At 42.1% G+C, this 115,343-nt stretch carries 106 protein-coding genes, 1 pseudogene and 1 other annotated feature (2 of these 108 only partly in view); of the genes and pseudogenes, 93 read left to right on the forward strand and 14 right to left on the reverse strand.

Going from position 1 to position 115,343, the window contains the following annotated elements; all coding sequences use genetic code 11:
- Positions 1-22, reverse strand: the 5' portion of a protein-coding gene (locus ACTW1R_RS06605) for an O-methyltransferase (protein WP_005225745.1). Its footprint begins 677 nt before the window's first position; only the first 22 of its 699 coding nucleotides appear in the window; it begins with the start codon at positions 20-22; its stop codon lies beyond the left edge, outside the window.
- A gap of 574 nt (positions 23-596) precedes the next feature.
- Here ACTW1R_RS06605 and ACTW1R_RS06610 point away from each other — a divergent pair.
- The 4 genes from ACTW1R_RS06610 to leuD are packed head-to-tail and all read left to right on the forward strand — an operon-like array spanning position 597 to position 5,128.
- A complete protein-coding gene (locus ACTW1R_RS06610; protein ID WP_086338358.1) occupies positions 597-2,117 on the forward strand; it encodes a 2-isopropylmalate synthase in 1,521 nt (506 codons plus the stop codon).
- On the forward strand, positions 2,114-3,178 hold the full coding sequence (gene leuB / locus ACTW1R_RS06615; protein WP_375826331.1) for a 3-isopropylmalate dehydrogenase: 1,065 nt from the start codon (positions 2,114-2,116) through the stop codon (positions 3,176-3,178). Before ACTW1R_RS06610 ends, leuB begins: the two co-directional genes overlap by 4 nt.
- Positions 3,159-4,541, forward strand: a complete 1,383-nt coding sequence (leuC, locus tag ACTW1R_RS06620) for a 3-isopropylmalate dehydratase large subunit (protein ID WP_375826332.1) — start codon at positions 3,159-3,161, stop codon at positions 4,539-4,541. The genes leuB and leuC overlap by 20 nt, the downstream gene beginning before the upstream one ends.
- Positions 4,541-5,128: a 3-isopropylmalate dehydratase small subunit gene (leuD, locus tag ACTW1R_RS06625; protein ID WP_489927540.1), complete on the forward strand. Its 588-nt coding sequence runs from the start codon at positions 4,541-4,543 to the stop codon at positions 5,126-5,128. Before leuC ends, leuD begins: the two co-directional genes overlap by 1 nt.
- A 17-nt stretch (positions 5,129-5,145) precedes the next feature.
- Here leuD and ACTW1R_RS06630 read toward each other — a convergent pair whose 3' ends face one another.
- Positions 5,146-5,799: a uracil-DNA glycosylase gene (locus ACTW1R_RS06630; RefSeq protein ID WP_086292161.1), complete on the reverse strand. Its 654-nt coding sequence runs from the start codon at positions 5,797-5,799 to the stop codon at positions 5,146-5,148.
- A gap of 169 nt (positions 5,800-5,968) precedes the next feature.
- Positions 5,969-6,039: a sequence feature (ribosomal protein L21 leader region), on the forward strand.
- A gap of 19 nt (positions 6,040-6,058) precedes the next feature.
- On the opposite strand from ACTW1R_RS06630, the gene rplU reads away from it, so the two are divergent.
- From rplU to ACTW1R_RS06715, 17 genes are all read left to right on the forward strand, one after another.
- Entirely contained in the window at positions 6,059-6,367 is a 309-nt protein-coding gene (gene rplU / locus ACTW1R_RS06635; RefSeq protein ID WP_005225751.1) for a 50S ribosomal protein L21, read from the forward strand.
- A 26-nt stretch (positions 6,368-6,393) separates the two neighbouring features.
- Positions 6,394-6,738 carry a ribosomal-processing cysteine protease Prp gene (locus ACTW1R_RS06640; protein ID WP_005225752.1) on the forward strand — a complete coding sequence of 115 codons (345 nt, stop codon included), beginning with the start codon at positions 6,394-6,396 and terminating at the stop codon, positions 6,736-6,738.
- Between the two features lie 12 nt (positions 6,739-6,750).
- A complete protein-coding gene (rpmA, locus tag ACTW1R_RS06645; protein WP_003126181.1) occupies positions 6,751-7,044 on the forward strand; it encodes a 50S ribosomal protein L27 in 294 nt (97 codons plus the stop codon).
- Positions 7,045-7,153: 109 nt separating this feature from the next.
- Positions 7,154-7,618: a GNAT family N-acetyltransferase gene (locus ACTW1R_RS06650; RefSeq protein ID WP_325815656.1), complete on the forward strand. Its 465-nt coding sequence runs from the start codon at positions 7,154-7,156 to the stop codon at positions 7,616-7,618.
- Positions 7,619-8,078: 460 nt separating this feature from the next.
- Positions 8,079-9,014 carry a phosphate/phosphite/phosphonate ABC transporter substrate-binding protein gene (locus ACTW1R_RS06655; RefSeq protein WP_015509497.1) on the forward strand — a complete coding sequence of 312 codons (936 nt, stop codon included), beginning with the start codon at positions 8,079-8,081 and terminating at the stop codon, positions 9,012-9,014.
- Between the two features lie 95 nt (positions 9,015-9,109).
- Entirely contained in the window at positions 9,110-9,898 is a 789-nt protein-coding gene (phnC, locus tag ACTW1R_RS06660; protein WP_375826334.1) for a phosphonate ABC transporter ATP-binding protein, read from the forward strand.
- Positions 9,895-10,677, forward strand: coding sequence for a phosphonate ABC transporter, permease protein PhnE (gene phnE, locus ACTW1R_RS06665; RefSeq protein WP_489927541.1), 783 nt, complete (start codon positions 9,895-9,897; stop codon positions 10,675-10,677). Before phnC ends, phnE (ACTW1R_RS06665) begins: the two co-directional genes overlap by 4 nt.
- Positions 10,674-11,465 (forward strand): phosphonate ABC transporter, permease protein PhnE, encoded by a 792-nt coding sequence (gene phnE, locus ACTW1R_RS06670; protein WP_010747988.1) that lies wholly within the window; start codon positions 10,674-10,676, stop codon positions 11,463-11,465. Before phnE (ACTW1R_RS06665) ends, phnE (ACTW1R_RS06670) begins: the two co-directional genes overlap by 4 nt.
- 144 nt (positions 11,466-11,609) lie before the next feature.
- Positions 11,610-12,518, forward strand: a complete 909-nt coding sequence (locus tag ACTW1R_RS06675; RefSeq protein WP_311956953.1) for a diacylglycerol/lipid kinase family protein — start codon at positions 11,610-11,612, stop codon at positions 12,516-12,518.
- A 96-nt stretch (positions 12,519-12,614) separates the two neighbouring features.
- On the forward strand, positions 12,615-13,148 hold the full coding sequence (locus ACTW1R_RS06680; protein ID WP_142967224.1) for a GNAT family N-acetyltransferase: 534 nt from the start codon (positions 12,615-12,617) through the stop codon (positions 13,146-13,148).
- Positions 13,149-13,330: 182 nt separating this feature from the next.
- The gene (locus ACTW1R_RS06685) at positions 13,331-16,153 is read left to right on the forward strand and encodes a sigma-54-dependent transcriptional regulator (RefSeq protein WP_446422898.1); all 2,823 of its coding nucleotides are present in this window, start codon (positions 13,331-13,333) and stop codon (positions 16,151-16,153) included.
- A 229-nt stretch (positions 16,154-16,382) separates the two neighbouring features.
- A complete protein-coding gene (locus ACTW1R_RS06690) occupies positions 16,383-16,877 on the forward strand; it encodes a PTS sugar transporter subunit IIB (protein ID WP_026008065.1) in 495 nt (164 codons plus the stop codon).
- 69 nt (positions 16,878-16,946) lie between these two features.
- Positions 16,947-17,939: a mannose/fructose/sorbose PTS transporter subunit IIA gene (locus ACTW1R_RS06695; RefSeq protein WP_005225763.1), complete on the forward strand. Its 993-nt coding sequence runs from the start codon at positions 16,947-16,949 to the stop codon at positions 17,937-17,939.
- Positions 17,940-17,969: 30 nt separating this feature from the next.
- Entirely contained in the window at positions 17,970-18,773 is an 804-nt protein-coding gene (locus tag ACTW1R_RS06700; protein ID WP_005225764.1) for a PTS mannose/fructose/sorbose transporter subunit IIC, read from the forward strand.
- 20 nt (positions 18,774-18,793) lie between these two features.
- Positions 18,794-19,705, forward strand: a complete 912-nt coding sequence (locus ACTW1R_RS06705) for a PTS system mannose/fructose/sorbose family transporter subunit IID (RefSeq protein ID WP_005225765.1) — start codon at positions 18,794-18,796, stop codon at positions 19,703-19,705.
- A gap of 114 nt (positions 19,706-19,819) precedes the next feature.
- Positions 19,820-20,185, forward strand: a complete 366-nt coding sequence (locus tag ACTW1R_RS06710; protein ID WP_005225766.1) for a DUF956 family protein — start codon at positions 19,820-19,822, stop codon at positions 20,183-20,185.
- Between the two features lie 74 nt (positions 20,186-20,259).
- Entirely contained in the window at positions 20,260-20,499 is a 240-nt protein-coding gene (locus ACTW1R_RS06715) for a GlsB/YeaQ/YmgE family stress response membrane protein (RefSeq protein WP_005225767.1), read from the forward strand.
- A 147-nt stretch (positions 20,500-20,646) separates the two neighbouring features.
- Here the strand turns inward: ACTW1R_RS06715 and ACTW1R_RS06720 are convergent, their stop codons facing one another.
- Positions 20,647-22,590: a BglG family transcription antiterminator gene (locus tag ACTW1R_RS06720; protein ID WP_167822428.1), complete on the reverse strand. Its 1,944-nt coding sequence runs from the start codon at positions 22,588-22,590 to the stop codon at positions 20,647-20,649.
- Between the two features lie 186 nt (positions 22,591-22,776).
- On the opposite strand from ACTW1R_RS06720, the gene ACTW1R_RS06725 reads away from it, so the two are divergent.
- From ACTW1R_RS06725 to ACTW1R_RS06845, 25 genes are all read left to right on the forward strand, one after another.
- Positions 22,777-23,100 (forward strand): PTS sugar transporter subunit IIB, encoded by a 324-nt coding sequence (locus tag ACTW1R_RS06725; RefSeq protein WP_270277103.1) that lies wholly within the window; start codon positions 22,777-22,779, stop codon positions 23,098-23,100.
- Between the two features lie 58 nt (positions 23,101-23,158).
- Positions 23,159-24,406: a PTS sugar transporter subunit IIC gene (locus tag ACTW1R_RS06730; RefSeq protein ID WP_074535686.1), complete on the forward strand. Its 1,248-nt coding sequence runs from the start codon at positions 23,159-23,161 to the stop codon at positions 24,404-24,406.
- A gap of 21 nt (positions 24,407-24,427) precedes the next feature.
- Positions 24,428-24,766 (forward strand): PTS lactose/cellobiose transporter subunit IIA, encoded by a 339-nt coding sequence (locus ACTW1R_RS06735; protein ID WP_167822429.1) that lies wholly within the window; start codon positions 24,428-24,430, stop codon positions 24,764-24,766.
- Positions 24,763-26,199: a glycoside hydrolase family 1 protein gene (locus tag ACTW1R_RS06740; RefSeq protein WP_167822430.1), complete on the forward strand. Its 1,437-nt coding sequence runs from the start codon at positions 24,763-24,765 to the stop codon at positions 26,197-26,199. The genes ACTW1R_RS06735 and ACTW1R_RS06740 overlap by 4 nt, the downstream gene beginning before the upstream one ends.
- Positions 26,200-26,224: 25 nt before the next feature.
- Positions 26,225-27,664: a glycoside hydrolase family 1 protein gene (locus ACTW1R_RS06745; RefSeq protein ID WP_167822431.1), complete on the forward strand. Its 1,440-nt coding sequence runs from the start codon at positions 26,225-26,227 to the stop codon at positions 27,662-27,664.
- A 157-nt stretch (positions 27,665-27,821) separates the two neighbouring features.
- Positions 27,822-28,886 carry a M24 family metallopeptidase gene (locus tag ACTW1R_RS06750; RefSeq protein ID WP_005225769.1) on the forward strand — a complete coding sequence of 355 codons (1,065 nt, stop codon included), beginning with the start codon at positions 27,822-27,824 and terminating at the stop codon, positions 28,884-28,886.
- Positions 28,887-29,095: 209 nt separating this feature from the next.
- Positions 29,096-29,521, forward strand: a complete 426-nt coding sequence (locus ACTW1R_RS06755) for an Asp23/Gls24 family envelope stress response protein (RefSeq protein ID WP_005225770.1) — start codon at positions 29,096-29,098, stop codon at positions 29,519-29,521.
- Positions 29,514-29,978, forward strand: a complete 465-nt coding sequence (nusB, locus tag ACTW1R_RS06760) for a transcription antitermination factor NusB (protein ID WP_034858046.1) — start codon at positions 29,514-29,516, stop codon at positions 29,976-29,978. Before ACTW1R_RS06755 ends, nusB begins: the two co-directional genes overlap by 8 nt.
- A 292-nt stretch (positions 29,979-30,270) precedes the next feature.
- Positions 30,271-31,122 carry a bifunctional methylenetetrahydrofolate dehydrogenase/methenyltetrahydrofolate cyclohydrolase gene (locus ACTW1R_RS06765; RefSeq protein WP_005235351.1) on the forward strand — a complete coding sequence of 284 codons (852 nt, stop codon included), beginning with the start codon at positions 30,271-30,273 and terminating at the stop codon, positions 31,120-31,122.
- Positions 31,123-32,475, forward strand: a complete 1,353-nt coding sequence (gene xseA / locus ACTW1R_RS06770; protein ID WP_271813378.1) for an exodeoxyribonuclease VII large subunit — start codon at positions 31,123-31,125, stop codon at positions 32,473-32,475.
- Positions 32,456-32,677 carry an exodeoxyribonuclease VII small subunit gene (locus ACTW1R_RS06775; protein ID WP_005225774.1) on the forward strand — a complete coding sequence of 74 codons (222 nt, stop codon included), beginning with the start codon at positions 32,456-32,458 and terminating at the stop codon, positions 32,675-32,677. Before xseA ends, ACTW1R_RS06775 begins: the two co-directional genes overlap by 20 nt.
- Entirely contained in the window at positions 32,674-33,570 is an 897-nt protein-coding gene (locus ACTW1R_RS06780) for a polyprenyl synthetase family protein (protein WP_074931616.1), read from the forward strand. Before ACTW1R_RS06775 ends, ACTW1R_RS06780 begins: the two co-directional genes overlap by 4 nt.
- Positions 33,567-34,388 carry a TlyA family RNA methyltransferase gene (locus ACTW1R_RS06785; RefSeq protein ID WP_005225776.1) on the forward strand — a complete coding sequence of 274 codons (822 nt, stop codon included), beginning with the start codon at positions 33,567-33,569 and terminating at the stop codon, positions 34,386-34,388. The genes ACTW1R_RS06780 and ACTW1R_RS06785 overlap by 4 nt, the downstream gene beginning before the upstream one ends.
- Before the next feature lie 97 nt (positions 34,389-34,485).
- Positions 34,486-34,935 (forward strand): arginine repressor, encoded by a 450-nt coding sequence (gene argR, locus ACTW1R_RS06790; protein ID WP_005225777.1) that lies wholly within the window; start codon positions 34,486-34,488, stop codon positions 34,933-34,935.
- Between the two features lie 15 nt (positions 34,936-34,950).
- On the forward strand, positions 34,951-36,624 hold the full coding sequence (recN, locus tag ACTW1R_RS06795; RefSeq protein ID WP_016610293.1) for a DNA repair protein RecN: 1,674 nt from the start codon (positions 34,951-34,953) through the stop codon (positions 36,622-36,624).
- A gap of 95 nt (positions 36,625-36,719) precedes the next feature.
- Positions 36,720-37,451: an alpha/beta hydrolase gene (locus tag ACTW1R_RS06800; protein ID WP_489927542.1), complete on the forward strand. Its 732-nt coding sequence runs from the start codon at positions 36,720-36,722 to the stop codon at positions 37,449-37,451.
- Positions 37,452-37,851: 400 nt separating this feature from the next.
- Positions 37,852-38,706, forward strand: a complete 855-nt coding sequence (locus tag ACTW1R_RS06805) for a phosphate ABC transporter substrate-binding protein PstS (protein ID WP_010748000.1) — start codon at positions 37,852-37,854, stop codon at positions 38,704-38,706.
- 97 nt (positions 38,707-38,803) lie between these two features.
- Positions 38,804-39,724, forward strand: a complete 921-nt coding sequence (gene pstC, locus ACTW1R_RS06810; RefSeq protein ID WP_005225781.1) for a phosphate ABC transporter permease subunit PstC — start codon at positions 38,804-38,806, stop codon at positions 39,722-39,724.
- A complete protein-coding gene (gene pstA, locus ACTW1R_RS06815) occupies positions 39,724-40,608 on the forward strand; it encodes a phosphate ABC transporter permease PstA (protein WP_005225782.1) in 885 nt (294 codons plus the stop codon). The genes pstC and pstA overlap by 1 nt, the downstream gene beginning before the upstream one ends.
- A gap of 13 nt (positions 40,609-40,621) precedes the next feature.
- Entirely contained in the window at positions 40,622-41,428 is an 807-nt protein-coding gene (pstB, locus tag ACTW1R_RS06820) for a phosphate ABC transporter ATP-binding protein PstB (protein WP_005225783.1), read from the forward strand.
- Positions 41,429-41,459: 31 nt separating this feature from the next.
- Complete coding sequence (pstB, locus tag ACTW1R_RS06825) at positions 41,460-42,218, forward strand: phosphate ABC transporter ATP-binding protein PstB (RefSeq protein WP_005235379.1); 759 nt, start codon at positions 41,460-41,462, stop codon at positions 42,216-42,218.
- 11 nt (positions 42,219-42,229) lie between these two features.
- Positions 42,230-42,907 carry a phosphate signaling complex protein PhoU gene (phoU, locus tag ACTW1R_RS06830; RefSeq protein ID WP_005225785.1) on the forward strand — a complete coding sequence of 226 codons (678 nt, stop codon included), beginning with the start codon at positions 42,230-42,232 and terminating at the stop codon, positions 42,905-42,907.
- 528 nt (positions 42,908-43,435) lie between these two features.
- Positions 43,436-44,998 carry a daptomycin-sensing surface protein LiaX gene (gene liaX / locus ACTW1R_RS06835; protein WP_010748005.1) on the forward strand — a complete coding sequence of 521 codons (1,563 nt, stop codon included), beginning with the start codon at positions 43,436-43,438 and terminating at the stop codon, positions 44,996-44,998.
- 49 nt (positions 44,999-45,047) lie between these two features.
- Complete coding sequence (locus tag ACTW1R_RS06840) at positions 45,048-45,356, forward strand: PspC domain-containing protein (RefSeq protein ID WP_010748006.1); 309 nt, start codon at positions 45,048-45,050, stop codon at positions 45,354-45,356.
- Complete coding sequence (locus ACTW1R_RS06845; RefSeq protein ID WP_005225788.1) at positions 45,356-45,715, forward strand: phage holin family protein; 360 nt, start codon at positions 45,356-45,358, stop codon at positions 45,713-45,715. Before ACTW1R_RS06840 ends, ACTW1R_RS06845 begins: the two co-directional genes overlap by 1 nt.
- 63 nt (positions 45,716-45,778) lie before the next feature.
- On the opposite strand, the gene ACTW1R_RS06850 is transcribed toward ACTW1R_RS06845, so the two are convergent.
- Positions 45,779-47,479 (reverse strand): M3 family oligoendopeptidase, encoded by a 1,701-nt coding sequence (locus tag ACTW1R_RS06850; protein WP_270290436.1) that lies wholly within the window; start codon positions 47,477-47,479, stop codon positions 45,779-45,781.
- A 157-nt stretch (positions 47,480-47,636) separates the two neighbouring features.
- Between ACTW1R_RS06850 and hprK the strand changes: the two genes are divergently transcribed.
- From hprK to ACTW1R_RS06880, 6 genes are all read left to right on the forward strand, one after another.
- Positions 47,637-48,572 (forward strand): HPr(Ser) kinase/phosphatase, encoded by a 936-nt coding sequence (gene hprK, locus ACTW1R_RS06855; protein ID WP_005225790.1) that lies wholly within the window; start codon positions 47,637-47,639, stop codon positions 48,570-48,572.
- Between the two features lie 14 nt (positions 48,573-48,586).
- On the forward strand, positions 48,587-49,417 hold the full coding sequence (gene lgt / locus ACTW1R_RS06860) for a prolipoprotein diacylglyceryl transferase (RefSeq protein WP_010748008.1): 831 nt from the start codon (positions 48,587-48,589) through the stop codon (positions 49,415-49,417).
- 75 nt (positions 49,418-49,492) lie between these two features.
- Positions 49,493-50,521 carry an NAD(P)H-dependent glycerol-3-phosphate dehydrogenase gene (locus ACTW1R_RS06865; protein WP_142967238.1) on the forward strand — a complete coding sequence of 343 codons (1,029 nt, stop codon included), beginning with the start codon at positions 49,493-49,495 and terminating at the stop codon, positions 50,519-50,521.
- 17 nt (positions 50,522-50,538) lie between these two features.
- Positions 50,539-51,456 (forward strand): UTP--glucose-1-phosphate uridylyltransferase GalU, encoded by a 918-nt coding sequence (gene galU / locus ACTW1R_RS06870; protein ID WP_034858037.1) that lies wholly within the window; start codon positions 50,539-50,541, stop codon positions 51,454-51,456.
- 160 nt (positions 51,457-51,616) lie between these two features.
- Positions 51,617-52,042 (forward strand): DUF948 domain-containing protein, encoded by a 426-nt coding sequence (locus ACTW1R_RS06875; RefSeq protein ID WP_005235398.1) that lies wholly within the window; start codon positions 51,617-51,619, stop codon positions 52,040-52,042.
- A 14-nt stretch (positions 52,043-52,056) separates the two neighbouring features.
- A complete protein-coding gene (locus tag ACTW1R_RS06880) occupies positions 52,057-52,737 on the forward strand; it encodes a YtxH domain-containing protein (RefSeq protein ID WP_016610287.1) in 681 nt (226 codons plus the stop codon).
- An 83-nt stretch (positions 52,738-52,820) separates the two neighbouring features.
- On the opposite strand, the pseudogene ACTW1R_RS06885 reads toward ACTW1R_RS06880, so the two are convergent.
- Positions 52,821-53,701: pseudogene (locus ACTW1R_RS06885) on the reverse strand (NAD-dependent epimerase/dehydratase family protein).
- A 54-nt stretch (positions 53,702-53,755) separates the two neighbouring features.
- Positions 53,756-54,856, reverse strand: a complete 1,101-nt coding sequence (locus ACTW1R_RS06890; RefSeq protein WP_270290433.1) for a M24 family metallopeptidase — start codon at positions 54,854-54,856, stop codon at positions 53,756-53,758.
- Positions 54,857-55,050: 194 nt separating this feature from the next.
- Here ACTW1R_RS06890 and ccpA point away from each other — a divergent pair, with 194 nt between their 5' ends.
- Positions 55,051-56,049 (forward strand): catabolite control protein A, encoded by a 999-nt coding sequence (gene ccpA / locus ACTW1R_RS06895; protein WP_005225798.1) that lies wholly within the window; start codon positions 55,051-55,053, stop codon positions 56,047-56,049.
- Positions 56,050-56,192: 143 nt separating this feature from the next.
- On the opposite strand, the gene ACTW1R_RS06900 is transcribed toward ccpA, so the two are convergent.
- Positions 56,193-58,637, reverse strand: coding sequence for a transglycosylase domain-containing protein (locus ACTW1R_RS06900; RefSeq protein WP_034868505.1), 2,445 nt, complete (start codon positions 58,635-58,637; stop codon positions 56,193-56,195).
- Between the two features lie 262 nt (positions 58,638-58,899).
- On the opposite strand from ACTW1R_RS06900, the gene tyrS reads away from it, so the two are divergent.
- From tyrS to ACTW1R_RS06920, 4 genes are all read left to right on the forward strand, one after another.
- Entirely contained in the window at positions 58,900-60,162 is a 1,263-nt protein-coding gene (gene tyrS, locus ACTW1R_RS06905; RefSeq protein WP_005225800.1) for a tyrosine--tRNA ligase, read from the forward strand.
- Between the two features lie 69 nt (positions 60,163-60,231).
- Complete coding sequence (locus ACTW1R_RS06910; RefSeq protein ID WP_005225801.1) at positions 60,232-61,143, forward strand: AEC family transporter; 912 nt, start codon at positions 60,232-60,234, stop codon at positions 61,141-61,143.
- Positions 61,144-61,231: 88 nt separating this feature from the next.
- Positions 61,232-62,125 (forward strand): deoxyribonuclease IV, encoded by an 894-nt coding sequence (locus ACTW1R_RS06915; RefSeq protein WP_005225802.1) that lies wholly within the window; start codon positions 61,232-61,234, stop codon positions 62,123-62,125.
- A gap of 45 nt (positions 62,126-62,170) precedes the next feature.
- Positions 62,171-62,557 carry a cytidine deaminase family protein gene (locus tag ACTW1R_RS06920; protein ID WP_034858030.1) on the forward strand — a complete coding sequence of 129 codons (387 nt, stop codon included), beginning with the start codon at positions 62,171-62,173 and terminating at the stop codon, positions 62,555-62,557.
- A 135-nt stretch (positions 62,558-62,692) separates the two neighbouring features.
- Here the strand turns inward: ACTW1R_RS06920 and ACTW1R_RS06925 are convergent, their stop codons facing one another.
- A complete protein-coding gene (locus tag ACTW1R_RS06925) occupies positions 62,693-63,310 on the reverse strand; it encodes an FMN-dependent NADH-azoreductase (RefSeq protein ID WP_489927543.1) in 618 nt (205 codons plus the stop codon).
- A 162-nt stretch (positions 63,311-63,472) separates the two neighbouring features.
- Here ACTW1R_RS06925 and ACTW1R_RS06930 point away from each other — a divergent pair, with 162 nt between their 5' ends.
- From ACTW1R_RS06930 to garR, 11 genes are all read left to right on the forward strand, one after another.
- Entirely contained in the window at positions 63,473-64,168 is a 696-nt protein-coding gene (locus ACTW1R_RS06930; protein ID WP_005225805.1) for a response regulator transcription factor, read from the forward strand.
- Positions 64,165-65,112 (forward strand): sensor histidine kinase, encoded by a 948-nt coding sequence (locus ACTW1R_RS06935; RefSeq protein ID WP_156235664.1) that lies wholly within the window; start codon positions 64,165-64,167, stop codon positions 65,110-65,112. The genes ACTW1R_RS06930 and ACTW1R_RS06935 overlap by 4 nt, the downstream gene beginning before the upstream one ends.
- Before the next feature lie 89 nt (positions 65,113-65,201).
- A complete protein-coding gene (locus ACTW1R_RS06940) occupies positions 65,202-65,978 on the forward strand; it encodes an ABC transporter ATP-binding protein (RefSeq protein WP_271813369.1) in 777 nt (258 codons plus the stop codon).
- Positions 65,950-68,040, forward strand: coding sequence for an ABC transporter permease (locus ACTW1R_RS06945; protein ID WP_270290430.1), 2,091 nt, complete (start codon positions 65,950-65,952; stop codon positions 68,038-68,040). Before ACTW1R_RS06940 ends, ACTW1R_RS06945 begins: the two co-directional genes overlap by 29 nt.
- Before the next feature lie 304 nt (positions 68,041-68,344).
- Positions 68,345-69,805: an Ig-like domain-containing protein gene (locus ACTW1R_RS06950; RefSeq protein ID WP_271813367.1), complete on the forward strand. Its 1,461-nt coding sequence runs from the start codon at positions 68,345-68,347 to the stop codon at positions 69,803-69,805.
- Positions 69,806-70,490: 685 nt separating this feature from the next.
- The gene (locus tag ACTW1R_RS06955; RefSeq protein WP_167822872.1) at positions 70,491-71,843 is read left to right on the forward strand and encodes an enolase C-terminal domain-like protein; all 1,353 of its coding nucleotides are present in this window, start codon (positions 70,491-70,493) and stop codon (positions 71,841-71,843) included.
- A gap of 109 nt (positions 71,844-71,952) precedes the next feature.
- Positions 71,953-73,263 carry an SLC13 family permease gene (locus ACTW1R_RS06960; RefSeq protein WP_159160471.1) on the forward strand — a complete coding sequence of 437 codons (1,311 nt, stop codon included), beginning with the start codon at positions 71,953-71,955 and terminating at the stop codon, positions 73,261-73,263.
- Positions 73,264-73,384: 121 nt separating this feature from the next.
- Positions 73,385-74,713 carry an enolase C-terminal domain-like protein gene (locus ACTW1R_RS06965; RefSeq protein ID WP_175445283.1) on the forward strand — a complete coding sequence of 443 codons (1,329 nt, stop codon included), beginning with the start codon at positions 73,385-73,387 and terminating at the stop codon, positions 74,711-74,713.
- Positions 74,714-74,762: 49 nt separating this feature from the next.
- Positions 74,763-75,659 (forward strand): dihydrodipicolinate synthase family protein, encoded by an 897-nt coding sequence (locus ACTW1R_RS06970; RefSeq protein ID WP_086338337.1) that lies wholly within the window; start codon positions 74,763-74,765, stop codon positions 75,657-75,659.
- Between the two features lie 32 nt (positions 75,660-75,691).
- Positions 75,692-76,837 carry a glycerate kinase gene (locus ACTW1R_RS06975; RefSeq protein WP_271813361.1) on the forward strand — a complete coding sequence of 382 codons (1,146 nt, stop codon included), beginning with the start codon at positions 75,692-75,694 and terminating at the stop codon, positions 76,835-76,837.
- Positions 76,838-76,849: 12 nt separating this feature from the next.
- Positions 76,850-77,734 carry a 2-hydroxy-3-oxopropionate reductase gene (garR, locus tag ACTW1R_RS06980; RefSeq protein ID WP_086338335.1) on the forward strand — a complete coding sequence of 295 codons (885 nt, stop codon included), beginning with the start codon at positions 76,850-76,852 and terminating at the stop codon, positions 77,732-77,734.
- 319 nt (positions 77,735-78,053) lie between these two features.
- Here garR and ACTW1R_RS06985 read toward each other — a convergent pair whose 3' ends face one another.
- Entirely contained in the window at positions 78,054-79,181 is a 1,128-nt protein-coding gene (locus ACTW1R_RS06985) for a CdaR family transcriptional regulator (RefSeq protein ID WP_086338334.1), read from the reverse strand.
- Positions 79,182-79,628: 447 nt separating this feature from the next.
- Entirely contained in the window at positions 79,629-80,531 is a 903-nt protein-coding gene (locus ACTW1R_RS06990; RefSeq protein WP_087627344.1) for an AraC family transcriptional regulator, read from the reverse strand.
- Between the two features lie 119 nt (positions 80,532-80,650).
- Between ACTW1R_RS06990 and ACTW1R_RS06995 the strand changes: the two genes are divergently transcribed.
- The 12 genes from ACTW1R_RS06995 to ACTW1R_RS07050 all read left to right on the forward strand — a co-directional run bounded on the left by ACTW1R_RS06995 (position 80,651) and on the right by ACTW1R_RS07050 (position 97,204).
- Positions 80,651-82,663, forward strand: coding sequence for a beta-galactosidase (locus ACTW1R_RS06995; protein WP_271814421.1), 2,013 nt, complete (start codon positions 80,651-80,653; stop codon positions 82,661-82,663).
- A 29-nt stretch (positions 82,664-82,692) separates the two neighbouring features.
- Complete coding sequence (locus ACTW1R_RS07000; protein WP_271814420.1) at positions 82,693-83,865, forward strand: MFS transporter; 1,173 nt, start codon at positions 82,693-82,695, stop codon at positions 83,863-83,865.
- A 62-nt stretch (positions 83,866-83,927) separates the two neighbouring features.
- On the forward strand, positions 83,928-84,836 hold the full coding sequence (locus ACTW1R_RS07005) for an ROK family protein (RefSeq protein ID WP_271814419.1): 909 nt from the start codon (positions 83,928-83,930) through the stop codon (positions 84,834-84,836).
- 224 nt (positions 84,837-85,060) lie between these two features.
- Positions 85,061-86,113, forward strand: coding sequence for an LPXTG cell wall anchor domain-containing protein (locus ACTW1R_RS07010; RefSeq protein WP_489927544.1), 1,053 nt, complete (start codon positions 85,061-85,063; stop codon positions 86,111-86,113).
- A gap of 295 nt (positions 86,114-86,408) precedes the next feature.
- Complete coding sequence (locus ACTW1R_RS07015) at positions 86,409-87,932, forward strand: helix-turn-helix domain-containing protein (protein WP_271814415.1); 1,524 nt, start codon at positions 86,409-86,411, stop codon at positions 87,930-87,932.
- 240 nt (positions 87,933-88,172) lie between these two features.
- Positions 88,173-89,081 (forward strand): ABC transporter ATP-binding protein, encoded by a 909-nt coding sequence (locus ACTW1R_RS07020; protein WP_489927545.1) that lies wholly within the window; start codon positions 88,173-88,175, stop codon positions 89,079-89,081.
- Positions 89,082-89,083: 2 nt separating this feature from the next.
- Positions 89,084-89,887 carry an ABC transporter permease gene (locus tag ACTW1R_RS07025; protein ID WP_489927546.1) on the forward strand — a complete coding sequence of 268 codons (804 nt, stop codon included), beginning with the start codon at positions 89,084-89,086 and terminating at the stop codon, positions 89,885-89,887.
- A gap of 107 nt (positions 89,888-89,994) precedes the next feature.
- Positions 89,995-90,213 (forward strand): YneF family protein, encoded by a 219-nt coding sequence (locus tag ACTW1R_RS07030; RefSeq protein ID WP_005235432.1) that lies wholly within the window; start codon positions 89,995-89,997, stop codon positions 90,211-90,213.
- Positions 90,214-90,413: 200 nt separating this feature from the next.
- Complete coding sequence (locus ACTW1R_RS07035; RefSeq protein ID WP_271814410.1) at positions 90,414-92,162, forward strand: ABC transporter ATP-binding protein; 1,749 nt, start codon at positions 90,414-90,416, stop codon at positions 92,160-92,162.
- Positions 92,162-93,937: an ABC transporter ATP-binding protein gene (locus ACTW1R_RS07040; RefSeq protein WP_010748035.1), complete on the forward strand. Its 1,776-nt coding sequence runs from the start codon at positions 92,162-92,164 to the stop codon at positions 93,935-93,937. Before ACTW1R_RS07035 ends, ACTW1R_RS07040 begins: the two co-directional genes overlap by 1 nt.
- 305 nt (positions 93,938-94,242) lie before the next feature.
- Positions 94,243-95,085, forward strand: coding sequence for a BglG family transcription antiterminator LicT (gene licT / locus ACTW1R_RS07045; protein ID WP_005225819.1), 843 nt, complete (start codon positions 94,243-94,245; stop codon positions 95,083-95,085).
- A 199-nt stretch (positions 95,086-95,284) separates the two neighbouring features.
- Positions 95,285-97,204, forward strand: coding sequence for a beta-glucoside-specific PTS transporter subunit IIABC (locus tag ACTW1R_RS07050; protein ID WP_074931551.1), 1,920 nt, complete (start codon positions 95,285-95,287; stop codon positions 97,202-97,204).
- Between the two features lie 79 nt (positions 97,205-97,283).
- On the opposite strand, the gene ACTW1R_RS07055 is transcribed toward ACTW1R_RS07050, so the two are convergent.
- A complete protein-coding gene (locus ACTW1R_RS07055; protein WP_010748037.1) occupies positions 97,284-98,204 on the reverse strand; it encodes a MurR/RpiR family transcriptional regulator in 921 nt (306 codons plus the stop codon).
- Positions 98,205-98,464: 260 nt separating this feature from the next.
- On the opposite strand from ACTW1R_RS07055, the gene ACTW1R_RS07060 reads away from it, so the two are divergent.
- Both ACTW1R_RS07060 and ACTW1R_RS07065 read left to right on the forward strand, forming a co-directional pair.
- Positions 98,465-99,856, forward strand: coding sequence for a 6-phospho-beta-glucosidase (locus ACTW1R_RS07060; RefSeq protein WP_005225822.1), 1,392 nt, complete (start codon positions 98,465-98,467; stop codon positions 99,854-99,856).
- A gap of 20 nt (positions 99,857-99,876) precedes the next feature.
- Positions 99,877-101,310, forward strand: a complete 1,434-nt coding sequence (locus ACTW1R_RS07065) for a 6-phospho-beta-glucosidase (protein ID WP_008378424.1) — start codon at positions 99,877-99,879, stop codon at positions 101,308-101,310.
- Positions 101,311-101,545: 235 nt separating this feature from the next.
- Here the strand turns inward: ACTW1R_RS07065 and ACTW1R_RS07070 are convergent, their stop codons facing one another.
- Both ACTW1R_RS07070 and ACTW1R_RS07075 read right to left on the reverse strand, forming a co-directional pair.
- Complete coding sequence (locus ACTW1R_RS07070; protein WP_271814409.1) at positions 101,546-102,016, reverse strand: glutathione peroxidase; 471 nt, start codon at positions 102,014-102,016, stop codon at positions 101,546-101,548.
- Positions 102,017-102,168: 152 nt separating this feature from the next.
- The gene (locus ACTW1R_RS07075; RefSeq protein ID WP_271814407.1) at positions 102,169-103,554 is read right to left on the reverse strand and encodes an MATE family efflux transporter; all 1,386 of its coding nucleotides are present in this window, start codon (positions 103,552-103,554) and stop codon (positions 102,169-102,171) included.
- Positions 103,555-103,739: 185 nt separating this feature from the next.
- Between ACTW1R_RS07075 and trxB the strand changes: the two genes are divergently transcribed.
- The 6 genes from trxB to thrB all read left to right on the forward strand — a co-directional run bounded on the left by trxB (position 103,740) and on the right by thrB (position 110,382).
- Positions 103,740-104,672: a thioredoxin-disulfide reductase gene (trxB, locus tag ACTW1R_RS07080; RefSeq protein WP_271814405.1), complete on the forward strand. Its 933-nt coding sequence runs from the start codon at positions 103,740-103,742 to the stop codon at positions 104,670-104,672.
- Positions 104,673-104,819: 147 nt separating this feature from the next.
- The gene (locus ACTW1R_RS07085; protein ID WP_074931545.1) at positions 104,820-106,547 is read left to right on the forward strand and encodes a phospho-sugar mutase; all 1,728 of its coding nucleotides are present in this window, start codon (positions 104,820-104,822) and stop codon (positions 106,545-106,547) included.
- 247 nt (positions 106,548-106,794) lie between these two features.
- Positions 106,795-107,088, forward strand: coding sequence for an ArsR/SmtB family transcription factor (locus ACTW1R_RS07090; protein WP_005225828.1), 294 nt, complete (start codon positions 106,795-106,797; stop codon positions 107,086-107,088).
- A 116-nt stretch (positions 107,089-107,204) separates the two neighbouring features.
- Positions 107,205-108,455: a homoserine dehydrogenase gene (locus ACTW1R_RS07095; protein ID WP_271814403.1), complete on the forward strand. Its 1,251-nt coding sequence runs from the start codon at positions 107,205-107,207 to the stop codon at positions 108,453-108,455.
- A gap of 2 nt (positions 108,456-108,457) precedes the next feature.
- Positions 108,458-109,516 carry a threonine synthase gene (thrC, locus tag ACTW1R_RS07100; RefSeq protein ID WP_005225830.1) on the forward strand — a complete coding sequence of 353 codons (1,059 nt, stop codon included), beginning with the start codon at positions 108,458-108,460 and terminating at the stop codon, positions 109,514-109,516.
- Positions 109,513-110,382, forward strand: a complete 870-nt coding sequence (gene thrB, locus ACTW1R_RS07105; protein WP_005225831.1) for a homoserine kinase — start codon at positions 109,513-109,515, stop codon at positions 110,380-110,382. Before thrC ends, thrB begins: the two co-directional genes overlap by 4 nt.
- An 81-nt stretch (positions 110,383-110,463) precedes the next feature.
- On the opposite strand, the gene ACTW1R_RS07110 is transcribed toward thrB, so the two are convergent.
- Positions 110,464-111,351, reverse strand: a complete 888-nt coding sequence (locus ACTW1R_RS07110) for a pyruvate, water dikinase regulatory protein (protein WP_010748043.1) — start codon at positions 111,349-111,351, stop codon at positions 110,464-110,466.
- Positions 111,352-111,446: 95 nt separating this feature from the next.
- Here ACTW1R_RS07110 and ACTW1R_RS07115 point away from each other — a divergent pair, with 95 nt between their 5' ends.
- The 5 genes from ACTW1R_RS07115 to ACTW1R_RS07135 all read left to right on the forward strand — a co-directional run.
- Positions 111,447-111,878, forward strand: coding sequence for a Fur family transcriptional regulator (locus ACTW1R_RS07115; protein ID WP_005225833.1), 432 nt, complete (start codon positions 111,447-111,449; stop codon positions 111,876-111,878).
- Between the two features lie 160 nt (positions 111,879-112,038).
- A complete protein-coding gene (gene rpsU / locus ACTW1R_RS07120) occupies positions 112,039-112,215 on the forward strand; it encodes a 30S ribosomal protein S21 (protein WP_002356740.1) in 177 nt (58 codons plus the stop codon).
- 33 nt (positions 112,216-112,248) lie between these two features.
- The gene (locus ACTW1R_RS07125) at positions 112,249-112,698 is read left to right on the forward strand and encodes a GatB/YqeY domain-containing protein (RefSeq protein WP_005225841.1); all 450 of its coding nucleotides are present in this window, start codon (positions 112,249-112,251) and stop codon (positions 112,696-112,698) included.
- A gap of 171 nt (positions 112,699-112,869) precedes the next feature.
- Positions 112,870-113,844: a PhoH family protein gene (locus tag ACTW1R_RS07130; RefSeq protein WP_005225842.1), complete on the forward strand. Its 975-nt coding sequence runs from the start codon at positions 112,870-112,872 to the stop codon at positions 113,842-113,844.
- 21 nt (positions 113,845-113,865) lie between these two features.
- Positions 113,866-115,343 carry the 5' portion of an HD family phosphohydrolase gene (locus ACTW1R_RS07135; protein ID WP_010748045.1) on the forward strand. 724 nt of this gene lie beyond the right edge of the window, so only the first 1,478 of its 2,202 coding nucleotides appear in the window; its start codon is at positions 113,866-113,868; its stop codon lies off the right edge, out of view.

The following is a 115,343-nucleotide window of genomic DNA, read 5'->3' on the forward strand; positions in this document are numbered from 1 at the left end:
GATGCATCATTTCGTTGCGCATCTTCATCCTCCTCATTTATCGCTGCCCCTTATTATACGAATAACTCACCTTAAGTTCAATCTTTTCGAGTCTTTGGAACAACAAAAAAACCAGTCATACGACTGGCAGGATAAAGGGGTGAAAAATATTTTTGGGATATTTCTATCATAACGGTGTTATGTGGAGGTTTGGTTAAAATCCTGTGAAGATCTCGTCAGGTTATGCTTAAATTTTCATCAAGGAAGAAAAGCAACCCATCATCAGGGCGAAAACGAACTTTTTATCGAAATATTCAGAAAATTCAGGGAAAAGTGTTGACAGAGGAACCTGCTGTTTGGTATCTTCATAACAAGATAAAAAAAGTGATAGGTGACGACGATGGATAAACGATTGAAACAAACAGCTGCATTTTTATTATTATTATCGTAAGGACTCTTTTTCTATGACCCGCCTTTTTAAGGCATCATTTGAAGAGTCCTATTCGCATTGCATGAAGGAAACCCTTTATGGAGTGCTTTTTTTATACCATTTTTTCAATTTGTTTGAATGAGGTCGCGCCAAGCGTGCCCCTACCACTGCCAAGGAGGAAATAGTGATGAGAAAAATCCAGTTCTTTGACACCACATTGAGAGACGGTGAACAGACGCCGGGAGTCAACTTCAATACGAAAGAGAAGGTTCAACTGGCGCTGCAATTAGAAAAATGGGGGATCGATACGATCGAAGCAGGCTTTCCGATTGCATCAGAAGGAGATTTTCAAGCAGTCCAAGCGATTGCTGGGGCGGTGACGAAAATGACCGTTGCAGGACTTGCCCGTTGTCAGAAAAAAGACATTGATCGTGCCTATGAAGCTCTTCATCAAGCCATCGATCCCCAGATCCATGTCTTTTTAGCAACGAGTGAGGTGCATCGCCAGTACAAGTTGAATATGACGAAAGCAGAAGTACTCGCTTCCATCAAAGAACATGTGGCTTATGCCCGTGAACGCTTTGAAAAAGTTCAATTTTCGCCAGAAGATGCCACCCGCACCGATAAGGCCTTCTTGCTTGAGGCGGTTCAAACAGCGATTGATGCCGGCGCGACGATCATCAATGTGCCCGATACAGTAGGGTTTACCAATCCTACGGAATATGGTGCGCTTTTTGCCTATTTGATCGCCAATATCAAGAGTGAGCAGCCGATCATTTTTTCTTCCCATTGTCATGATGACTTGGGAATGGCGACAGCCAATGCGCTGGCAGCTATCGAAAATGGTGCTGATCGGGTGGAAGGAACGATCAACGGGATCGGCGAACGAGCGGGCAATACCGCACTAGAAGAAGTGGCGCTGGCGTTGCATATTCGCAATGATTTCTATCAGGCTACCTCCAACATCAAGTTAAACGAAACAAAACGCACCAGCGATCTGGTGGCACGTTTGTCTGGGATCACGGTACCGAAAAACAAAGCGATCGTCGGCGGCAATGCCTATGCTCATGAATCTGGGATTCATCAAGATGGCGTCTTGAAAAATCCTGAAACTTACGAAATCATTACTCCGCAATTGGTAGGCGTACAAACCAACTCACTGCCTCTTGGCAAACTTTCTGGCCGCCATGCGTTTGTCGATAAAATGCAGCAGCTGGGCTACCAGTTTGACCAAGAAGAAACCAATGAATTGTTTAAACGCTTCAAAGAGTTGGCAGATAAGAAAAAGCAAGTGACCGAACAAGATTTGTTAGCGTTGGTGGCTGACCAAGGCCGCAGCCAAGAAGATGGCTGCGAGTTGGAGTCAGTTCAGCTGCAATACGTGTCCAATGGCCATCAAGGAGCGGTGGTTTCTATCATCAAAGACGAAGAAAAACAAGTGGCATCAGCCATTGGCGCAGGCAGTATCCAAGCTATCTACAACTCGATCGATCAGATTTTCCAGCAACAGCCGAAGTTGTTGAACTATGAGATCACTGCCTTGACCAGTGGGGAAGATGCGCAAGCGGAAGTGCACGTGGTTATTGAATGTCAGGAAACCAATGAAAAAATCAGCGGGATCGGCTTAGACTTTGATGTCTTGCAGGCGTCAGCCAAAGCCTATGTACAGGCTAGCGCAGCTCTAAAGAATCGAGGTGTCCTTGTTTGAAAAAGATCGTGGTTTTAGCAGGAGATGGCATCGGACCAGAAATTATGGCCAGTGCGCTTGCGGTATTGAAAGCGGCTTGTCCAGACCATCTTCAACGCTTTCATTTTGACCAGCGGCCATTTGGTGGTGCGGCGCTGGCACTTACTGGAGAGCCATTGCCGCAAGAAACACTACAAGCTTGCCAGCAAGCGGATGCGATCCTTTTAGGAGCCATTGGTGATCCAGTTTGGGAAAACGCACCGATAACACCCGAGAAAGGACTTTTGAATTTGCGTCAAGCGTTAGGGCTATACGCCAATATTCGACCTATCAAAGTAGTTGATGCGGTGATTGCTTTGTCTCCCATTAAAGAAGCGATCCTTCGGGGGACAGATTTTGTCATCGTTCGTGAGTTGACTGGCGGTATCTATTTTGGCGAAAAAGCAGAAAAACCTGAAGAAGCCTACGACATCAATCATTATCATCAAGCAGAGATTCGACGGATTTTGCGTAAAGCTTTTGAGATCGCCCGCACGCGGAAGAAGCGGGTTCTCTCTGTCGATAAAGCAAATGTGTTGGCGACTAGCCGACTTTGGCGCAGATTAGCGGAAGAAACGGCACAGGAATTCCCAGATTGTCAGTTGACTCATCAATATGTTGATTCCGCCGCTATGAAAATCATCCAAAATCCCAAAGACTTTGATGTAATCGTGACAGAAAATCTCTTTGGCGACATTTTAAGTGATGAAGCCTCGGTTTTGCCAGGGTCATTAGGGGTGCTGCCCAGCGCAAGTCATGGCGCAGAAGGGGTTTCTTTATATGAACCGATTCATGGCTCTGCACCTGATATCGCTGGGCAAAATTGCGCCAATCCGGTTTCCATGATTTTATCTGTCGTCATGATGCTAAGAGAGTCCTTTCAAGAGGAAGAGCAGGCGGATACCATCGAAAATGCTTGTTACGAGGTAATGAATGCGGGGATCTTGACCCGTGATCTAGGTGGTACAGCAACGACAACTGCCTTTACAGAAGCGGTTATTGCACAGTTAGGAGTGAGCAATTATGGGGAAAACGCTGTTTGATAAACTATGGGATCGGCATGTGATCACAGGAGAAGAAGGACAAGCGCAGTTGCTTTATGTCGATCTGCATATGATCCATGAAGTGACGACACCGCAAGCCTTCGAAGGATTACGGCAAGCGGGACGGACAGTCCGTTGTCCCGAAAAAACCTTCGCAACGATGGATCACAACGTGCCTACCAAAGATATTTTTACCATCACTGATCTGGTTGCAAAAAAGCAAATGGACACGTTACGTAAAAACTGTCGTGATTTTGGGATCGAATTGTGTGACAATGGCTCTGCCAACCAAGGAATCGTCCACATGGTTGGCCCAGAAGTTGGCTTGACCCAACCAGGGAAAACGATCGTTTGCGGGGATTCCCACACTGCTACCCATGGTGCTTTCGGTGCGATCGCGTTTGGGATCGGTACGAGTGAAGTGGAGCATGTCTTTGCGACACAGACGATTTGGCAGACAAAACCGAAACGCATGGGAGTTGAGATTACCGGTCACCTGCAGCCGGGAGTGTACGCCAAAGATATTATTTTGGCATTGATCGCGACCCATGGCACTGATTTTGGTGGTGGCTATGCCGTAGAATTCTTTGGCGAAACGATCCGCAACCTGACGATGGAAGAACGCATGACCATTTGCAATATGTCGATCGAAGGTGGGGCGAAAATGGGCTTGATCGCACCTGATGAAACGACCTTTGCTTATGTGAAGGATCGACGCTTTGCGCCGCAAGCGTTTGCCAGTGCGGTGTCTGATTGGCAAAGCCTTTATACCGATGAAGATGCTAACTATGATGCCCTGATCACCCTAGACGCAACAACCTTAGAACCCTATATCACTTGGGGAACCAATCCAGAAATGGGGGTACCAGTCAGCGATGCGTTTCCTGAAGTGCGGGATCACAATGATCAGCAAGCCTATGAATATATGGCGCTGCAACCTGGACAGACAGCTGCTGATATCCCTATTGAATACATTTTTATTGGATCGTGTACCAATGGTCGGTTGTCTGATCTGCAAGAGGCAGCGGCGATTTTGAAAGGTCAAACCATCAAAGAAGGGGTCACTGGTATTATCGTTCCTGGTTCACGCCCTGTCCGTAAAGCAGCGGAAGCGATCGGTTTAGACAAAGTCTTTATTGACGCTGGTTTTGAATGGCGGGAGCCTGGCTGTTCCATGTGCTTAGGAATGAATCCTGATAAAGTACCAGAAGGCGTCCATTGTGCCTCCACATCAAACCGCAATTTTGTTGGACGGCAAGGGAAAAACGCGCGGACGCACCTGTGTAGTCCAGCGATGGCGGCAGCAGCTGCGATTCATGGGCGCTTTGTCGATGTACGAGAAGTGGTTGGAGGTGTTGGTTAATGGAAGCTTTTACGCAATTTGAAGGTACGACGCTGCCTTTGATGAATGACAATATCGATACCGATCAAATCCTACCGAAAAATTATTTGAAACGCGTTGAAAAAACGGGCTTTGGCGAATTTTTATTTGACGATTGGCGCTATTTGCCGCAACGCAAGCCTAATCCAGCATTTATCTTGAATGATCCAGCATATCAGACCGCTCAAGTCCTCGTCACTGGTGATAATTTTGGTTCTGGCTCTTCTCGAGAGCACGCGGCATGGGCGCTGTTGGATTACGGCTTTAAAGCCGTGATTGCTGGCAGCTTCGGTGATATTTTCTATATGAATGCCACCAAAAACGGGCTGCTGCCCATCAAGCTGCCATTGGATGTTCGCCAAAGGATCGCCTCGCTGTCTGCTTCTGAAAAAATCAGCATCGACTTGCCGAGGCAATGTGTGATCGTTGCTGGGGAGGAGCATTTCTTTGCAATCGATGCTACCTGGAAACACAAATTGATCCACGGTCTCGATGAGATCAGTATCACGTTGCAGGAAGAGGCGAAAATCACCGCCTATGAGCAGACGATTCCAGCGTATTGGCAGTAGGGCTAGGGGACTGGTCGTTATTCGTCGGCTGGTATTTGTGAGAGGATGTTTCTTAACCCTCGCCAATCGGCTTCGATTTGCGGAGTCAACGTTCGATTGTAAAAGATCGCAGCGGGATGATACATCGGCACGATCAAATATTCTTTTTCCGACCATTGATAGCCATCTTTTGTTGGATTGCTTTCTTGTATTTTGGAACGGATCACTTCGCCATGGTGATCTTTGATATAATAGGCGTTGCCTAATAATCGCTGCAGTCCGATATTGCCAACAGTTGCAATGACGGGCGGATCTACAACGGACAACTCGTAGTCAAGCAGCGGTGCGTGTAGCAAGACTTCTTTTTTGGTAGGTGTCCGATTGGGATGGACGATCTCATGGGCACCGCTGCGTTTGTTGATTCGTTCTTTGACGGAGTATGGGCGGCTGCGGACAGCGCTGGTGATGTAGACATCCTCACGGGTCAAACCGGCTAAAGCCAACGATTTCATCAATTCTTTTCCTGCTTGTCCGCTAAAAGGAATAAAATTCTCGATTTCGGTTCGACCAGGGGCTTCCCCAACGATCATCAATTTGGGCTGCAGCGGTCCTTGACCGGGAACAAATCCTTCCAACGGATAACTGCGGGACGCCTGTTGAACAGCAATGGCTAATTCTTTGGGGTATTGCATGCAAACTCCTCCAATTCTGTTTCACTTGTGCTCTTTCTTCTATAGTAATAGAAAACAAAAAATGCACAAAAGGAAATGACTAGTAGCAAAAGAATTCTGTCTTTTCCTTAATTAGTGATTGACTTTAGGAAAACATTTTGATAAAGTTAATCTGTTGTAATTGTGGACTCCACAGCTACAACCGCACAGAACAAGTAGTAAGTACGAAAGTCACTTGGGATGGCGAGTCTAAGTATATTATAAGGAGGTGCTGTAGAGCATGTACGCAATTATCAAAACTGGTGGGAAACAAGTAAAAGTTGAAGTGGGTCAAGCAATCTACGTTGAAAAATTAGACGTTGAAGCTGGACAAAAGGTTACTTTTGATGAAGTTATCTTAGTAGGTGGCGAATCAACAAAAGTGGGTGCCCCAATCGTTGCAGGAGCAACTGTTGAAGGGACTGTTGAAAAACACGGCAAACAAAAGAAAGTCGTAACTTTCAAATACAAACCTAAAAAACATTCACACCGTAAACAAGGTCACCGTCAACCTTACACAAAAGTTGTTATTGACGCGATCAACGCTTAATTCTTACGAAAAGCAGGGTAACGAATATGATCAAAGGGACATTCAAACGAAATGACTCTGGTCGGATTGTTTCTTTTGAACTAGCTGGACACGCACAAGCAGGAGAATACGGCAAAGACATCGTCTGTGCTGCAGCATCCGCTTTAGCGATCAGTGCAGTCAATGGGATCGATGCTTTGGCTGGCGTTGCGCCAAAAGTTGAAGCAGATAACGAAAATGGTGGGTACTTATTAGTCACACTGCCTTCTCGTTTGACCCAAGAGCAGTCGAATATCGCACAAATTCTTTTAGAAAATTTGTTGATCGGCTTGCAATCAGTTCAAGAAGAGTACAACGATTATATCCAAATCAAAACTACTAAAGAAAACTAGGAGGTGCATCTCATGTTGATGAAAATGAATTTGCAATTCTTCGCTCACAAAAAAGGTGGGGGTTCTACTTCTAACGGACGTGACTCTCAATCAAAACGTTTAGGTGCGAAACGTGCTGACGGTCAAACCGTTTCAGGCGGATCAATCCTTTATCGCCAACGCGGTACTAAAATTTACCCAGGGGTAAACGTAGGTATCGGTGGAGATGATACATTGTTTGCAAAAGTTGATGGCGTTGTTCGTTTCGAACGTAAAGGCCGCGACAAAAAACAAGTATCTGTTTATCCAGTAGCGCAAGAAGCATAAGAAAATGACATCCAGATTACGTAAAAGTAACCTGGGTGTTTTTTTATACACCAATGAAACCGTTTTAAGGAAATAGTTATTTGTAATGGCTTAGATAAGGAGAGAAGCAATGATTCAATTAAAAGAAATCACGAAGGAAAACTATCGTGCGTGCATGAATTTGAAGACAACGAAGGAGCAAGAAGACTTTGTTGCGCCCAATTGGTACTCAATGTTAGAGGCGATCTATGAGGAACCTCGTCAGGCATTTGCCCTATACAATGGTGAGGAAATGGTCGGCTTTATCCTATTTAGTTTTTACGAGGCGGATGAGGATTATCCAAAAGCTTCGTGGTGGATCGAGCGGTTTATGATCGCAGAAAATTTCCAAAATCAAGGGTTAGGCACTCAGGCGTTTCTTGCTGGGTTAGATTGGTTCAAAACCCATATCCAAGCGCAAGAATTAAGGATCTCCGCTGTGGATGGCAACGAGATCGCAACGAAGCTTTACGAACGCAATGGCTTTGTTTTGACGGGTGAAATGATTGAGAACGAGCATGTACTCTTGTTGCAGATGCCAACGGATCAAGGGTAAATGACTCTTTTTACAGTAAGAGAATGAGGTCAAAAGCAGAGGTTCTTAAGGGAATCCTCTGCTTTTTTTGTATTGTTTCGTAAAAAAAAGTGTGCGGTCATCTTCTGGTTAGACGATTCAAGAAATTTTGTGCACTTGGGGTAAGAATTACGAGTATGTCCATGCTTTGTTGTTCACAAAGTTCCTTTTGCTGTTAACAGAATCTTTACACGTTGACAACACAAACCTTATATTCATTTGATACTCTGAGGAAGTAGAACAAATGGAAAGAAACTTTCGAAAAACGTTGATTATTGAGAATGTGCTCACGAATGATTTCGGTCAAAACACGAACATTATCAAAAAAGAAAACGTTCGTAATTCGAAAAAGATTGTTTTTAATTCGTTGGTTTTTTATAATCAAAAAGGAAAGTTCGGAATTCCATGAGTTCGATTTTTTTAATGAAAAGGAGAAAAAGTGATGAAAGTTTGGAAGAAAACGGCAATGTTTGGTTTAGGTTTGGTGGCAGCAGTTACGCTGGCGGCATGTGGCTCAGGTGGAGCAAGTACTGACTCGGCGGCTGAGGACGCAGGATATGTACCAGAAAAGTTGACCGTTCAATTTGTTCCATCACAAGCAGCAGAAACATTAGAAGCAAAAGCAAAACCACTTGAGCAATTGTTAAGTGATGAATTGGGGATTCCAGTCACAGTAAGTGTTTCCACTGACTACAATACAATCGTCGAAGCAATGGCTTCGAAACAAGTAGATGTCGGCTTTTTACCGCCGAATGCCTATGTTTTAGCAAATGAACAAAGCAATGTTAAAGTACTGTTGCAAGCACAGCGTTATGGCATCAAGCAGCCTGGTGGCGAATCAACGGATGAATTGGTTGATAGCTATCGTTCAATGATCGTCGTAAAAAGCGGCAGCGACATCAAAGAGTTGGAAGATTTAAAAGGCAAAACGATTGCCACGCAAGATGTTACTTCTTCTGCCGGTTATGTTTGGCCAGTAGCAGAAATGAAAAAAGCAGGCATCGATATCAATACGGATGTGACGACTGTTCAAGTCAAAGGCCATGACCAAGCGGTCTTATCTGTCTTGAATGGCGACGTTGATGCGGCGTTCGTTTTTGAAGATGCCCGTAACACGGTCAAAAATGATTACCCTGAAATCATGGATGAGGTAGAACCAATGTACTTTACCGAACCGATCCCGAACGATACGATCAGTGTTCGCAGCGATATGAGTGAAGAGTGGGACAAAAAAATCCAAGATGCCTTTATCGCGATCGGAAAAGATGAAGAAGGAAAACAAATCATCTCTGATATTTACTCTCATGAAGGATACGTTGTTTCACAAGACAGCAATTTCGACATTGTAAGAGAGTATGCGGAACAAGTCGGACAATAATTAATAGATGAATAGATCGGGAGGGTACCGGTAGTTGAGGTACCCTTTTCGAATGGACAGCAATTTTTACCTAATGGAAAGAAAGTAGGAGAATCATGGCTCTAGAGAACGAAACGATTATTTCATTTCAGAATGTGACCAAGCAATACCCAAATGGGGTGTTGGGGTTGAAGGACTTGAACATCGATATCAAAAAAGGGGAATTTGTCATCGTAGTGGGCTTATCCGGTGCAGGTAAATCGACGATGCTGCGCTCCATCAATCGACTGCACGAGATCACGAGTGGCGAGATTTTAATCGATAACAAGTCGATCACAAAAGCAAAAGGAAGAGAGCTGCGCTTGATTCGTCGAGACATTGGCATGATTTTCCAAAGCTTCAATTTGGTGAAACGTTCGAGTGTCTTGCGAAACGTATTAACGGGGCGGGTGGCTTATCATCCCACGATCAAAATGCTGCTGGGTCTGTTTCCGCAAGCGGACAAAGAGTTGGCGTATCAATCACTGCAGCGGGTCAATTTAGCAGAAAAAGTCTATACCCGAGCCGATGAATTGTCTGGCGGTCAGCAGCAGCGGGTTTCGATTGCCCGGGCGTTGACGCAAGAGCCGAAGATTATTTTAGCGGATGAACCAGTTGCTTCATTGGATCCGTTAACCACTGAAAAAGTCATGAGTGACTTAAAACGGATCAATCAAGATCTGGGGATCACCATCGTAGTCAATTTACATTCTGTCCAATTGGCAAGAGAATACGGCACGCGGATCATCGGGTTGCGAGACGGAGGCTTGGTTTTTGATGGCCCTGTCAGTGAAGCGACCGATCAGCGATTGAAACAGATTTATGGCAGCGAGATCATGGAAGAGCAGGAAGGGGCGGGACAATGACGACAAATACGTTGCCGAAACGCAGCGGACTATGGAAAAATGTTCTTTGGCTCGTCATTTTTTTAGTGGTATTGTTCGTTAGCGGCTCTATTTCAGGTGTTGATTTGGCACGGTTCTTTAGCAATAGCAGTCAAATGAATGTCATCTTACAAAAGATGGCTCATCCTGATTGGGCATATGCCAAAATCATTGTTGAGCCGATTTTGCAAACGATCCAAATGGCGATCATCGGCACAACCATTGGTGCACTGGCGGCCTTTCCGTTTTCACTTTTAGCAGCACGAAATATCATGACCAATCATTGGATCAGTGGTTGTTTCCGTTTTGTTTTGAATATCATTCGCACGGTACCGGATTTGATGCTGGCAGCTTTATTTGTTGCCATTGTCGGAATTGGTCCCGTTGCAGGGGTGATCTCCATCTCTGTGTTTTCTTTTGGGATGATCACCAAATTGTTTTATGAATCGATTGAAACGATTGATGAAGGTCCGATCGAAGCGATCACGGCTTCTGGAGGATCGAAGTTTGATATCATCCGCTATGCAGTCGTACCGCAAGTCATGAGTCATTTTCTTAGTTACTTGCTTTATGCCTTTGAGATCAATGTGCGGGCATCGACGATTCTTGGGTATATCGGCGCAGGCGGAATCGGTGTTTTCTTACAACGATCTTTAAGCCAATTTCGATATGACCAGACGTCGATCATCGTCTTAGTGATTTTTGCAGTTGTTTTGGTGATTGATACCATTAGTAATAGATTAAGGGAGCGATTATTATGATGTTGCCAGCAGAACCGAAAAAGAAAAAAATACGGAATTGGCTGATCGCAGTAGTCGTTATCCTCCTTTATATCTGGGCTTTTGCTGGCGTGCCTTTTGCTGGTGTTAAAGAAAATGTCGGTCAAATTGTCGGCTCGATCTTTTATGGCCTGATTCATCCTGATTGGGGCTATGTTTATACCGGTGATGGCGAAGATTTGATCAGTCTGATGATCGAAACCGTCGCGATTGCCTTTGTTGGGACCTTTTTGTCATCGATTTTAAGTATTCCTTTTGCCTTTTGGGCGGCGCGCAGCAAAAACAGCCCTCGCTGGTTATCGGGATTTGGGAAAATCGTGCTGACGGCGATTCGAACGTTTCCAGAAATCGTCTTAGCCATCATGTTTATCAAAACGGTAGGTCCAGGCTCCTTTGCTGGCGTCTTGGCGGTCAGTGTCCATTCCATTGGGATGCTGGCAAAGCTTTACAGCGAAGCAATCGAAAACATGGACCATGGTCCCTCGGAATCCGTCATTAGTGCGGGAGGAAGTCGCTGGGATGTATTAGGTTTTGCAACATTGCCGCAACTAATACCAGAGTTTCTTTCTTTTACCTTGTATCGATTTGAACTGGCTGTCCGTTCAGCTTCGATCTTAGGGATCGTAGGGGCAGGTGGGATCGGTACACCAATGATCTTTGCCATCAATGCGCGTTCATGGAGCCGTGTAGGGATCATTTTATTAGGGATCGTGGTGACGGTCACGATCATTGATTTTATTTCTGGGCGTTTGCGTAAACGATTGGTTTAATAAAATGAAGTGAGTACTCGAAAAAACACAGTCTGATTAGGCTGTGTTTTTTGTAGGAGATAGGCGGAGGTCGTTTAAGACAGGTTTCGTGAAACTTGTTATACTGGATTCATAGAAAATGAACCCAAACAAGGAGGCTGTTTTATGAAAGCATTATTGATCGTCAATCCAAGCTCTGGTGGGGAACAGGCCCAAGAACATGAGCAGCTGGCAGAAGAAAAGTTGCGGGAAGCTTTTTCAGAAGTCGTGGTCAAACATACCGAAAAAGAAGGAGATGCCACACGTTTTGCCTCTGAAGCGGTAGCAGAATTTGACAGTGTCTTTGCAATGGGCGGTGATGGTACCGTCAATGAAGCGGTCAATGGCTTAGCTCCTCATGACAAACGACCAAATTTCGGTTTCTTCCCACTGGGAACAGTAAATGATTTAGCCAGAGCATTAGCGATTCCACTAGATCCTAAGGAAGCCATCGAATCATTTGCAGTGGATCACACCCGAAAAATCGATATTGGTCAGGTCAATCAAGACTATTTTACCAATGTGGTGGCGATCGGTATGATTCCAGCAGCGATCAACAACGTAGAGGTCGAAGAAAAAACCAAGCTGGGAAAAATGGCCTATTTTGTTTCTGGTCTGCGGGAAGTGCGGAAAAATGAAAGTCATCCGTTTGAAGTGACCGCCGAAAATAATGGGGAAAAAACGACGATCGCTGTGGAAAGCAGTACGATGATCGTTGGGTCATCCAATACGATCGGCGGTTTCGAATCTCTTTTGCCTAAAGCGAGTACCGATGACGGCAAATTGCATCTGATCTACTTGAAGGATACGAATCTTTGGGAGACCGTCAAAAGTGTCCCAGAGCTTCTCAAAGGGGTGACAGAATCAAATGATGTTCTTGGCTATCAAACCTTTGATAAAGCTGCGATTCGTTTGACGGATGGGGCAACGATCGAGACGAATGTCGATGGTGATCCAGGACCTGAATTGCCAATCACAGTAGCGGTACTGCCGCAACATCTTACCGTGTATTGCGGAGCTGAAAAAGCCCGCTAAATCATTTATAACTAGGAAACGATCCGTCAAAAGCGGATTGTTTTTTTTGTTCAGAAAGAGTATACTGGGAAAAAATTTACTGAAAGAAGGGATTCTATGACGATACGTTCTGCCACGATTGCAGATGCCCAAGCCTTGACAGCAATCTATGCTTATTATGTAGAAAATACACCGATTACCTTTGAAACGGAGGTGCCATCGGTTCAAGAATTCGCGGAACGCATCGCCAAGACCTTGAAACGCTACCCGTATCTCGTTGCAGAAGAGGCTGGTGAAATCGTCGGTTATGCCTATGCGTCAGCTTATAAAGAACGGGCTGCGTACGATTGGACCGTTGAAGTAACCGTTTATTTAGCACCGGATGCCAAAGCAAAAGGGCTCGGCACCGCCCTTTATCAAGCGCTTGAAGAAAAATTAAAAGCGCAAAACGTGGTCAATCTGACTGCATGCATTACAGGAGGCAATCAACAAAGCGAGGCTTTTCATGAGAAGCTTGGGTATCGGAAAGTTGCTGATTTTGCGCATGTCGGCTATAAGTTCAATCGATGGCACGATGTGATTTGGATGCAAAAAGAACTGCAATGGTTTCCTGAGAAGGTACCAGCGTTCATTCCCAATGAAAAAGCCTAACGCATCCTGACTTTTGAATATCTTTTTTTGGCAAAATGCTTTATGCTGAGAGTAGCATGTGATAGGACGTTCTATTGCTCTTTCGAACAAAGTATTTTGCTTTTTCTGTGCGGGGAAAAAGTTGCTTTTTTATAGAAAAATGAGTAAAGTATTCAAGTGGAAAAAACAAGGAGGCGAAGCTGTTGGGCAAGCGAATCGAACGGATTTATCAATATATCGTCGAAAATACGATGAGCGGCTTAGGGGAAAAGAAAGGGTTGTCTACTTCAGAAGTTGCCGATCATTTAGCCATTCAGCGCAGTAATGCCAGTAAGGATTTAAATAAGCTTGTCAAAGAAGGGCGCGTCGAAAAAAGCGACTCGCGGCCTGTTCGCTACTGGGCGGCAGGGGTCGATCCCAGCAGTAGGGAAAAGTATGTGCCAAGCTACAAAGAAAGTCGCCCGCAAAGAGAAAAAGCCTTCCCTCAACGGGTACAAGGAAAACCCTCTGACCGAGATATTTTTGCGACGATCATCGGTGCCAACGGAAGTATGAAAAATGCCGTTGAGCAGGCGAAAGCAGCCATCTTGTATCCGCCAAAAGGGCTAAACTGCTTGATCACAGGGCCTACTGGTTCTGGGAAAACCTACTTTGCCCATGCAATGTTCCAGTTTGCCAAAAGCAATCAAGTAATTGCCGATGACAAAGAATTGATCGTCTTTAACTGTGCCGACTATGCAAATAACCCAGAGCTTTTGATGAGCCATTTGTTTGGTTATGTACGGGGGGCCTTTACGGGTGCCGATCAAGAGAAGATCGGTATTATTGATCAAGCGGATGAGAGTATGTTGTTTCTCGATGAGATCCATCGATTACCGCCAGAAGGGCAAGAAATGATTTTTTACTTTATGGACCATGGAACGTTTAGTCGTTTAGGGGAAACGGGCAAAAATCATCAAGCGAATGTCCGAATCGTTGGAGCCACTACCGAAGACCCCAACTCAACGCTATTAGATACCTTTACCCGACGCATTCCTATCAATATTCAACTGCCCTTCTTTGAGAAACGACCCGCATCAGAAAAAGTCGATCTCGTTCGGGTGTTAGTCGGGCAAGAGGCGTCCCGTATTCAGCGGACGATCACCTTGACAGAAGATGTAGTCAAAGCGTTGATCGGCAGTGTCAGTTTTGGGAATATCGGTCAATTGAAATCCAATGTCCAGCTCGTCTGTGCTCGGGGCTTTTTGAATCATATGCAACAAGATGAGATTGAGATCGATTTGGTCGATTTGCCAGAAGGAATTCGTTCGGGATTGATCGTTTTGGGGAATCGCCGCAATGAGCTGGCGGAGCTTTCTAAAATCCTTGAACCGAAGATCAGCATTCAACCGAATCAAAACTTAAACAATATTCAATCAGATTCCTATGAATTGCCTTACAATCTCTACGACATCATCGGGGATAAAGCAGCCTTATTAAAAGCAGATGGTTTGGATCAAGAAGCAATCAATCATTTTATTTCAACCGATATCAATGTTCATTTGAAATCTTTTTATAAAGATCACGGCTTCTCTTTTAATTCTGTTAATAAACTAAGTGAGTTTGTCGATCAGAAAGTGATCAGTGTAACAAATCAAATTTATGAGATGGTTCGGAAACGGTTAAATTACGATTTCCAGCAAAACTTTATTTACGCGATGAGTTTGCATATCAGTTCTTTTTTGAAAAAGATCCATTTGGGAGAAGAACGGCAAACCAACGACAACATTCGTCAAATGGTGGCGGATTACCCCCAAGAATTCGAAGTTGCCAAAGAAGTCCGCGACTTCATCGGCGACAGCTTTCACGTGGCGATTCCTGAAAGTGAATCCTATTACTTGGCAGTTCTATTGGTTTCACTGCGTACGACACATTCCTCTGGGAAAATTGGTGTCGTTGTGGCAGCTCACGGCAACAGTACGGCTAGTAGTATGGTACAAGTAGTCAAGCAGCTGTTGGAAGTCGATCAAGTGACAGCGGTGGACATGCCATTAGATATGCCACCGGCTGTGGCGTTGAAAAAAATCGTGGATAGTGTACGAGCAGTCAATGACGGCAGTGGGGTGATCCTCTTAGTCGATATGGGGTCCTTAGCGACCTTTAATAATGAAATCCAGCGAGAAACGGGTGTGGCTGTTCGAACAGTCGATATGGTGACTACCTCCATCGTCCTCGAGACGGTCCGTAAAGCATCAGTGATCGGCACGGACCTCGATCAGCTCTATGATTCATTACGGAAGTTCCGCGGATACGGAGCGGTCACTGTGGAAGAACCAGTGTCACAAAACCACCACCCTAAAGCGATTCTAGCGGTCTGCGCTTCGGGAAAAGGGACAGCGCAGCGCATCAAAGAATTGATCCAAAGCTCATTGTCAAAACGCCAAAATCAAAATGTTGACGTAGTGACCTTATCGGTGGCGGATCTGAGAACGGACTTGGATCAGATTCAACAGCGCTACCGGCTGATTGCCGCAACGGGGATCATTGATCCGCATATCGATGCACCGTTTATTTCATTAGAACGTTTTATCGACCAAGATGTTGATCTTTTGTTGGATGATATCTTATTGGAAAACGATTTGAGTTTTGAAGATGAAGTGCAGCTAGATGATCGGCAGGCAAAGGAAATCTGTGTTCGGTATTTAGAGGAAAACTTTACCTATATCAATGCGAAAAAAGTGGTAGAGCCGTTGTGGAAATTTGGCGAAGAGATCATTCACGATTTGGATTTGGTAGGGGCGCAGCAAGGCTTTCAGATCAATTTTGTGATGCATGGCGCAGGTATGCTGGAGCGGATCTTATTGCGTCAACCATTGACTGTTTCTGAAATTGATTTAGCAGCAATGGAGGAGAATCCTCTTTACGGCCAATTGCATGTGCATGTCCAATCATTTTCGCGCTTGATGAATATCGAAGTGCCGAAGACAGAAGAGTATTACCTGCTGGAGTTGATCAAAAACCATCACGAAAAAGAAATGTATTTTTAAATCCTGCAAATAATACAGATACACTAAAAAAGATACAGTATTTTTTAGTGTATCTTTTTTAGTGTATTGTCCGAATGCTGATTCTTAAGGTTTTTTCAAGAATAGTGTATCGAAAAAACTTGGCACGCTTCTTGCTTCTATATAAGTGGATACAGGAGGTGATTGAAAAAAGAACAGATCCTCAATATGAAAAGCGGATCGATGGATGTAGGAGGCTTGCACAATGGGAATGGATATACGTCTTGCCCGAATCGACGATCGGTTGATTCATGGTCAGGTCGCCACAGCTTGGTCGAAAATGACTGGTATCAATCGAATCATCGTGGTCAGTGATGAGGTCGCAAATGACCAATTACGGAAGTTTCTCTTGAAAGAAGCTGCTCCACCAGGAATCAAATCCAATGTGGTGACAGTAGCAAAAATGCTTGAGGTGGCGCATAACACATTATTTAATACGCAAAAAGTCATGTTATTATTTACCAACCCTCAAGATGTCGTGACTCTGGTCAAAGGAGGCATTGACATTCGTTCCGTCAATATCGGCGGCATGAGCTTTTCAATGGGAAAACGGATGATCACTAATTTCGTGTCAGTCAATGATCAAGATCTTGCTTCGCTGCTTTATTTGCAAAATCAAGGCATAGAAGTAGAGATACGGAAAGTTCCAGCTGATCGTAAAATCTTTTTGAAGGATATTTTGGAAAAAGAAGGTAGTCACCCTTAATTTTTTCGATGTTGTTTTTTCTTTCGTATTCGTGTCACATTTTTCAATTTTGATATAGGAGGTAAAAAGATGGTAGGAATTATCCTAGCAAGTCATGGAGAATTTGCTAACGGCATTTTGCAATCTGGTTCAATGATCTTCGGCGAACAAGAAAATGTTAAAGCTGTTACATTGATGCCAAGTGAAGGTCCAGATGACATCAAGGCAAAAATGCAAGAAGCAATTGCTACATTTGACGATCAAGAAGAAGTATTATTCTTAGTTGATCTTTGGGGTGGTACTCCTTTCAACCAAGCAAACAGCTTGTTTGAAGATCACAAAGACAAATGGGCAATCGTTGCTGGTATGAATTTACCAATGGTGATCGAAGCCTATGCTTCACGTTTTTCAATGAACACTGCGCATGAAATCGCTGCGCACATCGTTGAAACAGCTAAAGAAGGGGTTAAGGTCAAACCAGAAGAGCTTGAACCAGAAGAAGCGACAGCACCAAAAGCTGTGCAAGACGATCAACCTAAAGGATCACTTCCTCCGGGAACTGTTCTAGGCGATGGCAAAATCAAAATCGTGCTTGCGCGTGTGGATTCTCGTTTGCTACATGGTCAAGTCGCTACAGCTTGGACAAAATCAGTCAATCCATCTCGGATCATCGTTGTTTCTGATGCAGTTGCAAAAGATGATTTGCGTAAAAAACTGATCGAACAAGCAGCTCCTCCAGGAGTAAAAGCGAACGTCATTCCAGTGGATAAAATGATCGAAGTTTCTAAAGACCCTCGTTTCGGGAATACGAAAGCTTTACTATTATTTGAAAACCCACAAGATGTATTGCGTGCAGTTGAAGGCGGCGTTGACATCACTGAAGTGAACGTTGGTTCAATGGCTCACTCTGTTGGGAAAGTTGTTGTAAGTAAAGTATTGTCGATGGGTACGGACGATGTGAAGACATTTGAAGATCTAAAAGGACGCGGCATCAAATTCGATGTACGTAAAGTGCCAAATGACTCTCGAGACAACATGGACGAAATCTTACGCAAAGCCAAAAATGAATTGGCGAATAAATAGAAACGTATTCAACTAAATAGGAGGTCTATCATGACTATTATATCTATGGTATTAGTAGTACTCGTTGCCTTTTTAGCTGGTATGGAAGGAATCTTGGATGAATTCCAATTCCATCAACCGCTAGTCGCGTGTACTTTGATCGGTTTAGTGACCGGTAATTTGGAAGCATGTATCATTTTGGGCGGATCATTACAAATGATCGCACTTGGATGGGCAAATATCGGTGCCGCTGTTGCACCTGATGCTGCATTGGCGTCTGTTGCATCTGCAATTATTTTAGTTTTAGGTGGACAAGGAACTGCTGGTGTTGATACAGCGATTGCCGTTGCGATCCCTCTAGCTGTTGCTGGTTTGTTCTTGACAATGATCGTTCGTACATTGGCTGTGCCAATCGTTCACTTTATGGATGCTGCTGCTGAAGAAGGCAACATTCGTAAAATCGAAATGTGGCATGTGATCGCTGTATGTATGCAAGGGGTTCGTATTGCGATTCCTGCAGCTGCATTGTTGGCAATTCCTGCTGCAACTGTTCAAAACTTCTTAGAATCAATGCCTGCATGGTTAACTGATGGTATGGCTATCGGTGGTGGTATGGTCGTTGCCGTTGGTTATGCAATGGTTATCAACATGATGGCAACTCGCGAAGTATGGCCATTCTTCATTATCGGTTTCGTTATCGCAGCTATTTCTCAATTGACATTGATCGCTATCGGTGCTTTGGCAGTAGCAATCGCATTGATCTACTTGAACCTAACTAAAATGGGCGGATCATCAAATGGAGGCGGCGGCAGCAACACTGGCGACCCTCTAGGCGATATCTTGAATGACTATTAGAATCGAAGGAGGAGAAAAAAATGGCAGAAAAAATTCAATTAAATAAAAAAGATCGTTTAGCCGTAGCATGGCGCTCTACCTTCATTCAAGGTTCATGGAACTATGAACGTATGCAAAATGGTGGTTGGGCATTCTCAATGATTCCAGCAATCAAAAAATTATACAAAACAAAAGAAGACCGTGCCGCTGCATTGAAGCGTCACTTAGAATTCTTTAACACTCACCCATATATCGCATCGCCAATCTTAGGGGTAACATTAGCCTTAGAAGAAGAACGCGCAAATGGCGCGCCTGTCGATGACGTAGCGATCCAAGGGGTAAAAGTTGGTATGATGGGTCCTTTAGCCGGTGTCGGTGACCCTGTGTTCTGGTTTACTGTACGTCCGATGTTAGGTGCGCTAGGTGCTTCTCTTGCTTTAGCTGGAAACATCTTAGGTCCAATCATCTTCTTCGTTGCATGGAACATCATCCGTTGGGCATTTATGTGGTACACACAAGAATTCGGCTATCGTGCTGGTTCAAAAATCACTGATGACCTTTCAGGCGGATTGTTGCAAGATGTAACAAAAGGTGCTTCAATTTTAGGGATGTTCGTATTAGGGTCACTCGTTCAGCGTTGGGTATCGATCTCATTTGCGCCAGTTGTCTCAAGCGTACCGCTTGATGAAGGTGCTTATGTCGATTGGGCGAACTTGCCTTCTGGCTCTGCTGGTTTGCAACAAGCCTTCCAACAAGTTGCTGAAGGCCGTGCGTTGACTGATACAAAAGTAACAACATTGCAAAACAACTTGGATCAATTGATTCCTGGTCTAGCTGCACTATTGCTTACTTTATTATGTATGTGGTTATTGAAGAAAAAAGTTTCTCCAATCATCATTATTATCGGTCTATTCTTAGTCGGTATCGGTGGACACTTGATCGGATTGTTATAATCTTTTCAATGAAAGGTGCTTGGGGCAACCCAAGTACCTTTTTATTTATTCGCCAAACCTGCTGCAAACACGTATAATAAGATAATAAGACGATATAGAATGGAGTAAGCGCAAATGGTACAATCTCTTAATACAAAAGTGGATTTGACGATCGATGCTACGTCTTTTTTAGGGATCAATGAGTACGGCAAAATCATGATCGGCGATAAAGCCTTTGAGTTTTACAATGACCGTGACAAACGTAAGTTTATTCAGATCCCATGGGAAGATGTCGACTATGTGATCGCTTCGGTCATGTTCAAAGGCCGTTGGATACCACGCTATGCGATCCGCACCAAAAAGAATGGCACGTATACCTTCTCCTCAAAAGAACCAAAAAAAGTTTTGCGAGCGATTCGTGAATACGTCGATCCAGACCATATGGTGCATTCATTAGGCTTTTTTGATGTATTGAAACGAGCCTTCACTCGCAGAAAATAACAAGAGAGCATATATTTTTCCAATTGATTCTCAATATGGTACCCTTTTTATAAGAAAGTTTAGGAGGGGTTAGTATGCACTTTTTATGGACATTGATCGTAGGAGCGGTCATCGGTTCAATCGGTGGTGCCATTGCAGGCGAAAAACGCGGTTGTATTTTTGATATCGTTGCAGGACTTGTAGGCGCATCGATTGGTCAAGGCCTTTTTGGCACTTGGGGACCGCAAGTAGCAGGAATGGCCATCGTGCCAGCGATTATCGGTGCGGTCATTTTCGTGGCAGTCGTATCGTTCTTTTTGGGACGTAAAAGATAATCTAGTAAAACGGAGTAAAAATGATCTAAATATACTCCAAATTGCATGAAAGACTAAACCTGATTTCAACCAGTCATACATTGGTATGTCTGCTGTTTGAAATCAGGTTTTTTTGTTGTCCAAATTTTCTTAATTACTGGAAAATGATTATTTGTAAACATCTATGCGACTGTATATTAACTTTTTGAAATCTTCAAATGATTGACAATTACGAACTTCCTGAATTGTAGGCTGGTCGTTAAAAAGCGCAATCAGTGATTCATATAATTCACGAAACGTTTGTTTGTCTGCTTTATTGATCGCAATTAACAAAACTAAATAAACCGTGTGTTTCCCCCAGCGGATTCCTGTCTTGGAAATAGTAACAGCGATACTAGTTTTTATTGCATCCATCTGTACTGAATGAGGAATGGCAATATTTTGAAAAGCAGTCCCAGCAGCTTCTTCTCTTCGATAGACTTGTTTTTCAAAAGCAGGATCGACATATCCCTTTTCTTCCAAACGTCTGCAAAGAAGTGAAAGAACTTGATTTTTGTTTTTCATGCTTGATTTTGCCACAAATAAATCGCTCTCGAAAAACTCGTCAAAATGTTCTCTTAATTTCTGGTTTTTATAATTATTTTGGTTTTTTAGGATGGCTTCTTGAATCAGATCATACTGTTCATGAAGGTTAAATGGAGAGATATGAACGATGGTATCGCTTTTGATCCTTGTGACTGGAATCGTACTGATGATCATATAGTGTCGACATTCGGATACCTCTGATTTAAGTGATTGCAAAGCTTCCTCAGATTGAATACTGTGGACTATGTTTATTTGGTTGCCAAAATCAAGTAATAACGTATTCAAAAGATTAGTACGCAATGAATGATAATCAGGGCACAACAAAATAACCGGGATCTTCGATTTGTTTTTATTTTGGCGTTCGATTTCAGCACCGATATGCATAGCGATAAAAGCAGTTTCGTCTTCATTGATAATTACTTCGTAGGATTCCATTAAATCCAAACTAATATATATAGCCATGTCAAAAATTATCGGGCTATTCAACTTGATATAGTCAGCCATTGGATTGTTGGTGAAACGCTGATTTCTTGATCGAAAAAGCAGTCCTTTGATATGGAGTGAAAACGGTATGGTGAAATCTTCACTTGAAAGATCAATCATATACATTGTGTTGATATCTTGCACATAGCGATTAGTCAAAGAAAGAATTTCCGTTCCAATCAGCTCAGTCACTTCTTGTTTTGTCGTAGACAATGAATAATTGGCGTTTGCTCGAAATAAAATTGACAGTTCTGCTAATTCATAAGGATTTAAATGAATATCAAATTTTTTTTCTATAGAAAGATATAAATCATCCAGTAAGTTTTGTTCTTGTTCAGTTATTGTTGGCAGTAAATATTCATTAGAGCGTAATGGGTTACCTTGATATTTCCGAGTAATCATGATCACAAGATGGAATAGCAGATTTGAGAGAGCAAAATCGTTTAAATAGTAATTATGATTTTTAAAGACATCTTTAATAATACTGTACAAAGCATCGGTATCAAAGTCAGGAAAACAATGTTTAATTTGTGTAATGTCCGTAAAACTGTTGCCTGATTCTTCGCTTATGACATAGCGAATGAGTTTTCGTTTGTCCTTTTCATCGCCAATAATCTGTAAACAATCATTGTTAGATGTAAATTTAACATTGTAGGTTTTGTACATTGTGTTCATTTTTGTCAGTAATGATTTAAGTGTCGAATAGCTGATGCAAAGTGATTCACATAAATCAAATAAATGTAGTTCAGTTGAGGAATGAAAAATTAGCTGCTTAATTATATAAAAGGATCGATCTTCATTGGATTGGGGAATCTGTTGATTAGTTTGCGCTAATAAACTTGGAATAAGCGAATGATTGCTGAGTAGATAACCGTTTCTTGAAGAGATGATAATTTTACTTTCAAAGAGTGTATTTAGTTGAGATACATAATTTTTAATTGACCTTGTTGAAATATTTAGAGCATTTGCTAACTCAATACTGGTTACAATTCGGTTTTCATTGCTGAGGTATTTCAGCAATTCTTGCTGTTTTTCATTAATCATGATGCTCCCGTTCCTTTCTTCATTTAATTCTAACTATAGTTAGAATTGGAAAGCTGCGTCAAGCGTACTTTTGCCCCTTAATGGGAAAATGCTTAGAAGATTCCTTGCCCTTTAAAGTGAAAAAGTTCGGTTGAAGGTCGTAGTACATATTTCCTATAGTGGAGCTATCAAGAAGGAGGAATAAATATGACTAATTTAAAAATACTTCTATGTTGTGGAGCTGGAATGTCGAGCGGATTTCTTGCTAGTAACGCCCGTAAGACTGCAAAGAAAAGAAAATTATCCTTAAATGTAGAGGCAAGGAGTTATACAGAAGTGAATGATTATTTATCATCTATTGATATTTTGATGATTGGCCCGCATTACGCAAGTGAATTATCAAAATATGAAGCATTGGCATTCCCCTACAATGTTCCTGTTGTGGTAATCCCGCAAGATGTATACGCGCAGTTAAATGGGGAAAAACTTCTGGATATTGCTCTTCATAAAATCAATGAGCGCAAGAGTTGATCGTTTCTAAAAGGCAAAATATCTGTTTTTACTGAAACTAAAAAAGGAAGTTGTGAATATGAAAAAATTTATGAACTGGCTGACGAATTCGTTTGCCCCAACCATGAACACTTTTTTCTCAAAGCCTTGGCTGGCTGCTCTTTCAAGCAGTATGCAAAAAATCATTCCATTTATTTTAACCGGGTCACTTATCTATTTTTATAATGTGTTTGTATCGTTTTTTCCAGCATTACCTGATCTTTCTCCGATTTTGAATTTTAGCTTTGGACTGATTTCATTAATTGTCGCTTTCATGATGGCAAATCAGTGTATGGAGAAACTTAACCATCCGTTTTATATTACCAATGCGGGCATTACTTCAGTCTGCGTATTATTGATGGCGGTCATTCCACAAGAAGAAAATACAGATAGTTTGTCTGCCTTTCTGGGAAACTTGGGACCATCTGGAATTGCTGTTGGGATGGTTATCGGTCTTTTTGTATCGCTCGTGTTCCATTTATGGGCTAAGGTACGTTTCATGGAAGGGAGCAGTGTTCCCGACTTTGTGACTGGTTGGATAAACACCATTGTGCCGAACGTTATTGCTCTAGGAATTACAATGGTTTTGGTGAATGTTCTTCATGTGAATCTCTTTGAAGTGATATTAGCTGCTTTTCAACCAGTTGCCTCAATAGGACAAACCTTACCTGGGTTTATATTAATCTGTTTTGTTCCGGCATTCTTCTATACGATGGGGATTTCAAGTTGGCTTTTTGGTGCAGTTACCACACCAATTTTTCTAGCAGGTATCCAAGAAAACATCGAGGCTGCTGCTGCAGGAGGAGTGGCTCAAAATATTGCAACAAGTGAAGCGGTTTTTACGCTAGCGTTTATCACAATGGGTGGTATGTGTGCAACATTAGGTCTGAATATCTTGATGTGCTTCTCAAAATCCAAGCAGCTGAGAACTTTAGGTCGTGTCTTTCTTGCCCCGTCAATTTTCAATATTAACGAACCAGTTATGTTTGGGGCCCCAGTGGTATTCAATCCGCTGTTGATGCTTCCAGCTTGGATAAACTCTATTGTCGGAGCGTTGTATGTTTGGTTTCTGATGAGCACTGGCTTACTCAACATCCCTTCTAAAATGATCCAAGTCGGACAAGTGCCTGCGCCGATCTCAAGTGTGATGGTAACAGAAGATTTACGAGCTGTGTTGTGGTGGGTACTCTTATTTATTTTATATTTGGTTATCTGGTATCCATTTTTTAAAGCTTATGAAAAAGAAAAGCTCATAGAAGAATCACAAGCAGTAGAACTAGAAATTTAGGGATTGGAGACGAGCAAGTTTATGGAAGAGCAATACGAAAATGAACTAATACCAATAGCTATGCAAATCATTATTCATGCCGGAGATGCTAGAAATCTATTAGTTGATGCAATGAAAATGGCAAAAACATTTGATTTTTCTGCTGCAGAAAAAAAGCTTTTTGAAGCTGAAAAAAAAATCGTGTTAGCACATAAAGCACAAACAGAAGTTATTCAAAAAGAAGCCAACGGACACTATTATGAGATATTTTTATTGTTTGTTCATGCACAGGACACCTTAATGACAATAAATTCCGAAGTTAAGATGACAAAAGAGATGATTGATATTTTGAGAATAGTTGAAAGAGGGCAAAAAGAATGAAACAATTTCCAAAAAATTTTTTATGGGGCGCAGCCACGAGTGCGTATCAAGTGGAAGGCGCGGCATTGTTAGATGGCAAAAAAGCATCTCAGCAAGATGTGATCAATGAAAAAAGCTTTGAAGAAAAGGGGTTTGCTTCTGCAGAGATCGCGAGTGATCATTATCATCATTACAAAGAAGATGTTGCATTGATGGCAGAAATGGGGTTTTCAACCTACCGATTTTCAATTTCTTGGTCTCGAGTTTTTCCTGATGGTGTTGGCGAAGTAAACGAAAAAGGAATTGAGTTTTATCGAAAATTGATTGATGAGCTTTTAACTTATGGAATAGAACCAATCGTTACACTGTATCACTATGATTTACCATGGGCTCTTGTCGAAAAGTATCAGGGGTGGCTGGATAGACGAATTGTTACAGATTTTGAATATTATGCGAAGTTTGTTATCAACGAGTTTAAAGATAAAGTTAAGTATTGGACGACTATTAATGAGCAGAGCATTATCGTCCAGTATTGGACACAAAAATGCTATATCCCGAAAGAGCTTCAGTCACAAAATCAGTTGCGTTATCAAATCAACCATCATATGAACCTTGCACATGCGACGGCCTGTAAATTGGTGCATGAATTAGTGCCCGACGGATTAGTAGGAGCTGCTTTGGGGTATGCACCGATTTATCCTCTTACAGCTAAACCAGAAGACGTATTGGCTGCTTTAAATGCCCATGACTTAAGAAATGCTTTCTACTTAGATATTTATTTCAAAGGTATTTATACAGAGTCGGCAATGACCTATCTCCAAGAAAATCACTTGGCACCAATTGTTGAGCCAGGGGATATGGACTTAATTAGAGAAGGATATTCAGATTTTCTTGCATTAAACTATTATGCAAGTGAATGTGCAAAAGCTTGCCCTAAGGAGTCAGGGAAAGCAATACGATACAGTGGCGTTAATCTTTCTGGAAAAAAAGGCGAGATTTCTGGTTTTGAAACACATCCTGGTTTTTACGAAATGTGTAAAAATCCCCATCTTGATACAACTGATTGGGATTGGGCGATTGATCCAATTGGATTAGAATATGCGTTCAGAGATATTTATACTCGTTATAATAAACCCTTGATGATTACAGAAAATGGCTTAGGAGCATTCGATGAACTTACTCAAGAAGGAAAAGTACATGATGAGTACCGCATCTCCTATTTAAGAGACCATATTAAAGCGATAAAGAGAGCAATGGAAAAAGGGGTTGAGGTCTGGGCTTACTGCCCTTGGTCAGCGTTGGATTTACTGTCCACAAGTAACGGAGTCAAAAAACGTTACGGTTTTATCTATGTTGATCGGACTGATGATGATCCAAAAGATTGCGCTCGTATCAAGAAAGACTCTTTTTATTGGTATCAAAAGGTTATCCAGTCTAATGGAGAAAATTTATGATTGTGAATCATTTAGGAGGAGAAGAATGACAAAAAAAAGTTTTCCAAAAAATTTTTTATGGGGCGGAGCAGTTGCAGCTTGCCAAATTGAAGGTGCTTTTGACAAAGATGGTCGCGGTTTATCAACTTCTGATATTCATGCGTTTGATCCTGAATTAAATAGAAGCAACATAAAAAAAGAAGGCGGCGGGACATTGGCTGAGATAAAGTTTGCTGCAACAGATTGTACCAACTATTACCCTAAACGGTTCGGAATTGATTTTTACCACACGTATAAAAAAGATCTTGCCTTGTTGAAAGAGCTGGGATTAAAAGCATTTCGAACAAGTATCTCTTGGTCAAGAATTTTCCCTAATGGCGATGAAATGCGGCCAAATGAAGCTGGGTTAAAATTTTATGATGATCTGATAGCCGAAATTATCAGTTGCGGTATGGAACCAATTATAACAATGAGCCATTACGATATGCCGCTTCATCTGGTGACAGAATATGGTGGTTTTGCAAATCGTAAAGTAATCGATTTTTTCGTACGCTACGCAAAAGTATTACTAAGTCGATACAAAGGAAAAGTTAAATATTGGATTATCTGTAATCAAATCAATTTGGTACCAACCGTTCAGTTTGGTAGTTTAGGTATTTATGATGACCAATCTGATAATATGGAACAACTGATGTATCAGGCGGTACATCATCAATTTGTAGCTGGAGCCAAAGTTATCGAATTAGGGCGAGAAATTGATCCAGATGCTAAACTAGGAACAATGGTCGCAGATGCAACCTTTTATCCGGCTAGCTGCAAACCAGAGGATATAGTCTTAACGATGAAAAAAAACCGTATGCAGTACTATTTTACTGATGTCCAATTGCGAGGAACATATCCAGAATTTGCGTTGCGCTATTTTAAAGATCAAGGGTTTTCTATCGAGATGCATCCGGCAGATCTGCCATTACTAAAAGAGAATACGATGGATTTTCTAGCGATTTCTTACTATTATTCACGTATCGTCGACGCATCCAAAAATACGATGGCACCATTTGACGGTGAACAAAATCCATATTTGAAGCCCACTGCATGGGAATGGCGAGCAGATCCTTTAGGTTTTTACAATTGCTTATCTCAATACTGGGACCGCTATCAAGTTCCTCTCATGATTGCCGAAAACGGCTTAGGTGCAATCGATACAATCGAACAAGACGGAACTATTCGAGATCACTATCGTATTGAGTATTTGAAACAACATATTGTACAACTAAAAGAATGTATCAAGGACGGTGTTGATATTCTTGCTTATTTGAGCTGGGGCCCTATAGATTTAGTCAGCTCTTCCACTGCAGAAATGAGCAAACGTTATGGGTATATTTATGTTGATTTAGATGATTATGGTAAAGGAACCAGGGAACGCATCAAAAAGAGCTCCTTTTATTGGTATCAAAAAGTAATTGAAAGCAATGGAGAAGAATTGTAGAGCAAAGACCGTCTAGTTTTCTAGATGGTCTTTTTGATAACTTGAGGTCCCAAGTTTCTGAAGGTTCATTTTTTAGAAAACTTTTCGCTTGCTTTCCGCTTTTTCTGGAAGTTTGTTATAATACTATCGTATAGAACAAGAAAGTAGGGAACGATACATGTTAAGAGTTGAAAAATTACGTGAAGCAATGAGAAAAGATTCGATTGATGGGTTCTTGATCACCAGCCCATACAATTTGCGTTACTTGACAAACTTTACTGGGACAACTGGTTTAGCAGTCATTACGTTGGACAAAGCTTTTTTTGTAACAGATTTCCGATATACAGAGCAAGCAGCTGCCCAAGCTCAAGGTTTTGAGATCGTAAAAAATAGCGGACCGATTTTTGAAGAAGTTGCAACCATCTGCCAAAAGGAAGAAATCAATGTCTTAGCTTTTGAAGAAAGTTTCGTCAGCTTTGCCGAATACTCCGTCTTAGAAGACTTGATCGAGGAATCATCCCTTGCCCCTGTATCGGGGATGATCGAGGCTTTGCGGGAAGTCAAAGATGAGGAAGAGATCGCATTGATCCAACAAGCCTGTCATATCGCCGACCAAGGATTCGAACATATTTTGAAAATGGTCCGCCCAGGAATGACAGAAATCGAAGTGGCGAATCAGTTAGATTTCTTTATGCGTTCATTAGGTGCCACAAGCGTATCTTTTGAAACGATCGTTGCTAGTGGACTGCGTTCAGCAATGCCCCATGGGGTTGCCAGTGAAAAAGTGATCGAACAAGGCGATCTGATCACGTTAGACTTTGGCTGTTACTATCAAGGCTATGTGTCTGATATGACTAGAACCTTTGCAGTAGGAGATCCTGGCGATAAATTGAAGGAAATCTATCAAATCGTACTTGAAGCGCAAGAAAAAGTCTTGGCCGCAGCAAAACCTGGAATGACCGGAATTGAACTAGATGCGATCGCTCGGGATCACATTGCTTCCTTTGGCTACGGAGATGCCTTTGGTCATTCAACAGGTCATGGGATTGGTTTAGAGATCCACGAAGGACCAAATGTATCCTTCCGCGCTGATAAAGCATTTGTTGTCGGAAACGTCATTACAGATGAACCAGGAATCTATCTTCCAGGAATTGGCGGCGTTCGTATCGAAGATGATCTTTTGATCACCGAAACTGGCAATAAAGTGTTGACACATTCACCGAAAGAATTGATCATTCTCTGATTCATCGACCTTGTTTTTCAGAAAATTCATTGAGAATAGTGGGTTATTATAGATTCTCAGTGCAGAAAATGATAAACTTAGAGCGAGAAGAAACACTGTGCCATGGATGTTATTGATTGAATCAAGCGTTGGTTTGCTTCAAACGGAAAAAACGAGCGGTTTTTTTACAAACAATACGGTACAGCTGTTTAGAATGGAGGCAAAAACGTATGAATGAAGATAAAAACCTTGTATTAAATGCAAGTCCTGAATTAGGCGAGATCGTCATCGCACCAGAAGTGATCGAGATCATTATTGGGATCGCTGCTTCTAAAGTGGAAGGTGTCTATGGGATGCGAGGAACACTGGCAAACAGTGTCACTGAATTATTAGGTCGCGCAGCTCATGGCAAAGGGGTCTACTTAACGATCGATGAAACAGGGATCAAAGTGGACATCTATTGCTATATCACTTATGGGATGTCAGTGCCTAAAGTGGCAATGGAGATCCAAGAACGGGTCAAACAGCAAGTCTTATTTATGACAGATGTACAACTGGCTGAAGTAAATGTTCATGTTGTGGCAGTCGTGCCAGAAAAAGTAGATTTACCAGACATCGAAGAATTATTTGGAAACGATGAGGAAGAAAATGAGTAAAGAATTATCACGGCATGAAATACGGAAAATGGCGTTACAAGCTTTATTTCCACTAGACTTTAATAAAGATTTAACGAAACAAGATGCCATCATGCATGCCATCGAGTTGGAACACCATGAATTGATCGATGAAGAACAAGAGCATTTTGTGCCTGTTTATTTAGATCAATTAGTGGCAGGTGTCTGTCATTACAAAGAAGCCTTGGATGAAGTCATTCAAAATCATTTAAAAGCTGGTTGGAAAATCCAGCGTTTATCAAAAATGGACGTGACGATTTTACGAATTGCTTTGTATGAAATGATCTATGTGGATAATGTGCCGAATCGTGTGGCTTTGAATGAAGCGATCGAGTTAGCGAAAACTTTTAGTGATGATCAGTCCAGAAAGTTTGTCAACGGTATTTTATCGACAGTCAATCAAGAGCTAGAAACAAAAACCAACCAGGTAAGTGAGTAATTTTCAGCCCTAACACGATCGATCAAAAGAGATCAGTTTTTTTCGATCGAGTCAGAAACCGAACGATTTATGAGCAACCGCCTTGTTTTGACGGTCCTGCTTGATCGTTCGGTTTTTTTGCACGCACTTTGTCGGTTTACCCTCGTTTTTTCCGAAAAAAGGGAGCCTTAGACGGTGTTTTTCTTTTCAGAAAATGCTATGATAGAAAACATGAAGAAGCATATCGACAAACGATTGGTGCGTTTCTTTTTACAAAATAAGTCAGTATAATCAGGTTGGAGGAGTTGTCAGAATGGGTACATTAATCAATGGAAAAGAATTGGCTGAAAAAATGCAAGCAGCGTTTCTTTCAGAGACAGCAACACTAAAAGAGCAGGGTGTGACACCGGGATTAGTTGTTTTGCTTGTTGGAGAAGACAAAGCAAGTCAGACTTATGTGAAAAATAAAGAACTAGCTGCGGCGAAAATCGGCATCAATTCCCGTGTTGCCCGCTACCCTGAATCCATTACTGAGGCAGAATTATTAGCAGAAATCGAACAGTTCAATAACGATGATGCCTTTCATGGAATTTTGGTTCAACTTCCTTTGCCAAAACATATCAATGAAGAAAAAGTACTGTTAGCCATCAAACCAGAAAAAGATGTCGACGGCTTTCATCCAATCAATTTAGGAAAATTATTCGCAGGTGTACCTGACCGAATTCCTTGTACCCCTTATGGCATCATGAAAATGTTTGCTGCGTATGGGATCGAATTGGAAGGAAAAAATGCCTTAGTGATCGGCCGCAGCAACATTGTCGGAAAACCAATGGCGCACTTGCTCTTGGGGGCAAATGCCACCGTGACTATTGCTCATTCAAAAACCAAAAATCTGCCCGAGTTGGCTAAACAAGCGGACATTTTAGTCGTGGCGATCGGCCGCGGTCATTTTGTCACAAAAGACTTCGTAAAAGAAGGGGCTGTGGTGATCGATGTTGGGATGAATCGTGATGCCAACGGCAAGTTGATCGGCGATGTGAAATTTGATGAAGTCGAACCGATCGCTAGCTATATCACCCCGGTACCTAGAGGTGTAGGTCCAATGACGATCACGATGTTGATGGCCCAAACGATCGAGGCAGCAAAGGAGACAATGAAAAACTAAATGGCGCAAGAATATTTAACGGTAACCGCATTAACAAAATATATCAAGCGTAAGTTTGACGTCGATCCGTATCTAGAGCGGGTTTATTTGACGGGGGAGATCTCCAATTTTCGTCGTCGCCCCAATCACCAATACTTTAGTTTGAAGGATGATGGTGCAAAAATTTCGACCGTCATGTTCAAAGGCGCTTTTGACAAGTTGCGCTTTCAACCAGAAGAGGGCATGAAAGTCATGGCGGTTGGGCGTATCACTCTGTATGAGGCAAGCGGAAATTACCAGATGGTGATCGAACATATGGAACCAGACGGTGTCGGCGCTCTTTATCAAGCCTATGAACAATTAAAGCAGAAATTGGCAGCAGAAGGTTTATTTTCTGCACCGAAGCAGTCCTTGCCGAAATACCCGAAACGCATCGCAGTTTTGACCAGTCCTAGTGGGGCGGTGATCAGAGATATCATCACGACGACACAGCGGCGTTACCCCATTGCTCAGATCGTTTTGTATCCAACCGTGGTACAAGGCAATAAAGCTGCGGATGATGTGGTGAAAAATATCCAACGAGTCGAAGCCGATGGGGCCTTTGATACGATGATCATCGGACGTGGGGGTGGTTCGATCGAGGACCTCTGGCCTTTCAATGAAGAACGAGTGGCAAGAGCCATTTTTGATGCAAAAACCCCCATTATTTCTTCAGTGGGGCATGAAACCGATACGACGATTGCCGATTTAGTGGCGGATGTACGGGCGGCAACTCCGACCGCCGCTGCCGAATTAGCGGTGCCAGTGCTGTCGGAGGAGATTTTGCGGATCGAAGAAAGACAAGCCCGATTAGAGCAAGCATTTATGCACCAGATCCAGTACAAACAAGAACGCTATCAGCGAGTGATTGGATCGTATGTTTTTCGACAACCAGAGCGCTTGTATGAGGCACAGTCCATCAAACTCGATCAGTTGCAGCAGCGGATGCAGCAAGGCTTGCAAACCTTGCTTTATGACAAGGATCGCCAGGCACAGCAATTGATTTCACGGTTGGCCCAGCAACAACCAAAAGCGCGATTACAAGCCAGCAATCAAGAGGTCAGCTATCTTTCTCAACGCTTAACGAAAGCCATGAAAGATATTTATGCGGCAAAAGAAAATCAATTTGCAAATGCAGTCCAATCCCTTGATTTGTTAAGCCCACTAAAAATCATGGGACGCGGCTACAGCTATACCACGAAAAATGAGCAGGTGATCAAATCGATTGATGCGATCGAGCCAGAAGATCAGCTGACGATCCATTACCAAGATGGCCAAGCACTGGTCGAAGTTATTAGTACAGAAGGAGTTAATCATGGCAAATCCAACATTTGAAGAATCATTACAAGAATTAGAACAAATCGTAACCCGTTTGGAACAAGGCGATGTTCCATTGGAAGAAGCGTTAGATGCTTTTCAAAAAGGCATGGTTTTGAGCAAGCAATGCAAGGACACCTTGAGTAAAGCGGAAAAATCCTTAACAAAAATGATGACTGAATCCAATGAAGAAGTCCCCTTTGAAGAGGAAAGCCAATGAGTGCTTTGAAGGAATTTACGAAAGAACACGCCCCATTGATCGAAGAAGTTATGGAACGTTTTGTCAAAGAACACACTTCTGATCAACGACTATTTGAAAGCATGCAGTATTCGATCCAAGCTGGCGGCAAACGCATTCGCCCGCTTTTATTGGCAGCAACAGTCGCCGCTTTTCACAAACCCATCAATACCGCGGTGTACCAGTGTGCAGCAGCCCTAGAAATGGTGCATACGTATTCGCTGATCCATGATGATCTGCCAGCAATGGACAACGATGATCTGCGTCGAGGCAAACCCACCAACCATAAGGTTTTTGGTGAAGCTTTAGCGATTTTAGCTGGAGATGGTCTTTTGACGGCTGCGTTTCAATTAGTCGCTATGGCGGAAATCGAAGCCAATCAAAAAGTCTTGCTGCTGCAGCAGTTGAGTAAAGCAGCGGGGACGCAAGGGATGGTTGCCGGCCAAGCAGCTGATATTCAAGGGGAGAACCAAGCGCTTCGTCTTGAGGAGCTCATGTCAATCCATGAACGAAAGACTGGAGAATTGATCCGCTTTGCGGTGATTGCTGGTGGTGTCTTAGCCGACCAGACGGAAGAGGTTCTGCATGAATTGGATCGCTTTGCCCAGCATATTGGGTTAGCCTTTCAAATTCGCGACGATCTGTTAGATGCCACTAGTACGACCGAAGAGCTAGGCAAAGTTGTCCGCCGAGATGACGAGTTGGCGAAAAGTACCTATCCTGCTTTACTTGGCTTAGCAGGCGCGCAGCAAGCCTTGACTGAAGAATTGAGCAAAGCCAAAGAAATTCTGGCACAGTTAAGCCAATACGGTCAATTTACACAGGATGTTTTATTAGCATTTGTGGAACGATTTGAGATTCGAGGGAACGCATGAAGAAAGAACGAGTAGATGTTTTAGCAGTCCAGCAAGGCCTCTTTGAGACCCGCGAGCAAGCCAAACGAGGAGTGATGGCTGGATTGGTGTACAAAGAAAAAAACAATGAGCGCCTAGATAAGCCTGGAGAAAAAATTGCCGCAGATACACTGCTGCAGATCAAAGGGAAGAAGCTGCCTTATGTTTCTCGTGGTGGTCTCAAGTTAGAAAAAGCACTCAAAGTTTTTGATTTTGACGTAACCGATAAAATCATGTTAGATATCGGCGCTTCCACCGGTGGCTTTACTGATGCGGCGCTGCAAAATGGCGCCAAAAAAAGCTATGCACTGGATGTCGGTTACAATCAGTTAGCATGGAAGCTGCGGCAAGATGAGCGAGTGATTGTAATGGAACGGGTCAACTTCCGTTATGCAAAACCAACAGACTTCCTGGATGGTCTTCCTGAAGCCGCTACGATCGATGTTTCTTTTATTTCACTTAAACTGATCTTACCTCCCCTTTATGATATTTTGGTAGCGGATGGCGAAGTGATGGCGCTGATCAAACCACAATTTGAAGCGGGCAAAGAAGCGGTCGGTAAAAATGGGATCGTTCGTGACCCCAAAACCCATGAACGAGTGTTGGAGGAAGTACTGGCATTCGCTAAGAAAACAAAATTCGATGTATTAAACCTAAGTTTTTCACCAATCACTGGTGGCGAAGGGAACATCGAGTTTATCGTACATTTAAAGAAAAGCCTGCAAGAAGGCACCGCAGCAGGGATCGACATCCCGAAAGTTGTTGCATCAGCACATGAGACCTTTCATCAACCAAAATAAAGAATGGAAGAGAGTGGACATTTTACTTGTCGGCTCTCTTTCTTTCTTGCGCAAAATAGGATAAAATTAGTAGGAATTCATTCAGGAGGAACAAGAGATGAGAAAAAAAGAACGGCATCGCTTGATTACACGATTGTTAAGTGAACAAGATATTCAGAAACAAGAAGATTTTGTCGAGTTGTTAAAAGATCGCGGCGTCTCAGTCACACAAGCAACCATATCAAGGGATATCAAGGAATTGAAGTTAGTGAAAGTTCCTTCCCAAAAAGGCGGCTATCGCTATAGTATTCCACAAGAGACAACAGAAGACGTGAGTGGTAAACTAGATAAAATCCTAAAAACGGCGTTTGTTTCTGTCGATCGAATGGACAAATTTGTGATCCTGCGCACACTGCCTGGCAATGCTTCGGCTTTGGCGAATTTGATTGATAAGCGTTATGCCAAAGAATTATTTGGCACGCTAAACGATGATGACAACGTCTTGATGATCACCAGAACAGAAGCAGATACCGAGAACCTATTCAAGGATTTCCAACGTTACGTATAAAAGAGGAGGCAAGGGATGCTTTTAGAATTGTCGATCCAAAATTTTGCGATTATCTCCAACCTGCACCTGTCTTTTCATGAAGGGATGACGGCTCTAACAGGTGAAACAGGTGCTGGGAAATCAATCATTATCGATGCGATGGGCTTACTAGCAGGTGGCAGAGGATCCAGTGACTATTTGCGTCAAGGCGCAGAAAAATGCCGTTTGGAAGGGATTTTTGAATGGCCGAATCAGCAGGAGTTCAAAGAGCTGACCGCAGATCTGGGTATTGATGAAGAGGAAGTTCTGATCGTACAACGGGATATCTCTCAATCGGGTAAAACTATTTGTCGTGTAAATGGTCGAACCGTTACCTTGTCGGTTTTGCGCCAAATTGGCTTGTTTTTAGTTGATATCCAAGGACAAAATGAGCATCAAGAGCTGCTGCAGCCAGAAAAACATTTGGCGTTGATGGATGGTTTTGGAGATGATGCCTTTAAAGCGGAACTTGCAAGTTACCGTCAAGCCTATCAAGCCTATCGCTCCTTAGAAAAACATGTGCGGACCATTCAAGAAAATGAACAGCTCTATGTGCAGCGAATGGACATGCTGCGTTTTCAACAAGAAGAGATCGCCCAAGCGGAATTGATGGAAAATGAAGAAGAGCAGCTGATCGATGAACGAGAAAAACTGACCAATTATCAAAAAATCGTGGATGCTCTAGGGCAAAGCTATGGCGCTCTATCCGCCGAAGAAGTTAATAGCCTAGATGGAGTCAGTGTGGCATTATCAGAGATCCAGTCGATCGCCCATCTTGATCCTGCGTATGAAAAAATCAGTGAAGCGATCCAAAGTGCGTATTACTTGTTGCAAGATGCAGCCACTGATATTTCTCGGCAAGTCGACAACCTTGAATTAGATGAAGGCCGACTGGAAGAAGTCATTTCACGGCTGGAAACGATTCGTCAATTGAAGCGCAAATACGGGGAGTCAATTCCTGTGATTCTTGCTTATTATGATGAGATCAGTAAAGAAATCAGCGAGTCTGCCTATACAGAAGGTCAGTTGGAGCAATTAGAAGAAGAGCTTGCCCAAAAAGCTGAAGCAGTTTGGCAGCTGGCGGAAGCCTTGCACGTCAAACGACGTGAATTGGCTCATCGTTTAGAAAAAGAAATCGTTCAAGAGTTAAAAGAGCTGTATATGGAGCACGCGCAATTTGAAGTACGGTTTGCATCTGGCTCAAAACAATTAAGCAGCAGCGGCTTTGATACCGTGGAGTTTTATTTGACAACCAACCCCGGTGAAGGCATGAAACCGTTAGTACGAGTTGCTTCTGGAGGAGAGCTTTCTCGGATCTTATTAGCGCTTAAATCGATTTTCTCCCGCAAGCAAGGAATCACTAGTATTGTCTTTGATGAGGTGGATACTGGGGTCAGTGGCCGAGTAGCTCAGGCGATCGCCGAAAAAATCGCCAAGATCGCTGCGAATTCGCAAGTCTTGTGTATCACCCACTTGCCGCAAGTAGCGGCTGTGGCGGACAATCAATATTTTATCGAAAAAGCAATTCAAGAAGGTCGGACAGAAACCCATGTCCGTAAATTATCAGAAGAAGAACGAGTGGCTGAGATCGCCCGTATGCTCTCAGGTGCAGAAATCACCGATTTAACGATCGAACATGCACGAGAACTATTGGCGCTGGCTCACCGTTAAAAATTGGAAACACTTATAAAAAGATTCAGGAGATGATGGACCCGCAACTTTCGTCTGCCATCCTTTCCTGATCTTCTTTTTTGCAGGAGGACATGATGAGAAAAAGAACAAAAGTCTTGATCGGTGTATTGATCACCGTTGTTATTTTAATTATTGCCGGTTGGGTCGGTTGGCAACAACTGCATTACCCAGCAGTGGATGCTGCTGTTACAGCTGCGAAAGAGGCAGATGATGAGGGAAATGTCCTCTATTTTGCTGGAGATGAAGAAAAGCCTTTGGTTATTTTCTATCCTGGTGCGCTTGTCGATGCCAAAAGCTATAGTGTATGGGCAGCAGCTTTAGCGGAAAAAGGCTATCCTGTCGCGATCGTTAAAATGCCCTTTAACATGGCTGTTTTAGCAGGCAATCGTGCAGAAGAGGTCTTGGAAGAAATTCCCCATAGCTCCTATGTCATTGGCGGTCATTCATTAGGTGGCGTCATGGCAAGCCGTTTTGCAGCGAATCAGTTGGCTGAAAATGACAACGAGTTAAAAGGCGTCTTTTTCTTTGCTAGCTACCCAGATGAAAAAGGATCCTTAGCTGATCAATCGATTGCTGTGTTGTCACTCTCAGGCAGGCAAGACCAAGTAGTGAATCAGGAAAATTGGCAAGCTGCCCGCAGCCTCCTTCCAGAAACTACGACGTTCCAAACGATCGAAGGCGGCAATCATGCTGGCTTTGGTACCTATGGGTTACAAAAAGGAGAAGCAGCAGCGGATCTACCAAATGAAGCACAGCAAGAAGCCATCATTGAGCAGATGGCGGCATGGTTAAGTGAATTAGAATAAAAAAAGACGGCAGAAGATGCATAGGAATGCTTCTTTCTGCCGTTTCGATTCAACAGACATTTTGGGGAAATGTTGATGAAATCGTGAAAACGCTGAACATAACAACATATTGTACTTGATTGGGGAAGCAAGATTAATAATTATGTTCTTTTTAAAATACGTTTCCTCTCACAGTATAGCACAGCATACCTTCTGGATGCACGTAATTTAATTAAGAAATCTTGTCATTTTATTTACAAAATAGTTATTTTGTAAAAGAAAAAAAGCGTTTTAAATAAAGGGTCAGACTCAGCTTAAGAAAAAAAAGCAAATAATAATTTTCATTGATTTCAACTAATGGTAAAATGAAAATAATTGATTTTTACAATCAATGACTTTCGAAAGTACAAGGAGCGTTATGATGAAAAAATTAAAACTTCTAAGTCCTATCATCGGATTGGTTATTTTACTCTCAGGATGTGCAAGCTGGGCAGATCGAGGAGAATCGATCACAGCAGTCGGGTCTTCTGCCTTGCAGCCACTCGTAGAAACCGTTGCGGAAGAATTTCAAAACTCAAATCCTGGGCGATTTATCAATGTCCAAGGAGGCGGGAGCGGCACTGGGTTAAGTCAAGTCCAAGCAGGCGCAGTCGATATTGGGAATTCTGATTTGTTTGCAGAAGAAAAGCCAGGGATCGATGCGGATGCACTCGTTGACCACCGAGTGGCAACGGTGGGTATCACACCGATCGTCAACAAAGGCGTCGGGATCACGGATATTTCAACAGAGGACTTAAAAAATATCTTCTTAGGAAATATTACAAATTGGCGTGAAGTTGGTGGAAATGATCTGCCCATCGTTTTGTTGAATCGGGCGACTGGAAGCGGCACGAGAAGTACGTTTGAAAAATGGATCATGGATGGTGAAACAGCGATTCCTTCCCAAGAGCAAGATTCTAGTGGGATGGTCCGTTCGATCGTTTCAGATACACCAGGCGCCATCAGTTATGTTGCATTTTCTTATGTGACAGATGAAGTCAACGTCCTTTCGATCGATGGGGTTCAACCAACGATTGAAAATGTAACGACCAATGATTGGAAAGTTTGGGCTTACGAGCATATGTATACAAAAGGAGAACCAACGGGATTAACCGCTGAATTTCTTGAATATATGCTTTCTGATGAAGTACAAGAGCATATCGTCGGGGATCTGGGTTATATTCCAATTTCCATCATGCAGGTGGAAAGAGATTGGGAAGGCAACATCGTCGAGTAATCTTTACACAAAATTTACACAAGCTTTAACAGAAATTGATGTTGAACCGATAAACTAATGGTTATGAGTTTAGTTTGATTTTTGAGGAGGAACCCTCGTGGAAAATGTAAAAGAAGTGTTAACAAAAAAATCCAAGCGCGCAAGAATGGAACAAAGAGGAAAGCTGGTTAGCTTTCTATGTATTGCGTTGATTGTATTGGTTGTGATCTCCATTTTTTATTTCGTTGCTAGCCGTGGATTAGCGACATTCTTTGTAGACAAAGTCAATGTTTTCGACTTTTTGTTTGGTACGCAATGGAATCCAAGTGCTGTTGGTCCTGATGGCCAACCATTAGTAGGTGCTTTACCGATGATCCTTGGTTCGTTCTTCGTAACCTTCCTATCAGCGATCGTCGCAACACCATTTGCGATCGGTGCAGCAGTCTTTATGGTGGAGATCTCCCCTCGTAACGGAGAGAAGATTTTGCAGCCCGTCATCGAACTATTAGTCGGTATTCCTTCTGTAGTTTATGGTTTTATCGGTTTGTCTGTCATTGTACCAGCAGTCCGTTCTGTTTTTGGCGGTACAGGGTTTGGGATCTTGGCGGGGACCTTTGTCCTATTTATCATGATTTTGCCGACAGTGACTACGATGACTGTCGATGCGTTACGGGCAGTCCCTCGGCACTACCGTGAGGCATCCTTAGCTTTAGGTGCAACACGCTGGCAAACGATCTATAAAGTTGTTTTACGAGCAGCTGTCCCTGGGATTTTAACGGCAGTTGTATTCGGAATGGCTCGCGCATTTGGGGAAGCATTGGCGATCCAAATGGTTATCGGTAATGCGGCATTGATGCCGACGAGCTTAGTGACACCTGCATCAACATTGACATCGATCTTAACCATGGGTATTGGGAATACGATCATGGGAACAGTCCAAAACAACGTTCTATGGTCATTAGCCTTGATTCTCTTATTGATGTCCTTACTATTTAACATTGTCATTCGCTTTATTGGGAAGAAAGGAGCATTGAAATAATGAATGCAAAACGTTCAGATAAAATTGCTACCGGCGTCTTGTATGCTGTTGCTGGAGTCATTGTTTTGATTTTGGCTTCCTTACTATTGTACATTTTGGTACGTGGTATTCCCCATATCAATTGGGAGTTTCTGACTTCTTCTTCAAAAGCGTATCAAGAAGGTGGCGGGATCGGCATCCAATTGTTCAATTCCCTATACTTGCTTTTAGTGACAATGATCATTAGTTTTCCGATTTCTTTAGGAGCGGGGATCTACTTATCAGAATATGCGAAGAAAAACTGGTTGACGGATATCATTCGGACATCGATCGAAATCTTGAGTTCACTGCCTTCTGTGGTTGTCGGTCTTTTTGGTTTCTTGGTCTTTGTTATCCAGTTTGGTTATGGCTTTTCGATCATTTCTGGTGCCTTGGCATTGACTTTCTTCAATTTGCCACTATTGACTAGAAATGTGGAAGAATCTCTACAAGCGATTCATTATACGCAGCGTGAAGCGGGCTTGTCTTTAGGCTTATCCCGTTGGGAAACTGTCACACGCATCATTGTTCCAGAAGCAACACCAGGGATTTTGACTGGGGTCATTCTAAGTTCTGGTCGGATTTTTGGTGAAGCGGCAGCGCTGATCTACACTGCAGGACAAAGTGCACCGGCCCTTGATTTTACAAACTGGAATCCATTGAGTGTTTCCAGCCCGATCGGTCTTTTCCGACAAGCGGAGACGCTGGCAGTCCATATTTGGAAAATCAATACAGAAGGTACGATGCCTGATGGCGCTCAAGTTTCAGCCGGGGCTTCGGCGGTATTGATCATTGCCGTCTTGCTATTTAACTTTGGCGCCCGTGCAGCTGGCAAACGGTTGTACAAGAAAATGACGTCAGCATAAGGAGAATGACAGTATGAACGATTACAATTGGGACGATCGAAATATCATTACCTTCGATAAACCAGAAGATGTGGCGCTTTATACCACTGACTTGCATGTATGGTATGGATCAAATGAAGCCATCAAAGGCATTGATCTACAATTTGAAAAAAATAAAATCACCGCATTGATCGGACCTTCCGGTTGCGGTAAATCAACGTATCTGCGTTCTTTGAATCGAATGAATGATGGGATCGCAAACACGAGAGTCACAGGAAACATCATGTATAAAGGAGTCGACGTCAATACAAAAGAAGTCGATGTCTTCGAAATGCGCAAGCGTATCGGCATGGTTTTCCAACGACCAAACCCTTTCAGTAAATCGATCTATGACAACATCGCCTTTGCTTTGCGACGTCATGGAGAAAGAAACAAAAAGAAACTGGATGAAGCAGTCGAAACCAGCTTGAAACAAGCCGCACTTTGGGATCAAGTAAAGGACAGCTTAGACAAAAGTGCTTTGGCATTGTCCGGTGGACAGCAGCAACGTCTGTGTATCGCTCGAGCAATTGCGATGAAACCAGATATCTTACTTTTAGATGAACCAGCTAGTGCCCTTGATCCAATCTCAACAGGGACAGTGGAAGAAACTCTTATCAACTTGAAAAACGACTATTCAATCATCATCGTGACCCATAATATGCAGCAAGCTGCTCGGATCAGCGATTATACAGCCTTTTTCTACTTAGGAAATGCGATCGAGTACGATGAGACCCGTAAGATATTTACTCGTCCAAAAATTAAAGCAACAGAAGATTACGTATCCGGTCATTTTGGCTGAGCCGATTCGATCAGTAAACGGAGGCAAAACAATGGCAGAAGAAATTATTACATCGAAAGATCTGCATTTATACTACGGAAAAAAAGAAGCATTAAAAGGAATCGACCTTTCCATCAAAAAAGGCGAGATCACTGCAATGATCGGACCTTCAGGTTGTGGGAAATCGACCTACTTGCGTTCTCTTAATCGAATGAATGATTTGATCCCTGGTGTGACAATTACAGGAAGTGTTGTCTATAAAGGGAAAGACATTTATAGTCCAAAGCAAGACATCGTTGATTTGCGCAAAGAAATCGGGATGGTTTTTCAACAACCGAATCCTTTTCCCTTTTCAATTTACGAAAATGTGATTTATGGGTTAAAATTAAAAGGAGTCACGGACAAGGCGATTCTAGATAAGACGGTAGAAGAAAGCCTGAAAGCAGCTTCTGTCTGGGAAGATGTCAAAGACAAACTTCACCAAAGTGCGCTTTCTTTATCAGGTGGACAACAGCAGCGGGTTTGTATCGCTCGGGTATTGGCTGTCGATCCAGAAATCATTTTGCTGGATGAACCAACCAGTGCGTTAGACCCCATTTCATCAGGGAAAATCGAGAATACCCTTCTAGCACTGAAAGAACGCTACACCATGATCATCGTGACCCACAACATGTCACAAGCTTCAAGAATCTCAGATAAAACCGCGTTCTTTTTGGACGGCAACTTGATCGAGTTCAATGACACGAAAAAAGTGTTCCTAAGTCCAAGCAAAAAAGAAACAGAAGATTATATCTCAGGAAGATTTGGTTAGGAGGAAAAGGGATGTTGCGTACACAATTTGAAGAAGAATTATTAAATTTACACAATCAATTTTATGAAATGGGGATGCTAGTCAGCAGTGCCATTCATAAATCTGTGCGAGCATATGTCAGACATGACAAAGAAATTGCGCAGGAAGTAATTGAAAATGATTTGGCGATCAACAATATGGAAGTTCGTTTAGAAAAAAAGAGCTTTGAGATGATTGCTTTGCAACAACCAGTAACGACCGATCTACGAATGATCATTACTGTAATGAAAGCCAGCTCTGACTTGGAGCGGATGGGGGACCATGCGGTATCCATTGCGAAGTCAACGATTCGGGTCAAAGGCGAAACACGGATCGCCGAAATCGAAAAAGAAATCTCAGATATGTCGGATTACGTCAAAAAAATGGTTGATAATGTCTTAGTGGCGTATGTAAAAACTGATCAAGATGATGCCCGCATGATCGCTCAAATGGACGATCGGGTCAATGAATATTACAAAGACATTTATTACAAAACGATCGAGAGTATGAAAGAAAATCCAGAAACAGTTGTCAGTGGGACCGATTATTTATCCGTTGCTCAATACTTGGAACGAATCGGTGACTACGTAACGAATATTTGTGAATGGATCGTGTATCTTGCTACTGGAAAAATCAGTGAATTGAATACAAACCGTACGGAAATGATTTAAGAAACCAGCTTGGGTTCTTGATCACATATCTCTTTTAAAAGAGATGGGACGGACCGTCGAAAGCAGTTGTCCTTTAAGGAGCAACTTCTCTCGGCGGTCTTTTTGATTTGAAAGAATCGCTTCAATCGATGACGTGAACAGGATAGGCAAATTAGAAAATGGCTCCTCCATAAAGATGGCCAATGGAAATCGATTCTATCGTCCCTGAAATTTACTAGTTGAGCCGTCTATTCTTTTCGTTGCTGACCTGCAGTGAAAGGAGCAATCGCTCATTTACTCTAGCAGGCCTATTCCTTAAGACTGCTACTAGCTGAAACTTTTGTTTCTATTGGTTTTTCGTGGTACTGTTAATAATAGGAAGATCGTTTTGAGCCTAGAGGAATGAAGAAAAAGTGTCGGTTTTGCTTGCCAATCTGCAGATTGAGAAAAACTTGGTACTTAAGACCTATGACACTTTTGCAAAAACAAGGCATAATAGGTTCGTAAGCTAAACTTGCAATCACACATTTGCTGAAGGAGGCAATTTCCATGAACGAAAGAGAACGTATATTGGATCTAGTAAAAAAAGGTGTGCTTTCTACAGAAGAAGCCTTGGATTTACTAGAAGGTATGGCAAAAGCCAAAGACGAAAAACAAATTAACAAAGCTGCTGCTGAGGTAACCGCGGATAAGAATGCGACAAGCCCATTTGATGATACTGAAAACGACGATGAGATGTTCACGTTTGACAGCGAAGAAAAACTTCGTCAAAACGAAGCGCAAGACAAAGAAAATCTTGAAAAGATTCTCGATGGTTTAGCAACGGAAGCCAACCAAGCATCTGCTGAGTTGGACGAAATCAATGCTGAAATTCTTGGCGTCAAAGAAGAATTAAAAGAAGCACAAGAAACACTGATGCAATTGAACACCAAAGAAGAGTTGGATCAATTGTCAGAAGATGAATTGGCTACGCGTCACGAAACAGAAGCGACCATTACTGCCTTGGAAGAAACCTTAGATGGGTTATCTGAAGAAAAAGCAGAATTGGAAGCAAAATTAAAAAATATTCGCAAAGACCAATGGTCTCAAACAAAAGAAAAAATTTCTCAAAAATTAGATATTCCAGAGGATTGGAAAGAGCAAGCGACTGACACCTTTAACCAAGTAAGTGAAAAAATGGTCGATGCCAGCACACACTTCGGACACTTCTTGAAGAAAACGGTTCGGGCAGTGACAGAGTCAGTCAATGACAACATGGAATGGAAAGACATCAACTTGAAAGTTCCTGGTGTTGCAGCGACAAAATTTGAGCACACATTCAGCTATGATGAAACGGCAGCGACATTGATCGATGTGAAATTGGCAAACGGCAATGTTTCCTTCCAATTATGGGATGAACCAGGTGTCAAAGTAGATGCCAAAATCAAACTATATGGTAAAATGGATGCGGCGGAGCCTTTCGATGCTTTTGAAGCAAGAAGCCAAATCAATGTCGATGATGAACGCATCTCTTTCCAAATTCCCAACAAACGCATTCGTGCCGATCTCGTTTTCTACTTGCCAAAACGTACCTATGATCATGTTGCAGTGAAATTGTTGAACGGCAATGTTACATTCAATGAATTGGATGCGAAAGATGTCTATACAAAATCAACAAACGGCAATATCGATTTCCGCAAAGTAAACGCATCGATGTTAGAGATTGAAGGCGTGAATGGAACGATCACTGTTCAAGAGGGTGAGATTTTAGATGCCATTATTGAAACGGTGAACGGCGACGTTACGTTGACAGCAACGCCACAAAATACCGGCATTTCTTTAGTTAACGGCAACATCCGTGTGACCTACAAAGAAGAAACGGTCCAAAAATTAAACGCCAGCTCTGTAAATGGGAATGTCAAAGTAGCATTACCGACAGGAATCGGTTTTGAAGGGATCGCAAAAACAAGTTTAGGTAGCATCAACAATCGTTTAAGCGAGATGGAAGTTGTGCGTGAGAAAAAAGAACGCCTAAACCAACTATTGCAATTCCGTCGGGTTGCCGATAAAGTCGCTCAAATTGATCTATCCACAACAACAGGAAATGTCTTTATCAAAGATACAGACAAATAAGAATCGCTGGGTTTACACTCATTAAAGAAAAGAAGGAAGGTGTAGATAAATGAACAAAAAATTAACAAAATCAGCCAATAACGTTGTCATTACAGGTACTCTAGGGGGGCTGGCAGAATACTTGCGAATTGATCCAACCATCGTTCGCGTGATCTATGTCTTTCTATCTTTAGTGACTGCTGCGTTTCCTGGAATCACTTTATATATCATCATGGCGGTCTTGATTCCTTCTGGTCGCAAGAGTACCTCAGGATATGGCCACGACAATCACTACTACAAGCAAAACAAATACAATGAAGCAAATCGTCCCCGTAAAGAAGCGGAAAAGGTGGAGGATGAGGACTGGAGTGACTTCTAGTGTCTTATTTTCAACGGCTTATCATGAATACACTGACGTTTGTCACATTGGCGGTTCTATTACCAAATATGATCCATGTTCAAAGCATTATGACTGCAGTGATCGCCAGTTTCGTACTGTCGATCCTGAATGCTTTGATTAAACCAATTCTGATCGTCATTTCATTTCCATTGACTTTACTGACGCTTGGTTTCTTCACTTTTGTGATCAATGCGCTCATGCTGAATTTGACTTCATATTTTGTTGGGTCAGCCAACTTCGGCTTCTCCTCGTTTGGGGCAGCGCTATTAGTGGCACTGATCATGTCAGTAATCAATATGATCGTGACCGAACACCATATCGAAAAATATTCACGTTAAAAAGACGTTTCACGTTTTCTCCCACTAGCTATGAAGCTAGTGGAGAAACGGAAACGTCTTTTTTTAGTTTAACTGTTCTTCTTTGATAGCAGCAAGGTACGTATCTACTGCCTGTAACGTCTCATCAAGCGCCCCTTTTTCAAAAGGTGAACGCAAATGAGCAAGAGACAAGATCTCAAGGAATGTTTTCGTGCCGCCGACTTCGCAGATGGCCAAATAATCTTGCCAAGCGGTTTCGTCTTTTGCCACGATGAATCGATACCAAAATTGGAACGCACACACTTGCGCCAATGTATAATCGATATAATAGAAAGGTGATTCAAAAATATGCCCTTGTCTAAACCAATACAAGCCACGATCAAGGTCTGGATATTCTGAATAATCCCGTTCTGGGCAATATTGGCGCTCTAATTCCCGCCAATGGGCTTTGCGCTGTGCTGGTGACCACTCAGGATGCTCATAAACGTCTTGTTGGAAGTGATCCACTAAAACGCCATAAGGCAAAAATTGCAGGCTGCTAGCAAGATGCGCAAATTTGTATTTTTCTGTTTCTTCTTCAAAAAAGGCATCCATCCATGGCCAGGCGATAAACTCCATCGACATTGAATGGATCTCGCAAGACTCATAATTGGGAAAGAGAATTTCCGGTTCTTTGATCCAACGAGAGCGAAAGGCTTGAAACGCGTGGCCAGCTTCGTGGGTCAAAACATCGACATCACCAGAAGTGCCGTTAAAGTTGGCAAAGATAAATGGCGATTGATAGTCTTGGATAAACGTACAATAGCCGCCAGATTGTTTGCCTTTTTTGCTTAGTAGATCAAGTAGGTCATGCTCGACCATAAAATCAAAAAATTCGCCAGTTTCAGGGGATAGTTCCTGATACATCACACGGGCTTTTTCTACTAGTTCTTCAGGAGTTCCTTTAGGCTCTGCGTTACCACTAGGATAAACAAGCGGCAGGTCGGTAAAGGTTGCCTGAGTCAATTGATTACGCTGCGCCTGTCTTTGGTACAGTTTTTGGGTAATTGGGACGACTTTTTCTAAAATTTCCCGACGATAGGTCTCGATCATTGAACGATCATAGTCCCAACGATTCATTTGGGTGTCCGCAAAGGCAACATAATTTTCAAAGCCGAGCTTGTGGGCGATCTCGGTACGAACCTTGACCATCTCGTCATAAATTTGATCAAAACGGTCTTCATTTTCCGTGAAGAAAGCCGTTTGTTTTTCAAACGCTTCTTTTCGAACACTGCGATCTTTGTTTTCGGTAAATGGTCGCAGTTGTGCGAGGGTATAGGTTTGTCCTTGGAAGTCGATTTGGGCAGAAGCGACCAATTTGCTGTAATCAGAAGCCAATTGGTTTTCTTTTTGAAACAATTCGATCAAGGCCTCATCAAAAAGCTTCACACGGCTTTCGGCAAATAAAAAAAGTGTTTCTGGATATTCGGCTTTTAATTCATCTAAGACAGGTGAAGCCAGGAGTGCTTGATAGAATTGAAAATCCAGAGCTTCAAAATGAGGCTGGTATTCATTCCAAAAAGTGTCTTCTGCTTCATAAAAGGCATCGTTGGTATCGATCGAATAGCGGATCGAAGCCAAGTTCATTGCGGTATCGATCGTTCCTCTTAGTTCGTTCAAAGCATCAAGGGCTTGCTTCGCCTCCGAGAAGGTATCGGCTGACTGAAGGTTTGCTAATGCTTTTTTGAATGTTTCTTGATAAACTGGAAAATCAGGGCGTTGATACTTGTATGCTGAAAATTTCATTAAAAATCCCTCCTTAGTAAAATAATAACACAAACGAAAAAGAATGAGGACTTCTATTGGCGAAGGTAGTAACTTTACTGATAGAATGATAAAATAGAACCAGAGTGTCGTTTACAAGAAACAGCGGCAAGAATCATTGAGAAAAGAGGGAAAACCTATGGCAGAAACCGTCAAAGTCAGCGAGCTGGCGGAGGCTTTAAATTTAGAGATAGTTGAAGGAACTGAAAACAGTTTAGAAAGAGAAATCATTACCGGCGATATTTCCCGACCTGGTTTGGAATTGACGGGTTATTTTAATTACTATTCCCATGATCGTCTGCAATTATTCGGCAGCAAAGAGATCACCTTTGCGGAACGGATGATGCCAGAAGAACGCTTGATGGTGATGCGCAAAATGTGTGCCGAGGATACCCCAGGGTTTATCGTTTCTCGCGGCTTGGAAGTACCAGCAGAAATGATTCAAGCCTGCAAAGAGCATGAGATCACAATTTTGCGTTCGCCCATCTCAACCTCACGTTTGCAAGGAGAGCTTTCTAGTTTCCTCGATGGGCGCTTAGCCACAAGAACCAGTGTCCATGGGGTATTAGTGGATGTCTATGGGCTAGGTGTTTTGATTCAAGGCGATAGCGGAATTGGGAAAAGCGAAACAGCCTTAGAGTTAATCAAACGTGGGCATCGGTTGATCGCTGACGATCGGGTGGACGTGTATAAGCAAGATGAATTGACTTTGGTAGGGGAACCGCCGAAAATCTTGCAGCACTTGATCGAGATCCGCGGAATCGGGATCATCGATGTCATGAATCTTTTTGGTGCCAGTGCCGTACGAGGGTATATGCAGGTTCAAGTAGCGGTGTATTTAGAAGCTTGGGCGAAAGACAAAAAGTATGATCGACTAGGAACCGATGATACGACGGTTGAAATTGGTGGCGTCGATGTACCACAAATCAAGATCCCCGTAAAAACTGGTCGAAATGTTGCGATCATTATCGAAGTCGCTGCCATGAATTTCCGAGCGAAAACGATGGGCTACGATGCAACGAAGACCTTTGAAAATCGATTGACGCAATTGATCGAAGAAAATTCTGGAAACTAGAGAGGATAAGATAGATGTTAGGTTTAGTAAATCGAGTCGCATTTGAACTATTTGGTTTGCCGATTTATTGGTATGCGATCATTATCGTATCAGGCGTGATCATTGCTATGTGGTTAAGCACGAGAGAGGCAGTTCGTGTCGGGCTCAAGCCAGATGATGTGACTGATTTTATGTTGATTGGATTGCCAGTAGCGATCATTGGTGCGCGGCTTTATTATATTCTGTTTGACTTGCAATACTACATTGATGACCCAAGTCAAATTTTCAATATTCGCTCTGGTGGGATCGCGATCTACGGCGCACTGATCGCCGGAGGGATCTGGCTGTACTTTTTCTGCCAACGAAATTTTATTTCTCCCTGGACCTTCTTAGACATCGCCGCACCAAGTGTCTTATTGGCACAAGGCATCGGGCGTTGGGGCAACTTTATGAACCATGAAGCATTTGGCGCTGAAGTCAGCCGCTCCTTCTTAGAAAGTTTGTATATACCGAAATTTATTATCGATAATATGTATATCGATGAAGCGTATCGGCAGCCGACCTTTCTTTATGAATCGGTTTGGAACGTGATTGGATTTATCGTTTTGATCTTCTTGCGTAAGAAAACTGGGTTATTAAAAGAAGGCGAAGTCTTCTTGAGCTACTTGATTTGGTATGGATTCGGGCGCTTCTTTATTGAAGGAATGCGTACCGATAGTTTATACTTATTTGGTGGAATCCGTGTGTCACAGGCACTTTCCGCTTTATTGTTCTTCGGAGCGATCGCTTTAATGATCTGGCGCAGGAAAAAACAAGCGTTAAAGGATTACAACCGCAGCTTTGGTAAGAACCAAGCGATTATCTAAACAGTTATTTTATCGAACTTATGGTAAAATGATGAAGTGCATGAATTTGCGAAAAGGATAGAGGAGGTTTCCATAGTGAAACAGAAAATCGCCGTCTTAGGTCCCGGATCATGGGGGACTGCTTTGGCACAAGTCTTGTCTGAAAATGGACATGAAGTGACTATTTGGGGGAACAATCCCGCCCAAATCGATGAAATCAATACGTATCATACGAATCGGCATTACTTGCCAGATCTGAAGCTTCCTGAAAATATTCTAGGCTGTAAAGATTTAGAAGAGGCGATCCAAGGGGCAGATGCCGTCTTGTTTGTCGTACCAACTAAAGCGATTCGTGCCGTGGCACAAGAATTCACTAAGAAAACAACCGGCAAGCCAGTCATTATCCATGCCTCAAAAGGGTTAGAACAAGGCAGTCATAAACGAATCTCAGAAGTACTTGCCGAAGAGATCCCAGCTGATAAACGGCAAGAAATCGTGGTCTTGTCAGGACCATCTCATGCAGAAGAAGTCGCTGTCCATGATATCACCACGATCACGGCAGCTTCAGAAAATGAAGCGGCTGCTAAGTATGTACAAGAGCTATTTATGAATGATTACTTTAGAATCTACACGAATAACGATGTGATCGGTGTCGAAACTGGCGCCGCTTTGAAAAACATCATCGCCATTGGTGCCGGTGCTATCGCAGGACTTGGCTTTGGGGATGATGCGAAGGCAGCGATCATGACCCGTGGGTTAGCAGAAATCAGTCGTCTTGGTGTGGCAATGGGTGCCAATCCTTTAACCTTTATCGGATTGAGTGGGGTTGGCGATTTGATCGTCACTTGTACCAGTATCCATTCACGGAATTGGCGTGCAGGAAACCTATTAGGAAAAGGCCATAGCTTAGATGAAGTATTAGACAATATGGGAATGATCGTTGAAGGAGTTTCAACCACAAAAGCTGCCCGCGAATTAGCAGAAGCTTTGTCGGTGGAAATGCCAATCACAGAAACGATTTATTCGGTCTTGTATGAAGGCAAAGACATCAAGCAAGCAGCGAAAGATATTATGCTGCGAGACGGCAAAGAAGAAAACGAATTTTCGGTAGATCAATCATTATGATTAAAGGAGCGAGTCACATGAATGTCAAAAAAGCAGTTATCCCAGCAGCTGGTCTAGGTACCCGATTTTTACCAGCTACAAAAGCAATGGCAAAGGAAATGTTGCCGATCGTTGACAAACCAACGATTCAGTTTATCGTGGAAGAAGCTTTACAATCGGGGATCGAAGATATTTTGATCGTAACAGGGAAAGCAAAGCGTCCAATCGAAGACCATTTCGATGCCAATTTAGAATTAGAGATGAATCTAAAAGAAAAAGGCAAGACGGAGCTTTTGAAATTAGTGGAAGAAACAACTGACGTAAATCTTCACTTCATTCGCCAATCTCATCCGAAAGGATTAGGCCATGCCGTATTACAGGCTCGGGCATTTGTCGGAAATGAACCGTTTGTAGTTATGCTAGGTGATGACTTGATGGAAGATCAAGTACCATTGACGAAACAGTTGATCGATAATTATGAAAAAACGCATGCATCAACGATCGCTGTCATGGATGTTCCTCATGAAGATACATCAAAATACGGGATCATTGATCCTGGTATGGAAGTTGAAAAAGGCTTGTTCAATGTCAAAAACTTTGTTGAAAAACCAGCGCCAGAAAATGCGCCAAGTGATTTAGCAATTATTGGTCGCTACTTGCTGACCCCTGAAATTTTTGATATTTTAGCCAATCAAGAACCAGGTGCTGGTGGCGAGATCCAATTGACGGATGCCATCGACACATTAAATAAAACCCAACGCGTGTTTGCTCATCAATTTACCGGCAAGCGTTACGATGTTGGAGACAAATTCGGTTTCTTAAAAACAAGTATCGAGTATGGTCTAGTGCACCCTGAAGTCAAAGACAGCTTGAAAGAGTATTTGATCGAGTTAGGAAAAGAACTAGCTCCGGCTCACAAAGAAGTCAAAGAAGCACCGAAAGCGTCAAAAAAATAACAAAAACTCCTAAACAAGGCGATTTCTAATGAAATTGCTTTGTTTTTTTATTATTTCCTGTTGAAAGCGGATAATTTTCTTAAAAATGCAGTCTTTTATTTGTAGAAAGTGCAGTGAAATGCTATTCTTAATATAAGTAAATGGGGAAAGGAGCCATTCTATGTCAGGAGGAGAACTAGCTGCATTGATTGCTGCGATTGCATTTGTCGTATTGGTCATTTTCGTCGTTCGTTTGTTGATGCAAGTCAGCAAGACAATGACCAAAGTAGACAAAACGGTCGAAGAGGCAAACACAACCATCCGTGTCATTACCAAAGACGTTGATATTCTTTCAAAAGAGGTTGAAGGTCTTTTGGTAAAAACGAATGAGCTTTTACAAGATGTGAACGGAAAAGTCGCAACCATCGATCCTTTGTTCACAGCAGTTGCAGATCTAAGTACCAGTGTTTCAGAACTAAATGTTTCTGGAAAAAATTTAATTACGCGCGTGGGTAGTCTTGGCCGGACCACTGCCAAAGCAACGGTAGCTGGAAAAGTCGGTCAAACAGCCATGAAATTTTTCAAAGACAAAAATAACCAAAAATAAAAGGAGGACTTTCAATGAGTAAAAAAGGCGGATTTTTATTAGGAGCAATCATCGGAGGAACAGCGGCAGCAGCAGCAGCACTTTTGTTGGCGCCAGAATCTGGTAAAACATTAAGAAATAAATTAGCAAAACAAGCAGACGATTTATTAGATAAAGCATCTGATTATGGTGATTTAGCCAAAGAAAGAAGTACGGATCTTGTCGATATCGCTAAAGACAAAGCGGCAAAACTAAGCGAGCAAGCATCTGACTTCACCGGTTCTTTAACAGCGAAAGTCGATGACTTAAAAGAAACAGCAGCTGGTTCATCAGAAGAAACCGTTGAAGAGTTAAAGAAACAAGCAGGTGATCTATCAGAACGCTTCAAAAAATCAGCGAACGAGGTCAAAGAATCAGCGAAAGATGCCAAAGTAGATGCTGATGACACGGTGCAAGATATCATCATTGATGCAAAATCTTCTGCAGCGGATATGAAACAAACCGTCAAAGAAGGGGCACAAGAAGCAAAACCTGTCGTTGAAGAAGCCAAAAAAGACGGTCAAGCAGCCGCAGCTGATTTGAAAAAAGAAGCTGGAAAAGCAGCAGATGATGCCAAAAAAACAGCGAAAGCAGAAACAAAAGATGCCAAAGCTGACTTAGAAGATGCGAAAGAAGAATTAAAAGATACATTAGAAAAAAACAATCCTGAAGCATAAGTAAGGATACCAAAATTTGATTACTTCAAAAGATAAAACGTTCGCCAGTAAAATCGGCGAACGTTTTTTTGTGATTTTGGTAGTTATTCGCTTGATGCTTGGGTGATTTCCCAATCACAAAGTTGATAGAGCCAATCCTGCAGGTGACTGAATGGAAAGCCAATTTCCTCAGCGAGACCAACATTGATCGAATAAGCAGGTGTACCATTATAAGGGCCTTGATCGCCTGTTTCTGAAAAGAGCGGGGAAAGACCAGTTTTTTTCGTTACGTATTGCAGCACTTCTTCTAAGGAAACTGTACCTTTTGACGCACCATTGATGGGTCCTGTGAACGAGCTGGTACCTAGAAACGCTAAAAATTTACCAGCCTCTTGGGCATCCACAAAGCCCATTTGATGCGTTAGATTATCGACAGCCATTGGCTTTTGCTTTATCAGATGGTCAATGTAAAAGGTAAAACGTTTTGTGTAATCATCTGCACCGATCACATAAGGAAAGCGGACAAAAACGGACGAGATCTGACTGTATTTTTGGGTCAGGATCTCTTTTATACGGTTCGCTTGCCTTGTGCATAATCGACCTCCTCAGAGCTGACCAGTCTGAAGGGTTCTTTAGCAGGGTCAAAATCCGCTTCAATCAAATCGAAATGTAATTCATGATACGCAGACATTGAGCTAGTAACGATGTAGCGCTTCGGTGTGACATGACGCAGTAGAATCTCAATGTCGTTGGAAGTATAAGCAATATTGTCAAAAATGACATCATAGGTTTCTTTTGTTAATGCCGTTTTGATACTTTCTTCGTCCGTGCGATCGAAGATGATTCTGTTGACTTGATCGCCAAAGGAATCTTTCGTGTTCCCTCGGGTAGCGATCGTCACGTTCAATCCTTGATCAATTAGTGATTGGACCAAATATTTACCGAAAAAACGCGTGCCGCCTAAAACCAACACTTTTTTACTCATAAGAACACTCCTTTTCATGTAATGCCAACATGTTGCGCCGTTTCATTAGGAAAATCAAGATAAGATCAATAATTCTTTTGCTGTTTTGGTAAAAGGTACACAGCCATCTGCTGTGACATACACACAGTCTTCAATGCGGACACCGACCTGATCTGGTAAATAAATGCCCGGTTCGATAGAGAAGCACATGCCTTCTTCGATCACTAAATCATTGCCAGTGATCAAAGAGGGGAACTCATGAACCGTGGTCCCGATGCCGTGACCTAGACGATGGTTGAAGTAGTCGCCGTAGCCATAGCCAGTAATCACATCACGAGCAATCTTGTCTAATTCTCCAGCGGTAATCCCAGGTTTGACCGCTGCTTGCGCTGCTAGTTCTGCTTCAAGAACGATGTCATAAATTTTTCTTTGTAATGCAGTCGGTTCTTTATAGGCAACCGTTCTGGTTGCATCACTGCAATATCCTTTCCAAATGACCCCTAGGTCAAACAAGACGAGTTCATTGGCAGTCACTTTGCGGTCACCAGGTACGCCATGAGGACTTGCTGCATTGGCACCAGCTAACACCGTCGTATCGAAGGACATATGGGAAACCCCACGTTTTTTCAACTCGTACTCAATTTCTGCCACGATTGCCATTTCGCTGACGCCTTCTTTGATGGCAGCAAACCCAATCTCAAAAGCAACATCTGCCCAGTTGCCAGCTTCTAGCAAGGTGTCAATTTCAGCAGCCGTTTTGGTTAACTGCATTTTTTGAATGACCGGAGTCACATCTAAAGAAAAATCGGTCTGTGGCAAAAACCGTTTCAATGCTTCATAGCGCTCGACGGAAAGGTCATTTTTTTCTAGTGCCAAGGAAGAAACTTGGTAACGAGAGGTCAATTCCTGACAGATTTTCGCCCAAGGGTCTTCGCTATCGAGATAACCGATAATATCAAAGGGCCAGCCACTATTTTTTGCTTCTTCTACTTCCAGAGCTGGTGTGAAAAGAAAGGGATCTTTTCCAGGTGCGACAAACAAAGCAAGGACCCGTTCATGAGGTTCACTTTTAAAACCTGAAAAATAAGCGATTGTTGCTGGATTAGAAATATAGGCAACATCTGCGCCATTGGTTTTCAACCAGCCATTTAACTCATTGATTTTTTTATCATTCATTTGAAAAAACCTTCTTTCAAGTATTCTTTTTCTATTTTATCATGCTTTAGAAGAGAATAGGGGCGGGGAAAGTAGGAAATTGCTAAGTTTTCATGAAAACAAAATTAAAACGGTTGCAAATACGGAAAAAATTTGCTATCCTAACAAAGAAATGTAAATAAGATTTTCTGAAAATAGAATAAGGGAGATATATCATGGAAAAACAAACAATTACGATTTATGATGTTGCACGGGAAGCGAATGTATCGATGGCAACTGTTTCACGGGTAGTCAACGGAAATCCAAATGTAAAACCAGCAACTCGTAAGAAAGTGCTGGAAGTGATCGACCGCTTGGATTATCGTCCAAACGCAGTTGCTCGAGGGTTAGCAAGTAAAAAGACCACGACTGTTGGTGTCATCATTCCTGATGTCAGCAATATGTTCTTCTCATCACTTGCTCGTGGGATCGATGATGTAGCGACCATGTATAAATACAATATCATCTTAGCCAACTCTGATGGCGATACGATGAAAGAAGTCAACGTTTTGAACAACTTGTTAGCAAAGCAAGTGGACGGCGTTATCTTCATGGGTCATCGCATCACGGATGAGATTCGCGGAGAATTCTCTCGCTCAAAAACACCAGTCGTTTTAGCTGGTTCGATCGATCCTGATGAACAAGTAGGAAGTGTCAATATCGATTACACAGCAGCTGCCAAAGATGCTGTTTCATTATTGGCGAAAAACAATCAAAAAATCGCTTTTGTCAGCGGTGCTTTGATCGATCCAATCAATGGCCAAAACCGCTTGAAAGGCTATAAAGAAGCCTTGAAAGAAAACAACCTTGAATATTCTGAAGGGTTGATCTTTGAATCACCATACAGCTTTAAAGAAGGCTTAGCCTTAGTTGATCGCATCATCAACAGTGGTGCAACAGCAGCTTATGTCACAGACGATGAGTTAGCCATCGGTGTCTTAGATGGTTTGTTAGACAAAGGTGTTAAAGTTCCTGAAGATTTCGAGATCATCACCAGCAACAATTCATTATTGGCTGAAGCAGCTCGTCCACGCTTATCAAGTGTGACGCAACCATTGTATGATATGGGTGCCGTTGCGATGCGTCTATTGACAAAAATGATGAACAAAGAAGATGTAGAACAAAAAACGATCGTCTTGCCTTACGGTATTTCAGAAAAAAGCTCTACGAAATAAGCAGCGATTTGATCAAACGATCAGTGGAACAACGCCTTGTTGTTCCACTTTTTGCTTCAACGATCGTTCGTGTGAGGAGAAAATCTATGGATTTTCTCCTCACACTTTTTTTTGCATAAAAAAACTGATCAGCACAAGGCTGATCAGTCATCATTATTGTTGGTATTTTGTTGATTATTGTCTTGCTGTTCCTCATCGTCATCCTCATCATTTGCCGTAGGTGTAACATTGTTGGATGCGTTATTCGATGATGTATTCGACGAACGGTTTGTTGAACGGCTAGAAGATGCTTTTCTCCAATAGTCAGCGTAGTTTGCATCTGAACCACCGAGTCCAAATTTGAAATCGACCGTATCTGGTCCGCCAGTGGCCCAATACGAAGTAACGGTACTGCTTGGATTGGTATAGGTTCGATTATCGACTCGCACGGTTCCTCCTGGTTGGGTACCAGTAAACTTGGAAACTTGAGCTTTTTTGACATCACTAGAAAGTTCAAACTTCTGATTCACACCAAAGACTTCTTGGTTTGTTTGATAAATACGATTGATCAAGTAAGCCATATAGTTGGCTGTCCGAGTTCCTGCAGCGCTATCGGTCCCTTTATTGTCATCTCGACCTGACCAGCTGCTGATGGTGATCGATGGGGTGGAGACGACTAGCCAAGAGTCCGACCAGTTGTTGGTGGAACCAGTTTTTCCGACCCAATCGGCATTTCCGAGGTTCCAATCCAATCCGCTGATAACCGATTTAAAGGAACTGGTTTTTTGCTCATCGATGACACTGCGCATCATGTCGGTCATGATGGAAGCCGTCGCTTCTGAAAAGACTTGGACAGGTTTGGCTTCATGCTGGTAAAGCACTTCGCCTTCATTGTCTTTGATTGATTCGATGATGTAGCCTTGCTGATAAACACCATTATTGGCAAATGTTTGGAAGCCATTCGTTTGATTCAAGACTGTGACATCTGTAACCCCCAATGGTGCTGATTCATACGCCCAGCTATTATCTTCGGGATAGCCCATTTTGCTTAAATAATTTGTGTAGGCATAAAAATGATCGCCTTCTTTTTCCCAAAGATCTTGGAAAATATTTGTCGCTGCGATATTACTGGAAACCTCCAATGATTCACGAATCGACATGAAGGTATTGGTTCCACGGTTTGTGGCATTGACGATCGGCTCACCGGCGTTTTCTCCTGTCCGCCATTTTGCGGCATAGTCAGAAACCATCGATTCAGAGCCCATTAAGCCACTTTCGATCGCCGGTCCGTAAACCAGCATGGGTTTGATACTTGAACCTGCTTGGCGTTTGGCATCAAAGGCATGGTTGAATTGATTGTCAGCATAGTTACGACCGCCAATAAAGCCTAGTACTTTCCCAGTGGCGTTGTCCATCATGACATTGCCGACTTCGATGGTGGAGTCACCCCAGTTATCTAGCATATAGCCGTATTTGTCGACGGCATCTTGCATCGCATTATAAATATCTTTATCGATCGTTGATGTGACGGTATAGCCGCCATTAACAAGTTTTTGCTGCGCCAATTCGAAGTATTTTTGATAGGTTTCCTCTTTGGCGTATTCTTCGTCACTGACATCATCTTCATCTGCCAGCTGTTTGGCAATAATGTCTTTTGCTTCATTTAACACAGTGTAATAAAGGAAGCTTTGATCCGTTTGTTCAATGGCTTCTTGTTTTTTGAAGTCTTGCTTCAAGTCATAATTAAGCGCCTCTTCGTATTCTTCTTTCGTGATATCGTGGTTACGATACATACTGAAGAGCACGAAGTCTTTCCGTTCTAAGCCAGCGGTCAAGTTTTCCTTGATCTCACCCGTATTTGTATAAGGGCTGTAGACGATCGGGCTTTGTGGCAGACCCGCAATAAAGGCGGCTTGAGGTAAAGACAGGTCAGCTGCGTTGACACCAAAAATTCCTTGCGCCGCTTCTTGCACACCTGCGATATTTTGCCCTTTATTATTTCGACCAAAAGGGGAGATGTTTAAATACATGGTGACGATCTCATCTTTATCGAAAAATTTCTCCACTTCCATGGCTAATAAAATCTCATTGGCTTTGCGTTTAAAGGTCGTTTCACTGGAAAGGATTTGTTGTTTTACCAGCTGCTGGGTCAAAGTGGAACCCCCGCTGCCGCCAAAGCCTGTCGCTTCTGATAATAATGCCCGCACGACTGCTTTTGGTACGACCCCATTATGAATATTAAAATATTCATCCTCTGTTGCGATGATCGCTTTTTTCAAATAATCTGAAATTTGATCGGAATTAACCGACGTTCGCATTAGATCCGAGCGAATCGTTGCGATTTTGCTGCCATCAGCGTATGCGAGTTGAGAAGTCTCTGTGATGTCGGTCAATTCTTTTTGTAACTCATCTTTAGAAGGAGCTGCGGTATCTTCCACAAGAAAAGCAAAGTAGCCGGCACCGATCCCTAAGGCTAAAGAACCGCCTAGAACCAGCAAAGAAATAGCAACTAAGAACAAGGCATGTAAAACCCTAAGACTGATGTTGAAATAGAACCAGCCTCTATTTTTGTTTTCTGTATTCTTTTGATTTTTCGTTTTCTGGGACAAAAAGAGTCACCTCAATAAATTAGAATAGATTCCGTGTAATTATAGCAAAAAACAAGGCGCTTGGGTAGCACCCTATCTGTTATCGAAAGAAGTGTGCGAGAAAATGCCAGTTGGTGTTTGTATTGAACCAGCGATAATAAAGGAAAATGAACGGATTTGCCTAAAAGTTTCTTTTTTGGTAAAGGACTTTGAGAGAAAGACTTTTCATTGACCTCTTTTTCAGTTAAGATGAACAATGAAGCAATTATTAGGAGGAGAAAGAATGAGTACAGACTTTTTTGAAGAGCTAAAGCAACGCGGATTAGTTCATCAGACCACAGACGAAGCAGCCTTGACCAAACAATTAAATGAAGAGTCTGTGAAACTATATATCGGCTTTGATCCTACCGCAGATAGCCTGCATATTGGTCATTTATTGCCTATTTTGATGTTGCGCCGTTTCCAACAAAACGGACATGTGCCGATCGCATTAGTAGGCGGTGGTACAGGAATGATCGGTGACCCATCCTTTAAAGATCAAGAACGTCAATTAAACACACTAGATACCGTTTTAGAATGGTCACAAAGTATCAAGAGCCAATTATCTCGCTTCATTGATTTTGATGACCAAGAAAATCCTGCCATCATTGCCAATAACTATGAGTGGCTAGGGGAATTGAAACTGATTGATTTCTTGCGCGACACTGGGAAAAACTTTACCATCAATTACATGATGAGCAAAGAAAGTGTCAAACGTCGGATCGAAACTGGGATCTCCTACACGGAATTTGCATACCAGCTATTACAAGCCTATGACTTTTTGAATCTTTACGACAACCACGGTTGCTTGTTGCAATTAGGCGGTAGCGATCAATGGGGGAATATCACCTCTGGGATCGAATTATTACGTCGTGAGCGTGAAGTCCAAGGGTTCGGTTTGACTATGCCATTGATCACAAAAGCAGATGGAACGAAATTTGGGAAAACAGAAGGCAATGCGGTTTGGCTAGATGCCAAGAAAACGACGCCTTACGAGTTCTACCAATTCTGGATCAATACGGATGATCGTGATGCAGTCAAATTCTTGAAATATTTCACCTTCTTATCATTAGAAGAAATCGCTGCGATCGAAGCAGAGTTTAACGCTGCACCAGAATCTCGAGCAGCACAAAAAGCTTTGGCAAAAGAAGTCACTACTTTGGTTCATGGGGCAGAGGCTTATGAACAAGCCTTACGCATCTCAGCAAGTTTATTCAGTGGCAATATCAAAGAATTGAACGCTGAAGAGATCGAACAAGGCTTCAAAGGGGTGCCAAGCCATCAGGTAACAGCAGATGATTCTTTGAACATCGTTGAAGTGTTGACGACTGCTAAAATCGAACCATCAAAACGTCAAGCAAGAGAAGACGTTCAAAATGGTGCCATCTACATTAATGGGGAACGCGTCCAAGACCTAACGTACGAGCTCCAAGCAAGTGATCGGATCGGTGGAAAATACGTTGTGATTCGTCGTGGCAAGAAAAAATATTTCTTATTAACATTTTAATCGCAAAAAGCGAACCGCCTTGTTGGTTCGCTTTTTTCAAATTTTTGTAGAGGAAGGGTTTTTGTTGGAATGGGAAATATAGTGTTGAATGCCGCCGGTTTATTTGCCATGATCTTCTTAGGGTATTTTCTTAAGCGGCTAAATGTCCTTTCAAAAGCGGATGGCTCGATCTTATCCAAAATTATTTTGAATGTGACGTTACCGGCAGCAATCATTTTGAATTTAGCTTCAATGCAAGTACAAGTCAGTGCGCTTAGTTTGATTGTGATCGCGTTGATCATTACGATCGTCCAGATCCTCTTCGCATTTTTCTTGACCAAAAAAGAATCGAACACGCTGCAGCAGTTTGCGATGTACTGCGGTTCAGGCTTTAATATCGGCAATTTTGCGATTCCTTTTGCCCAAAGCTTTTATCCTTTAGGGATTCCGCTGATTTCGCTGTTTGATATGGGGAACAGTATCATGTTGGCAGGGGGAACGACGATTTTCATCGAATTCTTGATTGGAAAGCGGACGACGTTTGAACCAGGGAAAATCTTTTTGAATCTCCTGCGTTCGCCAACGTTTACTATTTATCTAGTGATGCTGATTATCCGCAGTGCGGATTGGAGGATTCCCGAAGCGGCATTGGCGCTTGTCCAACCAATCGGGATCGCAAATACGTTTTTGTCCATGTTTATGATTGGCTTATTTTTGGATTTCCGCTTACCGAAGCACACCACCCAAACCGTGATCAAAATTTTAAGCTTGCGGTACGGACTGGCATTCGTGCTGTTCGCAGCTTTCTATGTTTTACCAATCCCAGTTTTATTAAAGCCAGTTCTTTGTTTGTTAGTGTTTGCTCCGATTCCTTTATTCGGTGTCATTAATTCCGTGATTGCTGGAATGGAGGAAGAAGCGGTGGGGTTCGTTTCTTCCATTAGCTTTTTGATAAGTATGCCGCTAATGACGGGTGTCCTGATGTTATTTGGACTCGCTTGATAAAAAAATACGGCAATGAGCAAAATAATCGCTTTACAAGGCGCTTTTATCGATAATAGAGAAGACTAGATTTAGGAGGAAAAGAAAAATGTTGATTGGTTCACACGTTTCAATGAGCGGCAAAAAAATGCTTTTAGGAGCAGCAGAAGAGGCAGCTAGCTATCAAGCTACTACGTTTATGATCTATACCGGAGCTCCGCAAAACACGCGGCGCAAACCGATCGAAGAGATGCAGATCGCAGCTGGACAAGATTTTATGACGGAAAAAGGAATTTCGAATATCGTCGTCCATGCCCCGTACATCATTAATTTAGGCAATACCATCAAACCAGAAAACTTTGGCTTTGCTGTTTCGTTCTTACAAGAAGAAATCCAACGAGCCCAAGCTTTAGGTGCAACTCAAATCACATTGCACCCCGGTGCCCATGTCGGTGCAGGACCAGAAGCTGGGATCAAGCAGATCATTAAAGGCTTAAACGAGGTCCTTGAAAAAAATCAAACTGCCCAGATCGCATTAGAAACAATGGCAGGTAAAGGCACCGAGATTGGTCGCAGCTTTGAAGAATTGGCAGCAATTATCGATGGTGTCACCTTAAATGAAAAATTATCCGTTACACTAGATACTTGTCACACGAATGATGCTGGCTACAATGTCAAAGAAGACTTTGACGGCGTGTTAAACGAGTTTGACAAAATCATCGGGTTGGATCGCTTGAAGGTCATCCATGTCAATGATTCAAAAAATCCACAGGGCAGCCACAAAGACCGACATGCGAATATTGGTTTTGGCACGATCGGCTTTGAAGCCTTGAATAAGATCGTTCATCATGAGCAATTATCAGCGTTACCGAAAATTTTGGAAACACCCTATGTTGGCGAAGACAAAAAGAATAAAAAAGCCCCTTATGGCTATGAAATCGCGATGCTGCGGGAAAAGACCTTTGATCCTGAGCTATTGACGAAAATCATGGCGGGTGCTTAAACGGTTCATTTAACCATGAGCCAGCTTATTATTGGAGGAAGAAAAATGGACTTTCAGTTGCTGATCGATGCCGCGAAGCAAAAACTGGGATTCAGACAGCTCTCTCAATTTGCAGAAGCAGGGAGTGTCGCGGCAGCTCTGGCTACTGCAGATGGACAGATTTATACAGGGATCTGTATCGATACCAGCTGTTCTATGGGTTTTTGCGCCGAACAGGCTGCGGCTGCGCAAATGATCACCGATGGTCAGCAGCGGGTGTTACAGATGGTTGCAATCAATTCGGCAGGTGAGCCGATCCCACCTTGTGGTCGTTGCCGTGAATTCATCAGCCAGCTGGATCCTGCCAACCATAACACGCAGGTCATGATCGCAGCAGGAAAAATTATGACGCTAGAAGAGCTGTTGCCTGTTGATTGGAAAGCATCAAAATAAAAAGAGTCCCCTTAGACCGCTGTGTTCTAAGGGGCTTCTTTATTTTATCGATCCCATGGACGAGCTACGCTTTTGGATAAAAAAACTCCTCAACAAGCAATAGCGCTTTGTTGAGGAGTTGATCGATAGCAATGATTAGAATTTTTTCGCAGCAGCTGCTACGCGTTCTAAACCTTCAGCAATGATTTCTGCTGTTTTACAAGGATCTGCATTGTGGCCTTCAATGATTACTTCTTCTGTGATGTTCATGCCGAACATACCACCGAAAACTTTTTCCATAAAGGTTACAGCGTTTTCCATTGCGCTCATTTCGCCTGAGTAAACACCACCACGGGCATTCAATAGAACGATTTCTTTGTCTTTCAATAATTGGTTCATTGAACCATCTTCGTTATAAGAAAAAGTAAAGCCAGCTTGGAAGATATAGTCGATGAATGTGTGCAAGGCAGCAGGAATCGTTAAGTTCCACATTGGGAAAGCGAAAACGATGGTATCCGCTGCTGCGAATTTGTTCATCACGTCTTGACGGACAGTCATCAATTCTTGTTCTTCTTGGTTTAATTCTTGTTCTTGTGAAAGTTTGCCAAATGCTTCAAATAACGTTTGACCGATATAAGGCATTGGTTGTGCGTACACATCAAAGGTTACAACGTCCACATTGTTGGTATCAAGATTTTCAACGAACGTATCAAACATTTTTGCAGATACTCCATCAGGACGGTTATTGGCTTTAACAACTAAAATATTTTTCATTTTTTTCCACCTTTACTTTAAGTAAGTTTTAATCACAAAACGTAGTATACTATAAAATAATTTTGCTTACAATAAATAAGTACATTTTTTTTAAAAAAGCTGGAATTTTACAGTTTTTTTCACACAGATTTGGTAAACTTTAGAGAAAACAGGAGGATTTCTATGAAAATATTCGTGGTCGAAGATGACAAATCGTTAGTCAAAATGATGGAAAACCAATTATCCCGCTATGCGTATCAAACCTTTGTTCCAGAAAATTTCGCTGCGGTTTTAGATGAATTCTTGATGATCCAACCTGATTTGGTTTTGTTGGATGTCAATCTACCTTATTATGATGGGTTTTATTGGTGCCAAAAAATCAGGGAACGTTCGTTGGTTCCAATTCTCTTCATCTCCGCCCGAGACGGCAATATGGACCAAGTGATGGCTCTAGAATATGGTGCTGATGATTATCTAGTCAAACCTTTTTCTTATGACTTGCTGCTGGCAAAAGTAAAAAGCCACATTCGCAGAGTCTACGGGGATTATGCACAGTCTGATCGGGCGAGAAGTTTGAAAGCCGGCGAATTGATCTACTATCCCGAAGCATTGAAGATGGTCTATCGTGAAGCCAGTGAATGGCTGACTGTTCGAGAAGGAGAATTATTGACCCTGTTAATGTCGGCACACCCAGAGATGGTCAAACGGGAACGGATCTTAAATCTATTATGGGATGATGAACGCTTCGTTGATGACAATACGCTTTCTGTCAATGTCGGCCGTTTGCGAAAAAAACTGGCGGCAATGGGCATCAATGATCCGATCCAAACGATTCGCGGAAAGGGCTACGCTTTATCAGTGATAGGTACGGAAGAATGAAAGCATATGCAAGTGTTCATTTACCTAAACTACTCGTTACCTTCTTAGCCATTTCATTGTTCGTTTTAGTGATTTGGTTGGATGGCTATCGAAATTACCTCGTAATTGGTTATGGTCTGCTTCTATTTGGGCTGTTCATTGTTCTTGTTTATTTGGTAGATTACCTTTCCAATACTGCGTTTTATCAGTATATCAAGCATGGAAGAGCGACACACCGAAGCAATGGCTACCTTTCCAAGCAATGGCGCAAGCAGTTCGATGCCCATGAACAGAAAGAGCAAGAGCGGCTGACAGAATTAGATCAGCACCATCAAAATCATATTCGTTTCATGAATATCTGGGTTCATCAAATGAAAACACCTGTCTCAGTTTTGGCGCTAATGGCTGAAAGTGAAGAAGTCGATAACTATGATCTTTTGGCTGAAACAGATCGCTTAAAAAGTGGCTTGGCGACTGCGCTGAATTTTGTGCGCTTGGAAGATTTCACGGAGGACTTCGTTATCGAATCAGCCTCATTGTTGGAATTGTTAAAACACAGTATCGGTGACCAGAAGCGAAATTTTATTCGCAGTGAAGTCTATCCGAAGCTGATGAGTGAAGCAGATATCGCGGTGACAACAGACAAAAAATGGCTAGGTATTTTGCTCTTTCAACTCATCAGCAACGCCATCAAGTACTCAAAGCCAGACAGTAAAGTCTATTTTGAGATCGATCCTTTTTCTAGAAGCTTAACGATCGCAGATGAAGGCTGCGGGATTGCAACAGCGGATCTCCCGCGAGTTTTCCGCCCCTTTTATACAGGTCAGAATGGGCGGCAAACAGGAGAGGCAACTGGGATCGGTCTTTATTTAGTTGAAACGATCAGTACGCAATTAGATATCGATGTGTCGCTTGCCTCTAAGGAGAATCAAGGCACGACAGTTACCTTAACATTTCGGAGGTGAAGGCTTTCTTACAATTTTGTAAGCTTTCTATCATGAAATCGATAACTGATTGCGGTGCCGCCTGCTAAACTGGTAGCAAAGGAGTGAAGATGATGGCTTTACTAGAATTGAAAAATGTATCGAAAACCTATACAGGGGAAGTGTCTGTTGAGGTTTTACAACAAATCGATCTCAAAGTGCCAGAAGGAGAATTTATCAGCATTATGGGTCCATCTGGCAGTGGCAAGACCACCATGCTGAATTTGGTGGCAACATTGGATAAACCGACTTCAGGTTCGGTGATTATCAAGGGAGAGCAGCCACTAGAATTATCTAAGCAAAAACTCGCGGAGTTTCGTCGTCGGCAACTAGGCTTTGTTTTTCAAAACTACAATTTACTTTCGCCATTGAGCGTGCTTGAGAATGTGATTTTACCACTGACATTGGATCGGGTGGCAGTTCCTGAGATGAAAGAACGTTCGGAGCAGCTATTACGTGAACTTGGGATCTATGAGAAAAAAGACAAACGCATCTATCAGCTTTCCGGTGGAGAGCAGCAGCGAGTTGCGATTGCTAGAGCTTTGATCCATCAACCAGAATTGCTTTTGGCAGACGAACCGACGGGTAATCTTGATTCCAAGGCAGCACGAGATGTCATGGAAATACTAAGTCAGATGAACAAACAGCGAAAAGTCACCACTATGATGGTCACCCATGATCCGTATTCCGCCAGCTTTTCTGATCGGGTCGTTTTCATCAAAGACGGAAAGCTGTATAACGAAGTCTATCGTGGTGCTGATCAACAGCAATTTTATCAAAAAATTCTTGAAGTCCTAGCACATTTAGGAGGTCGCCGTCATGAATTTCAGACAGTTGATCATTCGTAATCTGCGGGGGAATTTTCGAACTTATGCGGCCTACTTCGTCAGCAGCGCCTTTGCAGCGATGGTGTTTTATATTTTTAGTCTTTTGCTCTTTCATCCGCAATTGGAAGAAAACTTATCTAATAGCGATACCCTTTCAAGCTTAGCTAAGGTTGGTCTATCCGTCGCACTCGTGGTGATCGCCTTACTGTCGCTGTTGTTTTTATGGTATACATTTGTGGTCTTTTTGAAACGACGCAAACGTGATCTGGCGATCTACTTGATTTTGGGGATCGAAGAAAAAGATCTGCGAAAGATTTTGTTTGTCGAAAATGCCCTTTTAGGAACATGTGCCACAGTGACCGGTATTGGGTTGGGGATTTTAGTGACGAAATTGTTGCTGCTGATTGCGCAAAATGTCATGTATCTAACAGAAGGACTGAAATTTATGGTTCCTCTGGAAGGTTTAGGATTGACCTTTGGGATCTATGTCTTTATTTTCCTCTTGATCTCCTTTTTCAGTACTCGGGCCTTGCAAGGAGAACAGATCATCTCATTGATCAAGGAAAATGAAAAACCACGTCCTGAGCCAAAAAGTCATTGGGCATTGGCATTTTTAGGAATTATATTATTGGTGGCGGGCTATGGATCGGTCTTTTATTTTAGCTACCAAACGTACTCAATGCTGCCACTTATGCTAGGAGTCTTGTTGACTGTTGCAGGCACGATCTTGTCATTCCATCAGTTCAGCGTATTTCTATTGAAACGATTAAAGAAACGCCCGACCTTCTTACGTGGGACTCGGATGCTGACTATCAGCGAATGGATCTTTCGCATGCGAGACAATGCGGCGATGTATAGTTTAATCGCGATTAGTACCTCCGTGGCATTCGTTGGGATTTCCGTGATGCTGGCGATCGGCAGTTCTTCTTTTTCTTCGATCCAAGGAATCAGTGTAGCCTATGTGTTTCCGTGGTCTGGGCCAGAAGACCTCGATCATTCTGAGGGGAAAATGAATGAAATTAAAACTGCCATAGAAGAAAAAGGGTACTCACCTGTAACGGATAGTGTTTCCTTACTATGGGCCTATGCGAATCTTGATGAATCTGCAGTTATGAATGATTCATTTTATGCGACGAATGGCTTTTCAATTATGCGAGAAAGCGACTATCAGAAAATGATGAAACAAATCGGTGAGGAAGCTGATTCCGTTGCAGATAATCAAATAATGACACTTAGTGCTAATTATTCACGTCGAAAACAGCTTCTAGAAGTCCCTGAGAACGAACGCACAAGTATCTATCCACTTGAATTAGGTTCAGAAACCGGTATAAAAAAGGATGTTACGATTGTCCACAGCCCCTCAATGCTTTCTCTGGATTACTTTGGATTGTCAGTTGTGACAGATAAGACCTTTGAGGAATGGCAAGCTCTCTTACAAGAATTTAACGATGATATGGAATCTGGTTTTATTTGGTTAGACTATCCAGAATGGGCTGAAACAGCTGAATTGGTATCTGATTTCAATGGGAATTTAGATAAAGAAAATGCCTTGATCGATCAGCAATACGAAGAACTCAGTCGGGAGTTTGAAGCCAAAGGTGACTATACAGATGAAGAGTGGTCAGAAGCGGCAAAAGACATTCCGATGCGTACGTCTTATACCTCGAAATACCAAGTTTTCCAAGAAAATCGTCAAGGAAATGGCATCATTTTAATGATCACGGTATTACTAGGTTCGGTTTTCTTTATTTTCTCCGCTTCGATTATCTATTTCCGTTTATTTGCAGATTTAGATAAAGATGGTGCGTATCATCGTTCCTTGCATATTTTAGGTGTGTCGCCCAAGGAGCGTCACAACGTTCTGAGACGCCAGCTGCAAGTGATGTACTTCTTGCCAACAGTCGTGGCAATGATCCATTTTGCGGTGGCAATGACCGCTTTGCGTATTTTAGTAGAATTGCCTGTTTGGCAATACTATGGCGTGATCGTTAGTCTCTTTTTGATTTTCCAAATCGTTTTTTACTTTGTTTGTCAGTACCGGTACTTCCAGCAAATTGATCGAATCGCCGATCCGACAGAGTGATTTATTTTTTAGCCAAATCCCTTTCAATCAACACAGATTGGGATTTGGTTTTTTGTTTGCTGCATTGTTATTTTCTTTCACCAATGAAGCGTTTTAATTGTGTAAATCACCGAAAAGCAGATAAAATTAGTTAACACTGATTCTATTAGGCAGTCGCGGATACCCTGCAAGAATGTGGCAACTGGAAGTCTATTTTTCTCACCGTGAAACGAAAAGACAACTGTTAATGAAAATATTCATGTCGAGTACAGTAATTGCTGTGACCGATGGGTTTAGCTAAGCGATCACTTAAGGGAGGAAACCAATGATCAAACGTTTAGGAAAAGCATTTGCTGTCTTGCTGCTGTTGATTCCTGTTTTTGCTGGTATGCGGGTTGTTTATGGGGAAACCGATGTGGGTGCCAAGCTGATCACCAATGTATCGATCGTTAATAGCCACAACGAGGTCATCACAAGTATTGAAAAGGATGATTCCTTTAAAATAGATATGACTTGGAGTTTGGAGGACTTAGGTGATTTAAAAGCAGGTGACAAAGCGACCGTCACCTTGCCAGCTGAGATTGAAGGCGTCAATAATACGTATGCTTTATACGATGAAAATAACAACTTAGTGGTCAATGTTACCCAAGTTGGCAATCAGCTGACCTTTGTTTTCACGGAATTTGTCGAACAAAATACCAATGTACATGGGGACTTTTATTTTTGGACAAAGTTCAGTGATGACGTGATAGAAAACCAGATCAACAACATAAACTTTGAAACGGCAAATGGGACGCAATCGGTGCCTATTTTTATTCAAGCAGTGGATGATTCAGGGGAGGGTGCCTTACTCACCAAACAAGGACTGTATTTAGGTACGCAAGAACCCAAACGGATCATTGATTGGCGAGTGTATATCAACTCGTTTGACACGGACCAAGTGACGATCAAAGATGGAACGTTTATTGACTTTTTAGGTCCTCATCAGACACTAGTCAGTACGAGTGCTCGAGTGGTCTATGGACCCAGCGTTTCCAACCCAACGTATGTCGAGCAAGTACCGATTGTTTTAAATAGTGACGGATCCTTTGAAATTCCTTTGCGGGATACAGAGGAACGGATCTACATTACCTACAAAACAGAAACAGATGGTTCATTGGAACAATATACCAATCGGGGCATCCTTGATGCTTTGGTCAATGATGTGCCAAGAACAAGCAGTATTACTGGCTATACGCCACGCTATGGTGGCGGTGGTGGCGGAACCGGTGAACCAGGAGAGTCCAGCAGCACGGAACCAAGTAGTGAAAGCAGTACAAGTAGTACTACCGAACCAAGTAGTGAAAATAGCACCAGCAGTAGCACGGAACCAAGTAGTGAAAGTAGCACCAGCAGTAGCACGGAACCAAGTAGCGAAAGCAGCACTAGTAGCAGCACGGAACCAAGTAGCGAAAACAGCACTAGTAGCAGCACGGAACCAAGTAGTGAAAGTAGCACCAGCAGTAGCACGGAACCAAGTAGTGAAAGCAGTACAAGTAGTACTACCGAACCAAGTAGTGAAAGTAGTACAAGCAATACACTGGAAGGTTTGCTAAATAATAGTGGGTCAAGTCACTCTTCCAGCTCGGCAAGAAGTGATGGTGCCAACCATAATAAGCAGAAGCTTCTCCCGCAGACGGATGAAGTCTTGAATGATCGGTTGATTTTCTTAGGGATAGTCATACTGTCTATCATTACCTATATGACGCTAAAAAAATCAATGGGGAAAAGTCCCTTCAACAGATAACAAAAGTCTACAACGGGCAAAAACAAACATAATTATCCAATGGGGACTTGGGTTAGCAGAAAACAGAATAAAAAGTAGCGACAAAACCGTTCATGTGTTTTGATCGACTGATTCAGTAAAATTTAGTTCTTTTTGCTGAAAGAGGTCATCAAGGGCATTATCGGTTTTTTTTGCTATTTTCTCGATGGGGTGACCTACCGTTTTTACGCTTGTAGCCCGCCGATTACAGAAAAAATTTGGCTGTTTTGGAATTCTTAAAATGGTTTCTGTAACATTTATCAAGCAGAAACGATGCGGATAACTATCTCACATACCCTTTTTATTCGCGAAGAATATTTGTATTCTTAGAGCAAGTTAATGATCATAAACCGCTTCCATACGCTGACGCTTTTTCGACATATGACTGGAAATGTGCGAGAAATATCAGAAGTTCCCTTAGTCTAGTTAGTGTTTCGGACCCTTCTTTCTAGAAACTGATTTTTGTTTCGATTGCTCGGAAAATGAGCAGAATTCTTCAAAAACATTTACTGACCAATGGATTGTGATTTTGTTAACAAGAATGAGCGAAGAAGGGTTTAGTGGTATGCACAGGAAGCAATTTATAAAAACCTAAAGCGTTTTGATTACGAAGCAAGTTTTTCTTCAAACTGAACAAACCCAAAATAATAGAGAAGGTGGAATGAATATGAGTAAAAATGGTTCTCCAAAAGTGACAAAGATGCAGGTGTTTCCGATTGCTGGTTATGACAGTCCGACCCTTACCTTAAGCGGGTGTCATGCACCTTATTTTACGAGGAATATTGTTGTATTAGAAGACGAAACTGGGAATAGAGGCATTGGTGAGATCCATGGCGGTGAAGACATCACCAAAATGCTGGAGAGTTACATTCCTTTTGTCGTGGGTCAAGAAATTGCCAATTATCGTAATGTGATTACAACGATTCGCAAAAATGGAGCGGCGATGAAAGGAAATGATGGGGAAGGACTTCAAGGGTTGGATTTAAAAAATCTGAAATTTGTCGTCCAAGCGGAGGCAGCGGTTGAATGTGCGATGCTGGATCTGCTTGGCAAGTTTTTAAATAAACCGATGTGTGCATTATTAGGTGATGGTCAGCAGCGTAATGAAGTTGAAGTGTTGGGGTATTTGTTTTATATCGCCGATGCAGGGAAAACCGATCTGCCTTATCGCATAGAGGAAGAGCCAAAAGATGAGTGGGAGCGCATTAGAAGACAGGAAACCTTAACACCAGAGGGAATGGTGCAGCAAGCAAAAGCACTTGAGGCACGCTATGGGTTCAAAAATTTCAAAGTCAAAGGTGGCGTGCTGAAGGGAACAGAGGAAATGGAAGCAGTAGTTGCTTTACATGAGGCGTTTCCAGAAGCGCGAATCAATATTGATCCTAATGGTGCTTGGTCGTTAGCAGAGGCAATCGAGCTTTGCAAAGACAAATTAGACACGATTTCTTATGTGGAGGATCCATGTGGTCCTGAAGCAGGTTTTTCAAGTCGTGAGATCATGAATGAATTCAAAACAGCCACGAGACATCAAGTGGCAACAAATATGATTGCGACCAACTGGCGACAATTTTATCATGCATTAAATTCAAAAGCAGTAGATATCGTTCTGGCTGATCCGCATTTCTGGACATTAAACGGAAGTGTTCGCATGGCCCAAATCTTGAATGACTGGGGATTGACTTGGGGTTCTCACTCCAATAACCATTTTGATATTACGTTGGCAACATTCGCACAGTGTGCCGCAGCTGCACCAGGAAATATTACACCAATCGATACACACTGGATTTGGCAGGATGGACAAGAACTTTGCGATGACACTGTCTTGATTCAAGATGGCGTGATCAAAATCACCGATAAACCTGGCCTAGGTATTGAAATCAATATGGAGAAATTGCTGGAAGCACATCAATTGTACCAGTCAATGGACCCCAAATACCGTGATCGTGATGATTCAATTGCGATGCAATACTTTATTGAAGATTGGCAGTTTGACTCAAAAAAACCTTGCTTTGTGCGCTAAAGGTATTTATTGAAGGACTACTTGATGTCAGAGATATAGCTGAAATTTTTGCTTGAAGTTTCAGCTATATTCCTCTTTGACTGATCTATTATTCGGAGGGATATAAAAAATGAGCTATTTAGCTATTCTTGGCTTTGTCATGATGACATTGATCACGGGTTTATTACTAAGAAATAAAATTAATATACTTGTCTGTTTTGCATTGATACCTGTCGGATTTTCTTTCTTAAGCGGGGCAAGCTGGACAGCGACGGAAGGATATATCGCTGACGGTCTTGATATGACACGAGACATCTTTTTGATGATCATGTTTTCATTACCTTATTTTTCTCTGATATCTGATGCAGCAGTCTTCGATATTATGGTATTCAAGTTTTTGAAAAAAGTAAAAATCAAAGCACCGATTCTCTGCAGCTTGACTGTGTTTATTTCGGTGATCACCACATTAGATGGAAGTGTCATGTCGACCTATCTAATTGCGATCCCGTTGTTTTTGCCGCTATTTAAGAAGTTGAAAATCGATCCGGTGATACTCGTTTTTCTTTGCTCAGTCGGTATCATGTTAGGATCGATCACACCATGGAACGCACGGATCTTACGGGCTGCAAGTCTGCTTCCGGATGTACCCAATGCACCGATGACCTTATTTACCACCTTGCTACCTGTTTGGATCACTGTCTTTATCGGAACGATGATCCTTGGTTATTTCTTAGGTCTAGGTGTCCACAAAAAGCATATGGCAAATGGAGAAAAATTTGAAGGGATCGCTGATTCATTAGCGAAAGAGCAAAACTATGGACCGCTTGCTCGTCCCAAGCTATTTTGGTTCAATCTGATCTTGACCATCCTCTTAGTGATCGCTTTGTCGTTTTCAAACCTGCCTTCTTACTATATTTTCGCAGCTGGTTTGATCATTGCTTTGTGTGTGAACTATCCAGACTTCAAAGATCAAAATCAATTGATCAGTAAATATGCTTCAAAAACATATCCGATTGCGCCCATCGTTTTGCTTTCTGGGGTTGTCGTGGGGATCTTGCAAGGAACGGGCATGATGGATGCGATGGTTCAAGTTCTCGTGAATATTATTCCCGCAGCTGTTGGTCCCTATGTTCATATTGCGATCGCTATCTTCAGCACGCCATTGATGCTGTTGTTTACCAACGATACTTGGTTTTTTGCGCTCATTCCGATCATTGCAGCTTTAGCAGGAGAATATGGCGTTGCTCCAGATATTGTTGCCTTGACATTATTCTTTAATATTGGTGCGTTTGCTTCACTGATTGCCCAACCACAAATCATCATGGCTTGTGATTTAGGGGAAACCAATGTACGAAAATTCTTGCGTTATTCCTTCTTTAAATTCTGGGGAATCAGCTTGGCATGGACGCTAGTAGGGATCTTATTGGGGATCTTTATTTAAAAATGTTCTTTAGCACAGAAATTCACTGTTTTTCGACGAAAAGTCTGCACTCGATACTCTGTATTCTTTTTTTTGGGAAACAGTATATTAAAAACTATCAATTTGACTAGGAGAGATTTTGATGATTCCAAAAATCGTAAAAATGGAAGTTGTCCCTGTAGCAGGACATGACAGTATGCTATTAAATCTAAGTGGAGCCCATGGCCCTTTCTTTACTAGAAATATCGTTATTTTAACTGATGACACGGGTAATACAGGTTTAGGAGAAGTGCCAGGTGGTGAGAAAATTCGTCAGACATTGGAAGACTGTCGTGAATTAGTTGTGGGTCGGACTTTGGGCGAATACAAAAACATCGTGAAAGAGATTCACGAACGTTATGCGCAGTTGGATGCTGGTGGGCGCGGGAACCAAACATTTGATTTGCGAACGACGGTTCATGTTATGACTGCTGTTGAAGCGCCATTGTTGGATTTACTAGGACAGCACATGCAGGTGCCCGTTGCCGCTTTGTTAGGTGAAGGACAAGTGCGCGAATCAGTGAAGTTTTTAGGTTATCTGTTTTATGTAGCAGATCGCAACAAAACAGACTTGCCTTATGCTTCTGACAATACGCTCGATGATTCATGGGGAGCACTACGTCGTGAAGAAGCGATGACCCCAGAAGCAATCGTCAAGTTAGCGAAAGCTGCCTATGAGCGCTATGGTTTTGAGGACTTTAAATTAAAAGGCGGCGTGTTATCAGGGCAAGAAGAAGTACAAACCGTCAAAGCGTTGAAAAAAGAATTTCCCAATGCCCGGATTACCCTTGATCCGAATGGCGGATGGTTACTAGATGATGCAATTGCGCTTTGCAAAGACCTTCACGGCGTATTAGCGTATGTAGAAGATCCTTGTGGTGCAGAAGGTCGCTTCTCTGGTAGAGAAACGATGGCAGAATTCCGCCGAAAAACAGGATTGCCGACGGCGACGAATATGGTAGCAACGGATTGGCGAGAAATGAAAGCAGCGATTCGCTTAGATAGTGTGACGATTCCGCTGGCAGATCCGCATTTTTGGACGATGCAAGGCAGTGTGCGTGTGGCGCAGTTATGTCATGACCTAGATTTGACTTGGGGTGTGCATTCCAATAATCATTTTGATATTTCTTTGGCGATGGTCGCTCATACTGCAGCGGCAGCACCTGGGGAAGTAAATGCCGCAGATACCCACTGGATTTGGCAAGATGGCGAAGGCTTGACCAAAAATCCGCATCAAATCAAAAACGGTGAAATTACCATTCCAAGAAATTCCCATGGCCTTGGGCTAGAACTTGACCGAGAAAAGCTAGATGCAGCGCATCAACTATATTTAAAAGAAGGCTTAGGGGCGCGCAATGATGCGATTGCCATGCAGTACTTGATTCCTGGCTGGACATTTGACAATAAAAAACCAGCTTTAGTCAGAGAGTAATCGAGCGAATACAAATTAATCGAAGCTTTGAGTGAGAGGATTGACCATAATGGAAAAAGAAAAGATTAAAGGGATCATTGTTCCTTTACTAACGCCAGTGAATGAAGAAGAAATGATTTGTGAAACTAAGTTGCGAAAGATCGTACGGCATGTGATCGATCATGGTGTTCATGGCATTTTGGCTTTTGGCAGTAATAGTGAGTTTTATATGTTCGAACATGATGAAATGCTTGCAGCAACAGAAATCATTTTAGATGAAGCCGCTGGAAAAGTACCTGTTTTCTTTGGGATGGGCCCAATACGTACGAAACATGCGGTGGCACTTGCCAAACGGGCAGCAAAATTGCCGATCGCTGGTATTTCCGTTTTACACCCAATGTTCATCAAACCCACAGAAGAAGCACTGTACAATCATTTTAAAGCAATCGCAGACGCGGTTTCCGATACGATGGTGCTTTTGTATAACAATCCAGCAAGAGCTGGGTATTCGTTGAGTCAACCATTGATCGAAAAGCTGGCGCATACCGTTGAGAATATCGTAGGGATAAAAGATTCGAGCGGAGATTTGACCTTCCTAAGCGAATTGGTTCGACGGAATGCTGATGTTGGCTTTCGAGTGATTGCAGGAAAAGATACCATTGTTTATCCTTCACTCTGTGTGGGAGCAGTCGGCGGTGTGTGTTCAACGGCAAATATTTATCCTGAATTGGTTTGCGGTATTTATGACCAGTACGTATCTGGTGATTTCCAAGGCGCGCTAAAGAACCAATTTACCCTGAACCCGATCCGTTTATCGCAAGATGCAGCAAGTTTCCCTTCAGCTACCAAAGATATGGCAAACTTGATGGGCTTGAATGTGGGACCTTCGATCTTGCCGACGGAAGCAAGTAAGGGCGTTGTGTTAGACAAGATGATTGATGAAATGAAGAAGGCGGGTTTCTTATAATCAAGCCTAACTATAGAAAAGGGGGTGGATTCATGGAAGAACAGCGAATTGTGATTGCAGTAGATTCTTTCAAAGGAAGTGCCTCCAGTAAAGATATCTCAATGTGGTTAGAAAAAGGGATTCGTCGGGTTTTGCCTCATAGTCCTATCGATAAATTTTCAGTCGCCGATGGTGGAGAAGGCACAGTCGAAGCTTTAGTTGATGCCTTGGCAGGAAAACGAAAAAGGATAACTGTTCAAAATCCATTGGGAAATCCTGTGAAGGCGCAATATGGTGTTTTACCTAATCAAATCGTCGTATTAGAAATGGCAGAAGCAAGTGGGATTACTTTGATCGAGCAAAATGCTGAGAATGCCTTAAATGCTTCGACTTACGGGGTAGGGGAGTTGCTTTTGGCTGCCCTCGATGAAGGCGCAAAAGAGATCTACCTTGGCATAGGCGGCAGTGCAACAAGTGATGGCGGGGCTGGAATGGCAAAAGCGTTAGGGGTCTCCTTTTACGACGATCAAGGAAAGGACATCCCGAGAGGATTAGCTGGATTAGCAAAGCTTGCTTCGATAGATATTTCTAAGATCGATCCACGATTAAAGGATGTAAAAATCAATATTTTATCGGATGTAACGAATCCGTTAGTCGGTGAAAAAGGTGCCATTGCTATCTATGGTCCTCAAAAAGGCATTCCGATTGACCAAACGAAAACCTATGATCAGTGGATGAAACATTATGCCTCTGTGATCAAAAAAGAGATGCAGATTGATATTGCTGACGCACCAGGTGCAGGGGCAGCAGGCGGTCTAGGGGCTGCATTGCAAGTGTTTTGCCAAGCCAAAACGTGCAACGGTATTGAAACGATCTTAGATTTAGTAGAAATTGAAAAGAAAATTGCCCAAGCTGCTCTCGTCATAACTGGCGAAGGCAAGCTTGACCAGCAATCGCTGAACGGCAAAGTTCCTGTGGGAATTGCCGAGCTAGCCAAAAAGCACGATAAACCGGTGATTGCTGTGGTCGGTAGTCGGGAGAAAGAGGTTTCGGCAGCTTATGCCGCTGGAATTGACCTTATTTTGCCAATTATCCATCGACCAATGAGTTTGCAAGAAGCAATGACACAAGTAGAGGAAAATGTGGTGATCGCTGGAGAAACCGCGATCCGAGCATATTTATTAAATCAACGAAAGTAGGAGATGGTATTGATGAAAGTAGGATTTGTCGGTTTAGGAATCATGGGAAAACCAATGGTGAAAAATATAGTAAAGAATGGCTATGAGGTTATTGTGTTTGATTTTAACCAATCCGCAATCGATGAAGTTGTTTCAGCTGGTGCACATGCAGCCGAGTCAGGCGCCAAGGTGGCAGAAGCAGCAGAAGTGATCATTACGATGCTGCCGAATTCTCCAAACGTAGAAGCGGCGCTATTCAATCCTGGAGGGATCGCTGAAGGCTTGTCAGCTGGTAAAACAGTTATTGATATGAGTTCAATCGCACCAAAAGCCAGCCAAGACTTTGCGGCTCGTTTGAAAGAACAAGGAGTCCATTTTATTGATGCGCCTGTCTCTGGTGGAGAACCAAAAGCCATTGATGGAACGATCGCGGTAATGGTTGGCGGAGAAAAAGCAGTTTTTGAGAAATATGAAGCTTTATTGAAGACGATGGCTTCTTCTGTGACACGAGTCGGTGAAGTAGGGGCTGGAAATATTACGAAACTAGCCAATCAAATGATTGTAGCGATCAACATCGCAGCTATTTCTGAAGCTTATTGTCTAGCCAAAAAAGCAGGTGTTTCTCCTGAAGCAGTTTATCAAGCCATTCGGACAGGTTTGGCAGGAAGCACAGTCATGGATCAAAAATCAGAAAAGATTTTTTCTGGTAACTTCGATCCTGGTTTCCGTATCGAATTGCATATCAAGGACTTGCAAAATGCATTAGACACCTCACATGATAGTAATGTTTCTACACCATTTACAGCATCTGCAATGGAGATTATGCAATCACTGAAAGCGTACGGATTAGAAAAAAGGGATCATTCTGCAATCGCAAACTATTATGAAACGATCAATGATTTAAAACTGCAAGGTTAACAGTAACGAATCGAGGTCATTTGTTTTCCTTTTCATTGAAAAGAGAGCACGAGCTGTTCACAACTAAAGGACATAATAAAAGAGCGTTTCTTCTCACAGGAGCGCTCTTTTTGTTGCGTGTATTGAAACTCAAAAATACAGTGTAAAAACAATTTTGCGTCCACTGGAAGAAAGAAAACAGGGAAACGTTGCTGGTGCTATGAGTTAGGCTGTTGATGGATAATCAGGCTGATTGGAAACAGATGACTTGAACAACAAATGATACCATCGATTTTAAATGCGAAGTTTGTTACGCTGAAGCATTTGCTTGTTCAACAAATCATCTCTCTAGATTAGACAAGCGATAACTCATAAAAGCAGCCGACAACACAGTAAAATCACTCAAATTACGTGGATTGTAGCCCGTCTTTTCCGTGATGCGATTCAGTTTGTTTTGAAAAGTATTCTTGTGTAAAAAAAGTGCCTCGGCACACTTCATAATACTACCATTGTAGCGTTTATACGTTTCAAAGATCAATTGGAACTGCTCAATCTCCTCAACAGTCAGACTGCCAAGCACTTTCTTTTGCAATTGTTTATTATCTTCTGTAGAAATCCCGACAAAGAGCAACCCATAATCCATTTCTTGATAAGAAGAGATGGTCGCACTTTTTTGATTGATCAACCAATTGACGGTTTTTTGCGCCTTTTCATAACTAGACCAATACTCATCGATGGTTTCTGCTAAACCGCCGATCCCAAAGGACATTTGACGATCAAAACGCTTAGAAATATCCTTTTGCATTTGCATCAGTAGGGGGATCAGCGAAGCTTCTTCCTGCTTTTCGAAAAACAGGCAAATTTCTTGATTGATCAACGAGAAGAAACTACCTGGAAAAATGTGCAAATGCGATTGGATGGTATGGAGCAGTTTTTCATAATTCAGATTATTTTTTTCTCTAGTAAAAAGGAATTTCCCTATCACGAGGATGCGCGGTCGTTCCAAATCAATGTCCAGGAGCGAGGCTAAATAAGCCGCCAAGCTATCATCTCTTTGAGGAGCGATCAGCATTGTAGCTAGACTGTGGTAGTTTTGCCGTTGATGGAAATTTGTCAATTGAATCCAGTTTTCTCGGATCAAAATCTCCGTCATTTTTTTGATAATATTCCCCAAAGGTTCTACCTTTGTACGCTCGCCAGTAATTCCAATAATTGCTACAACAGATTGATTAAAAAGGACCGGGATATTGATTCCTTTTTTTGCTCCTTTAAATTGATTGTCATGTTCAATCGTTAATGTCTGTTGATTTTTGGCTGCTAAACGGGCGCCTTCATGACTGGTACCAATCCGCACGGTATCTGTACTAGCTATGATCGTACCCGAGGTATCAAAAAGATTGATTTCATGGTTGATGATATCTTTTAAGCTTTTAACAATCAATTTTGCTACTTTTGGCTCTAATTCCATCGAACACGTACTCCTAAAGGTTGATTTGCTTATACTTAAATTTTAGCGCAAAAATGGTCATATATTATATATAATATATATTTAAATGATAAATATTAAACTGTTTTATTGGCAGTTTATTTTGCTTAGGGTTCAGTTTATTCAAAATTTCTATCGTGTTTTTATGTATGGAAACATTTCCTGATGTTTGCTGAATCGCTGAATCCCAATTAGCAAAACTACCGTTGTATTTTCTCTATCGTGCATAAAGAGATTATTCATTGGCACGTGTATACTAACGTTTTATTCACAAAGGAGCGAGAACTTTTCAAATACCTTTTTGGGAACTGGATACACAAAGCTAACTTTACATATAAATGGTTCGTTTTTATTTGTTATCTTTAGATGCAATGAAAATTGAACAATCAAAAAGTCGCTGAAAACAATATAGTTTCAACGACTTTTTGATTATTCGTTTTCTTTCAGCGATTTGTAGTATTTGTTTCGGTATTGTTGCGGAGACATGTTGACCCACCGCTTAAATTGTTTGCTGAAACTTGCTAGGGAGTTAAAACGCAGTTGTTCACTGATTTCCTCAATCGAAAGAGAGTGGATCTTAAGCAAATTTTTTGCTTCTTTTAAAATTAAGGATGATTCATATTTTTTTGGAGAAAGACCATACACTCTTTTAAAGAGAGTACTGCCATAAGATGCTTGGATACCAATCTCTTCAATCAGCTCCTTGATTGATATATCAGACAAACAGCGCTGCTTTTGAGGATCTTTCCAAATTTTCTGTAGTTCCAACTGAATTTTTTTTGAAATAGTTTTTGCATAGTGAATCGTTAAGTTGCTGTTTTCTTGGAAGAGCTGCTGTTGCTTTTTTTTCTCAATCTCATGATTCAATATAAGCAGAAATTGGGATAATAAAATTTGAATGTGCATTTTCTTTTCGAATTCTTTGATAGCGGGGTTATTGATCAATTGAATCCAACGTTGGATCACTTCTTTGATTGCTATAAAAAAACTACTTTGTGGTGTAATCTTAATGTCGCTGTAATTGATCATGTCAGAGACGAAATCTGGGTCGTCAATATCAAAATGCGTGCAAAAATAATGAAGCCTAGGGCCGGCCTGGATTTTGTGAAGGCTGTTTGGGGGAATAATGACCATGTCACTTGCTTCTAAGTGGTAACAAGTCTTATCTATAATAACATCTTCACTTCCTTGAATGACATAGATCAATTCAAAAGCCAAGTGCTTGTCCTCAGCTACAGACCATCCCTCATCGACTTCTTGTGTATGCCCCCCGAAGAACGATAATTTCCAATCAATTGCTGGTAATCGCTTAGCATCTTTTAATATACTCATAGATCCACCACCTGAAAAATGTACAAATTCTCTAAATATTTGTCCATATACAGATTAGCAAATGTTTTATAGAATGTAAACACAAATATAAAAGCGGTTTCAAAGAGAGGGGAAGTTTTATGAGTAAGATTCACTACGGCGTTGCTTATTATGATGAGTATATGCCCTACGATCGGTTGCAAAAAGATATTGAAATGATGAAAGACGCGAATATCAATGTTGTGCGCATCGCGGAAAGTACTTGGAGTACCCATGAACCACAAGAAGGAGTTTTCGATTTTCAGTCGGTCCATCGTGTTTTAGATGCAATGCATGCAGCCGGAATTGATGTAATCGTAGGAACACCGACGTATGCTGTACCGACTTGGCTAGTAAAAAAATATCCGGAGGTATTGGTTACTACGAAAGAAGGAAAGAAAACGTACGGCGCGCGACAAATTATGGATATAACAAATCCTCAATACCTTTATTACAGTGAACGAATTATACGAAAGCTGATTGAGGAAGTCATTGATCATCCAGCGGTGATTGGTTTTCAGGTAGATAATGAAACGAAACATTATGGAACTGCAGGAGAAAATGTCCAGATTCAATTTCAAAAATATGTAAAAGAAATGTTCAGTCATGATTTGGAGGCAATGAATCAAGCCTTTGGTTTGTCTTATTGGAGCAATCGCATCAATGCTTGGGAAGATTTTCCATCTGTTAATGGTACGATCAATGGGAGCTTAGGCAGTGAGTTTTCAAAATTCCAAAGAAAACTTGTCACTGATTTTTTAGCATGGCAAGTTTCGATCGTCAATGAATATAAGAAAGATCATCAGTTTGTCATGCACAACTTTGATTTTGAATGGCGTGGCTATTCTTTCGGCATTCAACCAGACGTCAATCATTTTGAAGCTGCAAAACCTCTCGATGTTACTGGAATTGATGTTTACCATCCTTCACAGGATGAACTCACGGGAAGAGAGATTTCATTTGCGGGAGATGTTGCTAGGACAACAAAAGATCAAAATTATTTTGTTGTTGAAACAGAAGCACAGGCCTTTAAGGAATGGGTTCCTTATGAAAATCAATTGCGATTGCAAGCGTTCAGCCATATTGCTTCAGGTGCATCAATGATCTGTTATTGGCACTGGCATTCGATTCATAATTCTGCTGAAACCTATTGGAAAGGTTTGTTAAGCCATGATCTGCAACCAAATCCAGTTTATAACGAAGCGAAAATTATTGGCTCAGAGTTGAAAAAATACCAAAAAGAACTTTCTGGGTTACAACAGAAAAATCAAGTTGCCTTTGTTGTCAGTAATGAAAGCTTGACAGCCATAAATGACTGGTTCCCGTTTTCTGGTCATGAATTATATAATAACGGTGCGCATGGCTACAATGATATTTTTCGTCAACTATATGACGAACTTTATAATTTGAATGTTGGCGCTGATGTAATAAGTGTTGGTGATGAACGAATCAACCGTTACAAGTTGCTGATCGTTCCAGCTTTATACACTGCTTCTGACACAGAACTGGCACAGCTAAATCAATTTGTGGAAAATGGAGGACATATTCTTTATACCTTTAAGTCTGGCTTTACGGATGAGCATGTGAAAGTTCGGACCACCGCTCAGCCAGGTTATATCTCGGAAGTTTGTGGGGTCCACTATCAGCAATTTGTTAAGCCAAAGAATGTGACTCTGTCATTCGCGGATGACGAAGCAACAACGTATGATATTTCTGAATGGATGGAACTGCTGGTCCCAACTACTGCAGAGACGATCGCTTCATACAATCATCAGCACTGGGGAAAATATGCAGCCATCACAAAAAATCATTATGGAAAAGGCACAGCAACATATATTGGGTGCTTTGCTTCAAATGAAGTGATTCGTAAATTATTCATTGAAATGTTGACCCATGCTCAAATTGAAAGACCCTCAGAAGCTTTCCCTGTAATTATCAAAAATTGTTTAAATGAACAAGGTCAAAAAGTATCTTTCTACTTTAATTATTGTAATGATCCTCAAAAAATTTGTCTCACCAAAGAATATTTTGACCTTTTTGAAAATAAGACAACGATTGCCGGAACGAGTGTTGAGCTAAACCCTTGGGACGTCAAAATATTCATTCAAAAGTAATAAAAGCCATCAAAAAAAGGAGTGTTTTTATGGAGAAAACAAGACCGAGAAGTGCCAGCTTTAAGCTAGCACTTCTCTCAATTTCATTGATGCTGCAATCGGGCGGAACAATTGCCATAGCGGTCTCTAAAATGAAAGAAACCTTTGTTGATCATTCGGCGACTGCCGTAGAATCCTTAGTAACTGCACCAAATATTACGATCATGATCTTTGTTTTACTAAGCACATTTTTAGTTAGAAGTTTAGGGACAAAGACGGTTGTATTATTAGGATTGACGATTGCTGGGATCAGTGGGATGGTTCCCATGATTACAGAAAATTATACAATTGTTTATCTGTCGCGTTTAGCGCTTGGTGCGGGGTTGGGAATGTACAATTCATTGGCTGTGAGTCTGATTGATTATTTTTATGAAGGGGAGCTTCGTAATAAAATGCTAGGCTATCAAACTGCTTTTCAAAGTTTAGGTCAGATGATTATGACCTTTTTAGCAAGTCAGTTGGCTGTGATCAGTTGGCAGTATGCATACATCGTTTATGGTTTAGCCTTGGTACCAGTTGTTTTGTTTCTTTTCTTTATTCCAACAATTCACACGAAGACTGAAGGCGATGAGAAAGATAAGGGAACGATCAAAATAAATTCTTTTACCATTCTATCGGCGCTAGGCTTCTTTTTCACCTTTGCATTTATTATGAATTTATACACGAAAGCAACAACGTTTGTTTTAGAAGCAAATTTTTCGAATGCCGAGTTTTTAGGCACTGCTCTATCATTGGCGACGATCGTCGCATTTATTTGTAATTTTTTGTATGGAAACATTGTAAAGTACACGAAACATTACACAATGCCTATTAGTTATCTTATTTTGGGGATCTCATTCTTTTTAATCTCGAACAGTTCGAGCATGTTCTCATTGACCGTAGCAATCTTTTTAGCCAGTGCGGGAGCAGCATTATATACACCCTATTCTTTTGGGATACTAATGCAAAAAGCACCGAGAAATGCGGCAAATTTAGCAGTATCAATTGGCATGGTAGGCGTTAATTTGGGTGTTTTCTTTTCCCCGTATATTATGTCTGCTATCAGCAACTTTTTTACTAACCAGTCAGCAGCATTCAGTATGCTTTCGTCAGGCTATGTCTTTACGGGCTTTGCTTTGATCACATTCTTCTTTAGTAAACAATTGAGAGTGTCAGAAAACTAACAAACTGAACGATTAGTTATGTAATTTAAAAACCAGTTCGATTAAAGAGCAGGAGTGGATAGATGAATTATTTAGGAATTGATGTTGGTGGTTCAGCAATCAAATTTGCATTGATCGATTACACAGGAAGCATCGTGGAGAAAAAACAACGTGTAACCCCGAATGATCTGACCGATTTCCTCGAAACGATTTCTTCTATTATTCAAAGCTATCATGACCAAATCAAGGGGGTAGGCATAAGTCTACCAGGTAAAATTGATACCAAAAAAGGAGTTGTGTATTTCGGGGGAGCACTAACGTATCTTCATGAATACCCACTAAAAAAATATATCGAAGAAACACACGGACTTCCTTGTGCATTGTCAAATGATGGAAAAGCCGCCGCGTTAGCAGAATGGTGGATTGGAAATCTAAAAGACTGTTCACACGGGGCAGCGATTGTCTTGGGTACAGGCATTGGTTGTGGTTTGATTCTCGACAACAAGCTTTATCAAGGAAGCAACTTTCAGGCTGGTGAGATAAGCTTTTTAGCAAATATGACTGGAGAACTATCTTTGGAACAACTAATTGGGTTGAAAGGTTCCGCTGTAGGCTTCGTGCAAAGTGGGGCAGCACTTTTAAATATGGAAGATCAGTATGACGGGAAAACTATTTTTGATGAACTAGTCAAAGGTGAGAATGTGGCGTTAAAGAAATTGTTTGTGGACTATTGTCAGCTGATTGCACGGATGATTATTAATTTGCAGGTGACACTTGATCTTGACAAACTAGTGATTGGTGGTGGCATTAGTGCCCAACCGATTTTAATACAAGAAATAAAACACCAGTACCGTTCAGTTCGAAAACAGTTACCACTTTTGGAAATGAATTTTAAAGAAATTAGCATCGAAGCTTGTCTTTACGGGAACGAAGCGAACCTCCTTGGTGCGGTTTATAATTTATTACTATCTATCGAACAAAGGTTTTCTTGAATAGTGGTTTCGATTAAATGGACGTAGAACAATCGTAAAATGTGTGAATAAGCACGCCCAATTGATTCCGTGGAAGACTAACAACAAATTCAGATGCTTTATAGCAAAGGGAAGATGCCATTTTATTGGGTCTTTCCTTTTTTTTTCGGCGCATGTTTTCTCTGAGAATTTATTATAATTTCCTTATCAAGTTATCTTGAAATATTCATTTAGGAAGTGAGGAAATGAGAAAACTGGTTGGAATTGTGTTGATTTTGCTGTTAGCGGGATTATTGCTGCTGGTGTTTGGTTTCGATCATACTTCAGCAAAAGAACGAGCCGGAGGGAATTTATCGTTTTCTGTTCAAACGAATCGAGTGATCTATGATGAAGCCTTGAAAGTCATTACGATCCCGGTACGGCCGAACAAAACGCTGACTTCACAAAACGTTTGTATCCGTTTAACTTATGGTTGGGATGGCAATGGACACAGTGAAAAGGTGATTGGTGAAACGTATCTAACAAATGTCGATTGGTTTTCAGGTGTTGAAAACTACTTAAGGATCTATGCTGAGATGGCCATCGATGAGATCAAAAGTGTGGATAAAGTAGATTTAGTTGTGATTTATGACGGTGAAACAACGATTACTGAAAACTTGAAGCCTAGTCAATGGCAGGTAATAACACCCCCGAGCTCTAGTGAGACCACGAACTCTGAGATAAGCGCAAGCTCTAAGGTGTCTGAAGAAACAAGCTCTTCCTTTAGTAGTATCGAACCGAAATTTAGCGACTCTCAATCGACGGATCCAAGGACTTCTACTACGGAAAACACAAGTCAGGATTCTCAAAGTATCGAAAGTAGTCACAATGCAAGTGAGTCAGAAAACTTCAACACCCAACCAATTAGTGAGAGTGAATCGACTCATATAACTAGGAGTCGAGAAACCACCGCAACAACAGGAACAACGACCGTTAGTGAAGCGGCATCTGAGAATCTTTCAGATTCAGAAACGAAACCAAACAAATTACCGCCTAACCAAAGTCAGTCAAGCAAGCGAAGTGTTTCCTCCAATGATCCCGTAGGCAAACAACTCGCTAAAGCATCGTCTTCAGTGAAAATGGAACAGGAACAACGTACGGAGACAAGCAGTGCTGAGGAGGTCAATGGAGCCTTACTACCGAAAACCGGCAGCAAAAATACGAGTATTCGCTATTTACTCTTTGGTCTAGGCGTGGTTATCCTTACTGTCTTCCTTTACTGGCTGAATCGAAAGTTATTTTCTGATGAGAGACAGTAAAGAAAAAAGCCGAGGATAATGAGAGAATTGATAACCCACGATTGGAATTTTCTTCCCCAGAAAGCACAATCACGTTTTGTTTTACCATTTTAACAAAAAGTCTGACGATCGTTTTGAGGCGTCAGACTTTTTTATGAAAATATACAGATAACGAAAGGAAAATTTGTTAAAAGTGATTTGACAGAAAAGAGCGCACGGTGGTACGATCACCAAACACTGCCAGCTTACAATTTTGTAAGATGACAAATTTAGGACAAAAACAGCGTTTGCTGATTATACGAGCGAGGGAAATTTCATGTTACAGGCACTTTTGGATACGACAGAAAAACAAATTTATGCGTTTCTAAGTTATTGTTACGAAACGAACAAGAAAGACTATACAATTAAAGAGCTCTCAGGTGTTTTCGATAGGAAAACCAACAAAATGCAGTCGATCGTTCAGCAAGTAGAGGTGTTTCGTGCACGCTATCCTCAGTTTACTTTGACCTATGATCGGCTGGAAAAAGAAGTGTCGATTGCTTTTTCTCCACGATTTCTATTGAGCCAAGCCTATAGTGTATTGTTGCAGGGAACCGTTGGGTTTATCTTGCTGGATGCACTCTTTCAGGGGGATTATCATTCCCTTGAACAACTCAGCCACAAAACCTTTAGCAGTCCCCGCACGATTCAACGAAAATTGCAGGAGTTAAATCATGTTTTGGCGAACTATCATTTGTCCTATAGTTTAAAAAAAGGTGATCCTTTAGCAGGTGCTGAATATGCGATCCGCTATTTTTATCATCTTACCTATTGGCAAATTTTTGATGAGAAGGACTCACAAGTCTTGGCATCGATCAAGGAGAAAGCGCAGGCTGAAGCGTTGTTTGAAACCCATGCTTCTTATATGAGAAAAATCGATATCGATAAATTTCTTCATCTATTCGCTATCTCCGTGCAAAGAATCCATCAAAAGCATCCGCTTTCGTTTTTACCCAACGAAGTACTTACCTTTGAGCACCCATTAATTGAAAAAAATCAGTTTGATCAGGTCTTTTTGAACCCATTGTTTCACAGGAATCATCTGCCGTTTTCTGAAATTTCGGAGGTTGAACGCAGCTTCTTGTATTATATGTTTGGGGTAATGAACACCTATCTTGAGGAGGATCTCGATGCTGCTAACATCTCGTGGCTGACTCAGCCAAAGTACCAGCAAGAAGCGCAGCTCGTTGAAAAACTAGCCGTGTATTTTCGGTTGACGTTTACAGAAGCCGAAAAAAACTATTTACTGGTTAATCTGGTCATGATCCATTCCGCCTCTAGCTGCTTTGGTACGCGACAAAAAAGCGATAGTTTTGGCAAAACAACCGACGAGCAAGAGCTGCAAGCCGCTTTTCCAGTGCTTTATCCAACCATGAAACGGTTTTTTTTGGAAGCGACTGTTTCTTTACCAGCGTTGCGTAGATTACTGCAAATGAATGATCGTTTGATTTTTCAATACTGTATGTTACTGAGAGTTATTTTTATCAAATATGAACAGCCGGTCACGTTCTCGATCCATTCGAAATACGGAAAAACGCAAGAGCTTTGGATCAAGAACCGCTTGATGAATGCCACGCATCGAGCGATGGCCCATTATTCGCTGTCTCAAAAACCAGATTTGGTGATCAGCGATTATCCGATCCATCAGGAATTTTCCGAGGAAGAACAGCCTTACCTCTTTTATTGGAATGGTCACCCAAGCGCAAAGGAGTGGAAACAGCTCAAGCAAGTGATCAAACAGATCAGAAGTGCCAAGAACAAGGCAGCGTTCGCCCAACTGGCATTCACCCAAACGGAGTGACCCCGCTATAAGATCGAGCAAATAGAACTTATAATTTTGCCAAGCGTTTGACCAGCAGCAATAGGGCAAACGTGAAAAGCAACAGTGATACAGGAAGTTGTCAAGAAGCAAAAACAGGAGCATCGATGTTCCTTTTTCACTTCTTGACTTTTTTTTACAGAGATGGCATGGTATACATATTATCATAACGTTTTTTATTTAAAATCGTTGCAGAAATGGTGTTAGGAAGAAGGGGTAACTTTGACAGAAGTATTAGCACTGCAAAATGTTTCCAAATTGATTGGAACCAAACGAATCATTGATGATGTTTCCTTTGTGGTGGACCAAGGACAAGTCGTTGGTTTATTAGGGCCCAATGGGGCAGGGAAGACGACGATCATCCGAATGATCGTTGGCTTGATGAAGCACAACACAGGATCGATTGCCATTATGGGAAATTTATTGGATTCTTCTTTTAAAACAGCGATTGCCTCAGTCGGAGCGATCGTTGAGAATCCTGAGTTTTATAATTATATGACCGGTTATGAGAATTTGATGCAGTATCAGCGTATGGCGATGAAAAAAGGCACAGCCTCTGAGCTAGAAGCCCTGATCCGTCAGGTGCATTTAGAAGGACATATCCATCAAAAAGTCAAAACCTATTCATTAGGGATGCGTCAGCGTTTAGGTGTTGCCCAGGCATTGGTCCATCAACCAGACTTATTAGTTTTAGATGAACCGATGAATGGCCTGGATCCTAAAGGCATGCGGGAGTTTCGAGAAATGATTCTTTCTTTGAGAGAAAAAGGAGTTTCTGTCTTAGTTTCCAGTCATCAATTAAGCGACATCGAACAAATTGCCGATCATTTGATCGTGGTGCAAAAAGGAAAAGTCACTCATCAAGTAGCAATGGCAGAGTTGAAAGCAGAGAAAAATGTGTTGATCATCACAACTGATGATAACTTGCAAACAGAAGCACTGTTAAAAGCTTCCTTTGACGTCGAGGTCTTGCATGTAGAAGACGAATTGCACGTCACGTTGCAATCAGATCAGCGTTCTGACATCGCTGCAGCGATCGTGACGGCGGGTATCGGCTTAAAAGAACTACGGACAAAGCAATCTTCTTTAGAAGATACATTCTTGGCTTGGACCGAAGAAGGAGGTTTGTAAGCATGCTGACATTGATAAAAAATGAATGGATCAAATTAACCAAAAAGCGTTCTACTTGGATCATGCTGCTTTTATTGGTTTTAATGACGTTTGGCTTGACCTATGTTGTACGCTTAGGTAGTCCAGAAATTGGGGCCAATGATTTATTTGCTTCTTTAAGCGATATGACGTCGTTCTTAAACTTATTTGTAGTGATTGTGGCGGCTTCTTCAGTGGCAGAAGAGTTCAGTCGTGGAACGATTAAGTTCTTATTGATTCGGCCTTTTTCCAGAAGCCAAATCTTAGCAGCAAAAGCCATCAACACGTTTTTATTTGCGCTGTTAGGGACCGCTGTTTTACTAATTAGTAGTTTAGCAGCTGCCAATTTATTTTTAGCAGCTGAATCACCTTTTGCTGCTACTGGCTACAACGGGCTAGCGGCGATTCTCGTTGCCCTTGTTTTTGCGGGAACCAACTTGCTATTGATTGTCTTTTATATTGCATTGACCCTCTTTATCTCAGCCGTCATTCGCTCTCAAAGTCTGGCGGTAGGCTTAGGCTTGGGTATGTTGTTTGGAAGCAGCATCATCAACTCGATCATGCTTTTTGCGCAAGAAAAATACCCATGGCTGAAGTGGAATCCATTTAATTTTATGAATATCAAAGAGCAGATACCGAGTGTATTAAGTAGTCCTGACATGCAGATGACTGCTTTTGATCCAGGATTGGGCTATTGGGAAATGGCGATCGGGATCCTTGTTTACAGTGTTTTAATCTACCTTTTAACAAATTGGTTATTCAACAAAAGAGATGTCGCATTAAGTTGAGGAAACGAGTGAAAGTTTTTGGATAAATCCAGCTTTCACTCTTTCTTTTTGTGTTTTTTTCTAGTAAAATGATTCATTGAGAGTACAAGAGAAAGGAGAGTTTTCGAATGGTTAGTGTAGGAATCGTAATCGTGATCGCTGTTGTTGCAGCATTACTAGGCGCTGTCGGCGGCTTCTTTTTGGCGCGTAAATATATGCAAGATTATCTAAAGAAAAATCCTCCCGTTAATGAGGATATGCTTCGCTCGATGATGATGTCAATGGGTCAAAAACCTTCTGAGAAAAAAATTCGTCAGATGATGCAGCAAATGAAAAACCAAAAGTAGGTTTTTTTCTAAAAAGCGGGCTGATTTTATCAGCTCGCTTTTTATTGCGGCAAAACGCAGCAACGAATAAAAAATGTCCCTAAGCTGCTTTTTCTGTTTACGTTCTGTAAATAGCGGGGAAGCAATCGAATCTGAATCCAATGAATATTCGGAAAAATCGCAAAATTTAGGCAACAGGTCATAAAGAAATGGAGAGTGTTATGTCAATATTTAGGAAGTTAGGTTGGTTTTTTAAACAAGAAAAGAAACATTATTTGTTAGGCGTAGGCTCTTTAGTCTTGGTCGCCTTGGTACAGTTGGCACCTCCCAAAGTTATCGGGATCATCATCGATGAGATTGCGGAAAAAGAGATCTCGATGCAGACGATCTTTTTTTGGGTCATGATCTTGATTGCTTCAGCCATCGCTCAATACGTGTTTCGTTTTGTCTGGCGAACGCATATCTGGGGCAGTGCCGCTCGGCTAGAAAAAACGTTACGCAGACAGCTATTTGCACATTTTACAAGGATGGATCAGTTGTTTTATCAAAAGCATCGGACAGGTGATTTGATGGCCCATGCCACCAATGACTTGAATGCCATCCAAAATGTGGCAGGGGCAGGGATTTTGACCTTTGCCGATTCCTTCATCTCGGGAGGGGCAACCATCATTGCGATGGTTCTCTTTATCGACTGGCGGTTAACGATCATTGCTCTATTGCCGCTGCCTTTCTTAGCAGTCATGGCACGGGTTCTTGGCAGCAAATTGCATGATGCGTTTCGTGACTCGCAAGAAGCATTTTCTTCTATCAACGACAAGGCCCAAGAAAGTATTACTGGGATGAAAGTCATCAAAACTTTTGGACAGGAAAAAGAGGACATCGCTGATTTTCAAACCAAAATCGACCATGCCATCATCAAAAACCGCAAAGTCAATTTTCTGGATGCCTTGTTTGATCCGTTTATTACGATCATCATCGGAATCTCCTATGTGCTGACGATCATCGTCGGCGGCAATTATGTCATGGACGGTACCATCTCGATCGGTCAATTGGTATCCTTCATCAGTTATATCGGTATGTTAGTTTGGCCGATGTTTGCCATCGGACGTCTGTTTAATGTGCTGGAACGAGGCAATGCTAGTTATGATCGGGTTGCCGAATTGTTGGCGGCAAAGACCCATATCATTGAAGCCAAAGATGCGGTCGATGCCCCAGCCCAAGGAACGGTTGACGTTAAAATCAATGATTTTCACTATCAAGGAGATGATTTTGCCCTGCAAGACATCCACTTTACTTTGCCTGCCGGGCAAACACTTGGTGTCGTCGGGAAAACCGGTGCTGGAAAAACCTCTTTGATGAAGCTCTTGTTGCGAGAGTATGATTCATTTGACGGGGCGATCACCTTTGGGGGCATTGACAGCAAGCAATACTCCTTGAATGCTCTTTTGGGGTCGATCGGTTATGTTCCGCAAGATCATTTCTTATTTTCCATGACAATTCGAGACAATATCCGCTTTGCGCAACCACGGGCTTCTCAAGCAGAAGTGGAAGCGGCTGCTGGATTGGCAGTGATCCACGAGGATATCAGTCAGTTTCCTGAAGGGTACGAAACGATGGTGGGAGAACGTGGTGTTTCTCTTTCTGGCGGACAAAAACAGCGTTTATCCATTGCCCGTGCTTTGATCACTGATCCAGAATTGTTGATTTTAGATGACGCCCTTTCAGCAGTAGATGCCAAAACGGAAGAAGCTATTTTACAACAGTTGCGGACGTTCCGTCAGAATAAAACAACGATCATTGCTGCCCACCGCCTAAGCAGTGTCAAGCATGCAGAAGAAATTCTGGTGATCGACAATGGGAAAATCAGTGAACGCGGGACCCATGAACAATTATTGGCTGCAAATGGCTGGTATAAAAAAATGTGGGACAAACAGCAACTAGAAGCCAAAATCGAAGGGAGTGAAGCCTAATGCAAGAATCAGAATGGAGTAAATCGATTCCCTTTAAAGAGCAAAAAAACATCATCAAACGAATGTTTCTTTTTGCCAAGCCATTTCGAAAAACCTTCTATGCAGCGATCTTTTTTGCTTTTGTGCTATCGATCGTCAATATCCTGTTGCCTTTGATCATTCAAACCTTTATGGATAATTATTTGACCAATCAAACGGCGACCCAGCAAGTCATTTATTTCTTTGCTGCATTGTATTTCTTTGGGGTGTTGGTAAAAGCTGTGATTTGGTTTTTCCAATGGTTCCTTTATTCGATGGGTTCTTTAAAAACCTATCAGTATATTCGAGCAAAATTATTTGAAAAATTGCATAGTCTTGGGATGCGCTATTTCGATCAGACGCCAGCGGGTTCGATCGTTTCACGGGTCAGCAACGACACAGAAACGTTGTATGAATTTTGGTATGTCTTCTTGATGGTATTGACAGGAATTTTTGCGGTGGTTTCTTCTTTTGCCGCCATGTTCCGCATCAACGTCAAAATTGCCTTACTGAACTTGATTTTTCTGCCGATCCTAATGGTAGTCATCTGGTATTATCAAAAATTCAGCTCTCGTATCTATCGTCAAATGCGGGAAAAACTGAGTCAGCTGAATACGAAATTGAATGAATCGATTTCTGGTATGCAGATCATTCAGCAATTCCGTCAAGAGGCGCGGCTGAATGAAGAATTCGAAGCGACCAACGATGATTATTTGAAAACCAGATACGCTATGATCCGCACGAATGCGCTGCTATTATCACCAATCATTAGTTTGTTGTATGCCTTAGCGATCGCCTTGTCGTTGACGGTCTTTGGGTTTGATGCCTTAGAATCGCCCATCGAAGTCGGGTTGATTTTCGCCTTTACGACCTATATTCAAGGATTTTTTAATCCCATGACACAGATGATGGATTTTCTCAGCGTCTTTACTGATGGGATGGTCGCCGGCAGCCGTATTCTAAAGATTATGGATAACGAAGAATACACGCCCCAGCAAAACCCCGATGCTAGTCAAACCATCACCAAAGGAAAAATCGAATTTCGCGATGTCAGTTTTTCCTATGATGGAAAAAACAACGTATTGAATCATATTTCTTTCATCGCCTATCCAGGTGAGACCGTGGCTTTAGTCGGTCACACAGGAAGTGGCAAGAGCTCGATCATCAATGTGTTGATGCGTTTTTACGAATTCGGGGAAGGGCAAATTTTGATCGATGATCAAGATATCCGCGACTTCACGATGGAAGAGCTTCGGAAAAAAGTCGGACTCGTATTGCAAGACGCCTTCATGTTTTATGGGGACATCGCTGACAATATCCGCTTATTGAATCAGGACATTCGTGAGGAACAGATCGAAGCAGCAGCAAAATTTGTTCAAGCAGATGCCTTTATTCAAAAATTACCTGGTAAATACCACGCCAAAGTGATTGAACGGGGCGCCAGCTATTCAAGTGGGCAGCGACAATTGATTTCCTTTGCCCGCACCATGGTGACCGATCCGAAAGTGCTGGTCTTGGATGAGGCGACTGCCAATATCGATACTGAAACAGAAGGACTGATCCAAGAAGGGTTGGCAAATATGCGTCAAGGGCGAACCACGATCGCGATCGCTCATCGATTGTCTACCATCCGCGATGCCGAGTTGATTTTGGTGCTTGATAAAGGCTCGATCGTCGAACGAGGCACCCATGATGAACTTTTGGCTCAAAAAGGGTTGTATGCCGATATGTACCGTTTGCAGGCAAGTGAAGTTTAATAGTTTTGATAGAAACGCTAACCTTAAAGACTTTCGTTTTTAAGGTTTTTTTGTACGAAAAAAGAAAGAAGGGATGAATATAAAAATAACGAACAAAGATTGACAGCGCTTTCTACCTTTGCTATGTTAAAGATAATAAAACTGGTTCTAATGGATAGTGATTGTTGATTTTTAACAAGCTAAACCTGATGAAGCTGCGGTATTTGCGCTGCTTTCATGAGGTTTTTTCTGTGTTGACTGTTGGCTCAGCAATAAAGACAAGCAATGAACCATATCCGCAATGATAAAGTAAGTGGGGGTAGGACATGAAAATCAGTAAAGTGTTAAACAATAATGTTGTGATCACTACCGATCAAAGTCAAAACGAGATTATTGTTATGGGGCGGGGGATTGCATTTAAGAAAAAAGTGGGAGATGAAATTTCTTCAGAAACGGTCGATAAAGTGTATCGCTTAGAAAATCAGACGATCTTATCTCAATTTCAAGAGCTGCTTGCTGACTTACCACTGGAATATCTTGAATTATCCAATGAGATCATTGAGTATGCTCGGCGAGAATTGTCATCCCCAATCAATGATTCCATTTACATCTCGTTGACGGATCACATGCACTGTGCCATTGAACGATCGAAAAAAGGAATGACGGTCAAAAATGTCTTATTGTGGGATATCAAGCGTTTTTTCCCCGATGAGTACCAAATAGGCTGCAAAACAGTAGAGAAAATCAAAGAACATTACGGGATTCAGCTGCCAGATGACGAAGCTGGCTTTATTGCTCTGCATCTCGTCAATGCGCAAACTGAGAATGGTGACCAAGGCAATATTGCTGAACTAACCCAAACGATGCAAGACATCATAAACATTGTTAAATATTTTTTCAAAACAACCTTTGATGAAGAGTCCGTTTATTTTTATCGCTTCACTACGCATTTGAAATTTTTTGTTTCAAGAATGCAAAACCATACTACTCATGTGGATGAAACCGATGAAGATCTTTTGGCTATGGTCAAAGTGAAGTATCGAAATGCGTATCAATGCGTACAAAAAATCGCTGAGCTATTAGAAAATCAGTATCAGTATCAAATGTCCAGTGACGAAAGTTTGTATTTAACGATTCATATTGCCAGACTTGTGCAAAAGAATCGTTGATTGAAAAAAACAAGAAAGGAGAAGGATTTCTTGATTCATGAGAAGGTGTCGAAAAAGAAGAATTTCTTCGCAATGATTCTTATCAAACGTCAGCTTCAAGGCATCTGACCATGTAGCAAGAAATCAAAAAAAGAAAACATTTTGGATAGTGACATTCAGTTGGCTAAACCTTCAATACAAAAAATTGGAGGAATCAAAAATGGGAAAATATCGTGAATTAGCAGAAAAAATCGTAGCAAATGTTGGTGGGAAAGAGAACATCAATAGCTTGACGCATTGTATCACACGCCTGCGTTTTAAATTAAAGGATGAAGGCGTCGCAAATGATGAAGTCTTAAAGAACATGGATGGGGTCGTGACGGTCATGAAGAGTGGCGGTCAATACCAGGTGGTTATCGGAAACCATGTACCTGATGTCTATGCAGAAGTGATCGATGTAGCAGGAATCAGTGGTGATGCTGAAGAAACAGCTTCAGGTGGCAACTTGTTTGATCGTTTGATCGATATTTTGAGCGGCTGCTTCCAACCCTTCTTGGGGGCTTTGTGTGCGGCGGGGATGATCAAAGGACTAAACGCACTGTTGCTTTTTATTGGTACAACAGGCTTGATCGATTATACAACGACGACAGGTACCTATGTGATGTTCAATGCGATCGGCGATTCGATCTTCATGTTTATGCCAGTGATTTTAGGGTATACGTCAGCGAAAAAGTTTCGCTTAAATCCAATGGTGGGAATCGTGATCGGGTCAGCGCTTTGTTACCCAACGATTCAAGGATCTGCTTTGCAAGCCGCATTTCTTGCAGGCGCTGGCGAGGGAGCTGCTGCACCGTATAGCTTGTTAGGCTTGCCAGCATACGAAACGTTCTTAGGGATTCCGTGGGTTGGCGCAACGTATACTAGCAGTGTGGTGCCGGTCATCTTTATCATTGCCTTTGCTGCGCAAGTTCAAAAATTTGCGAAAAAAATCATTCCTTCTGTTGTCCAAACGTTCTTAGTGCCTTTCTTGGTTTTATTGATTGCATTGCCAATTGGGTTTTTGGTGATTGGACCTGTGATCAGTATGTTGACGGATCTTTTGAGCGCAGGATTTGAAGCGCTGATGGACTTTTCACCAGCTGCCTATGGCTTGTTGCTAGGTTTCTTCTGGCAAGTACTGGTTATTTTCGGTTTGCATTGGTCAGTTGTTCCGCTACACATTATGCAAGTGACACAACTAGGCTACAGTCAGATTTTGGTAGCATCATTTGGTGCCAGCTTTGCTCAAACAGCCGTAGTGATGGCGATGTACTTTAAACTGAAAGATAAAAAATTGAAAGCACTATGTCCACCAGCTATTATCTCAGGGCTTTTCGGTGTAACGGAGCCAGCGATTTATGGGATCACGTTACCGAAAAAAATGCCGTTCTTCTACTCAATGATCGGTGGTGCGGTCGCAGGTGCCTTCTTGATGATCAATGGAACAACGAGCTACACCTCTGGTGGGTTAGGGGTCTTTGGCATTTTCAACTACATCACTCCAGAAGGCGACGCTAGTGGCATGTGGTTCTCTGTCTTCGGAATCTTGATCGCTGCAGCGATTGGCTTTGGTTTGACCATGGCTTTCTGGAAAGATGATGCAGTGGAAGAAGAAATCGCAGAAGGACAACCAGCGATGACTGTTCGAAAAGAAGTGATCACTTCTCCAGTGGAAGGAACGATCGCGCCACTAAGCAGTGCCAAAGATGAAGCTTTTGCTCAAGGAGTGCTAGGAAAAGGCATCCTGATCCATCCATCAAAAGGCGAAGTCGTGGCTCCTTTTGATGGTACAGTGATGACATTGTTCCCAACCAAACATGCCATCGGGTTGATTTCTGAGAATGGTTTAGAACTTTTGATCCATATTGGTTTGGATACTGTTCAATTGAATGGTGAGTTCTTTGAAGCGCATGTGAAGCAAGGCGATAAAGTCACTCGTGGACAAAAATTGATCAGCTTTGATAAAGATGCATTGATCAAAGCAGGATTCAATATTGAGACCCCAGTGCTAGTGACCAACTCAGCGGATTATTTGGATATCATCGAGTCTGACAAACGAGAAGTTGGTTGTTCCGATGATTTGATCACGGCTTTAGTTTAGGAAACATTTTCCTGCAAAAACAGCTATATAAGGATAAAAGCGATCGGTCGTGAAGGCGCGATCGCTTTTTGACAGTCATTTAATTGGGAAACAGTGAGTCCTTATAATGAAGGTTTTTATCATAGGTTGGTTCAGCGATTATCGTCGATGAAGTGGGGCGCTTATCATATGCCATCCCAATATCGATCAAATGCTGCAGATTTTTCTCATAGTGCTCCGAAAAGACGACTGCATACAACAAATCTAGCAAGTAGCAAACCGAGGTATTGATCGTAAAATTTGCAATCTTTGAATACAGCCTTTCTCTTGTTGTGATATTTAAGACACAATCGCTTAATTTCGCTAACGCATTCTCGCCAATACTAGTCATCCCAATGATGGAGACTTGCCGTTCGGCAAGGATCTTACCGATTTCTTTAACCATTTTGTTTTCACCTGTGTAAGAAATCAAGATTGCGGTCGTATCGGAGGTACAGTTGGATGCCTCATAGGCACTTTCGCCGAAGGTATCGCAGACGTGGATACTTTTTCCTAAACGCCGCATCTTCAAAACAAAGTCTTGAGAAATCAAGGTGTTGGCATTGCTGGCGAAAATCCTGATATGGTTGGCATTGAGCAACGATTGTTTCGCTTTTTGTAATTCATCATGATGGATCAAGGAAAGCGTATCTTCGATCGTTGTTTGTTCAAGCTTTGCCAACTTTTTGGCGATGGTCATAATACCGTCATGGGAAGAGAAGGGAAAGTTCGCATCCACATCGGTAAAATGGCTGCTCATATAAGTTTGCTCTTCCACAAAGGCCGTTTTTAAGTCGAGCCAACCATTGAAGCCTAATTTTTTGGCGATCCGAATAAAAGTAGAAGGATGAACATAGGTTTTTTCAGATAATTCCTTGATGGTTTGATCCGCCATCGCGGTCGGATTGGCTAATAAATAATCAATCAACGATCGTTCGGCGGGGGCTAGTTTGATTTGGCGCATTTTTTCTTGTAACAACATGGTATATATGCTCCTTTTTACATTTTTTTATGATTATTTGTAAATGGTTTTTACAGAAATTCGTTTTTATTCAGTACCTAGCGAATCGTTTACATCCTAATTATTCCTTATTTGATGCTCTTTGTAAATCTTTTTTACAAAACATCTGCAAGAAGAAGCAAGATTTGCAAACGCTTTTTCTAAATATGCTATTTACATTGAATCAAATGTTTTTATGAATGATAATAAGAATGTAAATAAAATAGCAAAGGAGCAATACAATGACAAAAGGAATTAAAATTGCAACCATTGGTGGCGGCAGCAGCTATACCCCGGAGTTAATGGAAGGCTTTATCAAACGCTATGAAGAATTGCCGATTCGTGAGATTTGGCTAGTAGATATCGAAGCAGGAAAAGAAAAATTAGCAATCGTTGGTGCGATGGCACAACGGATGTGGGATGCGTCACCCTACGATGTAAAAATCCACATGACATTGGATCGAGAAGAAGCATTAAAAGATGCTGATTTCGTTACGACACAATTCCGAGTAGGATTGCTGAATGCCCGTATCAAAGATGAACGAATTCCTGCCTATTACGGCATGATTGGTCAAGAAACCAACGGCCCTGGTGGTATGTTCAAAGCGTTTCGTACGGTTCCAATCATTCTTGAAATCGTTGAAGACATGAAACGCTTGTGTCCCGATGCCTGGTTGATCAACTTTGCGAATCCAAGTGGCATGGTGACTGAAGCAATCGTGCGTTACGGAAAATGGGACAAAGTCATCGGGTTGTGTAACGTGCCTGTCATGGCAACGATGGTTGAACCAGCGTTGCTTGGCAAAGAACCTGACGAATTGATTTACAAATTTGCAGGATTGAACCACTTCCACTGGCACAAAGTTACCGACTCACACGGCAATGACGTTACGATGGACATTATTGATAAAATGTATGAAGAAGACAATGGCTTACCGAAGAATATCTTTGATGTACCATTTTACAAAGAACAGCTGGAACAAATGAAGATGATTCCTTGCGGGTATCACCGTTATTACTATCGTCAAGAAGAAATGTTGAATCATGCGATCGAAGAGTACAAGACTGTCGGTACACGCGCACAGCAAGTGAAACAAACCGAAGCCGAATTGTTTGAGTTGTACAAAGATCCTGAATTGGATCATAAACCTGAACAGCTGCAAAAACGTGGTGGTGCTTACTACTCAGATGCAGCGTGTGAAACGATTGCTTCCATTTATGCTAATAAAAATACCCAAATCGTCGTTTCAACCAAAAATGAAGGCGCCGTTCCAGATCTTCCTGCCGATTGCGTAGTCGAAGTAACAGCTTACGTTGGCGGACAAGGGGCTAGAAATGTAGCCTTTGGTGAGTTACCGACAGCTGAAAAAGGTTGGTTACAGGTAATGAAAGCAATGGAATTATTAACGATCGAAGCAGCTGTGACGGGGGATTACAATATCGCATTACAAGCCTTCACCATCAACCCATTGGTTCCATCAGGTGATACGGCAAAACGTGTCATGGACGAACTGTTTATTGCCCACAAAGATCACTTGCCTAAATTTAAGGAAACGATCGCACGTCTTGAAAAAGAAGGCGTAGAAGTACAAGATGAAGTAGCCCGCGAACTTGATCGCGAACTAGTTAAATAAAGAGAAAGTAGGAAAGAAACATGGCATTTAGAAAAGACTTTTTATGGGGCGGCGCAACAGCTGCCAATCAATGTGAAGGAGGCTACCAAGAAGGCGGACGCGGCTTGGCAAACGTTGACGTGGTACCGATCGGCAAAGATCGTTTTCCAGTCATTACTGGTCAAATGAAAATGTTCGATTTTGATGACGAACATTTCTACCCAGCAAAAGAAGCGATCGATATGTATCATCGCTACAAAGAAGACATCGCGCTATTTGGCGAAATGGGCTTTAAAACCTACCGTTTGTCGATCGCTTGGAGTCGGATTTTCCCTAAAGGGGATGAAACAGAACCAAATGAAGACGGCTTGAAGTTCTATGAAGATCTTTTCAAAGAATGCCACAAATATGGGATCGAACCATTAGTAACGATCACTCACTTTGATTGCCCAATGCATTTAGTTGAAAAATACGGGGCATGGCGTTCTCGTGAATTGGTCGGATTCTATGAAAACTTGTGTAACGTGATTTTCAACCGTTACAAAGGATTAGTAAAATACTGGTTGACCTTCAACGAAATCAACATGATTCTCCATGCGCCATTTATGGGAGCAGGTCTTTACTTTGAAGAAGGCGATAACGTTGAGCAAGTGAAATACCAAGCGGCTCACCATGAGCTATTGGCCTCTGCGATCGCAACGAAAATCGCTCATGAAGTCGATCCTGAGAACAAAGTAGGCTGTATGTTAGCTGCTGGCGCATACTATCCATATACAAGCAAACCAGAAGATGTCTGGGAATCACGCAAAGCAGATCGCGAAAACTATTTCTTTATTGATGTTCAATCACGTGGGGAATATCCACAATATGCGCTGAAAGAAATGGAACGTAATGGGATCGAAATCAAAATGGAAGAAGGCGACCTTGAGCTGTTGAAAGCTCACACCGTAGACTTTATTTCCTTCTCTTACTATTCTTCCCGCGTATCAACCACGGACGCTGAATTATTAGAACAAACGGCTGGCAATATTTTTGCCTCTGTGAAAAACCCATACTTGGAAGCAAGTGAGTGGGGGTGGCAGATTGATCCACTTGGTTTGCGCATCACAATGAATGACATTTATGATCGCTACCAAAAACCATTGTTTATCGTTGAAAACGGCTTAGGAGCTGTGGATACACCAGATGCAGATGGCTATGTGGAAGATGACTACCGGATCCAATACTTGGCAGAGCATATTCAAGCAATGAAAGATGCGGTTGAACAAGATGGTGTCGACTTATTGGGTTACACGACTTGGGGTTGTATCGATTTAGTTTCAGCTGGAACAGGTGAAATGAAAAAACGCTATGGTTTCATTTATGTGGACCGTGACAATGAAGGAAATGGCACCTTGAAACGAACAAAGAAAAAATCATTTGATTGGTACAAACAAGTGATTGCTTCAAACGGTGAAGATTTATCGAATAACTAATTGTAAGAAGCTGCAGTTGATCCCTTAGAGAAATCTAAGTAGATCGACTGCAGTTTTTTTAAAGTCTTTTTAAAATCTATTGAAACGAATGATTTGTATAAGTAGAAATGGCTGTTCAGAGATTATTGATAACTGACAAGGAAAATGCTGTAAAAGGCTTGCGTTGCAGCAATTACAAAAAAAGGCGACCTTAAGCATGACATGTTTTGTCCTTAAGGTCGCCTTTATCCATTTTTTAAAGAACTTTTTCAATTTCTGGAATCATTTTTTGAGGATTGGTTTGTGGAGCAAAACGCTCCACGACTTTACCTTGGCGGTCCACCAAGAATTTCGTGAAATTCCATTTAATGGCTTTGCCTAATGTACCCGGTGCTTCTGCTTCCAAATAGCGAAACAAGGGATCTGCGTCTTTGCCATTGATCACCGTTAACTTGTGTATCGGAAAATCAACACCATAGGTGGTTCGGCAAGCGGCTGCGGCTTCTTCGGCTGAGTCGACTTCTTGTTTGAACTGGTCAGAAGGAAACCCTAGAACGACCAACCCTTGGTCTTTATAGGTTTCATAAAGACTTTGTAATTCTTTGAACTGCGGGCTCAACCCGCACTTTGTAGCTGTATTGACGATCACCAGCGGTTGACCTTCGTAGTTTGCTAGCGAATACGTTTCGCCGTTTTCTAATGTTGCTTGGTAGTCATAGATTGACATAGCAAACGCTCCTTTTAATGTAAATCATAGTCGATAGTTTCTGAGATAAGTATAGAGCAAAGTCTTCAAAAAAACCAAGCAAACTTCTTGGCGCATTTTATTTCTTATAAAAAACAAAAAATCCAGCGGCCGTTGGGACCACTGGACTCTTATTATGATTCTGGTAGGACTTCTGGTTCTGCTTCTTGTGGATGAACGACAGATTTAGTTTTCCATACCCCAGAATGCCAGCGATAGATCATTAAGACGCTGCGCAATGCTTCGTCAATGGCATAAGCGATCCAAACGCCGATCAAGCCAAATTTAAAGACGATGGCCAGTGAGTAGGAAAACGGTAAGCTGATGACCCATAGAACAATTAGGCTGCAGATCAATGGGAACTTCACGTCACCACTTGCATTTAATGAACCAACTAGGATCATATTGACTGCACGCGCTGTTTCTAAGACGATCTCTACTAAAAAGACACCTTTAGCAATCTCGATTACTTCGGTATTGGAAGTAAAGATCCCCATGATCGGTTCAATAAATAGATAGGTCAATAAGCAGATCGTTACCGAGGCGATGATCCCGATCACCATCGTGCGCATGCCTCGCTGATGCGCACGATCGAATTCACCCGCACCGACATTGCGGCCAATCATGATTTGGTTTCCTTGACTTAATGCGGAGGCGATCAAATAAACAAATTGGGTGATAGCTGTTACGTAAGATTTTGCAATCAAGACACTTGCGCCAAGTTGAGCCACGATCATCGTCACCACGACTTGCGCTCCTTGATAGGAAAGAGACTCGCCAGAAGAAGGCAATCCGTAAGTCAAAATGTTTTTCATCACGCCCAAAGAGACATTCGAGAAACGGGCAGATAAAACAGAAAAATTCACATGTTTCTTCAGCAACATGGCGGCAATTAGTAAACCGATCGAATTACCAAAGACGCTAGAAAATGCCAATCCAGTCACACCGAAATTCGGTAAACCAAACGGGCTGTATAAGACAAAGTAATTGCCAATGACGGCTAGGATACTAGCAAACATCGGTACCAATAACGCAGGTTTTGTGAAACTGTGGCTACGCATGACAGCAATTATGACCGCCGTGATCGATGAAAGGAACAGACTTCCGCCATACACTTGTAAGTATCCATGACCTAAAGCAACTAATTCAGCATCTAAGCCCATGAATCGCAAAAGGTAGGTTGAGCCGAAAAGGAACATCAAGCTGATCAAAATCCCGATGAACAATGACCCAAAAAGAGCGGTATTGATGACTTTCGGTATCTGGTCGCGTTTTTTCGCACCAATCAATTGTGCGATAATGATCTGAGTACCCACGGTGATGAAACCGTAAATAAAGACCGTTAAATTCAATAGTTGATTGGCAGCACTGACGGCCGCTACTGCTGGCTCGGAATAATGAGAAATCATCCAAACGTTGACATTCCCAATAACGACCCGCAAAAATAGCTCAACAAAAATCGGCCAGCTGAGAAAAATCAGTTCACGGTCTGATTTTCCTAAAAGTTTTTTCTTATTCAATTGTAAGGACTCCTTATTTTCTATATAATAGACGTATCGTGAAAATTTTACAAAAATTGAAAAGAAAGTCAATGTAATTTTCAAAAGTAAAAGCAGGAATATCTTATTATTTTTTGTAAGCAGATGAGTTGAAAGAATTTGCTTTTGAAAGTAAAGTATGGGTAGTCCAAATTGGAGGGAAATATATGTATGATGTAATTATCATCGGCGCAGGCCCTGCGGGGATGACAGCAGCGCTTTATGCGTCAAGATCGAATTTATCAGTACTAATGATTGAACGAGGAGCACCTGGCGGACAAATGAACAATACGGCTGAGGTTGAAAACTATCCTGGCTTCGAATCAATATTAGGCCCTGAACTAGCATTTAAAATGTATGAAGGTGCCATTAAATTTGGTGTTGAAAATGCCTATGGGATCGTTCAAAGCATCACGGATCAAGGTGAGTTCAAAGAAGTTGCCACCGAAGACAAAACCTATCAAGGGAAAACAGTCATCATTGCCACAGGATGTGTACATAGAAAGTTAGGCGTCAAAGGCGAAGAAGAATTCGCAGGACGCGGAGTTTCATACTGTGCGGTTTGTGACGGTGCCTTTTTCCGTAACAAACGCTTGATCGTTGTTGGTGGAGGCGACTCAGCAGTCGAAGAAGCTATCTACTTAACGCAATTTGCTTCTGAAGTAACGATCGTTCACCGTCGTGACGAATTACGAGCACAAAAAATTATCCAAGACCGCGCATTTGCCAACGAGAAAATCTCTTTTATTTGGGATTCTGTTGTGGAAGAAATCAAAGGCAATGAGATGGTCGTAACTGGCGTGCAAATCAGAAACGTAAAAACGGATGAAGTGACAGAAGAAGCTGCTGGCGGTGTCTTTATCTATGTTGGTTTAGATCCGTTGACAGAACCATTCAAAGCTAGCGGTATCACGAATGATTCTGGCTGGATCTTGACAAATGATCAGATGGAAACTTCAATTCCTGGTGTTTACGCGATTGGCGATGTTCGTGAAAAAGGCTTGCGTCAAATCACAACGGCAGTCGGCGATGGCAGTATTGCTGGTCAACAAGTGTTTGATTTTATTGAAACACAAAAGGATGCTCAATTAACAAAATAATCTAATGGAATTAGCTGTTATTTTTAAAGTGTCAATCACTTTTGATAGCAGCTTTTTTTATTTTTCGTTTGGTTATTCTTTGAGAAATCTGTAAGTAGTGTTATACTAATTTTAGAGCATTTTAACGGAAAAAGGAGAGGTTATTTTATGGCATGGGAACAAACATTTAATCAATGGAAAAACAGTGAACACTTAGATCCACAATTAAAAGAACAATTGACTGCATTAGAAGCAGATCCTGCGATGTTAGAAGACGCTTTTTATATGCCTTTGGAATTTGGGACTGCTGGCATGCGAGGGATTTTAGGACCTGGTATCAATCGGATGAACATTTATACGATTCGTCAAGCAACGGAAGGCTTGGCCCGCTTTATGGATACACAAGATCCCGAAACAAGACGTCGTGGCGTAGCGATTGCCTATGATTCCCGTCATTTTTCACCTGAGTTCGCGATGGAAGCAGCAAAAACATTGGCAAAACATGATATTCCAGCCTTTGTCTTTGAAAGCTTACGTCCGACGCCAGAATTATCTTTTGCTGTGCGTTACTTAAAAACCTTTACTGGAATCATGATCACTGCTTCTCACAATCCAGCCGAATACAATGGCTACAAAGTATATGGGGAAGATGGTGGGCAAATGCCACCAGCAGATGCGGATGCATTGACAAAATTTGTTCGGGAAATTGAAAATCCGTTGGAGATCCCTGTATTAAGTGAAGAAGAAGCCAAAAACAGCGGTTTGATCTCTATTATTGGCGAAGAAATCGATACTGCCTATCTGAAAGAAATCAAAGAAGTCACGATCGATCAAGAGTTGATCGATACGGTGGGCAAAGATTTGAAACTTGTCTATACACCACTTCACGGAACAGGGCGGATGCTTGGAGAGAAAGCGTTGAAACAAGCTGGTTTCCAACAATTCATTATTGAACCCTCTCAAGCGGTTGCTGATCCAAACTTCAGTACAGTAAAATCACCGAATCCAGAAGAGCACTCTGCCTTTGAATATGCGATTGCTTTAGGAGAAAAAGAAGGTGCTGACCTATTGATCGCAACAGATCCAGATGCCGATCGCTTAGGGGCTGCAGTAAGAATGCCAGATGGCAACTACCAAGTCTTGACAGGTAACCAGTTAGGTGCATTGATGATCCGTTACATTTTAGAAGCCCATAAAACAGCTGGAACATTGCCAGAAAATGCAGCAGTCTTAAAATCGATCGTTTCTAGTGAATTGCCAACAGCGATCGCTAAAGCCTACGATGTTGATATGATCAATGTTTTAACTGGCTTTAAATTTATTGCCGAAAAAATCCAACAATTTGAAAAAGACCATTCTCAAACTTTCATGTTTGGCTTTGAAGAAAGCTATGGCTACTTAGTTAAACCATTTGTACGGGACAAGGACGCGATCCAAGCGCTCGTTTTATTAGCAGAAGTGGCTGCTTTTTACAAACAATCAGACAAAACATTGTATGATGGTCTGCAAGATATTTTTGAAGAGTACGGCTACTATGCAGAAAAAACGATTTCTGTAACGATGAGCGGTATGGAAGGGGCAACTAAGATTGCTGCCTTGATGAAGACTTTCCGTGAAAAAGCACCTTCTGTCTTCGCAGGAACCCCTGTCGTGCAAACAGAAGACTTTAAATTGTTGACTCGTGTGGGCTTAGATGGTCACCAACAAAAAATGACCACACCGCCTTCTGATGTTTTGAAATACACCTTGGAAGATGAAAGCTGGATTGCTGTTCGTCCTTCTGGGACCGAACCTAAAATCAAGTTTTATATTGGTGTAAAAGGCGAAACGGCAGAAGCAGCAGAACAAAAAATTGCTGATCTGCAAGCAGCGATCGAAGAAATCACAGGTGAATAAAGTCATCTGATGTCTTCATAATCAAAAAAATTACAATTGGCTGAATGATCCGAGTGGTAGAAAAAGAAGCGTTCGCTTCCCTCAGCAAACAGCGGTTGAGGGACCGAAGCTTCTAAAGGGAATTTTCTGACGCTTGGATCTATTCTTGTCTTTTAGCTCGTTTCTTCTCCTTGATCGTCGAGCATTGATTGACAAGCTGTCTATCAAGGGCTAAAATGCAAAAGGAAATAAGAGAGGATGTGGCGCGATGACTACGCCGAAACTAGAAGAAATTCAGCAAGTAACACAGATTTTTAAAATGCTTAGTGATCCCACTAGACTAAAAATTTTGTTGTCTCTTCAAGAAGGAGAGCGCAATGTCACTTCGATTGCAGAACAAGTACATATGGAACAATCAGCAGTTTCTCATCAGCTGAAACTTTTGAAAGATAATCGGATCGTAAAGTCGGAAAGACAAGGAAAAACCATCCTTTATAGTCTTGATGACAAACATGTTGTGGATATTTTGCAAAAAACATTCGAACATATCCATCACCGTTAAAACTAGGGCGAGAATTTCTCAAAAGTCCTAGTTTTTTCTTATTGTTTTTGGTATGCTAGTGGAAATATTAAAATTAGATGAACGGTTTTTAATAACGTTTTCAGTTAGGGGGCATTATGGGTAAGCAATTGAACATTGGATTATTAGGAATGGGTGTTGTCGGCAGCGGGGTATGCCAAGTGTTGGCAGAGCAAAAAGAAGCCATTCTGGCACGCACAGGAGTCAGTGTGCAAATCACGAAAGCATTAGCTTCGCCTTACGAGGATAAGTCTGCGTTAGCGGCTAAGTACGGGTTTGCGTTGACGAATGAGGCAAATGAGTTGTTTGAAGATGAGACCATCGACGTAATTGTGGAATTGATCGGGAAGATCGATCCGGCAAAAGCGTTTATTTCAGCTGCTTTAGAAAATAAGAAGCACGTTGTGACGGCAAACAAAGACTTGATTGCCACCCATGGACCTGAACTGCTGGCAATCGCTGAAAAAGCCGGGGTGTCTCTTTATTATGAAGCCAGCGTGGGTGGTGGCATTCCGATCTTGCGTACATTGAGCACCCACTATCTGCCTGATACCATCACAGGAATTTTTGGCATCGTCAATGGGACGACCAATTATATGCTGACGAAAATGACGGAAGATGGCATGACCTATGAAGATGCTTTGTCACAAGCCCAAGCAAAAGGTTTTGCCGAATCAGATCCTACTAATGATGTTGACGGTATCGATGCGGCCTATAAAATGGTGATCCTGACCAAATTTGCTTTTGGGAAAACGATCCATGTTGCTGATGTGGCAACAAAAGGCATCCGCGGCTTAGCTGTGGCAGATATTAAGCAGGCACAAGCCTTTGGTTATGAAGTGAAGTTGATCGGTGCAGCACAAAAGACAGTTGACGGTTCCCTTACTGTGTCAGTTGGACCTGTATTAGTGCCGAAAAACCATGCGTTAGCGACGATCCAAAACGAGTTTAATGGCATTTTTATCGAGAGTGAAGGCATCGATCAATCAATGGTTTATGGACCAGGAGCAGGATCGCGACCGACGTCCACCAGCGTGGTAGCGGATTTGACCGTTTTAGCAAAAAATAAAAGCTTTGGGATCGTTGAACCTTTTCTAACTTTTGAAAAAGAAACAGCATTAGCATCTGTAGAAGAAGTTCCTAGCCGGCATTATGTGTCTTTTTCAAGTCAAGAGATCAAAGGGAACGCTCTTCCAGAATGGTTTGCGTTTGAGCAAACGGTGTTCAACGAAGCAGACCAACGAATAGCTGGAATCACCAATCCAATGAGCGAAAAAGAGCTAACAGAAAAACTCGCAACTTATACCGATGCACAAGACATACAAATAATGAAAGTGATGGAGGAATAAACATGTATCAAGGATTATTGCATCAATACAAGGAATATCTGCCAGTCAACGAAAATACACCAGCATTGTCGCTGGCTGAAGGCAACACACCGCTGATTCCCTTACCAAGCCTTTCCAAGGAATTAGGGATTCAATTGTATGGAAAATACGAAGGGCTGAATCCGACAGGCTCTTTTAAAGACCGAGGGATGGTCATGGCGGTGGCAAAAGCGGTGGAAGAAGGTGCCAAAGCAATCGTCTGTGCATCGACAGGAAATACCAGTGCGGCAGCAGCAGCTTATGCGACCAGAGCGGGGATCAAAGCTTACGTTGTTATTCCAGATGGCAAGATCGCTATGGGGAAATTGGCGCAAGCGATCGTTTATGGAGCCGACATCATTTCGATCCCAGGAAACTTTGATGAAGCGTTAAAAGCAGTACGAGATATTGCAGAAACCGAAGCCGTGGCACTAGTAAACTCAGTCAATCCTTATCGTTTAGAAGGACAAAAAACAGCTGCCTTTGAAGTATGCGAACAATTAGGACAAGCGCCAGATGTTCTTGCGATTCCTGTCGGTAATGCAGGAAATATCTCGGCATATTGGAAAGGGTTCAAAGAATGGCATGAGAAAAAAGGCACCGCGTTGCCAAGAATGCATGGGTTTGAAGCTGAAGGTGCTGCTGCGATCGTCCGTGGTGAAGTCATCGAACAACCAGAAACGATTGCTACAGCGATTCGGATCGGCAATCCAGCCAGCTGGCAGTTGGCAGAAGCCGCTCGTGATGAATCAAATGGACACATCGATGCAGTAACCGATGAGGAAATTTTGAATGCTTACCGTAAAATTGCTGCGCAAGATGGTGTGTTTATTGAACCAGGCTCAGCTGCCTCGCTGGCTGGTGTCATCCAGCACGTGAAAGCAGGGAAAATCAAACCAGGTGAGACTGTCGTTGCCGTCTTTACTGGAAATGGTCTTAAGGATCCTGATACAGCTATCAAAGCGACAGAAGTAACCATCAATAAGATGAGTGATTTAGAAGAAATGCGTCAGCATCTTCGTGAAGGAGTTGCCAATCTATGAAGATCCGCGTTCCTGCAACCAGTGCGAACTTAGGTCCTGGTTTTGATTCCTGCGGGATTGCCCTGTCAAAGTATTTGTTCATTGAAGTTTTAAAAGAAAACGATACGTGGGAAATCATCCATGAGCTAGGTTCAGAGATCCCAACGGATGAAACCAACTTGCTTTTGCGTGTGGCATTGAAATTAGCACCAAACATGAAGCCTTTGAAAATCCGAATGAGTTCGGACATTCCTTTGGCACGAGGCTTAGGCAGCAGTTCCTCGGTGATCGTCGCCGGGATTGAACTAGCCAACCGCATGGCCCACATGAATCTGAGTGCAGCACAAAAGCTTGAGATCGCAACTGCCATCGAAGGGCATCCTGACAACGTTGGACCAGCGATTTATGGAGATTTTGCGGTTGCTGCTTACGACCATCAGCACAAGCATACGTATTTAGTCAAGCATCATTTTCCAGAGTGCGAGATCATTGCCTATATTCCTCATGAAGAACTGTTGACTGAAGCAAGTCGTCAAGTCTTGCCGCAGACCCTTTCGCACGAGCAAGCTGTCGAAGCCAGTGCGATCGCCAACGTGATGATCGCAGCGGTCATCAATGGCAATCTGCCTCTTGCAGGAAAATTGATGCAACAGGATCGTTTTCATGAAGCCTATAGGGAAAAGCTTGTGCCACACTTGTCGACCATTCGCCAAATCTGCGAAGAAGAAGGCGGCTATGGCTGTTTCTTAAGCGGCGCAGGTCCTACGGTCTTAGCGATCGTCCCAGAGGAACGGGCAGAACGAATTTCAAAACTTTTGCACGCCTTGGAGAGCAATGCGTATATCGAACAATTACAAATCGATCGTGAAGGGCTGCAAGTGTTCTAAAAGAGAATAATAAATGAGCCACAGACCAAAAACGGTGAGCAGAAGATTTTCTGCTCACCATTTTTCATTGCTTCATCGAGGTTAGTCTTTCGTTTCTGACGTGTAATAGCTATGATCTTCTAAGTTTAATGCATTTAAAATCATAGAGGCGGTTTCTTCGATGGAAAGAGAAGCGACATTGATCACGACACAGCCTAATTTTTCATACAGATCGTTGGCAAACGTCAGCTCTGCTTTGATTTTTTCAATATCGGAATATGCAGAGTCAGGGTTCAGGCCATAAGAACGCATCCGTTCTTTGCGAATACTGTTTAACACATTCGGATCGTTTGTTAGCCCGACGATTTTTTTCGGATCGATTTCCCAGAGCTGCTTTGGGATGTGGGCTTGCGGTACTAAAGGCAGGTTAGCAACTTTTAAATTTTTGTTTGCTAGAAATAGACTCAAAGGCGTTTTTGACGTCCGAGAAACCCCTAGTAACACGACATCTGCTTCCAAGAAGCCACGAGGGTCTTTCCCATCATCGTACATAACCGCAAATTCCATGGCTTTGATGCGTTTGAAATAATTTTCGTTCAAGTGGTGCAAAGCCCCTGGCTCTCGTGAAGGTGCTACGCCAGTTCGGCGTTCTACTTCACTTACAGGAGGGGTCAATACGTCGAAATGGTAAAGGTCAGCTTCTTCACAAAAATGATTCGTCAAATCCACAAGTTCTTCTTTGATCAAGGTATGAAGAATAATGGCGTTGTGTTTTTTTGCATCAGACAAAGCCTTGATCAAATGCTCTTTTGTGTGGATAAACGTGCGTCTAAAAAGGTTAAATTCGACGCTGGGGTATTGGGCCATTGTCGCTTGTGCAAGCTTCGATGCCGTTTCGCCGGCAGAGTCCGACAACACGAACATCGTCACTGCGGCACTGGTTTGCAATTTTTCTTGCAAGTCTGGTTGTTCAGGTTCAGTTGGCTTCATAAGAAAAATCCTCTCTTGCTTTTTTATTGATTTCATTATACCATACTTAAGATCGATAGAATCGGAATGATTTTGATTTATCAGGAGGGCCTACGATGAAAAATCAAACACTTATTGAGCATGCCATGACTACATTGAAAGAAAATGGCTTTAAATATACCAAAAAAAGAGAAGCGATCATCACCTATTTAGTGAAACGCAATCGCTATTTGCCAGCCAAGGAAATTCATGAATACATGTCAGAAAAGTATCCTGGCTTGAGCTATGATACGATCTACCGTAATTTGCATGATTTTTCTGAGATCGGTATTTTAGAAGAAACAGAGCTGAACGGGGAGATGAAGTTTCGCTATAACTGCTGTGCAGAATTAGAGGACCATCATCACCATCACTTCATTTGCACGGTTTGTGGCAAAACAAAAGAACTGCATATTTGCCCGATGGACTTCTTCCAAGAACAGCTTCCTGGCTGCTTGATCGAGGGACATCGCTTCGAGATTTTGGGCCGTTGTGAAGAATGTCAATGAAAACCCAAACAAACTTGATGGGATCGAAGACTTTTTTAACAGAATGCCTTGACACTTTTTCAGGGGTTAGCTATAATTTTTAAAGGACAGTCGTGTTTTTTGGGATTTTATTTCAATAACAACTACGGTTACTTTTTAAGCTCGGAGGGAGGGAATTTACATGTCAAAAACAGTCGTTCGCAAAAACGAATCACTTGACGATGCTCTTCGTCGCTTCAAACGTTCCGTGTCAAAAGCGGGTACTTTACAGGAATCTCGTAAACGTGAGTTTTACGAAAAACCTAGCGTAAAGCGTAAGAAAAAATCTGAAGCAGCTAGAAAACGCAAAAAATTCTAATTTTCTACTGTTTTGAGAATTGGAGCTGGTAGTGTGACACTACTAAGTACACTGAATGATGACATGAAGACAGCGATGAAAGCCAAAGACAAGGAAACCTTGCAGGTGATCCGCATGTTGAAAGCATCAATTCAAAATGAGCAGATCAAAAAAGGTTCTGACTTGAATGAAGAAGAAGAGTTGACCGTTTTGTCTCGTGAGATGAAACAGCGTCGTGATTCTTTAAATGAGTTTGAGAAAGCTGACCGAAATGATCTAGCAGAGAAAGTCAAAGTTGAAATTGCAGTTGTTGAAAAATATTTGCCAGCACAACTCGATGAAGCGGAAATCCGCCAAATCGTCGCTGGAGCGATTGAAAAGACTGGTGCTTCTTCTTCCAAAGAATTTGGAAAAGTGATGGGTGCTGTAATGCCACAAGTTAAAGGCAAAGCAGACGGTAATCAAGTCAATGCGATCGTTAAAGAATTATTGGATCAAATGTAAGCTCACGCCGCAAGTATGGATGACATGCTTGCGGCTTTTTTTTCTGATTTCGAAAACTTAAAAAAAGCATAAGGACAAGGGGAAACGACTGTTGTGCTTGATAAGTAATTTTTCTTTTTTCCATCTTATGTTATTATTAATAAGAACGCCAAAAAAGGAGCTGTAACATATTTGACAGACAAAACAATAACGATCGAGATAACACTTAGTGAAAACGATGACGTTCGTTTATTATTAGGTGCCCACGATAAGAACATCAAAATTATTGAAGACTCCACAGGAACGGTCATTCACACTCGTGGTGAGCTGATCCAAATCGTAGGAGAAACTGAAGCCGCTGAAAAGGCACAATCCGTGATTCGGGCTTTGCAAGAGTTGATCAAGCGAGGCATCAATATAAGTACCCCTGATGTGATCACTGCGTTGAATATGGTGAATAAGGGCAGTCTTGATTATTTCAAAGATATGTATGAAGAAGAGATCATCAAAGACCGTAACGGCAAACCGATCCGAGCGAAAAATGCTGGGCAAAAAAAATATATCGAAGCCGTCCGTAAACATGATGTAGTGTTTGGTGTCGGCCCCGCTGGAACCGGAAAGACCTTCTTAGCAGTCGTAATGGCAATTGCAGCTCTAAAGAAAGGCCAAGTGCAAAAAATCATTTTGACACGTCCCGCCGTTGAAGCAGGAGAAAATCTTGGTTTCCTACCAGGAGACTTGAAAGAAAAAGTTGATCCTTACTTACGCCCCGTTTATGATGCGTTGTATCAAATTTTTGGGATGGATCATACGAACCGTCTCATGGAACGAGGCGTCATTGAGATCGCACCATTGGCATATATGCGTGGACGTACGCTAGAAGATGCCTTTGTCATTTTAGATGAAGCGCAAAATACGACGATCGCTCAAATGAAAATGTTTTTGACCCGTTTAGGATTCAACTCTAAAATGATCGTCAATGGCGATACCAGCCAGATCGATTTGCCAAAAGGGACTTTAAGCGGCTTGATCCACGCCGAACGAACGTTACAAGAGATCCCTAAAATTGCTTTTGCTAATTTTGAAGCAGGAGATGTCGTGCGGCATCCAGTTGTTGCCGAGATCATTCGCGCATATGAAGAAGCAGATCTTAAAGACAAGCGCTGATCGTCTTTTAGGAGGAGAACTATGATCATTCAACCACTACGGAAATTTAGAGAAAGACTTGGGAAATTCTATCTACCAGTTTTGATGTTCCTTTTCTTTCTTTTTTCGATTGGTATCATGTACACCAGCGTCAAACAAAACAATGTCGATTATAGCGAAGGTCAAGTGGCGGAAGAAAATATCCGTGCCAATAAAACGATCGAAAATACCGCTGCGACGGAACAAAAACGTAAACTGGCTGCCGAAGCTGTACCACCAGAGTACACGTATCAGGATACACTGGCGCAAACGCAGCATGATCGTATCGATCATTTATTTGACTTAGTTGCTTCAGTCAAAAAATCAGTGGATGAAGCCCATGAAAAAAAAGTGGCTGAGGCCGATGAGGATGAAAATATCCCTAAACCTAGTACAGATGAATATATCGCAGCCTTAAAACAAGAATTTGAAAAAATGAGTGATGATGAACTGGATTTTTATCAGTCATTTACCAATAATTTTTTGACGACGATGTTCTCATTAAGTGATGATGAATTAAATACAGTGCGTACCTATGCACTACAATTAGTTGATGAACAAATGGCGAAACAGATCCGCCAAACGGAATTAAGTACGTTTCGTTCTGAGGCGGAAGATAAGATCCAGTTCTTAGACGTTAGCTCAGACATGGCTTCTGTCTTACGTTTCTTAGTCAATCAAGGAATCGTCGTGAACGATATCCCAAATGAAAAACGGACAGAAGAAGCACGTCAAACCGCCATGGATGCTGTTCCTCCAGTAATGATTTATCAAGGAGAGATCATTGTCCGTGAGGGCTCGCAGATTGATGCCAATGCCCTAGAGAAGCTGCAGCTTTTAGGAATGACTAATCAGACCTTTTCTGTTTTTCCATTGATCGCTTTAGTGTTAGCAACAGTCTTACAGATGCTGATGGTGTTTTATTACACGAAACAGACGAAAGACGTGGAAAAACGGATGAATGCGGTCACGTTTTATATTTTGGCAATGGCATTCAGTATTTTGATCATGAAGTTTTTCCAACTTTTCCAATCTGAATTAGTGACCTTTATCCCGCTGTTTTTCCCAGCTGCGTTTACACCGTTGATCCTGAGTATTTTCTCCAGCCGTCGTTTGGGGATTTTGTCAGCGATTTTCCAAGTAATCAGCGCACTCTTTATTTACTTTGATTCTAGCGGAACCAACTTGTTGACGACCGTCTTAGTCACCTATTTGTTCTCTGGCTTGATGGGAACGATGATCAAGCGCGCCCGCATCGCTAGTCAAGGGAAAACGGCAGTAGCGTGGGTGATCGTCTTTCCGCTCTTACTGAGTTTTGTGCTGGTGATTTTCCAAGGAATGGATTTTGCTCGCGGGAACACTTGGACTACGATCATTTGTGGTTTAGCAGGCTCTCTCTTAAGCTATTTGCTAACGATGGGACTACATCCTTACATCGAATTGTTGGTGACGGATGAGAGTATGATCGTGTTAAATGAATT

The organism is Enterococcus sp. R12, assembly GCF_058135755.1.

Coding starts and splice junctions, on each gene's coding strand:
- ACTW1R_RS06675 (WP_311956953.1), top strand. CDS start 11,610: ATGAAAGCATTATTGATCGTCAATCCAAGCTCTGGTGGGGAACAGGCC.
- trxB (WP_271814405.1), top strand. CDS start 103,740: ATGTATGATGTAATTATCATCGGCGCAGGCCCTGCGGGGATGACAGCA.
- ACTW1R_RS07110 (WP_010748043.1), bottom strand. CDS start 111,351: ATGAAGCCAACTGAACCTGAACAACCAGACTTGCAAGAAAAATTGCAA.
- ACTW1R_RS06610 (WP_086338358.1), top strand. CDS start 597: ATGAGAAAAATCCAGTTCTTTGACACCACATTGAGAGACGGTGAACAG.
- ACTW1R_RS06735 (WP_167822429.1), top strand. CDS start 24,428: ATGGAAGAGCAATACGAAAATGAACTAATACCAATAGCTATGCAAATC.
- ACTW1R_RS07035 (WP_271814410.1), top strand. CDS start 90,414: ATGTCAATATTTAGGAAGTTAGGTTGGTTTTTTAAACAAGAAAAGAAA.
- ACTW1R_RS07060 (WP_005225822.1), top strand. CDS start 98,465: ATGACAAAAGGAATTAAAATTGCAACCATTGGTGGCGGCAGCAGCTAT.
- ACTW1R_RS06655 (WP_015509497.1), top strand. CDS start 8,079: ATGAAAGTTTGGAAGAAAACGGCAATGTTTGGTTTAGGTTTGGTGGCA.
- ACTW1R_RS06960 (WP_159160471.1), top strand. CDS start 71,953: ATGAGCTATTTAGCTATTCTTGGCTTTGTCATGATGACATTGATCACG.
- rpmA (WP_003126181.1), top strand. CDS start 6,751: ATGTTGATGAAAATGAATTTGCAATTCTTCGCTCACAAAAAAGGTGGG.
- ACTW1R_RS06720 (WP_167822428.1), bottom strand. CDS start 22,590: ATGATTAATGAAAAACAGCAAGAATTGCTGAAATACCTCAGCAATGAA.
- ACTW1R_RS06995 (WP_271814421.1), top strand. CDS start 80,651: ATGAGTAAGATTCACTACGGCGTTGCTTATTATGATGAGTATATGCCC.
- ACTW1R_RS06755 (WP_005225770.1), top strand. CDS start 29,096: ATGAATGAAGATAAAAACCTTGTATTAAATGCAAGTCCTGAATTAGGC.
- ACTW1R_RS06700 (WP_005225764.1), top strand. CDS start 17,970: ATGACTATTATATCTATGGTATTAGTAGTACTCGTTGCCTTTTTAGCT.
- nusB (WP_034858046.1), top strand. CDS start 29,514: ATGAGTAAAGAATTATCACGGCATGAAATACGGAAAATGGCGTTACAA.
- leuC (WP_375826332.1), top strand. CDS start 3,159: ATGGGGAAAACGCTGTTTGATAAACTATGGGATCGGCATGTGATCACA.
- phoU (WP_005225785.1), top strand. CDS start 42,230: ATGTTGCGTACACAATTTGAAGAAGAATTATTAAATTTACACAATCAA.
- ACTW1R_RS07070 (WP_271814409.1), bottom strand. CDS start 102,016: ATGTCAATCTATGACTACCAAGCAACATTAGAAAACGGCGAAACGTAT.
- ACTW1R_RS06800 (WP_489927542.1), top strand. CDS start 36,720: ATGAGAAAAAGAACAAAAGTCTTGATCGGTGTATTGATCACCGTTGTT.
- ACTW1R_RS06930 (WP_005225805.1), top strand. CDS start 63,473: ATGAAAATATTCGTGGTCGAAGATGACAAATCGTTAGTCAAAATGATG.
- ACTW1R_RS06920 (WP_034858030.1), top strand. CDS start 62,171: ATGGACTTTCAGTTGCTGATCGATGCCGCGAAGCAAAAACTGGGATTC.
- ACTW1R_RS07005 (WP_271814419.1), top strand. CDS start 83,928: ATGAATTATTTAGGAATTGATGTTGGTGGTTCAGCAATCAAATTTGCA.
- ACTW1R_RS06940 (WP_271813369.1), top strand. CDS start 65,202: ATGATGGCTTTACTAGAATTGAAAAATGTATCGAAAACCTATACAGGG.
- ACTW1R_RS06630 (WP_086292161.1), bottom strand. CDS start 5,799: ATGCAATACCCCAAAGAATTAGCCATTGCTGTTCAACAGGCGTCCCGC.
- ACTW1R_RS06725 (WP_270277103.1), top strand. CDS start 22,777: ATGACTAATTTAAAAATACTTCTATGTTGTGGAGCTGGAATGTCGAGC.
- ACTW1R_RS07015 (WP_271814415.1), top strand. CDS start 86,409: ATGTTACAGGCACTTTTGGATACGACAGAAAAACAAATTTATGCGTTT.
- garR (WP_086338335.1), top strand. CDS start 76,850: ATGAAAGTAGGATTTGTCGGTTTAGGAATCATGGGAAAACCAATGGTG.
- ACTW1R_RS06780 (WP_074931616.1), top strand. CDS start 32,674: ATGAGTGCTTTGAAGGAATTTACGAAAGAACACGCCCCATTGATCGAA.
- leuD (WP_489927540.1), top strand. CDS start 4,541: ATGGAAGCTTTTACGCAATTTGAAGGTACGACGCTGCCTTTGATGAAT.
- ACTW1R_RS07030 (WP_005235432.1), top strand. CDS start 89,995: ATGGTTAGTGTAGGAATCGTAATCGTGATCGCTGTTGTTGCAGCATTA.
- ACTW1R_RS07000 (WP_271814420.1), top strand. CDS start 82,693: ATGGAGAAAACAAGACCGAGAAGTGCCAGCTTTAAGCTAGCACTTCTC.
- ACTW1R_RS06965 (WP_175445283.1), top strand. CDS start 73,385: ATGATTCCAAAAATCGTAAAAATGGAAGTTGTCCCTGTAGCAGGACAT.
- ACTW1R_RS07095 (WP_271814403.1), top strand. CDS start 107,205: ATGGGTAAGCAATTGAACATTGGATTATTAGGAATGGGTGTTGTCGGC.
- argR (WP_005225777.1), top strand. CDS start 34,486: ATGAGAAAAAAAGAACGGCATCGCTTGATTACACGATTGTTAAGTGAA.
- ACTW1R_RS06975 (WP_271813361.1), top strand. CDS start 75,692: ATGGAAGAACAGCGAATTGTGATTGCAGTAGATTCTTTCAAAGGAAGT.
- ACTW1R_RS07040 (WP_010748035.1), top strand. CDS start 92,162: ATGCAAGAATCAGAATGGAGTAAATCGATTCCCTTTAAAGAGCAAAAA.
- ACTW1R_RS06985 (WP_086338334.1), bottom strand. CDS start 79,181: ATGGAATTAGAGCCAAAAGTAGCAAAATTGATTGTTAAAAGCTTAAAA.
- ccpA (WP_005225798.1), top strand. CDS start 55,051: ATGGAAAAACAAACAATTACGATTTATGATGTTGCACGGGAAGCGAAT.
- ACTW1R_RS06950 (WP_271813367.1), top strand. CDS start 68,345: ATGATCAAACGTTTAGGAAAAGCATTTGCTGTCTTGCTGCTGTTGATT.
- ACTW1R_RS06705 (WP_005225765.1), top strand. CDS start 18,794: ATGGCAGAAAAAATTCAATTAAATAAAAAAGATCGTTTAGCCGTAGCA.
- ACTW1R_RS07090 (WP_005225828.1), top strand. CDS start 106,795: ATGACTACGCCGAAACTAGAAGAAATTCAGCAAGTAACACAGATTTTT.
- ACTW1R_RS06690 (WP_026008065.1), top strand. CDS start 16,383: ATGGATATACGTCTTGCCCGAATCGACGATCGGTTGATTCATGGTCAG.
- ACTW1R_RS06765 (WP_005235351.1), top strand. CDS start 30,271: ATGGGTACATTAATCAATGGAAAAGAATTGGCTGAAAAAATGCAAGCA.
- ACTW1R_RS06910 (WP_005225801.1), top strand. CDS start 60,232: ATGGGAAATATAGTGTTGAATGCCGCCGGTTTATTTGCCATGATCTTC.
- phnE (WP_010747988.1), top strand. CDS start 10,674: ATGATGTTGCCAGCAGAACCGAAAAAGAAAAAAATACGGAATTGGCTG.
- ACTW1R_RS06935 (WP_156235664.1), top strand. CDS start 64,165: ATGAAAGCATATGCAAGTGTTCATTTACCTAAACTACTCGTTACCTTC.
- ACTW1R_RS06805 (WP_010748000.1), top strand. CDS start 37,852: ATGAAAAAATTAAAACTTCTAAGTCCTATCATCGGATTGGTTATTTTA.
- ACTW1R_RS06880 (WP_016610287.1), top strand. CDS start 52,057: ATGAGTAAAAAAGGCGGATTTTTATTAGGAGCAATCATCGGAGGAACA.
- thrC (WP_005225830.1), top strand. CDS start 108,458: ATGTATCAAGGATTATTGCATCAATACAAGGAATATCTGCCAGTCAAC.
- ACTW1R_RS06650 (WP_325815656.1), top strand. CDS start 7,154: ATGATTCAATTAAAAGAAATCACGAAGGAAAACTATCGTGCGTGCATG.
- ACTW1R_RS07010 (WP_489927544.1), top strand. CDS start 85,061: ATGAGAAAACTGGTTGGAATTGTGTTGATTTTGCTGTTAGCGGGATTA.
- lgt (WP_010748008.1), top strand. CDS start 48,587: ATGTTAGGTTTAGTAAATCGAGTCGCATTTGAACTATTTGGTTTGCCG.
- xseA (WP_271813378.1), top strand. CDS start 31,123: ATGGCGCAAGAATATTTAACGGTAACCGCATTAACAAAATATATCAAG.
- thrB (WP_005225831.1), top strand. CDS start 109,513: ATGAAGATCCGCGTTCCTGCAACCAGTGCGAACTTAGGTCCTGGTTTT.
- ACTW1R_RS06875 (WP_005235398.1), top strand. CDS start 51,617: ATGTCAGGAGGAGAACTAGCTGCATTGATTGCTGCGATTGCATTTGTC.
- ACTW1R_RS06850 (WP_270290436.1), bottom strand. CDS start 47,479: ATGAAATTTTCAGCATACAAGTATCAACGCCCTGATTTTCCAGTTTAT.
- ACTW1R_RS06925 (WP_489927543.1), bottom strand. CDS start 63,310: ATGAAAAATATTTTAGTTGTTAAAGCCAATAACCGTCCTGATGGAGTA.
- ACTW1R_RS06640 (WP_005225752.1), top strand. CDS start 6,394: ATGATCAAAGGGACATTCAAACGAAATGACTCTGGTCGGATTGTTTCT.
- rplU (WP_005225751.1), top strand. CDS start 6,059: ATGTACGCAATTATCAAAACTGGTGGGAAACAAGTAAAAGTTGAAGTG.
- pstA (WP_005225782.1), top strand. CDS start 39,724: ATGAATGCAAAACGTTCAGATAAAATTGCTACCGGCGTCTTGTATGCT.
- ACTW1R_RS06970 (WP_086338337.1), top strand. CDS start 74,763: ATGGAAAAAGAAAAGATTAAAGGGATCATTGTTCCTTTACTAACGCCA.
- ACTW1R_RS07085 (WP_074931545.1), top strand. CDS start 104,820: ATGGCATGGGAACAAACATTTAATCAATGGAAAAACAGTGAACACTTA.
- phnE (WP_489927541.1), top strand. CDS start 9,895: ATGACGACAAATACGTTGCCGAAACGCAGCGGACTATGGAAAAATGTT.
- ACTW1R_RS07050 (WP_074931551.1), top strand. CDS start 95,285: ATGGGAAAATATCGTGAATTAGCAGAAAAAATCGTAGCAAATGTTGGT.
- recN (WP_016610293.1), top strand. CDS start 34,951: ATGCTTTTAGAATTGTCGATCCAAAATTTTGCGATTATCTCCAACCTG.
- ACTW1R_RS06890 (WP_270290433.1), bottom strand. CDS start 54,856: ATGAATGATAAAAAAATCAATGAGTTAAATGGCTGGTTGAAAACCAAT.
- ACTW1R_RS06745 (WP_167822431.1), top strand. CDS start 26,225: ATGACAAAAAAAAGTTTTCCAAAAAATTTTTTATGGGGCGGAGCAGTT.
- ACTW1R_RS06945 (WP_270290430.1), top strand. CDS start 65,950: ATGAATTTCAGACAGTTGATCATTCGTAATCTGCGGGGGAATTTTCGA.
- tyrS (WP_005225800.1), top strand. CDS start 58,900: ATGAGTACAGACTTTTTTGAAGAGCTAAAGCAACGCGGATTAGTTCAT.
- ACTW1R_RS06785 (WP_005225776.1), top strand. CDS start 33,567: ATGAAGAAAGAACGAGTAGATGTTTTAGCAGTCCAGCAAGGCCTCTTT.
- ACTW1R_RS06955 (WP_167822872.1), top strand. CDS start 70,491: ATGAGTAAAAATGGTTCTCCAAAAGTGACAAAGATGCAGGTGTTTCCG.
- ACTW1R_RS07025 (WP_489927546.1), top strand. CDS start 89,084: ATGCTGACATTGATAAAAAATGAATGGATCAAATTAACCAAAAAGCGT.
- ACTW1R_RS07055 (WP_010748037.1), bottom strand. CDS start 98,204: ATGTTGTTACAAGAAAAAATGCGCCAAATCAAACTAGCCCCCGCCGAA.
- ACTW1R_RS06775 (WP_005225774.1), top strand. CDS start 32,456: ATGGCAAATCCAACATTTGAAGAATCATTACAAGAATTAGAACAAATC.
- ACTW1R_RS07115 (WP_005225833.1), top strand. CDS start 111,447: ATGAAAAATCAAACACTTATTGAGCATGCCATGACTACATTGAAAGAA.
- rpsU (WP_002356740.1), top strand. CDS start 112,039: ATGTCAAAAACAGTCGTTCGCAAAAACGAATCACTTGACGATGCTCTT.
- ACTW1R_RS06680 (WP_142967224.1), top strand. CDS start 12,615: ATGACGATACGTTCTGCCACGATTGCAGATGCCCAAGCCTTGACAGCA.
- ACTW1R_RS06740 (WP_167822430.1), top strand. CDS start 24,763: ATGAAACAATTTCCAAAAAATTTTTTATGGGGCGCAGCCACGAGTGCG.
- galU (WP_034858037.1), top strand. CDS start 50,539: ATGAATGTCAAAAAAGCAGTTATCCCAGCAGCTGGTCTAGGTACCCGA.
- ACTW1R_RS06840 (WP_010748006.1), top strand. CDS start 45,048: ATGAACAAAAAATTAACAAAATCAGCCAATAACGTTGTCATTACAGGT.
- ACTW1R_RS06695 (WP_005225763.1), top strand. CDS start 16,947: ATGGTAGGAATTATCCTAGCAAGTCATGGAGAATTTGCTAACGGCATT.
- ACTW1R_RS07065 (WP_008378424.1), top strand. CDS start 99,877: ATGGCATTTAGAAAAGACTTTTTATGGGGCGGCGCAACAGCTGCCAAT.
- ACTW1R_RS06990 (WP_087627344.1), bottom strand. CDS start 80,531: ATGAGTATATTAAAAGATGCTAAGCGATTACCAGCAATTGATTGGAAA.
- ACTW1R_RS06710 (WP_005225766.1), top strand. CDS start 19,820: ATGGTACAATCTCTTAATACAAAAGTGGATTTGACGATCGATGCTACG.
- licT (WP_005225819.1), top strand. CDS start 94,243: ATGAAAATCAGTAAAGTGTTAAACAATAATGTTGTGATCACTACCGAT.
- ACTW1R_RS06750 (WP_005225769.1), top strand. CDS start 27,822: ATGTTAAGAGTTGAAAAATTACGTGAAGCAATGAGAAAAGATTCGATT.
- hprK (WP_005225790.1), top strand. CDS start 47,637: ATGGCAGAAACCGTCAAAGTCAGCGAGCTGGCGGAGGCTTTAAATTTA.
- ACTW1R_RS06715 (WP_005225767.1), top strand. CDS start 20,260: ATGCACTTTTTATGGACATTGATCGTAGGAGCGGTCATCGGTTCAATC.
- ACTW1R_RS06730 (WP_074535686.1), top strand. CDS start 23,159: ATGAAAAAATTTATGAACTGGCTGACGAATTCGTTTGCCCCAACCATG.
- pstB (WP_005235379.1), top strand. CDS start 41,460: ATGGCAGAAGAAATTATTACATCGAAAGATCTGCATTTATACTACGGA.
- liaX (WP_010748005.1), top strand. CDS start 43,436: ATGAACGAAAGAGAACGTATATTGGATCTAGTAAAAAAAGGTGTGCTT.
- ACTW1R_RS06915 (WP_005225802.1), top strand. CDS start 61,232: ATGTTGATTGGTTCACACGTTTCAATGAGCGGCAAAAAAATGCTTTTA.
- pstB (WP_005225783.1), top strand. CDS start 40,622: ATGAACGATTACAATTGGGACGATCGAAATATCATTACCTTCGATAAA.
- phnC (WP_375826334.1), top strand. CDS start 9,110: ATGGCTCTAGAGAACGAAACGATTATTTCATTTCAGAATGTGACCAAG.